At 60.7% G+C, this 115,343-nt stretch carries 84 protein-coding genes, 1 tRNA gene and 1 pseudogene (2 of these 86 cut by a window edge); 55 read left to right on the forward strand and 31 right to left on the reverse strand.

The window, feature by feature from the left end; genetic code table 11:
* From ACTQYB_RS02190 to ACTQYB_RS02280, 19 genes are all read left to right on the forward strand, one after another.
* A protein-coding gene (locus ACTQYB_RS02190; RefSeq protein ID WP_441481808.1) for a ClC family H(+)/Cl(-) exchange transporter crosses the window boundary here: on the forward strand, nucleotides 1–1,366 show its 3' portion. 170 nt of this gene lie to the left of the window's left edge; only the last 1,366 of its 1,536 coding nucleotides appear in the window; its start codon lies beyond the left edge, outside the window; it ends in the stop codon at nucleotides 1,364–1,366.
* 837 nt (nucleotides 1,367–2,203) lie between these two features.
* Entirely contained in the window at nucleotides 2,204–2,482 is a 279-nt protein-coding gene (locus tag ACTQYB_RS02195; RefSeq protein WP_441481741.1) for a hypothetical protein, read from the forward strand.
* A 223-nt stretch (nucleotides 2,483–2,705) separates the two neighbouring features.
* The gene (locus ACTQYB_RS02200; RefSeq protein WP_441481742.1) at nucleotides 2,706–4,133 is read left to right on the forward strand and encodes an ABC transporter permease subunit; all 1,428 of its coding nucleotides are present in this window, start codon (nucleotides 2,706–2,708) and stop codon (nucleotides 4,131–4,133) included.
* Between the two features lie 3 nt (nucleotides 4,134–4,136).
* A complete protein-coding gene (locus ACTQYB_RS02205) occupies nucleotides 4,137–5,120 on the forward strand; it encodes a branched-chain amino acid ABC transporter permease (RefSeq protein WP_273304340.1) in 984 nt (327 codons plus the stop codon).
* Complete coding sequence (locus tag ACTQYB_RS02210; RefSeq protein ID WP_441481743.1) at nucleotides 5,113–6,201, forward strand: ABC transporter ATP-binding protein; 1,089 nt, start codon at nucleotides 5,113–5,115, stop codon at nucleotides 6,199–6,201. The genes ACTQYB_RS02205 and ACTQYB_RS02210 overlap by 8 nt, the downstream gene beginning before the upstream one ends.
* Nucleotides 6,194–7,045, forward strand: coding sequence for an ABC transporter ATP-binding protein (locus ACTQYB_RS02215; RefSeq protein WP_441481744.1), 852 nt, complete (start codon nucleotides 6,194–6,196; stop codon nucleotides 7,043–7,045). The genes ACTQYB_RS02210 and ACTQYB_RS02215 overlap by 8 nt, the downstream gene beginning before the upstream one ends.
* Before the next feature lie 1,362 nt (nucleotides 7,046–8,407).
* Nucleotides 8,408–9,649, forward strand: a complete 1,242-nt coding sequence (locus ACTQYB_RS02220; RefSeq protein ID WP_441481745.1) for an ABC transporter substrate-binding protein — start codon at nucleotides 8,408–8,410, stop codon at nucleotides 9,647–9,649.
* A 217-nt stretch (nucleotides 9,650–9,866) separates the two neighbouring features.
* Nucleotides 9,867–10,727 (forward strand): fluoride efflux transporter FluC, encoded by an 861-nt coding sequence (locus ACTQYB_RS02225; protein WP_441481746.1) that lies wholly within the window; start codon nucleotides 9,867–9,869, stop codon nucleotides 10,725–10,727.
* Nucleotides 10,724–11,092 carry a fluoride efflux transporter FluC gene (locus ACTQYB_RS02230; protein ID WP_273304358.1) on the forward strand — a complete coding sequence of 123 codons (369 nt, stop codon included), beginning with the start codon at nucleotides 10,724–10,726 and terminating at the stop codon, nucleotides 11,090–11,092. Before ACTQYB_RS02225 ends, ACTQYB_RS02230 begins: the two co-directional genes overlap by 4 nt.
* A 182-nt stretch (nucleotides 11,093–11,274) precedes the next feature.
* A complete protein-coding gene (locus tag ACTQYB_RS02235) occupies nucleotides 11,275–12,399 on the forward strand; it encodes a LacI family DNA-binding transcriptional regulator (RefSeq protein WP_441481747.1) in 1,125 nt (374 codons plus the stop codon).
* 204 nt (nucleotides 12,400–12,603) lie between these two features.
* Complete coding sequence (locus ACTQYB_RS02240; RefSeq protein ID WP_441481748.1) at nucleotides 12,604–13,398, forward strand: FadR/GntR family transcriptional regulator; 795 nt, start codon at nucleotides 12,604–12,606, stop codon at nucleotides 13,396–13,398.
* Entirely contained in the window at nucleotides 13,395–14,498 is a 1,104-nt protein-coding gene (locus ACTQYB_RS02245) for an acetamidase/formamidase family protein (RefSeq protein ID WP_441481749.1), read from the forward strand. The genes ACTQYB_RS02240 and ACTQYB_RS02245 overlap by 4 nt, the downstream gene beginning before the upstream one ends.
* A 152-nt stretch (nucleotides 14,499–14,650) precedes the next feature.
* Nucleotides 14,651–15,985 (forward strand): chloride channel protein, encoded by a 1,335-nt coding sequence (locus tag ACTQYB_RS02250; protein WP_441481750.1) that lies wholly within the window; start codon nucleotides 14,651–14,653, stop codon nucleotides 15,983–15,985.
* A 531-nt stretch (nucleotides 15,986–16,516) separates the two neighbouring features.
* Nucleotides 16,517–16,954, forward strand: a complete 438-nt coding sequence (locus tag ACTQYB_RS02255; protein ID WP_441481751.1) for a DUF1653 domain-containing protein — start codon at nucleotides 16,517–16,519, stop codon at nucleotides 16,952–16,954.
* Nucleotides 16,955–17,283: 329 nt separating this feature from the next.
* Nucleotides 17,284–18,795: a sucrose phosphorylase gene (gene gtfA / locus ACTQYB_RS02260; protein ID WP_441481752.1), complete on the forward strand. Its 1,512-nt coding sequence runs from the start codon at nucleotides 17,284–17,286 to the stop codon at nucleotides 18,793–18,795.
* Between the two features lie 114 nt (nucleotides 18,796–18,909).
* Nucleotides 18,910–20,511 carry an MFS transporter gene (locus tag ACTQYB_RS02265; RefSeq protein ID WP_441481753.1) on the forward strand — a complete coding sequence of 534 codons (1,602 nt, stop codon included), beginning with the start codon at nucleotides 18,910–18,912 and terminating at the stop codon, nucleotides 20,509–20,511.
* A 1,838-nt stretch (nucleotides 20,512–22,349) separates the two neighbouring features.
* Entirely contained in the window at nucleotides 22,350–23,705 is a 1,356-nt protein-coding gene (locus tag ACTQYB_RS02270; RefSeq protein ID WP_101454771.1) for an MFS transporter, read from the forward strand.
* A gap of 478 nt (nucleotides 23,706–24,183) precedes the next feature.
* Nucleotides 24,184–25,236 carry a ketol-acid reductoisomerase gene (ilvC, locus tag ACTQYB_RS02275; RefSeq protein WP_033506517.1) on the forward strand — a complete coding sequence of 351 codons (1,053 nt, stop codon included), beginning with the start codon at nucleotides 24,184–24,186 and terminating at the stop codon, nucleotides 25,234–25,236.
* Between the two features lie 1,396 nt (nucleotides 25,237–26,632).
* On the forward strand, nucleotides 26,633–27,178 hold the full coding sequence (locus tag ACTQYB_RS02280) for a hypothetical protein (RefSeq protein WP_441481754.1): 546 nt from the start codon (nucleotides 26,633–26,635) through the stop codon (nucleotides 27,176–27,178).
* Nucleotides 27,179–27,327: 149 nt separating this feature from the next.
* On the opposite strand, the pseudogene ACTQYB_RS02285 reads toward ACTQYB_RS02280, so the two are convergent.
* A pseudogene (locus tag ACTQYB_RS02285) lies at nucleotides 27,328–28,701 on the reverse strand (AlwI family type II restriction endonuclease); the annotation flags it as partial.
* Nucleotides 28,702–29,071: 370 nt separating this feature from the next.
* Here ACTQYB_RS02285 and ACTQYB_RS02290 point away from each other — a divergent pair.
* Nucleotides 29,072–30,103, forward strand: a complete 1,032-nt coding sequence (locus tag ACTQYB_RS02290; RefSeq protein ID WP_033506521.1) for a LacI family DNA-binding transcriptional regulator — start codon at nucleotides 29,072–29,074, stop codon at nucleotides 30,101–30,103.
* Nucleotides 30,104–30,221: 118 nt separating this feature from the next.
* On the opposite strand, the gene ACTQYB_RS02295 is transcribed toward ACTQYB_RS02290, so the two are convergent.
* Nucleotides 30,222–30,578 carry a hypothetical protein gene (locus ACTQYB_RS02295; RefSeq protein WP_441481755.1) on the reverse strand — a complete coding sequence of 119 codons (357 nt, stop codon included), beginning with the start codon at nucleotides 30,576–30,578 and terminating at the stop codon, nucleotides 30,222–30,224.
* Between the two features lie 268 nt (nucleotides 30,579–30,846).
* Here ACTQYB_RS02295 and ACTQYB_RS02300 point away from each other — a divergent pair, with 268 nt between their 5' ends.
* Both ACTQYB_RS02300 and ACTQYB_RS02305 read left to right on the forward strand, forming a co-directional pair.
* Nucleotides 30,847–31,629 (forward strand): ABC transporter ATP-binding protein, encoded by a 783-nt coding sequence (locus tag ACTQYB_RS02300; RefSeq protein WP_033493646.1) that lies wholly within the window; start codon nucleotides 30,847–30,849, stop codon nucleotides 31,627–31,629.
* Nucleotides 31,626–33,410 (forward strand): ABC transporter permease, encoded by a 1,785-nt coding sequence (locus ACTQYB_RS02305; RefSeq protein WP_441481756.1) that lies wholly within the window; start codon nucleotides 31,626–31,628, stop codon nucleotides 33,408–33,410. Before ACTQYB_RS02300 ends, ACTQYB_RS02305 begins: the two co-directional genes overlap by 4 nt.
* A gap of 348 nt (nucleotides 33,411–33,758) precedes the next feature.
* Here ACTQYB_RS02305 and ACTQYB_RS02310 read toward each other — a convergent pair whose 3' ends face one another.
* Both ACTQYB_RS02310 and ACTQYB_RS02315 read right to left on the reverse strand, forming a co-directional pair.
* Nucleotides 33,759–35,330 (reverse strand): amino acid permease, encoded by a 1,572-nt coding sequence (locus ACTQYB_RS02310; RefSeq protein WP_321046776.1) that lies wholly within the window; start codon nucleotides 35,328–35,330, stop codon nucleotides 33,759–33,761.
* 182 nt (nucleotides 35,331–35,512) lie between these two features.
* Nucleotides 35,513–36,154: a TetR/AcrR family transcriptional regulator C-terminal domain-containing protein gene (locus ACTQYB_RS02315; protein ID WP_441481757.1), complete on the reverse strand. Its 642-nt coding sequence runs from the start codon at nucleotides 36,152–36,154 to the stop codon at nucleotides 35,513–35,515.
* Nucleotides 36,155–36,303: 149 nt separating this feature from the next.
* On the opposite strand from ACTQYB_RS02315, the gene ACTQYB_RS02320 reads away from it, so the two are divergent.
* Entirely contained in the window at nucleotides 36,304–37,860 is a 1,557-nt protein-coding gene (locus tag ACTQYB_RS02320; protein WP_441481758.1) for a cation:proton antiporter, read from the forward strand.
* 183 nt (nucleotides 37,861–38,043) lie between these two features.
* Here ACTQYB_RS02320 and ACTQYB_RS02325 read toward each other — a convergent pair whose 3' ends face one another.
* Nucleotides 38,044–39,087, reverse strand: a complete 1,044-nt coding sequence (locus ACTQYB_RS02325) for a LacI family DNA-binding transcriptional regulator (RefSeq protein WP_321046774.1) — start codon at nucleotides 39,085–39,087, stop codon at nucleotides 38,044–38,046.
* A 306-nt stretch (nucleotides 39,088–39,393) separates the two neighbouring features.
* On the opposite strand from ACTQYB_RS02325, the gene ACTQYB_RS02330 reads away from it, so the two are divergent.
* Nucleotides 39,394–41,199, forward strand: a complete 1,806-nt coding sequence (locus ACTQYB_RS02330) for a glycoside hydrolase family 13 protein (protein ID WP_441495899.1) — start codon at nucleotides 39,394–39,396, stop codon at nucleotides 41,197–41,199.
* 8 nt (nucleotides 41,200–41,207) lie between these two features.
* Here the strand turns inward: ACTQYB_RS02330 and ACTQYB_RS02335 are convergent, their stop codons facing one another.
* Together ACTQYB_RS02335 and ACTQYB_RS02340 are read right to left on the reverse strand one after the other, a co-directional pair.
* Entirely contained in the window at nucleotides 41,208–41,576 is a 369-nt protein-coding gene (locus ACTQYB_RS02335; RefSeq protein WP_441481760.1) for a hypothetical protein, read from the reverse strand.
* A gap of 70 nt (nucleotides 41,577–41,646) precedes the next feature.
* Complete coding sequence (locus ACTQYB_RS02340) at nucleotides 41,647–42,369, reverse strand: helix-turn-helix domain-containing protein (protein WP_441481761.1); 723 nt, start codon at nucleotides 42,367–42,369, stop codon at nucleotides 41,647–41,649.
* 199 nt (nucleotides 42,370–42,568) lie between these two features.
* On the opposite strand from ACTQYB_RS02340, the gene ACTQYB_RS02345 reads away from it, so the two are divergent.
* The 7 genes from ACTQYB_RS02345 (at nucleotide 42,569) to ACTQYB_RS02375 (ending at nucleotide 51,892) form a co-directional block, all read left to right on the forward strand.
* Nucleotides 42,569–42,859 carry a DivIVA domain-containing protein gene (locus tag ACTQYB_RS02345; protein ID WP_033506535.1) on the forward strand — a complete coding sequence of 97 codons (291 nt, stop codon included), beginning with the start codon at nucleotides 42,569–42,571 and terminating at the stop codon, nucleotides 42,857–42,859.
* Between the two features lie 548 nt (nucleotides 42,860–43,407).
* Nucleotides 43,408–43,893, forward strand: coding sequence for an HTH domain-containing protein (locus ACTQYB_RS02350; protein WP_321046770.1), 486 nt, complete (start codon nucleotides 43,408–43,410; stop codon nucleotides 43,891–43,893).
* Nucleotides 43,894–43,950: 57 nt separating this feature from the next.
* Nucleotides 43,951–44,970 carry a class C sortase gene (locus ACTQYB_RS02355; protein WP_331335023.1) on the forward strand — a complete coding sequence of 340 codons (1,020 nt, stop codon included), beginning with the start codon at nucleotides 43,951–43,953 and terminating at the stop codon, nucleotides 44,968–44,970.
* A 390-nt stretch (nucleotides 44,971–45,360) separates the two neighbouring features.
* The gene (locus ACTQYB_RS02360; RefSeq protein WP_441481762.1) at nucleotides 45,361–47,724 is read left to right on the forward strand and encodes a DUF7604 domain-containing protein; all 2,364 of its coding nucleotides are present in this window, start codon (nucleotides 45,361–45,363) and stop codon (nucleotides 47,722–47,724) included.
* A gap of 147 nt (nucleotides 47,725–47,871) precedes the next feature.
* Nucleotides 47,872–49,389, forward strand: a complete 1,518-nt coding sequence (locus ACTQYB_RS02365) for a SpaA isopeptide-forming pilin-related protein (RefSeq protein WP_441481763.1) — start codon at nucleotides 47,872–47,874, stop codon at nucleotides 49,387–49,389.
* Nucleotides 49,390–49,685: 296 nt separating this feature from the next.
* Complete coding sequence (locus ACTQYB_RS02370) at nucleotides 49,686–50,291, forward strand: HTH domain-containing protein (protein WP_441481764.1); 606 nt, start codon at nucleotides 49,686–49,688, stop codon at nucleotides 50,289–50,291.
* Nucleotides 50,292–50,329: 38 nt separating this feature from the next.
* Nucleotides 50,330–51,892, forward strand: a complete 1,563-nt coding sequence (locus ACTQYB_RS02375) for an amino acid permease (protein ID WP_033506624.1) — start codon at nucleotides 50,330–50,332, stop codon at nucleotides 51,890–51,892.
* Between the two features lie 334 nt (nucleotides 51,893–52,226).
* Here ACTQYB_RS02375 and ACTQYB_RS02380 read toward each other — a convergent pair whose 3' ends face one another.
* The 3 genes from ACTQYB_RS02380 to thiS all read right to left on the reverse strand — a co-directional run bounded on the left by ACTQYB_RS02380 (nucleotide 52,227) and on the right by thiS (nucleotide 54,239).
* On the reverse strand, nucleotides 52,227–53,129 hold the full coding sequence (locus tag ACTQYB_RS02380) for a thiazole synthase (RefSeq protein WP_081666370.1): 903 nt from the start codon (nucleotides 53,127–53,129) through the stop codon (nucleotides 52,227–52,229).
* Between the two features lie 90 nt (nucleotides 53,130–53,219).
* Nucleotides 53,220–53,933 carry a sulfur carrier protein ThiS adenylyltransferase ThiF gene (thiF, locus tag ACTQYB_RS02385; protein ID WP_273302791.1) on the reverse strand — a complete coding sequence of 238 codons (714 nt, stop codon included), beginning with the start codon at nucleotides 53,931–53,933 and terminating at the stop codon, nucleotides 53,220–53,222.
* A gap of 111 nt (nucleotides 53,934–54,044) precedes the next feature.
* The gene (gene thiS / locus ACTQYB_RS02390) at nucleotides 54,045–54,239 is read right to left on the reverse strand and encodes a sulfur carrier protein ThiS (protein WP_033506561.1); all 195 of its coding nucleotides are present in this window, start codon (nucleotides 54,237–54,239) and stop codon (nucleotides 54,045–54,047) included.
* A 521-nt stretch (nucleotides 54,240–54,760) separates the two neighbouring features.
* Here thiS and ACTQYB_RS02395 point away from each other — a divergent pair.
* The 3 genes from ACTQYB_RS02395 to ACTQYB_RS02405 all read left to right on the forward strand — a co-directional run bounded on the left by ACTQYB_RS02395 (nucleotide 54,761) and on the right by ACTQYB_RS02405 (nucleotide 58,289).
* Complete coding sequence (locus ACTQYB_RS02395) at nucleotides 54,761–55,234, forward strand: PhzA/PhzB family protein (RefSeq protein WP_441481765.1); 474 nt, start codon at nucleotides 54,761–54,763, stop codon at nucleotides 55,232–55,234.
* Nucleotides 55,235–55,498: 264 nt separating this feature from the next.
* A complete protein-coding gene (locus ACTQYB_RS02400) occupies nucleotides 55,499–56,503 on the forward strand; it encodes an aldo/keto reductase (RefSeq protein ID WP_441481809.1) in 1,005 nt (334 codons plus the stop codon).
* A 526-nt stretch (nucleotides 56,504–57,029) separates the two neighbouring features.
* Nucleotides 57,030–58,289 (forward strand): OFA family MFS transporter, encoded by a 1,260-nt coding sequence (locus ACTQYB_RS02405; RefSeq protein WP_441481810.1) that lies wholly within the window; start codon nucleotides 57,030–57,032, stop codon nucleotides 58,287–58,289.
* Nucleotides 58,290–58,458: 169 nt separating this feature from the next.
* On the opposite strand, the gene ACTQYB_RS02410 is transcribed toward ACTQYB_RS02405, so the two are convergent.
* Nucleotides 58,459–59,034, reverse strand: coding sequence for an NADPH-dependent F420 reductase (locus ACTQYB_RS02410; protein WP_441481766.1), 576 nt, complete (start codon nucleotides 59,032–59,034; stop codon nucleotides 58,459–58,461).
* Between ACTQYB_RS02410 and ACTQYB_RS02415 the strand changes: the two genes are divergently transcribed.
* From ACTQYB_RS02415 to ACTQYB_RS02455, 9 genes are all read left to right on the forward strand, one after another.
* Nucleotides 59,033–59,554 (forward strand): winged helix-turn-helix transcriptional regulator, encoded by a 522-nt coding sequence (locus tag ACTQYB_RS02415; RefSeq protein WP_441495900.1) that lies wholly within the window; start codon nucleotides 59,033–59,035, stop codon nucleotides 59,552–59,554. The two genes, ACTQYB_RS02410 and ACTQYB_RS02415, sit on opposite strands and share 2 nt — an antisense overlap.
* 306 nt (nucleotides 59,555–59,860) lie before the next feature.
* On the forward strand, nucleotides 59,861–60,493 hold the full coding sequence (locus ACTQYB_RS02420) for a MarR family winged helix-turn-helix transcriptional regulator (RefSeq protein WP_441481768.1): 633 nt from the start codon (nucleotides 59,861–59,863) through the stop codon (nucleotides 60,491–60,493).
* Between the two features lie 46 nt (nucleotides 60,494–60,539).
* Nucleotides 60,540–62,435 carry an ABC transporter ATP-binding protein gene (locus ACTQYB_RS02425; RefSeq protein WP_441481769.1) on the forward strand — a complete coding sequence of 632 codons (1,896 nt, stop codon included), beginning with the start codon at nucleotides 60,540–60,542 and terminating at the stop codon, nucleotides 62,433–62,435.
* A gap of 90 nt (nucleotides 62,436–62,525) precedes the next feature.
* The gene (locus ACTQYB_RS02430; RefSeq protein WP_441481811.1) at nucleotides 62,526–64,400 is read left to right on the forward strand and encodes an ABC transporter ATP-binding protein; all 1,875 of its coding nucleotides are present in this window, start codon (nucleotides 62,526–62,528) and stop codon (nucleotides 64,398–64,400) included.
* A gap of 850 nt (nucleotides 64,401–65,250) precedes the next feature.
* On the forward strand, nucleotides 65,251–66,447 hold the full coding sequence (locus ACTQYB_RS02435; RefSeq protein WP_015449690.1) for an ABC transporter substrate-binding protein: 1,197 nt from the start codon (nucleotides 65,251–65,253) through the stop codon (nucleotides 66,445–66,447).
* Between the two features lie 277 nt (nucleotides 66,448–66,724).
* Nucleotides 66,725–67,648, forward strand: a complete 924-nt coding sequence (locus tag ACTQYB_RS02440) for a branched-chain amino acid ABC transporter permease (protein ID WP_441481812.1) — start codon at nucleotides 66,725–66,727, stop codon at nucleotides 67,646–67,648.
* Between the two features lie 2 nt (nucleotides 67,649–67,650).
* Nucleotides 67,651–68,775 (forward strand): branched-chain amino acid ABC transporter permease, encoded by a 1,125-nt coding sequence (locus ACTQYB_RS02445; protein ID WP_033506575.1) that lies wholly within the window; start codon nucleotides 67,651–67,653, stop codon nucleotides 68,773–68,775.
* Between the two features lies 1 nt (nucleotide 68,776).
* A complete protein-coding gene (locus ACTQYB_RS02450) occupies nucleotides 68,777–69,649 on the forward strand; it encodes an ABC transporter ATP-binding protein (protein WP_033506577.1) in 873 nt (290 codons plus the stop codon).
* Nucleotides 69,642–70,346: an ABC transporter ATP-binding protein gene (locus ACTQYB_RS02455; RefSeq protein ID WP_033506578.1), complete on the forward strand. Its 705-nt coding sequence runs from the start codon at nucleotides 69,642–69,644 to the stop codon at nucleotides 70,344–70,346. The genes ACTQYB_RS02450 and ACTQYB_RS02455 overlap by 8 nt, the downstream gene beginning before the upstream one ends.
* Before the next feature lie 179 nt (nucleotides 70,347–70,525).
* Here ACTQYB_RS02455 and ACTQYB_RS02460 read toward each other — a convergent pair whose 3' ends face one another.
* Nucleotides 70,526–70,672, reverse strand: coding sequence for a hypothetical protein (locus tag ACTQYB_RS02460; RefSeq protein ID WP_441481770.1), 147 nt, complete (start codon nucleotides 70,670–70,672; stop codon nucleotides 70,526–70,528).
* A 235-nt stretch (nucleotides 70,673–70,907) separates the two neighbouring features.
* On the opposite strand from ACTQYB_RS02460, the gene ACTQYB_RS02465 reads away from it, so the two are divergent.
* Complete coding sequence (locus tag ACTQYB_RS02465; RefSeq protein WP_441481771.1) at nucleotides 70,908–72,491, forward strand: MFS transporter; 1,584 nt, start codon at nucleotides 70,908–70,910, stop codon at nucleotides 72,489–72,491.
* A 290-nt stretch (nucleotides 72,492–72,781) separates the two neighbouring features.
* On the opposite strand, the gene ACTQYB_RS02470 is transcribed toward ACTQYB_RS02465, so the two are convergent.
* The 4 genes from ACTQYB_RS02470 to ACTQYB_RS02485 all read right to left on the reverse strand — a co-directional run bounded on the left by ACTQYB_RS02470 (nucleotide 72,782) and on the right by ACTQYB_RS02485 (nucleotide 80,380).
* Nucleotides 72,782–73,486 carry a TetR/AcrR family transcriptional regulator gene (locus tag ACTQYB_RS02470; protein ID WP_441481772.1) on the reverse strand — a complete coding sequence of 235 codons (705 nt, stop codon included), beginning with the start codon at nucleotides 73,484–73,486 and terminating at the stop codon, nucleotides 72,782–72,784.
* A 173-nt stretch (nucleotides 73,487–73,659) separates the two neighbouring features.
* A complete protein-coding gene (locus ACTQYB_RS02475) occupies nucleotides 73,660–75,864 on the reverse strand; it encodes a YhgE/Pip family protein (RefSeq protein ID WP_441481813.1) in 2,205 nt (734 codons plus the stop codon).
* 5 nt (nucleotides 75,865–75,869) lie between these two features.
* Nucleotides 75,870–78,446 carry a YhgE/Pip family protein gene (locus ACTQYB_RS02480; protein WP_441481773.1) on the reverse strand — a complete coding sequence of 859 codons (2,577 nt, stop codon included), beginning with the start codon at nucleotides 78,444–78,446 and terminating at the stop codon, nucleotides 75,870–75,872.
* 1,019 nt (nucleotides 78,447–79,465) lie between these two features.
* Entirely contained in the window at nucleotides 79,466–80,380 is a 915-nt protein-coding gene (locus ACTQYB_RS02485; RefSeq protein WP_441481774.1) for a hypothetical protein, read from the reverse strand.
* A 1,035-nt stretch (nucleotides 80,381–81,415) separates the two neighbouring features.
* On the opposite strand from ACTQYB_RS02485, the gene ACTQYB_RS02490 reads away from it, so the two are divergent.
* Nucleotides 81,416–82,864 (forward strand): putative ABC transporter permease, encoded by a 1,449-nt coding sequence (locus ACTQYB_RS02490; RefSeq protein WP_441481775.1) that lies wholly within the window; start codon nucleotides 81,416–81,418, stop codon nucleotides 82,862–82,864.
* A 141-nt stretch (nucleotides 82,865–83,005) separates the two neighbouring features.
* Here ACTQYB_RS02490 and nrdF read toward each other — a convergent pair whose 3' ends face one another.
* The 4 genes from nrdF to ACTQYB_RS02510 form a co-directional block, all read right to left on the reverse strand.
* Nucleotides 83,006–84,001, reverse strand: coding sequence for a class 1b ribonucleoside-diphosphate reductase subunit beta (gene nrdF, locus ACTQYB_RS02495; RefSeq protein ID WP_044098634.1), 996 nt, complete (start codon nucleotides 83,999–84,001; stop codon nucleotides 83,006–83,008).
* Between the two features lie 120 nt (nucleotides 84,002–84,121).
* Nucleotides 84,122–86,290 (reverse strand): class 1b ribonucleoside-diphosphate reductase subunit alpha, encoded by a 2,169-nt coding sequence (nrdE, locus tag ACTQYB_RS02500; protein WP_441481776.1) that lies wholly within the window; start codon nucleotides 86,288–86,290, stop codon nucleotides 84,122–84,124.
* Nucleotides 86,291–86,385: 95 nt separating this feature from the next.
* A complete protein-coding gene (gene nrdI / locus ACTQYB_RS02505; protein ID WP_441481814.1) occupies nucleotides 86,386–86,970 on the reverse strand; it encodes a class Ib ribonucleoside-diphosphate reductase assembly flavoprotein NrdI in 585 nt (194 codons plus the stop codon).
* 20 nt (nucleotides 86,971–86,990) lie between these two features.
* A complete protein-coding gene (locus tag ACTQYB_RS02510; RefSeq protein ID WP_441481777.1) occupies nucleotides 86,991–87,299 on the reverse strand; it encodes a glutaredoxin domain-containing protein in 309 nt (102 codons plus the stop codon).
* 483 nt (nucleotides 87,300–87,782) lie between these two features.
* Here ACTQYB_RS02510 and gndA point away from each other — a divergent pair, with 483 nt between their 5' ends.
* The gene (gndA, locus tag ACTQYB_RS02515; protein ID WP_441481778.1) at nucleotides 87,783–89,237 is read left to right on the forward strand and encodes an NADP-dependent phosphogluconate dehydrogenase; all 1,455 of its coding nucleotides are present in this window, start codon (nucleotides 87,783–87,785) and stop codon (nucleotides 89,235–89,237) included.
* Between the two features lie 949 nt (nucleotides 89,238–90,186).
* On the opposite strand, the gene pgl is transcribed toward gndA, so the two are convergent.
* Complete coding sequence (pgl, locus tag ACTQYB_RS02520; protein WP_441481779.1) at nucleotides 90,187–90,990, reverse strand: 6-phosphogluconolactonase; 804 nt, start codon at nucleotides 90,988–90,990, stop codon at nucleotides 90,187–90,189.
* Nucleotides 90,991–91,345: 355 nt separating this feature from the next.
* Here pgl and ACTQYB_RS02525 point away from each other — a divergent pair, with 355 nt between their 5' ends.
* Nucleotides 91,346–92,278 carry a glycoside hydrolase family 113 gene (locus ACTQYB_RS02525; RefSeq protein ID WP_441481780.1) on the forward strand — a complete coding sequence of 311 codons (933 nt, stop codon included), beginning with the start codon at nucleotides 91,346–91,348 and terminating at the stop codon, nucleotides 92,276–92,278.
* 365 nt (nucleotides 92,279–92,643) lie between these two features.
* On the opposite strand, the gene ACTQYB_RS02530 is transcribed toward ACTQYB_RS02525, so the two are convergent.
* On the reverse strand, nucleotides 92,644–93,615 hold the full coding sequence (locus tag ACTQYB_RS02530) for a glucose-6-phosphate dehydrogenase assembly protein OpcA (protein ID WP_441481781.1): 972 nt from the start codon (nucleotides 93,613–93,615) through the stop codon (nucleotides 92,644–92,646).
* Nucleotides 93,612–95,150: a glucose-6-phosphate dehydrogenase gene (zwf, locus tag ACTQYB_RS02535; RefSeq protein ID WP_026503532.1), complete on the reverse strand. Its 1,539-nt coding sequence runs from the start codon at nucleotides 95,148–95,150 to the stop codon at nucleotides 93,612–93,614. The genes ACTQYB_RS02530 and zwf overlap by 4 nt, the downstream gene beginning before the upstream one ends.
* A 318-nt stretch (nucleotides 95,151–95,468) precedes the next feature.
* Here zwf and ACTQYB_RS02540 point away from each other — a divergent pair, with 318 nt between their 5' ends.
* On the forward strand, nucleotides 95,469–96,260 hold the full coding sequence (locus tag ACTQYB_RS02540) for a 5'-methylthioadenosine/S-adenosylhomocysteine nucleosidase (protein ID WP_441481782.1): 792 nt from the start codon (nucleotides 95,469–95,471) through the stop codon (nucleotides 96,258–96,260).
* Between the two features lie 149 nt (nucleotides 96,261–96,409).
* On the opposite strand, the gene ACTQYB_RS02545 is transcribed toward ACTQYB_RS02540, so the two are convergent.
* From ACTQYB_RS02545 to ACTQYB_RS02565, 5 genes are all read right to left on the reverse strand, one after another.
* A tRNA-Lys gene (locus ACTQYB_RS02545) sits at nucleotides 96,410–96,486 on the reverse strand.
* Between the two features lie 166 nt (nucleotides 96,487–96,652).
* Nucleotides 96,653–96,913, reverse strand: coding sequence for a mycoredoxin (locus ACTQYB_RS02550; RefSeq protein ID WP_441481783.1), 261 nt, complete (start codon nucleotides 96,911–96,913; stop codon nucleotides 96,653–96,655).
* A 146-nt stretch (nucleotides 96,914–97,059) separates the two neighbouring features.
* The gene (locus tag ACTQYB_RS02555; RefSeq protein WP_033506597.1) at nucleotides 97,060–97,722 is read right to left on the reverse strand and encodes an amino acid ABC transporter permease; all 663 of its coding nucleotides are present in this window, start codon (nucleotides 97,720–97,722) and stop codon (nucleotides 97,060–97,062) included.
* 53 nt (nucleotides 97,723–97,775) lie between these two features.
* On the reverse strand, nucleotides 97,776–98,588 hold the full coding sequence (locus tag ACTQYB_RS02560; RefSeq protein ID WP_044098625.1) for a transporter substrate-binding domain-containing protein: 813 nt from the start codon (nucleotides 98,586–98,588) through the stop codon (nucleotides 97,776–97,778).
* A gap of 163 nt (nucleotides 98,589–98,751) precedes the next feature.
* Nucleotides 98,752–99,486 carry an amino acid ABC transporter ATP-binding protein gene (locus tag ACTQYB_RS02565; protein ID WP_441481784.1) on the reverse strand — a complete coding sequence of 245 codons (735 nt, stop codon included), beginning with the start codon at nucleotides 99,484–99,486 and terminating at the stop codon, nucleotides 98,752–98,754.
* A gap of 158 nt (nucleotides 99,487–99,644) precedes the next feature.
* On the opposite strand from ACTQYB_RS02565, the gene ACTQYB_RS02570 reads away from it, so the two are divergent.
* On the forward strand, nucleotides 99,645–101,315 hold the full coding sequence (locus ACTQYB_RS02570) for a C69 family dipeptidase (RefSeq protein WP_441481785.1): 1,671 nt from the start codon (nucleotides 99,645–99,647) through the stop codon (nucleotides 101,313–101,315).
* Nucleotides 101,316–101,433: 118 nt separating this feature from the next.
* Here the strand turns inward: ACTQYB_RS02570 and ACTQYB_RS02575 are convergent, their stop codons facing one another.
* Entirely contained in the window at nucleotides 101,434–102,522 is a 1,089-nt protein-coding gene (locus ACTQYB_RS02575; protein WP_441481786.1) for a glycosyltransferase family 2 protein, read from the reverse strand.
* A 150-nt stretch (nucleotides 102,523–102,672) separates the two neighbouring features.
* Nucleotides 102,673–103,491 carry a TetR/AcrR family transcriptional regulator gene (locus ACTQYB_RS02580; protein ID WP_441481815.1) on the reverse strand — a complete coding sequence of 273 codons (819 nt, stop codon included), beginning with the start codon at nucleotides 103,489–103,491 and terminating at the stop codon, nucleotides 102,673–102,675.
* A gap of 451 nt (nucleotides 103,492–103,942) precedes the next feature.
* Between ACTQYB_RS02580 and ftsY the strand changes: the two genes are divergently transcribed.
* Complete coding sequence (gene ftsY / locus ACTQYB_RS02585; RefSeq protein ID WP_441481787.1) at nucleotides 103,943–105,256, forward strand: signal recognition particle-docking protein FtsY; 1,314 nt, start codon at nucleotides 103,943–103,945, stop codon at nucleotides 105,254–105,256.
* A gap of 380 nt (nucleotides 105,257–105,636) precedes the next feature.
* Here the strand turns inward: ftsY and ACTQYB_RS02590 are convergent, their stop codons facing one another.
* Nucleotides 105,637–106,917 (reverse strand): cation:proton antiporter, encoded by a 1,281-nt coding sequence (locus ACTQYB_RS02590; protein ID WP_239646913.1) that lies wholly within the window; start codon nucleotides 106,915–106,917, stop codon nucleotides 105,637–105,639.
* 367 nt (nucleotides 106,918–107,284) lie between these two features.
* Between ACTQYB_RS02590 and ACTQYB_RS02595 the strand changes: the two genes are divergently transcribed.
* The 5 genes from ACTQYB_RS02595 to dnaB form a co-directional block, all read left to right on the forward strand.
* Nucleotides 107,285–108,625, forward strand: a complete 1,341-nt coding sequence (locus ACTQYB_RS02595) for an ammonium transporter (protein ID WP_441481788.1) — start codon at nucleotides 107,285–107,287, stop codon at nucleotides 108,623–108,625.
* Nucleotides 108,626–108,922: 297 nt separating this feature from the next.
* Entirely contained in the window at nucleotides 108,923–110,206 is a 1,284-nt protein-coding gene (locus ACTQYB_RS02600; protein ID WP_033506608.1) for an ammonium transporter, read from the forward strand.
* Between the two features lies 1 nt (nucleotide 110,207).
* Nucleotides 110,208–110,546, forward strand: a complete 339-nt coding sequence (locus ACTQYB_RS02605; RefSeq protein ID WP_015449732.1) for a P-II family nitrogen regulator — start codon at nucleotides 110,208–110,210, stop codon at nucleotides 110,544–110,546.
* Between the two features lie 241 nt (nucleotides 110,547–110,787).
* Nucleotides 110,788–112,620 carry a nucleotidyltransferase domain-containing protein gene (locus ACTQYB_RS02610; RefSeq protein WP_441481789.1) on the forward strand — a complete coding sequence of 611 codons (1,833 nt, stop codon included), beginning with the start codon at nucleotides 110,788–110,790 and terminating at the stop codon, nucleotides 112,618–112,620.
* Between the two features lie 1,424 nt (nucleotides 112,621–114,044).
* On the forward strand, nucleotides 114,045–115,343 hold the 5' portion of the coding sequence (gene dnaB / locus ACTQYB_RS02615; protein ID WP_081966536.1) for a replicative DNA helicase. Its footprint extends 141 nt past the window's final position; only the first 1,299 of its 1,440 coding nucleotides appear in the window; the start codon lies at nucleotides 114,045–114,047; its stop codon lies beyond the right edge, outside the window.

Below are 115,343 nucleotides of genomic sequence, written 5' to 3' on the forward strand. Positions count from 1 at the left end.
CATCGCGTGGATGGTACGCAAAGAGCCGATGGCATCCGGCAGCGGCATCCCACAAACCGACGGCGTGGTGTTGAGCGGCCTGACCATGAAATGGCAGACCATTCTGCCAGTGCGTTTTCTCGGCGGTCTGCTCGCCGCCCTGTTCGGCCTGTCACTCGGGCGCGAAGGCCCCTCCATCCAGATCGGCGCGTCCGGCGCACAATTCCTGTCACACCGCATGCGCGGCGAAAAACGCGAAGACGTGCAGGAGCACTATCTGGTGACCGCGGGTGCGGCCGCCGGCCTGTCCGCGGCGTTCAGCGCCCCGCTGTCCGGCATGATGTTCGCGCTGGAAGGCATCCACCGCAGCTTCTCCCCGGCCATCCTCATGGGCGCGACCGCCGCCTCCCTGACCGCGGATTTTGTTTCGAAATACTGTTTCGGCTTGACCCCGGTCCTTGATTTCGGGGATATTCGGCAGTTGCCGCTCGGCGATTACATGTGGTTGATTCCGCTCGGCATCATCGCCGGGCTGGTCGGTTCGTTGATGAACCGCTCCTTGTTGGGATTGCAAACCTTGTACGGCAAACTGCCCGACTGGCTTCGCCCGATGATAGCCATGGCGATCGCCCTGCCGGTCGGACTATGGTTGCCCGACGTGCTCGGAGGCGGCTCGAACCTCGTACAAACCGCCGAACGCGGGCATCCCGGCCTGCTCATGCTGTGCATCCTGCTGGTCGTGAAAATCCTGTTCACCAGCACGAGTTTCGGTTCCGGCGTACCCGGCGGCATCTTCATGCCGATTCTTGCGGTCGGAGCGCTGGCGGGCGGCGCGTTCGGCACGCTCGGGCATGACCTGTGGGGGCTTTCCGCCCAGGCGATCCCCGTATTCGCGGTATGCGTCATGACCGGCACGCTGGCGGCATCGGTCAAAACCCCGATCACGTCCATCCTGCTGACTGTCGAAATGTCCGGCACCCTGACCCACATGCTGCCGGTCGCCGCAGCCGCGTTCATCGCGCTGCTCGTCTCTGACTTGCTGCGTACGAAACCGATTTACGGCGTGCTGCTGGAACGCTACATGCGCGCGCAAGGTCAGGCGGCGAAACTGCCCGGCAATCTGGGTTCCGGCATCATGGACTTCCCGCTGGAAATGGGCGCGCCCGCCGACGGGCATCGCGTGCGCGACGTTGCATGGCCGTCCGGATGCCTGATTATTGGACTTCGGCGGGGTGAACACGAAATCGTTCCGCGTGGCGACACCATGCTGCGGGGTGGCGATTACCTGATCGTACTGTTCAGCGGTCAGGAGGAACAGACCGTCCGCGCAGCGCTGCGACGGCTATGTGACGCGGAAGAGACCGAATCCGCCGCCTCGCCGCGCTGATTGATGCCGCGGTTGCCTGCGTGGGCTGTTTGACGCTGACGGGACAGTGCCACCCGTCGTCAGTCGTCGTTGTTCGGTGCTCGTGCTGCCGGCTGATTGTTGAGATTTTGCGGGTTTGCGGTGTGGCCTGGGCGTGTGTCATGGTCGGTGCGCGTGTGGACTGGATCGGTTTTCGGTTTTCGGTTTTCGGTTTCCGTTTTCCGGTTTGGTCCTTGGTTCGGGTGTTCTGGGTGGTTCGTTTGGCGATGGTTGATGACGGAGGTGTGTTCGGATTGTTGGTATTCTGCGGTTTTGTGGTGTGATTGCGGTCGGCGTGGTGTGTCATGGTCGGTGCCGGTGTGGACTGGTTCCGATTTCGTCGTGCGATTCCCGATTCGGTCCATGGATTCGGGCGGTACCGTGCCCGGTGATCTGGTGTCCGGTTCCCGCGGCGCCGGCAGATCATTGGTATTCCGCGGGTTTGCGGTGTTGGTCGGGTCGCCGGGGTGATGCCGTGGTCAGCGCACGCGCGGACTGGATCCGTTTTCGGTCGGTGTTCTCCGGTTCGGTCCGTGGTTCGGGTGTTCTGGGTGCCTGGCACGCCGGCGGTCGATTGTGATGGCGTAATCAGATCCCTGTGATTCCGCGCTTCTGCGATGATGCCGTGGTTGGCGGCCGGACATGGTCCGGCATGGGTGTGGACTGGTTCTGATTTTGTCCTATGTTCTCCGATTTGGTCCGTGATTCGGGTGTTCTGGGTGGTTGGTTTGGTGATGGTTGATGATTGTAGTGCGCTCGGATTGTTGGTATTCCGCGGGTTTGTGGTGTGATTGCGGTCGGCGTGGTGTGTCATGGTCGGTGCCGGTGTGGACTGGTTCCGATTTCGTCGTGCGATTCCCGATTCGGTCCATGGGCTCGGGCGATACCGTGCTTGGTGGTCTGGTGTCCGGTTCCTGTGGTGATGGCGGATTGTTGGGATTCTGCGGTTTTGTGGTGATGCTGTGGCTGGTGGCCGGGTGCGGTCCGGCACAGGCGCGGACCGGATTGGTTTTCGGTTTCCGTTCTCCGATTCAGTCCATGGGTTCGGGCGGTTGCGGGCTCGGCGGTCTGGTGTCCGGTTCCCGTGTTGCCGGCTGATTGTTGGGATTCTGCGGGTTTGTGGTCCGGCACGGGCGCGGACTGGATCCGTTTTCGGTCGGTGCTCTCCGATTCGGTGCGGGCCGCTCGCCCGCTCGCCCAGTCATCCGTGTGCCCGCCGTGTTAACACGAATGACTGCGAAGTTACCCCGGCGAAACGTTATTGCAACCGCTAGTCGAATCTCGAATACCTATGGTGAGGGTAATCGAGAGAGGACTACATATGGCAGACGCACTATCGACTGCGCGGCGCCATCGGTTCCTGATACTGACTTGCATGCTTGCCATGCTGGTTCCGATGGTGTTCCTCGCATTCCCATCATCCGCACAGGCCGCTGAAGCGGTCACAACCTGCAATCCGACCGCCACCAACGGCTGCGTGAACGGCATCCTGCAAGACGCTTCCAAACAGCCTGTTGCCGGCGCGACCGTCACCCTGTCCGGCAAGGAATCGGCGACCACAACCACCGATTCGACTGGAAAATGGGCGTTCTCAGTGACCGCGGACGGCTCATACACCGTCACCATCGACAAGTCGGTCGCCTCAAGCCACGGCTTGCCCGGTAACACGGCGACCGTGAGCATCGACAAAAGCGATTTCTCCAAGCAGCGGGCGGTCGTCCGCTTCGACAAGGCAAACGTAACGGATTCTTCAAGCTCCGGCAAGGCTTCCGGCTCGGCATCATCGTCAAGCAAAGCCAAGTCGGGCAGCTCAAGCTCCACAACCGACAGCTCGTCGGCGTCAAGCTCATCCGGCAGCTCCAGCAATTTCGGCCAGCGCTTTTGGCAGCAGTTTTACTCCGGCTTGATTTTCGGCCTCATGCTCGCGCTGATGAGTGTCGGCATGAACCTCGTCTACGGCACCACCGGACTGAGCTCCTTCTCCCACGGCGAGCAGGTCACGCTCGGCGGCCTTATGGCGTATGTCGGCACGCAGATGCTGCATTGGCCGCTCATCGTCTCCGGCATTTTCGCCATCGCGATCGGCGCGCTGACCGGCCTCATCCAGAACGAAGTCATCTGGGCGCCGCTGCGCCGCAAGCATGTCGGCCCGCTGCAGCAGATGATTGTCACCATCGGCCTGTCCATGGTGCTGCAATACCTGTTCCAGTTCTTCTTCGGCGGCAGCACGAAAGGCATTGTCACCTCAGTGGAACGTGGCTTCCAAATCGGTCCGATCACCACTGACCGCGCGACACTGATTTCCGCGGCCATTGCAATCGTGGTCATCGTCACCGTCACGTACTTCCTGTACCACACGCGGTTCGGCCGGGCCACGCGAGCCGTCTCCGACAACGCCGCACTCGCTGCGGCGTCCGGCATCAACGTAGAACACGTGGTGCGGATTGTGTGGATCCTGTCCTGCGCGCTCGCTGCACTTTCCGGCGTGCTCATGGGCATCTACCTCAACGGCATCGCGTGGAACACGGGCGCGGTCCTGCTGCTGCTCATGTTCTCCGCGGTCACACTCGGCGGCCTGGGCACCGCGCCGGGCGCGCTCGTCGGCGCCCTCATCATCGGCGTCGTGGCGGATATGAGCTCGCTCATCATCCCCAACGACATGCGCTACGCTTCGGCGCTCGCGATCCTCATCATTGTCCTGCTGTTCCGTCCGCAGGGCATCTTCGGCAAAGCACAGAGGGTGGGCTGAACCATGGATTTCCTTACGATTATCACCAATTCGTTGGGCGAACTGATTGCGCCCACAACCGCCGCCTACGCGCTTGCGGCGATCGGCTTGAACATTCACTTCGGCATGACCGGCCTGTTCAACATGGGCCAGGCGGGATTCATGCTGCTGGGCGCCTACGGCTTCGCGGTCACCCAGTCCATGGGCTGGAGCATTCTCGGCTCCCTGTGCATGGCGTTGTTCCTGTCGTTCCTGTTTGCGCTGTTGCTTGGCATTCCGACGCTCAAGCTCGGGCCTGACTACCTGTCGATGGTTACGCTTGCGGCCGCTGAAATCGTTCGCATTATTGGCCGCTCTACCGCGATGACCAAGATTACCGGTGGTTCCGGCGGCATCTCTCCGCAGGATTTCACGGAGAAGTTCGAAGCGCTTTCGCCACTGCCCGACGGGCAATCGACCTTCCTGCTATGGACCTACTCGAACAATACGGCGAACTCCTGGTGGATCCGCATCGTGGCCTGGGTGCTGGTCGGCGTCGCACTGTTCCTCACCTGGCGCTGGTTCAACTCCCCGTGGGGCCGTGTGCTCAAAGGCATCCGCGAGGATGAGAACGCGGTGCGCTCGCTGGGCAAATCGGTGACCCGCTTCAAGATTCAGTCGCTGTTCCTAGGCGGTGCGTTCGGTGCGCTCGCCGGCATCATCTTCGTGCTGCCGCGTTCCGTACAGCCTGATTCCTTGGGCCGTCAGGTTACCTTCTACACGTGGACGATTCTGCTGATGGGCGGTGCGGCGACCGTCTTCGGCCCGCTGATTGGCTCGTGCGTGCTGTGGGTGGCGCTCACGCTGATCAAGGAGTTCATGCGCGGCACGATTCCGACGACCGTGATCTCCTCCGACCAGGTGGAGGCGCTCGGCTGGGTGATTATGGGCGTCGCGCTCATGTGCATCGTGATATTCAGGCCGCAAGGGATTCTCGGCGACCGAAAGGAGTTGGCGTTCAATGCGTAAGTCAACATCACAACAAGCAACATCGCAGCAAACTGGGAAGAACGCGACCGATGATTTCGGCGACAAGCCCTTCCAGCAGCAGGCGTACGTGCCGCAATCCGACGCTCCAGGCGCCGCGGCACCCGGTTCCCTTACTCCCGAGGCGGATTTGCCGCGTTGGGCGACCCGCGCGCCCGAGGGTGAGAAACTCGAATCCACGCAGTACGCGGACCGCGTGCAACACGATCTGTCGTTCGTGAAAGCCGCGCCCGGTGTGGCCAAGCCGGATCCGATCCTCGTGGCGGACAACATCACCCGCAAATTCGGTGGTGTCACTGCCGTCGACGTGCAACATTTCGAGATCGAACGGCATGGCATCACCGCGCTGATCGGCCCGAACGGCGCCGGCAAAACCACCTTCTTCAACCTCATGACCGGTTTCGACACCCCGAACACCGGCACGTGGGAATTCGACGGCAAACCGCTGAAATCTGAATCACCAGAACAGGTGGCGCGCATGGGCATGGTCCGCACCTTCCAGCTGACCAAAGTCATGAGCCGCCTGACCGTCATGGACAACATGCTGCTGGGCGCCCCCGTTCAACCGGGTGAAGGTATGCTCACAGCGCTGTTTCCTGCCCGTTGGCGCAAGCAGGAGGAGAAAAACCGCGAAAAGGCCGAACGCCTGCTCAAACGCTTCCTGTTGTGGAAAAAGAAGGATGATTTCGCCGGATCGCTTTCCGGCGGCCAGCGCAAACTGCTCGAAATGGCGCGAGCGCTCATGAGCGACCCGCAGCTGGTCATGCTCGACGAGCCGATGGCCGGCGTGAACCCCGCGCTCAAGCAGTCGCTGCTCGACTGCATCATGGCGCTGCGCGAAACCGGCACGACTGTGCTGTTCGTCGAACACGACATGAATATGGTCCGGCATATCGCCGATTGGGTGACGGTCATGGCGGAAGGCAAGATCGTGGCCGAAGGCGTGCCGAAGAACGTGATGTCCGACCAGGCGGTCATCGACGCGTACCTGGGCGCCCGAGCGAACATCGATTTGGGTGATGACGCGGCGCTTGAGAAGCTTGAGGAGGAACAGCATGAGTGACGTAACGGTAAGCGAACGCGAAAACCCCACCGCCGCTGCCGGCACGGATGCGCCAACGCAAGGCACGCTGCCGCGCTCGCAAGTGCATGTCGGTGAACCGGAAGGTGACCCGCTGATGGATGCGCAGGATCTGATCGCCGGCTATCTGCCGGGCGTGAACATCCTCAACGGGGCGTCACTGACCTTGCATGATGGCGAGATTGTCGGCATCATCGGACCGAACGGTGCCGGCAAATCAACCCTGCTCAAATCCCTGTTCGGTCTGGTGCACATCCGGTCCGGCAAACTGCTGCTGCGCGGCGAGGACATCACGAATATGCGCGCCGACAAGCTGGTCTCGCGTGGCGTGGGCTTCGTACCGCAGACGGAGAACGTGTTCCCGTCGCTGACTATCGAGGAGAACCTGCGGATGGGGGCGTTCCAGGCGCCGAAACTGTTCAAGGAGCGGTTCGAATACGTCAGTTCGATTTTCCCGAAACTCGCGTCGCGCAAGGATCAATTGGCCGGATCGCTGTCCGGTGGCGAACGGCAGATGGTCGCGATGGGCCGCGCGCTGATGATGAAGCCGTCCGTGCTGCTGCTTGACGAACCGTCCGCCGGCTTGTCGCCGATGCTGCAGGACGAGACTTTCATCCGCGTGAAGGAAGTCAACAAGGCCGGGGTTTCGGTGGTGATTGTCGAGCAGAACGCCAGCAGATGTCTGCAGATCTGCGACCGCGGGTACGTGCTCGACCAAGGCCGCAACGCCTACTCCGGGCGCGGCCGCGACCTGCTCAACGACCCGAAGGTCATCTCCCTGTACCTGGGCAACCTCGAGGAGAAAGTCGAGGAAGAAGGTCGGTAGACGGGGGCGGGGTGCGGCGCCGGGGCATGTTGCTCGGCGCAGTGCCGAGCAGATCGCTGCCCGATTCGCACAGTGCGGAACAGTAACCGACCGGGGACGGGGGCGAAGCGGGGGACGTTCTGAGACCAGCCACCATAACACCGCATGATTCCGGCGGCCGGTGATTTGTTGATTTCGCTCTCGTGCCCGCGTTCCTTGGTTACTGTTCCACACCGTGCATGGTCATGTCAGATTCCGCAGGTGTGGCCGATGCGGCGACGCCCGGCCCCGGCTCGCCCTGCCGCTCTGGTTCCTGAATCCGCGGAATACCGCCAATCCCCCGCCTGCATCGGCAGCGCGTCCCTCACCGCCATCCTCGCATCCCATGGTTACCTTTCCGCACCGTGGGTCTGGGTACCCCGCTCGGCTTGAGCGGAGGAGAATGGAGCCAACTGCGGGAGTCGTTATCGGGTCCGGTGAGCGGTCTGATCATGCCGCTGCCATGTCCCGGCTCCCAAGGCACAGCCCAACCCACCATCGTGGCGCCATCATCGTGGGACTTCTCGCGTGATTCGCGGTTTGGCTTGTGAATTCCCAGTGGGCTGATATTGGGCGTGTTGGCGTTTCAACGTTTTCCTTGGCGCATTATCGCCGGATCCCGTTTTCATGGATAATCTCCCGGGCATTTATCCGTCTTCTCGTGTTTTCGTCCGGAACTCCCGCGTTCCCCCCGTATCCCTGATGCGCCGACGGCTCCTCGCGCCCGTGCCGCCGCTGTGCGTGCCAGCCCCGCACTTCGCCTTGCTTCGTCGCGCATCGGTTTCTCGGGGTGCGGCCGATTCCCAGGTGTGTCCGTTTCGCCTACTTGTGCCCGCCCGATTCCGGGCCCATCGTCGTGGGACTTTTCGTGTGATTCGCGGTTTGGCTTGTGAATTCCCAGTGGGCTGATATTGGGCGTGTTGGCGTTTCAACGTTTTCCTTGGCGCATTATCGCCGGATCCCGTTTTCACGGATAAACTCCCGGGAGATTATCCGCTGTCTTGCGTTTTCGCTCGGAACTCCCGCGTTCCCCCGTGTTCCTGATGCCGATGCCCGTCTCCGATGACCCCTTGCGCCCACACCACCTCACGCCCCGCGCCCCGAGCCAGCCCCATGTCTGATTGCACAACATTTCCTGTTGTTTTCGCATGTCACGGTCAGGAAACATCCGGCACACGCCTGCGTTGCAAACCACGCTTAGATTCACGGGTAAACGAAACGGCAAGCCTACATCACCGTAATGTCCAAGCGTCCGCTTCGCGGCAATGAATCAGCATGGGAGAGAGGAAACTGATCATGCGATACTCAACATCATCAACGCCGTCAACATCATCGCGCAAGTCAATGAAACGAACCATGATGTGCGCCACCGCCGCTGTCGCCGCACTGACCCTGGCATTGTCCGGCTGCGGCTCCTCGTCATCAGGCGGCTCGGCGTCCAGCAGTTCGAACGGCGGATTCGTGCTCGGCGCACTGTTCCCGCAGACCGGCTCGCTGGCGTACATGTCCCCGCAGGAGGAAGGCGCGGTCAAGCTCGCCCTCAAGGACATCAATGATGCGGGCGGCGTGCTCGGCAAGAAGGCCACGTCGGTGAGCGCGGATACTTCGGACGCCGACCACGCGGACCAGAACACGTCCGGCACCCAGTCGGTGCTGTCCAAGAAGCCGTCCGCGATCATCGGTCCGGCGTCCAGCTCCGTGGTCAAGAACGTGTACAAGGAGATTTCCGCGGCAAAAGTCCCGCTGATTTCCATGGGCGCAACCTCCGCGAGCCTGTCCGGCGTTGACCCGTATTTCTTCCGCACGGTCGCTCCTGATAGCGTGCAGGGTGCGGTGCTTGGCAACGTGATCGCCCAGGATGGCGTGCAGAAACTCGCCATCGCCTCGTTCAACGATGATTACGGCACTGGCCTGCGCGACACCATCGCCAAGACCGCCGAGGCTGCGGGCGTGGATGTCGTCTATGGCGCGGATCAGGCCTTCGATCCGACCGAAACGAACTTCTCCTCGCTCGTGTCCACCATCAAAGCCTCCAACCCGGACGCCATCGCGATTATCGCCTTCGACCAGACCAAGGCGCTCATCAAGGAAATGATCAGCCAGGGCATTGATACCACGAAGCTGTATCTGGTCGATGGCAATACCTCCGACTATTCCGACACGTTCGACAAGGGCACGCTCAAGGGCGTGACCGGCACGATTCCGGGCGCTCACGCGACTGCGGACTTCCAGAAGAAGGTCAAGTCCATGGAAAGCAGCGTCAAGGATTACACCTATGCGGCCGAAACGTATGACGGCGTGATCCTGTTCGCGCTCGCTGCTCAGAAGGGCGGCAAGGCCGATGGCGAGACCATCCAGAAGAACCTGCTCGCGGTGTCCGGCGCGAACGGCGGCACGAAGTGCAAGTCCTACAAGGAGTGCGTGGCGCTGCTGAAGGATGGCAAAGATATCGAATATGTCGGACAGACTGGTATCGGACCGTTCAACAAGAACCATGATCCGAGCTCCGCGAATATCGGCGTGTACAAGTTCGGTGAGGACAACAAGCCGGTGTTCGACCACGTCCAGTCCGGTAAGGTGGCGTGACCGGCGGGGGACGTCCTGTTCCGTCTGATATGACGGGCCATCGATGACCGGTGTCGCAAGCACGTGATCGCTTGCGACACCGGTTTGTCGTGTTCGCGATGCTTGTCACGCTCGCCACGCGTTTGATGCTTGCGGTACCATGGGGGATTGCCGCATATCGCGGTGATGCGAGTAAGTATGGCGGGTGTTTCGCCGCGTGATTGTTCGGGAGTAACAGATGGCAGAACATAAGGGACGGGACGTCGGGGTCCCGGACGTGGACGGCGTCACTGCGCTGACGGACGCGCCCGGCGGGATCGGTTCGGCCCCGGCACACGAGCCGAAGCCCGAAACGTTGGCAATCCAGAGAATCAGATCAGAGGCCGGGCCTGTCGGTGCAGCTGCCTCGCCGAATCCGCCGCAGATCTCTTTGGCCCCTATCAAGAAGCTGCGCGCACAATTCAACCCGCTGGCGGACGGCTTGGTGTACCTTGTGGTGTTCATCGGCGGGTTTGTCGGGACTGCCGCGCGCTATGGGCTGTCGGCGTTGTGGCCGGCTCATGATACGGGATTCCCGGTGGCGACGTTCGTCGCGAATATGGCCGCGTGCCTGCTGTTTTCCTTGCTGACCGAGACGATGGCGTCCGCGTCGTGGCTTCGCCGCCGGGTGCGGCAGCTGACCAGCCGCGGGCTTGGGCTGGGGTTATGCGGCGGATTGTCGACGATGTCGACGGTGATGCTGGAGGGCCTGCGTGACATCCTCGGCCACGATCCATGGATGGCGGTCTCGTATATGCTTGCGAGCATGGTGGGTGGCGTGCTGTGCTGCGTGGCCGGTGTGTGCCTTGCCCACGTGTTCACGGCGTCCCGTGCGGCGCAGTCGATGCGCAGGATGTCTTTGGGATCCAGTCCCGCTCATGGCGTCCATGCCGTGAAAATGAACCAGGATGCCGCTGCGGTCGGCGCCGATTCCGGCGATAGCGTAGGTGCAGATGTGGCCGATGGCACGGCCAATGGTATGCTGGCATCGTTCGAGCCGACGCCGATTACTGCGGAAATCCCGATGGTTCCTGATCCCGTGACCGGGGAGGTGCACTGATGCTGCTCGTATGCGTGTTCGGCGGATTGGGAACGATGGTCCGCTACATTTTCGACGTGTCGATTCGCCGCTGGTGGCATCATGCGTTCCCTCTGGCGACCCTGCTGGTCAACGTGATCGCCTCGTTCTGCGCGGGCATGGCGGCGGCCGGGTATGTGTACCATACGGTGGACCAGGCGACGAGCCTGATGTTCGTCGCCGGGTTCCTGGGCGGGATGTCGACCTTTTCGGCCGCGGTCAGCGAGATGGTGTCGCTGGCGCGTAACCGCCGCTGGTGGCTGGCGCTTGTGTACGCAGTGATAAGCATCGTGGTGCCGCTGGTGTGCGCGGCGGCGGGTTGGGCGTTGGTCGCCCTCGCCCGGTGACGGGTACGTGCGTGGCGGCGCATGCCCGTTGGGGCAGAGCGCCAAGGTCAGGGACCGGAGTCGTGTTCGGCGTCGAACCGTTTCGATAGTACAATGGCCGATAGCAGGATGGCAGATGCCGTACGTGCGCGTCGATACCCCGAAGGCGGGGCAGCCGCAGGCGGAACCGTGAGGAGCAATACGTGGTCGGAATGCGTGATGTGGCCAAAAAGGCCGGAGTATCGGTAAGCACAGTGTCGCTGGTGGTGAACGCCTCCGGCTACGTTTCGGACGAAATGCGCAGCAAGGTCGAGCGGGCGATGCGCGAGCTGGACTACATCCCCAACGAACTGGCACGCAACCTGTACCGCGGGCGGACCGGCATGATCGGCGTGATTGTGCCGACATTGCGTCATCCGTTTTTCGCGACGTTGGTGTCCGCGTTGCAGGGACGGCTCGCGAAGCATGAATTGCAGACTTTGCTGTGTTCTACAGCTGATGCGGATACCGGTGAGGCGGAGTATGTCAGCCGCCTGCGCCGGCATATGATGGACGGAATCATCATGGCCGCCCATACTGATCATCCTGCGGATTACTGGACATCGATTGGCCGGCCTGTTGTCGCGTTCGACCGTGCGCTGGGCGATACCATCGCCACAGTCCGTTCCGATCATGAGCAGGGCGGTCGGCTGGTTGCCGAGCAACTGGTGAAGTCGGGGGCCCGCCATGTGGTGATGGTCGGCGGCCCACGCAGTCAGTTCGATGATCGCGGCGAAGGGGCGACCACATTCCCCACGGTGCGGTATTTCCAGACGCTGGGCGAGCGGCTTGATGCGGCTGGAATTCGGCATGAGTATGTGGCATGCGGACCGGTCACAGATGTCGAAGGGTATGCGCGGGCGGTGCATCTGCTGTTCGACCGCCTCAGCGAATCGCGTTCCGGTGGTTCTGTCCGCGATTCTGGCGTCGGCGATGCCGGGATTCCGCCGGTCGATGCGATTGTCGGTTCTGACGTGGTCGCTGCATGCGCGGTGAAAGAGGCGTTCGCGCACGGGCTGAACGTGCCGCGTGATGTGCAGATCATCGGGTATGACGGCACATGCTTGGTAGATTGCGCCGGATTGACGCTGACGGTCATCAAGCAGGATTTCGATACGATTGCCGAACGGTTGGCTGCACGTATCGTCGACGCCGTCAACGAGCCGGAAGGTCGGGAATCCAAGGACGGTGAGGATTCCAAGGCCGGCAAGGAATCCAACAACGCCGCGGCGGTCGATATCGTGCCGGTATCCCTGCGTACCGGCGACACCACCCGGCCTGTAGCCTAGCGGCCTGCCAGGCGGGGGAACAATCCCGAGGGCAGGACGGGCCTGCCTTCTCCGGAAATTGGTCCAGTGGTCGTCCACTTGCCGACCACTGCGAAACCCCGCGGAAATACGGCGATGATTGGCTGTCACCAGTATGAGGCGCACGCCAAGAGGTCCAATCCAACCCGCGGCCGTGCGCCATCGGAACGACACCGGGAGACGGCTATGGGCGACAACGACAGTGACGGGACATTCCTCGCATCCGCTGCGGGCAAACCCGCCGAACTGGCCTCCATACTCGCCGGCCGGATCACGGCCGGACAATACCCGCCCGGCACGCGACTGCCCGGCGAACGTGAGCTCGCCGCGACCTTCCACGTCTCACGCGGCACGGTCCGCGATGCCATCGCCATCCTCGCGCAACGCCACGTGGTACGCACCAAATGGGGTGCCGGCACCATCGTGCTGGACACCGACGAGGCGTCCCTCGCCATCGAGACGGTATTGAGGCAAGCCGACCACGAACGTGGCAATATCCGCGAGCTGCGGGACCTGGTCGAGCCGCCCATGGCCGCACTCGCCGCACGCAGGGCATCGCCTTCGGACCTGGTGACACTCCACGGCATCATCGACCACACCGACATCCGGATGACGCCACGCGAATCCTTGCGAATGGACATGGCGTTCCATCTGGCGCTCGCCGAAAGCACCGGCAATCCGCTGCTGGCGGCGCTGCTGCGGTTTGTCAACGATTCCGCGGAAGCCACGCGGGCCGGTACGCACAGCACGGTTACGAGACGCCGCGTCTCACTGGATGGACACCGTGCGATCTTCGCGCGCGTCCAAGCCGGTGACGCGCCCGGGGCCCAGCAGGCGATGCTTGACCATCTGCGGGCCATCGGCGGGATGGACGTCCTCGGCATCCAGCCACAACAACCGGCAGAACTGAAGGAGCCAACAAAGCCAATGGGACCAGCGAAGCCAATGAAGCCAACGAGGCAAGCGAGGGACGAACGATGAGCATCATCCACCTGCCAAGCCATCCGGATACCGTGCGGTGGGGCACCCTGCCCGCCCGCGGCGACCGTCCCGTCGTTGCCATCGACGCCGGGGACACGCTGCGCATCGACACGCTCAGCCATGAGGGCCTGCTGGAAGAACAAGGCAAGGATCCGCTGGGATTCTTCCAGGCGCAGGGCGTCGCGGCATCCGACATCCTCGCGGATGCGGCCGCCATCGCCGCAGAATCGGACCATCCGCACGGTTCCGGACCGCACGTGGTCAACGGTCCGGTCGAAGTGCGCGGGGCGAAGCCCGGAGACTGGCTGGCCATCGATATCCTCCGCCTCTCCCCGCGCGTCGACTACGGCATCATCTCGAATCGCCACGGCAAAGGCGTACTGCCGTCCATGCCCGAAGCCGGGCGGCGGACGGTCAGCATCTTCGCCCGGCGCATGCGCGTCAACGGCAAGGCCGTCGGCGTCATGCGGAAAACCGGCCCGGACGCCATCGACGCCTACCATACGTACCTGGCCGGCGGTGCGCCGGCGAGCCTGCCCGAGCCGGACGACCCCGATACTGTGGCCTTCCCGCTATGCCCGTTCCTTGGCATCATCGGCGTCACGCCGGACACTGGCGAGCATCTGAGCACCGTACCGCCTGGGGATTTCGGCGGCAACCTCGACATCAACCTCATGGTCGAAGGCACGCGCCTGTACCTGCCGGTATTCGTAGACGGCGCCGGCCTGTACGCGGGCGACCCGCATTTCGCGCAAGGCGACGGCGAGGTCGCGCTAACCGCGCTCGAAGCGTCCCTGGAAGCCGACCTGCGTGTCGGGGTCATCGCCGGGCCTGATTTCACGCGACGTTTCGGTGTGTTGCAGGGGCCGCTGCTGGAAACCTCCGACTACCTGGTGACCACCGGCCGCGCCCTGCGCCTCGACGATGCGCTGGAACATTGCGTGGAGGAATCCCTGCGCCTGCTGGTCGACGGCTGCGGCTTCGACCGCGCGCACGCCTACGCGTACCTCAGCGCCGCCGCCGACTTCGATATCTCCGAGGCGGTGGACATCCAACGCGGCGTCCATGCGGCGATCCGACGGGCCGATATCGGCCGGTAGCAAGGCAGGACAGCGGCAGCACGGCAGTCGGCGGATGTCGGATGCCGGCAGAAGCAGACGCATCCCTCCCGTCGCCGCATACGCCGAAGATGAGTACGGGACCGTTGGAACACAATCCAGCCTGATTTGGCCCAGCAGATGAAAGAGATGACATGGTACAAGCAGACACCACCACCGGACGCGCCAACGAATCGGCGGAACCAACCGACACCGGCAGGCAGCGCCTGATGCGCCTCGCCACGGCGACAGCCATCGCGTCCGCGCTCGCCGGCGTGGCGGCCGGCCTGCTCACGCTCATGCTTTACGGCGTGGAGCACCTGTTCCTTGGCTATGTGGAAGGCGTTTCGGCTCCCGGTCCGTTCGCGGTTCCCGCATGGCGGCGGGCGGTGTCGGTGTTCGTAGGGCTGTCGGTCGCGGCGGTAATCTGGTGGCTGCTGCGCACGCGCACCACCAAAGTGCCGTCGGTCAAACAGGCGGTGGGCGGCTCGCGCATGCCCGCCTGGCAGACCGTGGTGCACGTGATGCTGCAGATATTCATCGTCGGTTCGGGCGCCTCAATTGGCCGCGAAGTCGCCCCGCGCGAATTGGGCGCGCTGCTCGGCCAGCGTTTCGCGGGTTTGACCCGGCTTGGCAAGCGGGATACGCGCACACTCGTTGCAATCGCTGCCGCTGCGGGTCTCGCCGGCGTCTACAACGCGCCGCTCGCCGGAACTTTCTTCGCCACGGAAATTCTGCTGCACGAGATTAGCCTGGAAACGGTGGCTTTGGCGTTCGGCGGCTCGGCATTGGCGGCGTGGACAGCCTCGCTGGTCAAAGGCACGCACACCTTCTACGATTTGGGGCATGTCAGTGCCCTGTTCACGCCGGACCTCATCGCTTTCGCGCTGATTGTCGGCGCGGTGTGCGGGGTGTGTGGCGCCCTGTTCCGTCGCGGTTCCGCGTGGGCGGAATCGCATAAATCCACCGGTGTTACGTTGCTGTGGACCATGCCGCTGGCCGGCGCACTCACCGGCATCGCCGCAATCTGGCTGCCGCAGCTCATGGGCAACGGCCGCGCCCTGGGGCAGCTGGGGTTTTCGAGCGCGGTTGAACTGTCGGTCATTCCAGGGTTGCTGATCGGATTCGCGGCGAAAGCCGTGCTGACCCTGCTGACCATCCGCTCCGGCGCGTCGGGCGGTGTGCTGCAGCCGGGCATCGCGCTGGGCGCGTCGATGGGCGCGATCCTCGGCGTGCTGTGGATGACGTGCTTCCACACGAATGCGCTCGCTGTGTATGCGCTGATTGGCGCGTGCGCGTTGCTGTCCGCCTCCCAGCAGGCGCCGCTGATGGCGACCTGCCTGGTGATGGAGCTCGCCGCCGCGCCAGTCAACCTGTTCGTGCCCGCCGGTTGTGCGGTCGCGGTGAGCGCGCTGGTGTGCAAGACGCTCATGCCGCATCTCGACGCGTGGCACCCGCTCGCCCGCATTGCCGCCCGCGTTCACCGTTGATCCCAATCCCAAACTGGGTGCGCTGATCCACGGTCGGAAGCGGGAGATTGCGCTGAATCGGCCATTGGGCGGATAATCTCCCGGGAGAATTGTCGAGTTCGACTCCGTTCCGCAAGAACTCCCAACGACATCGTTGGAATCATGCGGTTCGCAAAATCATGCCGTTGGGAGTTTGTCGCCAGATAGACGCAATTGCGCTAATCTCCCGCGGAAAGTCGGGACTTTACACATTTATGGCCCGTCTCGGCGTCAAGTTCCAATTATCTCGGGAACCATGTGTCCGCATCCGCAGAATCGAATGTCGAAACGCACGGTATGGCAAAGTGATCATGGAACGGGAGAGTGCCGTGCAACGCTCACTGCCATCGGATCGTTGATATTCTGCGGTTTTGATTCCGCGTCGCAGCCGTCTCTGCCAGCCTGACTCTCCGCGGCCGCGCAATCGATGATCAACATTCATCGTATGGAAAGTAACCGTGAAGCGGGACGGATGCGCGACGCTCACCGCCCCGCCCGTGTACGATGCGAGGCATGGACGACAATCAGCGCAATCATGACCGGGATGCCCACAACCAGGGCGCTCGCGACCAAGACGTAAACAGCCGAGATGCCGGCAGCCAGGACACCCGCAACCAGAGCGCCGGCAACCGGGACACTCATACCCAAGCCCCCCGCACCCCAGCCGAAACCGTCCCGCCCACCCTCGCGCAATCGCACTCCGGCCGTCGCATCCTCCGCGGCCGCATCTACCGCCATTTCAAGGGCGACCGGTATCTTGTGGAGGATTTCGCCACGGATTCCGAGTCCGGCCTGCCGGTGGTGGTGTATCGCAAACTGTATGATGACGGTTCGCTGTGGGTACGTCCGCTCGAGATGTTCGCCGGCGAGGTCGACCGCGCGAAGTATCCCGACGTCCGGCAGCGCTACCGATTCGAACTCGAGGATGTCCCCAGTGTGAATCATCGCTGAATTCCTGGCACCGGCTAGCCTCGCAGCCTCGCGTGCCCCCGTTCCTCCCCTCGGATGCATGCGCCTTCCTCGGTATGCCCCGCCTCCATCGCTCTTGCGACACCAGAGAGCCCCGTATTCGGCACGGTTTCGCCGATATTCCGCGTGTCGCAAGGCATCATGACCACCCCCGCACGTACAATATCGAACCGGTTCGATACGCGTTCGGGAATCGCTCGACAATGACGGGCGGACGGCGACTCGAATCGTCAGATCCATGAAAATCCGCCGAAATCCGCCGAAATTCGCTACACTGTAAGTGTTCTGTGTTTGGCGCCAAAGGAGGGTCAATGAAGAATAAAGTCCAACTCATCACCTACGCCGACAGGCTCGGTGACGGCACCATCGCATCCCTGACCGATGTGCTGCGCACCCGCTTCAACGGCGTGTACGAAGGCGTGCACATACTGCCGTTCTTCACCCCGTTCGACGGTGCCGACGCCGGCTTCGACCCGGTGGACCACACCAAGGTCGACCCGCGTCTGGGCACGTGGGACGACATCGCCGAACTGTCCAAGACCCACGACATCATGGTCGACACCATCGTCAACCACATGTCCTGGGAATCCAAGCAATTCCAAGACGTCATGAAGCGCGGCGAAGACAGCCCCTACTACCCGATGTTCCTCACCATGTCGAGCGTCTTCCCCGACGGAGCCACCGAAGAGGACCTCGCCGGCATCTACCGTCCGCGTCCGGGCCTGCCGTTCACCCACTACACGTGGGGCGGCAAGACCCGTCTCGTGTGGACCACCTTCACCCCGCAGCAGGTCGATATCGACACCGACTCCAAGGAAGGCTGGGATTACCTGCTGTCCATCCTTGACCAGCTGTCGCGCAGCCACGTGAGCTACATCCGCCTCGACGCGGTCGGCTACGGCGCCAAGCAGGCCAAGACCAGCTGCTTCATGACCCCCAAGACCTTCGACCTCATCGGCCGCATCAAGGCGGAAGCCGAATCCCGCGGGCTCGAAACGCTGATCGAAGTGCACTCGTACTACAAGAAGCAGGTCGCCATCGCCAGCAAGGTCGATCGCGTCTACGACTTCGCGATCCCGGGCCTGCTGCTCCACGCGCTGACCACCGGTAAAACCGAGCCGATCGCCCACTGGGTTGACGTGCGTCCGAACAACGCGGTCACCGTGCTCGATACGCATGACGGCATCGGTGTCATCGACATCGGTTCCGATCAGCTCGACCGCAGCCTCAAGGGCCTCGTGCCCGATGAGGAGGTCGATCAGCTCGTCGAAACCATCCACGAGAACACCCACGGCGAATCCCGCGCCGCGACCGGTGCCGCCGCCAGCAACCTCGACCTCTATCAGGTCAATTCCACGTATTATTCGGCGCTCGGCTGCAACGACCAGCATTACCTCGCCGCGCGTGCCGTGCAGTTCTTCCTGCCCGGCGTGCCGCAGGTGTACTATGTCGGCGCGCTCGCCGGCGCGAACGACATGGAGCTGCTGCATCGCACGAATGTCGGCCGCGACATCAACCGGCACTACTATTCCGTAGAGGAGATCGACCGTAATCTCGAACGTCCGGTCGTCAAGGCGCTGAACGCCTTGTGCCGTTTGCGCAACCAGCTTGACGCATTCGACGGCGAGTTCACCTTCAGTCATGAGGGCGATACGCTGACCTTCGATTGGAAGGGCGAGACCACGTCGGCGAGCCTCACGTTCGAACCGAAACGCGGCCTGGGTGTTGACAACCAGGCTTCCGTGTGCTCACTGCGCTGGTCGGATGCGGCCGGCGAGCATGAAACCGACGACCTGCTGGCAAACCCGCCGATGGTCGCCTGAAACGATTGACTGCCGCTGCCGACCCTGAATGGGCTGGTGGCGGCAGTCACATAACAAGTCACATAACAAGCCGCATAGCGAAGGCATTGCAAGGCATAACAAAGGGGATTTGACATGACCGACAATGAGACCGGCGGTGCTGCCGGCAAGAAGCCTGGCAACGGGTATGTCCGACCAGGTATCGATGACCGTCCTGACTTGGACAAGGCGTTGACGCCGGAACAGAAAATCGCGGTGAGCCGTCTCGCCGTTCCGCTTCCGACGCAGCCGAAAGGCGAAGATTCCGCGGCGTCCGTAGGCGTGCAGGAAACGCGCATGGGCGCTGAAAGCGGTACGCCAGTCGCTGCGATGGCGAATTCTGTGGATGCGGCGGTGCTCGATCCGAATTCCGCATTCAACGATATGCGCGACCCGATGGTCAGCGCTGATGGGCATCGGCCGTCCAAGAGCGAAATCGTGAGGCTTGGCGTCGGTTTCACGCTGAGTGCCGTGGTGTGCGCCATCCCGTGGGTCGCGTTGAGCACGGTGATTCTGCCGCAAGTGTTGCAGAACATCAATCCTGCCACCAAGGAATCCATGCTCGGCACCATCAACGCGGTCGGTTCCATTGTCGCGCTGCTGGCGAACGTGATTTTCGGCACGCTGTCTGATATGACGCGCAGCCGTTTTGGCAAGCGCACCCCGTGGATTGTGGTCGGCGGCCTGATCGCCGGTCTGTCTGTCGGTCTGATCGCGATTTCGCAGCATAGCTTCCCCACGATTCTTGTACTGTGGTGCATGGCCCAGCTGGGATACAACGTCATGCTCGCCCCGTTCGTGGCGACCATGTCCGATCGTGTGCCGGACAAGGTTCGTGGCACCATTTCCGGCTTCTATGGTGCGGGTATCGCTACCGGTCAAACGCTTGGCAATGTGGTCGGCGCGCGTTTGAACGACCATGGCGCTTCCGGCGTTACGCTCGGCTGGCTGATTGGTGCTGCGGCGTTCGCGTTGATCGGCATCATCACGGTTATTGTCTGGCCGCGGGAGAAGTCCAACGTGAACGAGAAGCGTGAGAATATCACGGTGAAGTCCGTGCTCATGAACTTCCGTCCGCCGCGTCACGCGCCTGACTTCTACTTCGCGCTGGTGGGCCGCACCCTGATGATGGGCGGCTACTGGATGATCAACGGCTATCTGTTCTACATTTCGCAGGATTACATTTTCGCCGGGCAGCCTAAGGCGAAGGATTCCGCGAATGCGTTGATTGCCGTGATGGGCGTGATCACGCTGGTGGTTTCGCTGATTGCAGCGCTGACCGCCGGTCCGATTACCGATAAGATCGGCCGTCGCAAGCTGCCGGTCGCGCTGGCCAGCTGCCTGTTCGCTGTCGGTATTGTGATGCCGCTGGCGATGCCGAGTCGCGTCGGCATGCTGCTGTTTGCTGCGATCGCAGGCTTGGGGTACGGCGTGTACAATGCCATCGATCAGGCGCTGAACGTTTCCGTGTTGCCGAACCCTGACGAAGCGGGCAAAGATTTGGGCATTTTGAACCTTGCGAATACGCTGTCCACGGTGATTGGCTCGGTGCTCACGTCGACGATCATCAGCATTTCCAAGGGCATGCATCATGTAACGGCTACCCCGCCATCCGCCTATCGCGTGGTGTTCATCGTCGCCATCGTGATTGTGCTGGTCGCCGCCTACCTAATCATGCGCATCAAGAAAGTGAAGTGACGCCGCGGGCGGTTTGCCCTGCGCAAGTGCGTGTGGCTCGACGGCGGTGGCGGATTTTAAACGTTCGGTTGTGCGGGCAGCGCGCTTTGTGCTAGTGCGTGTGGCTGCGCCGTCTCGCAAAGCCTCGCAACGCCTGAGCGTGTGTGATGCGCGCGATGGATGCGATGTGCCGGCCGGGTGCCTGTTCCCCCTCATTGCGGGGCGAAACAGGTGTCCGGCCGCTTGCGTTTTCGCACTGGCTGTGCAGGTGAAGGCATCCCGGCACGCCTGCGACCGCAGCCCCCTCCGATTTGGCGAGATATTCAGATTGGATTCTGAAAAACTCTCGGATTCGCCCTTCTGTCGCGAGATATTGAGAGATTTTTCTGAATATCTCGCGTCTGGACATGTTTTCGCGAGATTTTCAGATTCTGGCGAGTCCTCACAGCGATGGCGGATTCTTGAGAACCGCGGAATATCAACGATGTGATGGCGCCTCATTCGTGCGGGCTGGCCCATAGAATCTCAATAAATCTCGGATTTGCGTTCCCGTCGGAGTTTTTCAGAGTTTTTTCTGAAAATCTCGCTGATTTCGACGTTTCGCTGAGATATTGAGATTGCGCATTGAGAACTGAAGGCCGGCAGAATCGATTCACAGGTTCATCTGCCCCTGTCTCATGCCGGTCGTGCAGGTGCGTGACGGCCAATCGTGGTGGCGTGCAATTGCGGCGCCACCCGTCGCTGATGCGGGCCCATATCGTGGTGCGTGCAATTGTGGCAGTCTCGTTCATCCTCACACAAACCGGTTACGCTGACGGTCGGCTCCGCGTAACCGGTTTGTAAGGCGGGCGCGATCTATGACGATTCGTGGCGAAATCAGGTCTGAGCATGTTGATGATTTGGCTGCTGCGGGAGTTTGCACGGATTCCTTCATCGCGTGGAAGAACTCCCCGGGCGCGTGTCAATCGTTCATTGCTGCGGATTGGCCTCTGATTGAGAGCGTTGGAGATCCGTGGTCGCCCGCATGCCGACGGAATCGGTTGTGGAAGATTATCGCGTTTACGTCGATTTGACGCTAAACTCCCGGCGGCCTGATTTTGCGAACCGCATGATTTCAACGATTTCGTTGGGAGTTCTTGCGGGGCTTGCCTCAATTTCACTGTTCTCCCGGGAGTTTATCGTGTTCGCGTTGATTTGATGCTAAACTCCCGGCGGCCTGATTTTGTGAACCGCATGATTTCAACGATTTCGTTGGGAGTTCTTGCGGGGCTTGCCTCAATCTCACTGTTCTCCCGGGAGATTATGCCCATGCCAATCAATTCGTCGCGATTTCCCGTGCCCGACCGTTTCTACTACCTTCGGCCGCATCCACATCCGCAGCCGACTGTATCCGACCTCACCCCATCCAACCCCACTTACCCCACCAACACCCTGACACCTATCGAAGTCAAACGTTCAACCCGTTGATATTACAGCCTTCCCGACATGTCCACATAGTGGACATCGCCTCCTTGTGGCGGGCGAACCCTCCTATGGTTACAAACCAGTTGGGAACACATCCCAAAGAGAACCGAAAGGAGGACGCCACGATGAACGGTCTGCTGTTGCTGCGAGTTTCCGCACGAATTATTAGCCCGTCTTCGTTGGCGGACTGATTCGGTACATGCTGAGCCCCGCTGACGAATGCGGGGCCGGATAAATCATTCGCCCTGCATACATCGCGGGGCTTTTTTGTTGCGCTGCACATCCCACAAGGACAAACACAGATTCGCAACCAGCATCCAGCTCAGAACATAACAGATGGAATCGTGTCGCACGCGAACAACGTCGGCACATCCAGGAGCAATCCAGGAGCAATCATGACAGCAGTCGAACAGACGACTGGCCTTCAACAGGCCGCCGGCAAAGTGGAACAGATGACGCGCGATTCGGTTCGCACCGTCATTGCCGCTTCCATGGTCGGCACAGCCATCGAGTTCTATGACTTCTACGCATACGGCACCGCCGCTGCGAACTATTTCCCGAAGGTGTTCTTCAGCGACACGACCAACCCGACGGTCGCGCTGCTGATGTCGCTGCTCACCTTCTCCATCGCCTTCATCGCCCGCCCGGTCGGCTCCCTGATTTTCGGCCATTTCGGCGATCGCATGGGTCGCAAGACCACGCTGGTTGTGTCCCTGCTGACGATGGGTATCGCCACCTTCCTGATTGGCTGCCTGCCGACCTATGACATGTGGGGCATCGCAGCGGTCGCGCTGCTGTGCCTGTGCCGCTTCGTCCAGGGCATCGGCCTGGGTGGCGAATGGTCCGGCGCCGCGCTGGTGGCGACCGAGAACGCGCCTGAAGGCAAGCGCGCCCTGTACGGCTCCTTCCCGGAGTTGGGCGCCCCGATCGGCTTCTTCCTGTCGAACGGCACGTACTTCCTGCTCGAAAGCTTCAACGATAACGCCGCGATGGTCTCTTGGGGCTGGCGCGTGCCGTTCCTGCTGTCGAGCGTGCTGGTGATCGTCGGTCTTGTCGTGCGCGTTCAGATGGAGGAGACTCCGGTCTTCCGTCTCGCCCAGCAGCAGCACAAGGTGGTCAAGTCCCCGCTGACTGAGGTGTTCCGTAAGAGCTGGCGTCAGGTGATCCAGGCGACCTTCATCGTCGCTGTGACTTACACGCTGTTCTATACGCTGGCCACTTGGTCGCTCGCTTGGGGCACGAAGACTGTCGCTCAGGGTGGCGGCGGCCTCGGCTTTACGAACCGCGAGTATCTGCTCATGCTGATGATCGCCATCTGCGTGTTCGCGCTGTTCATCGTGCTGTCCTGCGTGTATGCGGATCGTATCGGCCGTCGTCGCGTGCTCGTGTTCTCCTCGGTCGCGCTGGTGGTGTTCGCGCTGGTGTTCCCGTACCTGCTCATGGGTCATCGCAACTTCTTCCAGGTTGAGCTGTTCCTGTGCGTCGGCTTCGCTCTGATGGGCATCGCGTTCGGCCCGATCGGCGCGTTCCTGCCTGAGCTGTTCGATGCGAACGTGCGCTACTCGGGTTCCGGCATCGGCTACAATCTCGCCGCGATTGTGGGTGCCGCGTTCGTTCCGACGATCGCCACCTGGCTGTCCCATCATTGGGGCGTGCGTTCGGTCGGCCTGTATCTCGGCGTGATGGCTGTGTGCTGCCTGGTTGCGGTGCTCAGCTGCCGTGAGACGAAGGACACCGATTTCACCAAGTGATGTCGGCGCGTGGAGCCGGCGGTTGCGGTCGCGGCTTTCGGCAGGCGGGCAGCGGATTGCCGGCTCCCCGTCATGGGCGTCCTCGCGGATTGCACGCTTCGGCGTCTGTCCGCAGTCAATACCTGAGATATCTGAATATTGATATCTGACCATACATAACTGAATACGTAAGTGCATAACGACATAACTGAATATCGATTCCACTTTGGATTTTGGCGCGATTCCGAGGCGTGGCGGTTGGTTTTCCGCCCGCCGCGTCCCGGTTCCGCACTACGGTCCGGAGACCAACTACCCATGTGCTTGATGGCTTGCGAAAAAGTTTTGCCGAGATGTTCAACTAGTGGAACGCGTTCGATACAGGACACCGGTTCTAGTATGATGGGCATCAATTAAGGACAAAATCCTTTTTGCAGAAGTTACAAGCAAAGTGCCGGTATCAAGCCGGCAAGGGATTTTCCCAAAACAAGGAGTGCTACATATGGCAGCAACTATCTGGTATGAGAAGGATGCGGATCTCTCCGTGCTCAATGGCAAGAAGGTCGCCATTCTCGGTTACGGCTCCCAGGGTCACGCCCACGCGCTGAACCTGCGCGATTCCGGCGTTGACGTCGTCGTCGGCCTGCGCCCGACCTCCAAGTCCGTGGATTACGCCAAGGAGCAGGGCCTCGAGGTCAAGTCCGTGCCGGAAGCGGTCGCCGAAGCTGACATCGTCATGATCCTGCTGCCTGATCAGTACCAGGCCAAGGTTTACAAGGAGCAGATTGAGCCGAACCTGAAGCCGGGCGCTGCACTGGCCTTCGCTCACGGCTTCAACATCCACTACGGCTACATCAAGCCGACCGAGGATCACCCGGTGTTCATGGTCGCCCCGAAGGGCCCGGGCCACATCGTCCGTCGTGAGTACACCAACGGCCGTGGCGTCCCGGTGGTTGTGGCTGTCGAGCAGGATCCTCGCGGCGACGGCTGGGATATCACCCTGGCTTATGCGAAGGCCCTCGGCGCTCTGCGCGCTGGCGCCATCAAGACCACCTTCAAGGAAGAGACCGAGACCGATCTGTTCGGCGAGCAGGATGTCCTCATGGGCGGCATCAACCACCTGTGCGACATGGGCTTCGACGTGCTGACCGAGGCTGGCTATCAGCCGGAGATCGCCTACTTCGAGGTGTTCCACGAGCTGAAGATGCTTGTCGACCTGGCTAACGAGGGTGGCCTGAACAAGGCTCGTTGGTCCTGCTCTGACACCGCTCAGTACGGCGACTACACCTCCACCGTGATCAACGAGGAGACCAAGAAGCGCATGCAGTATCAGCTCAAGCGCATCCAGGACGGCTCCTTCGCCAAGGAGTTCATGGATGACCAGGCTGCTGGCGCCCCGAAGTTCAAGAAGCTGCAGGAAGAGTACTCTCACCCGCACCTCGAGACCGTCGGCCCGAAGCTTCGCGCTATGTTCTCCTGGAACAACCAGAAGGACGCTGACGCTGATGTGGCTGAGTCCTTCAACGGCAAGATCGCTCGTACCCAGGTGCAGTGATTGCGGGCGGCGCTTCGGCGGCTGAGCCAGTGGCCGGCTAGCCGAGGTCCCGCATAGCGTTTGAAAGAGACCGTCGTCCGGTTCGTCCGGCCGGCGGTCTTTTTGTATCTCCTCCCAAACTGGTGACGCTGGGGAGGTTGTTAGCGTAGCTGGTTTGTGTCTCTTCCCAAACTGGTGACGCAAACCAAGGTCCTAGCGTAGCTGGTTTGTGATGGACGAGGCTGGGCTACACGCATGCACGCGTGCGCACTTCAACCTTCTACCGACGCTGAGTGGGGTCTGAGCGTCGGCAGAAACAGAGCGGTGACCTTCTACCGACACTGACAGGCATCTCAGCGTCGGCAGAAGCAGGGACAGCGGGGCGGCATAACCGGTGGGGTCGGGAGTCGGCCCACCGTCCACGCGTTCAGGCGGTTGAGGGCGGTTGTCCCGCTGGATGTGTGGGATTCGGCGTGCAGGGAGTTGGGTGTGCGGGGCCGGGTATGCGGGAAGTCGGGTGCGGATAGCTTGCCGATATGGCCAGCGCGGGAGAAGTCGGCTGATTTTCGATTCACAGCGAAACCTCCCATATCGGGTGCGGGAGATTAGGCACAAATCAGGAATTCGCCGATAATCTCCCAAACAAAACGTTGAAATTCTGCGATTCACAAAATCCGGTCTTGGAGCCGCAGTTGGGAGAACGCTGCCGGATTCGTGTATCCGCTCTAAACTCCAGCGGAAATCCGGGAGTTTACCCGCGTGGAGGCAATCCGCATGCGTCCTCCCGACGGCTCCTGCCGTCCGAGACCCACCCACGGCCCAAGGTAACAGGGCATTCGGTGTCATCGAGGGAGAACTCGCGCAGATGGTTATCTGGGGCGATAAGTCCCGCTTCACGGCGCGGCTGCATCGCTTTGCGACACGACTGCACCGCTTCACGGCATGATTGACATTGCTCCGCGACACGATTGCCAAAACAACCCCGAATCGCAGACACTCGTCGCGTTCCGAGTACACCGGAAAAGGGTTGACGCGTCCGAAGGAAAAGGGGAACAACCCTCGGACGCGCCAAGTCTCGGCTTGCGATACGTCGGCGCGGAAGGGGATGCCTGGCAGCCCGTCGGCATTGCGCACGAGCGCAGGACCCCAGCTTTTCCACGCATACCGGATTGCGACGGGTTGCGGCACATCTGTGCTGAAGACGCGGATTACGCCGTCGCCTTCGCCGGCCGTGTCGCCCGTCGTGCCGCCCGTCGCGCTATCCGCCGTAACCGGTTCGCTGAAGAGACCGGTCTTGCCGCCGTGTACTGCTCAATCATGCCCTTGGCGCTGCTGCACGAATCACCGCGAAGCGCCGATTCACTTCCCTTTGTATTATATTTTTGTGTATCAGTTTTCATCAAGGAAAGAACCAATCATGTCAGCGCTTCCCGAGGAACAACCCCCTGCACAGTCCCATGACGAATCGGACATAAAAGCAGTAAAAGCTTTCCTGAGCTCACTGAAATTATCCGAAAAAAAGGAGACTACGAAAAAAGCAATAAAAAACCTCGATTCAGATGTAGCTAAAGAGGAACCAGATATAGCCAATATCCGGTCTGCGATCATAGTTGTTATAATATCGGCCGTCCTGCTCGTCGTGGGGTTCGTACTGAAGACTTTTAGCGGTGGACCGGGGTCGGCAACTTCCTGGCTTGTTCTTGTAAGCACAGGATTGGCAACAGTGGTCCCGGCGTACTTCGGTTGGAAGTGCAAGAAATATCTGGCAATGGTCCAATTCAAAATCGATGCGCTCGATATCTGGGAAAAGTATCACGAAGTCAAAGATGACGGGAAAGAAGCGATGAGAAATCTAAGAACGGCCTATCTACTCAAGAAGTCATATATCAATACCATAACGTGGGGGTTAAGCGGAGTAACCATAGTGGCTGCTCTAATTTCAATAGTAGTCGCCAACGTATAGTAAACGACCGTTTTCTACACAATTCCACGGCCCGCTGATCCGGACCGTGTTTCATGCCGAAACGTGTATAGAAACCCGTCTAAAAATCAATGTTTAGAAACCTTACGTTATTGATGGGTTTCTATACAGGTGTCATGTGATTCTGATTGCTAGTGGAGTTTGATTCCGTACATGTTTACTTGACGGTCATAGCGCAGGGAGTCTGTGAGTTTGGCCATATCGCAGCCCAGATGCTTGGCTATCCATACGCGCATGAGGAGTATCCCCTCGTTGAGGTGCTTTAGGAGTTGTTCCCCTTCCGGCTGTGTGTGGCCTCTTCCGGCGTGTTTGATGTCTTTATACAGCTCGTTGGTTTCTTTCTTCCATGTTTCTGGATAGGAGAGAGGGATTGCCGCATCACTATTGGTGTCATCGATGATCGTTTTAATGTAATTTTCGAAGCTCTGTTCCCTTTTATGGTCGCTGCCATTGTTGTGGATGAAGTATCCGATTTTTTCAAACGCTGTGCACATCATGAGATAGTGGGTTTCAAGTGCGATGTGGACGCAGTTTTCGATTGGCTGCTTTACCTTCTGAGGTTTCGCGGGCTCGTTGGATTGGAAGAGCGAAACGAAGAACGATTGGAATTGCTCAAGTGGTAAAGGCAAGATGTCGAGCCGTTGCTTGGCGTCGTCCTTCGTGTACCAGATGCCGTGCCGGAAGGTCTCTGCGGTGTTGGTATCGATTTTTATTGCGACGAACAGTCCATACACGGGAATGTTCTTTTCCCCGTATTTCAGCACGGCATCGGATACATGGCGCCGGGCGGGCTCTCCCTCCATGGCTTCTTGGCGCGATGATCTAGACATGGTGACCTCGGTCAGAATGGTGAAGTCCTGGTATTCCCAATACAGGTCGCCTTGTCCGCCGCCGGCTGTGGAAACCGGCAGGAAATCGGAGTCCAGACGGAAACCTCGTACCTCGCTGGGATGATTGGTTAGTGCTCCCATGGCCAATGCGGCGCGCCACAGCGTCCATTCGAGGTAAATGGGCGTCTCTTCCTTCGGCACCTCGATGCCGTTGTCCTCGATGCCGTTGTCCTCGTCGTCGTTGTCGATCTTTTTCCCTCCGCCATCGATGAGCAGGGACATGTAGTCGGAGATCTCCTGCCACTGGTTGCTTTGCTCGGAGGCGTATTTCAGCTCGTCGGTGTCCATCCAGAGCTTTTCGAGGTATTGGCGGGCTATGTTGATCTCTGCGACCGTGTTCAGCGGTCGGTCGCTCAGGTCATAGAGGATGTGGTTCGCCTTCAGCTGGGACTCCATGTTAGAGAGCAAGGCTTTGGCAGTGTCGAGGTTATCGGTCGGCAGCGCCGCTCCATTGCATAGCTCCCTGTACACGTCCATGATCGGGCGACGGGTGGCGGTGTCCTTCGCTAGTTGTTCGGCAAGCAAGTGCTTCGCCGGGACGATGATGAGGCCTCGTCCTTTGCGCTGCACCACGCCGCTAATGCGGAGATAACGCATGTTCACGTCGCCGTAGTCGGTGAAGTTTTGTTCTCGTGGGAATAATCTTCGCCGCCGCGAATGTGTTGCGCAGCGCCAACGATCTGAAGCGGTAGCCGAATCGCACTCATCGCGCCGGTACGCCCTTGCGGAATCAGGATTTCCTGGTTTGCAGCCCGGGGGTGCCGGCGCGACATCCTATTCGCGGTCGTGCGTCGCGCGGTTGTACGTCGTACGTCGTGTGGTCGTGCGCGCGGTCGAATATGCGGCTGCGGCATCACCTACGGCGGATGGTAACGATATCATCGTTGTCTTTCAAGATATGAGCGCTGGGAAACCTTTGGGTTGCGCCGCTGTAAGATGAAGGGGTTAACATGCAGATAAACGTATGGACTGAAGGGTGAAAGCCATGGGCAGTGGAAAGTCGAAGGTGACTATCACCGATGTGGCAAGAGCCGCAGGGGTTTCCAGCAGCGCGGTATCCTACGCCCTCAACGGCAAGCCCGGCGTCTCCGAACAAACGCGTAAAAAGGTGCTGGAAATCGCCGATTCGATGGGTTGGAAGCCAAACAGCGCCGCCAAAGCCTTGTCCGTGGCGCATACGCACACCATTGGCGTGGTCCTGAACGCAAGCAGCACCTTGCTCGGCGTGGAGCCCTACTTCATGGAGCTGTTCTCCAGCGTTGGTGTGGAACTCGAGAAGGAAGACTACTCCCTGCTGCTGCGCTTCGCGCATGATGACGACGAGGCGCTTCGCGTACACCGCAATTGGATTGCCGCCGGCAGCGTGGACGCGGTGATGATTTTCAACGTCGAAATCGGAGACCGTCGCGTCGAGCTGTATCGGCAGCATCCTGAAGTGCCGGTGCTGGTATTCTCCGATGCATCCGTATCCGGCGGCCTGACGACCATCAGCAGCAACGACGCCGATGGGACCCGCCAAATCGTCAAATACCTGCATGATTTGGGGCATACTCATATCGCGCGCGTCGCCGGTCCTGAACGATTCGGTCACACGTATCTGCGTGATCGGGTCTTCAGTGAGGAAACCGCGAAATATGACATGCGGTATGACTGCCTGCACGCTGACTACACGCCGCAGGAAGGCCGCGATTGCACGAAACGGTTGCTGACATTGCCGCAAACGCCTACGGCGATTGTGTACGACAACGATGTGATGACGATCGAAGGCCTGCATGTGGCGTCCGCCAAGGGAATCAACGTGCCTGAAGATCTGTCGCTTATTTCGTGGGACGATTCCTACCTGTGCACGGTCACCGAACCGCGACTGACCGCGCTCGCCCGCAATATTCCTGCGCTCGGCGGGCAGGTCGTTTCGATGCTGTATGCGTTGATCGACGGCGAATCCGTCGCCAACCAGTTCGAGCCCGGATATCGGCTCATCACCCGCGAATCAACCGCCGTGCCCCGCGCTGAGTGAGGCGGAGTAGCCAGGCCTCGGGTGATTTGTGGTGTGTCTCCGGGTTGTAGGGCATTGTGGGCGTGTCCCCGGGCTTTTCTTCCACAAACTGTCTACGCTGGGGAGACTGTTTGCGTAGCTAGTTTGTGAAGGGGTGGGAGGTTGGTGATGGCGCGCTGAGAGGGTTGTGCGCCTCATCCGCGGTGACGTGCGGGTCATCGAATACGCTTTGGCGCCGCATAACCTCGACATCAAGCCAAGCGCTGCACCCGGCAAACAGCAGTCCCCAGAAGAATCCGACGAAGGACAATCCTCCGGGCACCCATACGGCGACAGCCACAGGTATCGCCATCAGCGCGACGATGATGAGGGCCGGCAGAGGGTTCCTTGGACTTGATGCAGCCGGTTCCGGCACCGTGTGGTCTTCAGTGTTTTTCAGTATCGTCTTCAGCGCTGCATCGTCCTCTTGGCACTCCATTTTCGTCCCGAATGTCATCTTCAGCTATGGCGATTTCGCTTGAATTCCAACCATCCTTGCGTCCGCGTGATAGCCTAAATCCATGACACTAGACAATGCGGGATATTCTGTCCGTTTCCCTGGCGCGGATGCGCCTGCGATGATGCAGCCCGTCACGCCGACGCCGACTACGCCAATCGCTCAGCCCGCGCTACCTGTGCAGTCAGCGCAACCTGTGCAATCAACGCAACCCGGTATCACGACATCGTCTGTGCAAGCCGTACCGCCTGTTCAGCCCGCGCGGCCTATGCAACCTGTGCCTCCCAACCCCGCCGCCGCAGTATCCATCCGCGGCCTGCTGAAGCGCTTCGGTGACAAAGTCGCCGTCAACGGTCTGTCGCTTGATATTCCCGTCGGCTCCTTCTACGGTCTGGTCGGCCCCAATGGCGCCGGCAAAACCACCACGCTCAACATGGTCACCGGCCTGCTTCGCCCGGATGGCGGTATCGCCACGATTCTCGGGCGGGATGTGTGGAGCGACGTGAACGCAGTCAAGCGCACCATCGGCGTCATGCCGCAGCCTGATGAGATTTTTAACCGTCTCACCGGCATGCAGCTGTTGGTCTACTGCGGTATGTTGCGCGGCATGCCTCGTGTTCAAGCGCTTCAGCGAGCTGGAGACCTGCTTACCGCCTTCGACCTGTCCAATGCCGCCAACGTCATGGTCGCCGACTATTCAGCGGGAATGACTAAGAAGATCTGCCTCGCATGCGCCATGATTCACAGCCCCCGCATTCTGGTGCTCGACGAACCGTTTGAATCGGTTGATCCGGTCTCCAGTGCCAATCTCAAGGACATCCTCATCGAATACGTGTCCACAGGCGGCACGGTGATCATCTCCTCGCATGTGATGGCGCTTGTCGAGAAAATGTGCACGCATGTCGCGGTCATCAATCGAGGCGTGGTATGCGCGGCCGGAACCATCAGCCAAGTGGCCGCCGGCGAGGATCTCGAAGAGCGGTTCCTGCAATTGGTCGGCGGCAGGCATGGCGCCGCGCATATCGCGTGGTTGGATGGAGGAGCGCAATGACCGCTCCCGTTCCGGCCCCGGCTTCCGTTCCGTCTCCCGCTCCCGCGCCGGTTCCTGCCCCCGGCGCACCAGCTGTTCCCACCTTCGGCGCGCCCGCTCCCGGAGCCGCTCCTCTTCAAGCGCCCGCTCCCGCCTCTGCCTCCGCCCCCGCCTCCGGCGCTCCCAAGGCGGCCGTCACGCTCATCCGCCTGCGCTGGGTCCTCACCTTCGCCTCGCTCAAGCATTCCCCGCAACGCATCATCGCCGCCATCGTGTCGCTGATTGTTGCCATCTGCCTGATTGTGGGCGCCGCCGTCACCGCGTTGAGATTCGGCGACGATGTCATGCCCGCCGCCACCCACGCCGGCGACCTGCTCAACACAATCGTGGTGCTGGGCGGGGCCGTCGCCATGCTGGGCGTCCTGCTGCTCCAACTCATGTACGTCGGTCAGGCAAGCGCCATGGATCCGCAGAAATTCAAACTGTTCGGCATCGATGACGGCAGGCTGACGCGTGGATTGTTCGCTGCCGGTATGTGTGGATTGCCGGCGATCTGCGGTATGCTCACCCTGTTTGCGTTCGCGCCGATATACCGGGGGACGAGCGCGTTGATGGTGGTTGTGGCCGTGCTGTCGGCTCCAGTGACGGTCGCCGTGCTTCTGGCCATGTCGAAGGCGATGATTTCGCTGTTTTCCGTGCTCGCGGATTCGCGGCGCACCCGCAGCTGGCTGTACATCCTGAGTATGCCGTTGTGCTTCTTCGCGTTCCAGCTGCCGAATATCCTGATGAGCTCCGGCGTCAAGGAAGTCACCTACGCAAAATATGCGGTGGTCGCCGCCTGGACGCCATTCGGAGCGGCGTTCCAGCTGCCCTTCGACGCGGGGCAGGGGCGTTGGGGTCTGATTGCGGCGCGTCTGGCAATTATCGCCGTCACCTGTTGGATATGCTATCGGGCGTGCCTGTGGTGTTTGCACAGGGAACGCACGGTCGGCGGCCGGTCTACGACGGCGCAAGTGCAGCGCGGCATCGGCATGTTCGCTCGTGTTCCCGACAGTGTGCCCGGCGCGATTTCCGCGCGTTTGGCGACGTATCTGCGTCGGGATCCCAGACAGCTGGTCATGTACGCGGCGCCTGTGCTGGTGCTGGTGGCGATGCTGTTGCAACCGGAGGATACGCGGTATGCGGTTTGGTTCGCCGTCGCTACGGGCGGGCTGGTGCTTGCCGCGCTTGAGGGCAACGGTGTCGCATATGACGGGCTCGGGTTCACGCTTGAAGTGCTCAGCGGCGTGCGGGGGATTGACGACCGGCGTGGTCGCGTTCGCGTGCACGTGGCGATTATCCTCGTGTACTTGACGTTGCTTTCAATCGTGTGCGTGGCGGCGACCGGCGCGTGGACGCCGAAGACCGGACTGGACATGTCAGTGATGTTCTGGGCGTTGAGTGTGGGGCTCGGATTGTGCGCGGTCGGTGTGGCCGAGGTGATTTCACCGGTGTTCATGTATCCGATAGCCCCTGCGGATCGGCCGTTTTCCACGCCTCAGGGCCGTGCGGCCAGTCAGGCGCTGATTCCGCTGATTCATATGTTCGGGTCGATGATTGTGCTGTTGCCGACGGGGTTGGTTGCGATGGCGCTTGCGATGGCGGGTGTCAGCGATGCCGGTTTGCCGTGGTGTGTCGCGCTCGCCGCGCTGCTCAACGGTGTCGGCGTTCTCGCGCTGGGGACGTGGCTGGGTGGCATTGTGCTGGATGAGCGCCAACTGACGGTGCTTGACCACCTGCGTGATTTCGCGTCCCTCCAGTAAACCGCGGCCTGTCCTGTTATCGTCTCCCCACATACACGTCTCCCCACATACAAACTGGTTACGCTAGGACCGTCGTCAGCGTAACCAGTTTGTGTATTGTCGTCCGGAGCATCGGACCGCGGTGTTGTCCGGGGTGCCATACCCGGGTGTCATGCCGTGGTGCCGTTCCGGTGTGTATCCCTCTCAACCTTCTGCCGACGCTGACTGGCTCCTGAGCGTCGGTAGAAGCAGGCCGGAACCCCCGAAAACACAAACTGGTTACGCTGAGGGGATCCTTAGCGTAACCAGTTTGGGAAAGGGAACGGCAGTCTGGGGGACAGGCCGCTAAGGCTCACGATTGCTGCGTACTCACGCTTGCGTCGCACTCGCGCCGGCGGCATCGCCCTTGCGGGAGACGGTCAGCTGGTAGGCGATCAGCAGCACCGCGAGCCAAATCGGCCCAATCACCACGGCCACACGGTAGCTGGGGGAGAAGCACATGAGCACAACCACGAGCGCCATAAACGCGAGCACCAGCCACGGCGTGACCTTGGCGAGCGGCAGCTTGAAGTGAATCGCGTCAAGCGCGTCCTGCCCACTGCGTCCGGCGAGCTCGTTCGGTCCGTCACCCGCTGCGACGGCCTTGCGGAAGTGCATTTCGGTAAGCATGATCATTGACCAGTTGATCACTGCGGCGATCGTCGCGATGCTCATCAGGTAGTTGAACGCGAATTGCGGCCACAGGAACACCACCACCACAGCGATTACCGTGATCGCTGCCGAGGTCAGCACTGCCGCAGCCGGCACACCGCGCTTGTTCAGTCGGCCGAGATACGCGGGCGCGTTGCCTTGCTTCGCAAGCGAATACAGCATGCGCGAGTTCGAATACAGGCCAGAATTGTAGACGCTCATCACCGCGGTCAGGCACACGAAGTTGAGGATGCCGGCGGCCGCGTGCACGCCCACGGAATCGAAAATCTGCACGAACGGGCTTGACTTGCCGTCGATCGTATTCCACGGCACCACCGCCATGATCACGCCGAGCGCGGCGACATAGAAGACCAGGATGCGCCAGATAACGCCGTTCGTCGCCTTCGGAATGGTGGTGCGCGGATCCTCCGCCTCGCCTGCGGTCACGCCGATGAGCTCAGTGCCGCCGAAGCTGAACATGACCACGCACAGCGCCATTAGCAGGCCGGTCCACTGACCGTCTGACCCGCGGGACAGCAGACCGTGGGGCATGAATCCGCCACCTATTGTGAACCAGTTCGCGAAGGACGCCCGCACGCCGGACACGCCCGGAATCCCCATGATGATCACCGCAATGCCGCCGACAATCATCGCCAGAACCGCAGCGATCTTGATAATTGCGAACCAGAACTCAAACTCACCGAACTTCGAGACGCCCATCAGGTTCATCGCGGTGATCAGCACCAGGAAGAACGCCGCGGACGCCCATTGCGGAATCGCCGGGAACCAGTAGTTCACGAACGAGCCGACCACCGCAAGCTCGACCATCGACACGAGAATGTAGTTGAACCAGTAATTCCAGCCGGATATGAAACCAGCGCGCTTCGACCAGTAGCGGGTTGCGTAATAGCTGAACGCGCCGGCTCTCGGCTCTTCGACGCTCATCTCCGACATCGCGCGCACAATCAGGAAAATCGCGAGACCGCCGATCACGTACGCAAGCAGAATACTCGGCCCCGCAAGGCTGATCGATTCGCTCGACCCGTAAAACAGGCCAGTGCCGATGGCTCCACCCAGCGCAATGAGCTGGATATGGCGGTTTTTCAATGATTTGTGCAGACTTGGCTGGTTGTCGGTTGCTGCGGCGGTTGCAGTCGCGGCAGTCGCAGCGGTTGCGTCAGTTGTCTGCTGCTGTGCCGACGCCTCGCCATGCGTTTTCGCCTGCACTGGCTCAGTGTTCTTGATGCTCATGCTTTCCTCTCTGATTGCTCAGGTCGCGCGCCGGCAATCATCGGTGCGGCGCTGCGACGGTGATATTGTAGCGCGCAGACACGAGGCATCCCGCCGTCATCTCACGCGACGGTTGCGTTCGCGCCCGACCTGGCGCACAAAATCGCAGAAGCCATAGTCCTGCCGCCATATCTCACGTGGCGTCATCTCGTGTGACGGTTGCGTTCGCGCGGCGAAGCCTCTCCATGTGGTTCCGCCGAACTCTGCGCCATGGCGTGCAACACCGGCGGCAACGACTGCGTGTAAATCACGTGCGCAATCGCTTCAGGTGTGGCGGAAACCCCGTCATCCACCCACGACTGCACAAGCCCGAGCCCGCCGGTGATGCAGAACAGCAGTCGCATATTGGCGAGAATGGGGTCTGCCCCTTCGGACTGCGCGCGGGACTGCCAATTGCTGTAATCGAGAATGATGGAGATGAGCCTGCGTTGGAATTGCGGATCGGTTTTCAGGCTCAGCAGAATCTGGACGCGATCCTTGTTGTCCGCTGCGTATTGGCAAATACTGGTGATGACCGGCTCAAGATCGGCCCGCAGCGTGGTCTTGAACGCCGTGGCGATTGCGTGGTCCAGCCATGTGAGCGTCTCATTCTCGATATCCGTGACCAGATCCTGGATATTGTCGTAATAGCTGTAAAACGTTGAGCGGTTAATCCCGGCCCGCTGGCAAACCTCTTTCACGCTGATTGACTGCAACGGCTGGGTTTGCAACAGTTTGATGACGGTATCCTGCAGAACGTGACGAGTGAATCTTGTCCGAGCATTGTCTGTGCGTTCGCGTGGCATTGTGCCCCCCATGAGCGTTGCATCGGTCACACGTATTACTTACCTAGCTACCACTATCTGATTGAATACGCAAACGATGTTACAGTACGTGGCGCATCTCGTCTTAGGGCACAACGGCAATTTTCCGCCATCGCGACAATAATGGCGGTATGACCGTTGATCTTGTCTCGCTTACCATCATCATGCTCGTGGCGGTGCTGTGCCCAGTCATCGTGCAGCTCGTCCCCGGCAAACCCGTGCCGCAGACCGTGCTGTTGCTGCTCGCCGGGGCGTTGCTGGGGCCGCATATGTTCGGGGTGATTCAGGTCAGTGAATCGGTGCAGTTGCTCAGCGAGCTCGGTCTCGCGTTCCTGTTCCTGCTGGCCGGGTACGAGATCGACCCCAAGCAGTTGGGCGGGCATCAGGGCCGCGTGGGGTTGGCGACGTGGGCGGCGACATTCGTGCTTGCGTTCGCGGTGATTACCTTCGTGCCGTATTTCAAACGGCATGACATGACCGGAATGGCCGCGGTGATCACGCTCACCACGACCGCGCTCGGCACGCTAATGCCGATTCTCAAGGAACGCGGACTCGAAGGCACGCCGGTCGGCAACGCGGTGGTCGCCTACGGCACGTGGGGTGAGCTGTGCCCGGTGCTGATGATGGCGGTGTTGCTGTCCACGCGCTCGCAATGGCAGACTTTCCTCACCCTCGCCGTATTCGCCGTGATTTGCGCGATCGCGGCGCTTGTGCCAGCGAAGGCGCGCAAGGCGGGCAACCGGTTCTACAGGCTCGTGACCAAGCATTCGAACATTTCCGAGCAGGTACTCATGCGCCTGACTGTGCTGCTGCTCATCACGCTGGTGACGGTGTCCGCGATTTTCGACCTTGACGTGGTGTTGGGCGCGTTTGCCGCGGGATTCATTCTGCGATACGTGATTCCGGAAGGCTCGCAGACCTTGGAAACACGGCTTGACGGCATTTCGTACGGCTTCTTCATCCCGATTTTCTTCGTCGTTTCTGGCGCGGCGATTGATTTGAAGGCCGTCGGCGGCAATCCGGGATTGCTGATTGTGTTCATCGTCGTGCTGATGCTGATTCGCGCGGTGCCCGTGTATATCGCCATGTCCTTGGACCGCAAGGCGAACCCGATGTCCTCGCATCACCGTGTGACCGTCGCTGTGTATTGTGCGACCGCGCTGCCGTTGATTGTTGCGGTGACGACAGTCGCGGTTAAGGCGGGGACAATGCAGCAGATGACCGCGTCCACGCTGGTCGCCGCCGGTGCGGTGACGGTGTTCTTGATGCCGTTGCTCGCCGGGCTGACCTACCGCGTGGCGGATGTGCACCCGGTGACCGCGATCGGCGAGATTGCGCACGACCCGCACGATTACCGGCAGATTCTGCACGAACATATCGAGATGGCGCATCTGCTACGGCATGCGGAACGGATGGACGTGTTCGTCGCGCGCATGGATACGTTGCCGCCGGCTGCGAGTGCCGCGGATGCGAAACTGCGGGCGGAGTTGGTGCAACGCGCTGAGCGGGAGCGCGACCGGTGCTTGCGCGAGCTGGGCATCGACCCAGCGACCGCGCGGGAGTATCGGGAGGACACGGTGAAGCGCTGGCGGCAGGCGGCGAGCAAGCGGGCTGGTGGTGCTGCGAGTGCGGGTGGTACTGGTGACGCTGGCGCTGGTGACGCTGGTGCTTCCGGGGGTGCCGCCTGATCTGGCACTTTGTGAGTGGAACCACACACAACGCCCCTCGGCAGTGCCCGGAACCTTGGCCTGGGCCGTCTGGCCCGTCACTTTGTGAGTCAATCCTCACAAAGTCCAGTTGCCGTGTTTTCCACCCGTCCGTTGGACGATTGCCGCGTCTACCGCACCCCGCGTCCGCAACCCCGACCGCGCCTACCGCCCGTTCGGCGCGCGGCCGGTGGTTTCGCGCAGCACCAAGGTCGCCGGAACGAGCTCATGGGTCCGCTCCGGCGCCTCGCCTCGCAACAGCGCTAGGACCTTGCGGGCGGCCGCATTGCCGAGTGCGACCGGATTCTGGTGCAAGGTCGTCAGGTCAAGGGTGCGCGAGACTGGCGCGTCGTCGAAGCCCATGATGGAAAAGTCGCGTGGCGCCGCCAGATGCTGCCGTCGCAGCTCCTTGTACACCGCGGCCGTGAACTCGTCGGTCTCGCCCATGATGCCGGTCGGGTGCTGCTCACACGACAGCAGTCTCGCCACAATCCCGGCGGCGGTCGCGTCCAACATGGCAGGGGTCGTGTCGTGGTGATCGGCCCCGATCATCACGATGTCGTCATCGCCGTACGCGGCTTGGGCGGCGGCAGTCCGGAACGCGGCCACGCGCGTCGAGGTGCCATAGACCATGTCGTGGGGGATGTAGTCGTGCACGAAGGCGATGCGCCGATGGCCGAGCGACCGCAGCAGCTGCACGCCTGAGGTGATGGCGGCGGCGTTGTCGATGCCGATGGAGGCGTCGAATCCGGCGGTTGACGGCGAATTCAGCCCGACGACGGGCATGCCGAGCGCGGAAAGCTGGTCGTGCAGCGCGGTGTCGAATTCGAAGGATGTGATGATGATCGCGTCGGCGTTGCGGTCACGCGGCAGGTCGCGGAAGAAGCGGTCGAGCTGCTCGCGGTTGGTCACGAAAGCCGGGATGGTGTCGTAGCCTTCCGGAGCGAGGACATCGTAGACACCTTGCAGCACGGATGCGTTGAACCAGGTGTTCAACGGCCCGGAGACGAGCAGCAGCACGCGCATGGTCCGGCCGGAGGCGAGGGTTGACGCGCTTTTTGACAGGGTGAAGTTCAAGGCTTCCGCCGCCTGCTCGACTTTTGCCCGTGTCGCGGGGCTTACGTTCGCGCTGCCCCTGAGCGCGCGGGATACGGTGGCTTGCGATACGCCTGCCGCCGCCGCTACGTCGCTGATTGTCGCCCTTGCCATGGTGCTCCTTGCTTGTTGACCGCTTCCATCGTATCGAAACCGTTGGAACATATGGCAACACGCGGCGGAAATCAAAATATTTGTGCGGTCGTAATGAAAGCGCTATCATTATGTTGCAATACAACGACTTGTCAAGGGCGACGACGGCTCTCCAACTTCCCGGCAACACCCGCGACAAGACGCAAGAATCACGAGAAGTGTACGTTTCCGGCCAGTGAGGCCGGCGAAGGATGTAACCGCTGTCATCGTGGTGGTGCAACTGAGTCACACGCCCATCACCATGACCTAGCGTAGAAAGGAAAGCGCATGGCAGAACGCAAGTCCCCACAGTCTGCGCAAGAATCCACGGCATCGGATCGCGCCGCAGCGGCCTGGTGGCATCAGGCGGTGGTCTATCAGGTCTATCCGCGTTCGTTCAAGGACACCACCGGTTCCGGCCTTGGCGACATCGCCGGTGTTACCAGCCGCATCGGCTACCTCAAGCAGCTGGGCGTCGACGCGATTTGGCTCAGCCCCTTCTACCCGAGCCAGCTCGCCGACGGCGGGTATGATGTCGACGATTACCGCAACGTCGATCCGAAACTCGGCACCATGGACGATTTCGACAAACTCGCCAAAACCGCGCACGAGGCCGATATCAAGATCGTCGTCGATATCGTCCCCAACCATTCCTCCAACCTGCACCCCTGGTTCAAGGCCGCGCTTGCCGCTGGGCCAGGCTCGCCGGAACGCGACCGTTACATCTTCCGCGACGGCCGCGGCGAACATGGCGAACTGCCGCCCACTGACTGGGTGTCCCATTTCGGCGGCCCCGCGTGGACGCGCGTGCCCGACGGACAGTGGTATCTGCACCTGTTCACCGTGGAGCAGCCCGACTGGAACTGGAAGAACCCGGATGTGCGAGCTGACTTCATCAAAACCCTGCGTTTTTGGCTTGACCACGGCGCTGACGGCTTCCGTGTCGATGTTGCGCACGGCCTGTGCAAGGACCTCAACCGCGACAATCTCGACCAGTGGAGTGTCACCCCGCCAAGCCTGCCCGCCGACGGCAGTCATCCGCTGTACGATCGCGACGACGTGCATCAGATTTACCGCGAGTGGCGCAAGGTGTTCAACGAGTATGACCCGCCGGCATTCGCCGTGGCCGAGGCGTGGGTCAATCCTGCGCGGCAGTATCTGTACGCGTCCGACGACGAGCTCGGCCAGGTGTTCAACTTCGAGTTCGCGAAGAAGAACTGGGTGCGTGACGACATGCATCAGGCGATCGAGGAAGGTCTCGAGGCGGCGCGTCGTTCTGGCTCTACCGCCACGTGGGTGATGAGTAATCACGATGTTCCGCGTCACGCCAGCCGTTACGCACTGCCGCAAGTGCCGAGCACGCGGCATCATCAGTTGGCGCATGATTGGCTGCTGCGTGACGGCACCAGCTATCACGAGGATCGCGAAGTCGGCACGCGCCGCGCCCGGGCCGCGATTTTGATGGAGCTTGCGTTGCCCGGTTCGGCGTACCTGTACCAGGGCGAAGAGCTCGGCCTGTTCGAGGTCGCTGATATTCCGTGGGACAAGCTCGAGGATCCGACCGCGCGCAATAGCGAGCGTGCGGCCAAGGACAAGGGACGCGACGGGTGCCGCGTCCCCCTGCCGTGGGTCGCCGCCGACGGGGTCGAGGGGTCGTTCGGCTTCTCGCCTCGCGTGAAATCCGTGGGCGCTGGCGTTTCCGCCGATCAGGCCGGGCAGCCGTCGGAGCCGGCGCACCTGCCACAGCCCGCATGGTTCGCTGATTTCGCCGCCGACCGTGAGAGCGCGCAGCCGGAGTCGATGTTAAACCTGTACCGCAGGGCGTTGGCGTTGCGCCATGAGCTGATGCCGGCCGACACAACGTTGACTTGGCTGGATGAAGACCGCCCGTCTGATGTGCCGGATGGCGCTGACGGTCAGCACGGCGGCGTGATTGCTTACCGCCGGTCCAACGGCTGGGCGAGTGTGACCAATTTCGGTGCGGAACCTGTCGCATTGCCGGCGGGCGAGGTGCTGCTCACCTCCGGCGAGCTGTGCTCCGACGGACGGCTGCCGCAAGACACCACCGCTTGGCTGCGGTTGAACCAGGACTGATAGCGCTTTCATCGCTGGCTGCCAGCTGGCGTTGCCACTCTGCCTGTCCCGCGGCGCGTGGCGGCGGGACAGGCATTGGTATCTGGCGGCGGTGCGGCTGCGGAGTTGCACCGCCGCCAGGTATCTCCCTTGGCGCGGTGATAAAGATTATCAACTAGCAGGTCGACTGTCTGGTTGCCCTTGACCATTCTGGTTGAGTATTGACTGAGGCTGCCTTGGCGGATGGCAAAGCCCAGGGTAATGAGGTCATTGCGCACGCGCATCACCGAGTGCTCGTATGAGAGCACGTTGATGAGGAAATTGGCGTCTGTGGTTGGGCGGATGGCGACGTGATGCATCAGTGCATGCAGTTGCGTCATCAGGCCGCCGGTCAGCATCCACGTATGCGGGTCATCGGTGAATTACGCAAGGCGGAACACGGTTTCCCACGGTGTGGAATGCGGGATATCAACTACTGGTAACGGTATGATGATCCTTTCTGTTGAAATCGTGCAACAGTGAGTCAAGCATGTCGAGTCCGGCGTTGCTTTCTCTTGGGTCCGGCGACTGCGCCAAATCGGCGGCGCAGACGCTCAGGGGCATCTCGTCGCCATGCGGTGGAAGAAAGTTTGCAGTGTGTATGATCAATGTTGTCGGGGAAGTGTTTTCGCGAATGAAGGTGCGCTTCATCAGGGAGGCGCTGATTGCCGCCGAAAGATAGCCTTCCAATATGGAGGGGGATTCCAGCTGGAATGTTGGGGCGGTCTGGTCGGTGCATCCAGATGGAATGATGTACCGTCGGATTGTCTGGATATCTGAGTGATGCGCCCAGAAGCAGGTTCGAGTGGCGCGCATTCGCACGGTTTCAGACAAGTGGCGCGCGTCCGTTGACTTCAGCATGGTGTGGATTCGATACCGTTCTTGCGGGGTGATCCACGTTGTGGGCAGCCCCGCAATAAGGTACAGCGAGGCGAAGGCCATGCGTGGGGATAGCGGCCGGCCTGCCGAGCGAGGACGTGCCCTGTATGCAAGTACTGATTCATTGCTGATAAGCAGACTGTGTTGCGCGATGTCGGCGACACTGAGTGTGCCCTGTTCCGCCAGCGCGCGGACGCGTCTGGGGCTGATGCCAAGGCGTGAGGCTGCTTGGGCTACGGTGATAAATGTTCCGTCCGTTCGTATCTGCTTCATAATCATAGTATGTACATAATTATACCGATTACGGAAGAATACATGATATTTATGCCTCAAGATCCTTGGATTAGGCGTGGTGATAGTCACAACTATTCGCGAATACGTATAGTTTTGACTATCGCTGCCCCCGGAGTCCATCGCCTGCGATGGGTATGATGGGTGGATAATTGCCCGCAGAACCCACAGAAAGGCGATTATGGACACGCTCACGGCCGAGAAGGTCCGCAACCAGGTTTTCAAGCTCACCTTCTTCAACGAGGGGTACAGGATCGATGACGTCGATTCCCTGCTTGACAAAATCGCCGAGTCGCTTGCGGCGTGGGAGACGCATCACCCTGAGAGCGTGACGGTGACCTCCGACATGCTCGTTCCGTCCCAGCTGCCGGTCGCGCGCTTCCGGGAGACGTACAAGAAGGACGGTGTCGATGCGTTCATCGAGGAAGCTCGAGAAGCGTTGGAGTTTTACGAAACCTACAGGTACCGCTGAGGTGACGGGCAGTGAGGGGTCGTCTGACCAAAGCGCGCTGAGGACGCGGACCTAGGAACCCGCTGATATGGCCCGCTGATAGGGCCTGCAGATGAGGCTGGCTGATGGAATCCGCTGAGGAAGCGGGCTTGGGACGCTGGGCGGGAAACCGGATCATGCGTACGGAATATGGGTATAACCATACGGGGTCCATGACAGGGACCCGCGCAAGGGGTCCACCCCAACCAATCCGAAACGCCGAGTATGCTCATCGTAATTGACCAGAATGTAGGGGGGTATCCCCAATACTGATATACCTTGGGAAAGTGCTCGAAATGACATTAGCAAAGCAACCGTCTCATATCTTGAAATTCTTGATAATCTAGTCACGTCAATGAAATACAGGGGGGGTATGGTGAGGGGAGACGGAGAATCGAGCCCAAATACACTAGTGGGCAAATAAAAGCAGTGGGGGTTGTTCAGCGAGGCAGCCATCTGGTACCGTCCGACTTGTTCGCAAACTGAGCCGGTTGCTTCCCCGACCCCTCGTCCTGAGGGAGGCAGGTGAGATGAGAGACGGAAAATTCACTATCAAAGAACGGGCCTATCTCGCCAGCTTGCCTGCAGTGAAAAGCGTGAGTGCATCGCATATCCGCTATTCTGACCAATTTCGTGTCGAGGTCATGTGCCGATACCGTGCGGGCGAATCCCCGTCGGATATCTTCCGCGAAGCGGGTTTGGACCCCAAGCTGATTGGCTATAAACGCATCGAGCGGTGTATCGCGCGGTGGAGAAAACAGCTGGAACGCGAAGAACGGAGCGGGAAGCAGCCTCAACGCTATCTGCAAGACATCGACGATATTCAAGTTGTGCAGGACGGTGACATCGCACAAGACGCCCCGAGCGCGCAGACGGCAATCGATGCTGCGCAAGACCCGATATCAAAACTCGCGCAGGCGCAACTCGCCATCAACAAACGCGATCTGCTGATTGCCAGGCAGGCGTTGCGCATTGATGAGCTGGAACGGGTATTGCGCAAATTCGTCCGGCGATGACTGTAATGAATTCGCCACAAGTGTGGGAGATGAACTGTGGCTGGTAAACACGTGCGGATGGTTCATACCCGAGACCCGCATACGCCCCTGACTGCGCCTGCGCGCGTTGAGACGCCGGATTTCGAACAGCTGCTCGATGTCTCTGAACAGATGCAGGCCATTCGGCGCGACCAGATGAAGCGCAATATCACTCGTGTGATGGCCGTGGTACTGATTGTCCTGTCAATCTGTATCGGTGCCTTCCCCTCGCTGATGCAATACCGATCGGCGAGAGAGCTGACTCGCGATTCGAACCAGTCTGCAAAGACCGTGGAGCAGTGGCCATATCCGAAGGCAGATGACGAAATTGCCGCCGCCAAGGCGTATAACCAACGCCTTGCGGCATCCGGACAGCCTATTCTCGGCGAAGCCAGGGATCCGTTCGCATCCACGGCAGGCGTTTCGCGGGCTGACGGTTCCGACAGCGCGAGTTCGAACGACAAGGAATATCAAAGCCTGTTGGATTCGGGCTCGGGGGTTATGGGAACGATTCGGATTCCGAAAATCTCGGTGGATCTGCCGATTTACCACGGCACTTCGCAGTCGGTGCTGGCTTCCGGTGCAGGCCATCTTTATGGCACCAGTCTACCTGTAGGGGGTAAAAGCACACACGCCGTCATCACGGGGCATCGCGGGATGCTCGAGGCGGCGATGTTCACTCGGCTGGATGAGATGCATATCGGCGATTACTTCTACATCAAGGTGATGGGGCATACGCTCGGTTACAAAGTCGACCGCATCACCGTGATCGAGCCAAACGACACCTCGCAGCTGAGAATCGTTCCCGGTGAGGATCGGGTCACGTTGATGACCTGCACGCCGTATGGAGTCAATACGCAGCGATTGCTGGTCTCCGCCGTGCGTTCGGCCATCCCCAACGGCATTCCATACGAGCAGGATGCTGCGCCGGACGCCCGCGCAATCGCCATCGGCGTGGGCGTGGCAATGTTGGTATGCGGATTGCTGATTATCGCGATTGTGCGGGGTCATCGGCGTTTCGCCGAAGTGCGTGTCATTCGCCGGCATGCGGCCGAGTGACCAAATCATGCAGAATCATTGCAATGTTGACTGTCGTCGATTGTTTGTTTGTTTGATGTCACCCCTGTCTGTGCGGCGGAACGGCAGGACGAACTATGGCCGTTCCATGCCGGGAAATCGTTGACAACGCTGTCTATATTTCGCCGACATTCCCCCCGACATTCCCCCGATATGGGGGTTCGTAAGTCCCTCTTGTTTGCCGTATTGTTCATGAGAAAAGGAAGATGGAGCGACGTCAGCGTCTCCACAGGCACGATGTCGATTCGTCGAGAAGATGACAGTGAACAGACGTCGTTGAGGGGTAAGACGATGAAACACATACATTTGCATGGCACAAGAAGCCGCAGGGACTTGGCCCGGGTTGTGTTAGCTGCGCTCCTGACAGTCACCATGACCGGCGGCATCGGATACGCGGCCGCCTCCACCGCCACCGCCGAAGGGACGACAGGAGACCTGACGGTGCAGCCGTCCATCAGCAAGTACGTCAACAAAATCGCCGGCGGCGATGGCGACCAGTACGAACTGCACCTGACCGCCTCCGGAGACACCGCGTCATCGTCGACTACCACCGCCACGCCCGCAGACATCGTGATCGTCGCGGATAAATCCGGAAGTATGAAAGGTAACCGGGACGCGAACTCCCAGAATGCGGTGGACGCGTTGGCAAAGAAGCTGCTGACCGCGCAGAACGAGGGACTACCTGAAAACCAGCAGATCCGCATGGCTGTCGTGACCTTCAGTACAAAGGCACAGCTGCAGCAGGGATTCACCACCGATGCCCAAAAAATCACCAAGGCGATGACGCAAGAGCCTGGCGGCGGAACCAACTGGGAAGCGGCATTGGCTCAGGCGAACCGGCTTGACGGCCGCCAAGGCGTGAACAAGTACATCATCTTCTTGTCCGACGGCGACCCGACGTACCGCACCACATCGCGCAGCGCATGTTTTTCTTACGACTGGTCGGGGGATAAGTGGCAACTCCAATCCGCCTATAGCACTGAAGCATCATGCACCGACCAGGGCTACTGGTACTGGGGCCAGTGGTACGGGTACCAGTGGTTGACGGATCACGATGATAAACGCCCTGCCGTGTCCGGCGTGCATGGGCACGGCAATAGTGACGAATATGGATTCAACTACGAGGCTGCGGTCACCGAAGCTAACAAGCGAGGCGACGCTGCACTGTACGTCGTGCAAACCTCGGCGGATGCCACGGATATGTCCAGTTTCGCGAAGGATGCGAATGCCGAGACCAGAGAGGAATACGATGGCACGGATGCCAAGAATCTCGCCAATGCGTTCGACGCGATTTACACGAGCATCACCTCAACCGCCACGGTCAATGTCTTCTCCATCAGCGACACACTTTCCCAATGGGTAGACCCGGTCGATTTCGCCGGAGTATCTAGCGGGAAGGATATCACACAATACGTGACCGCTCGAAACGGCGACGACGAGCTGACCGGATACCGAGCGGTTTACAACGTGGATTCCTCCGGCTCGCGCACGGTGACGGTCACCTTCAACGGGAACACCGGTATCACGGCGGGAAAATCCGATCACATTGATATTTCCTTCAAAATCAAACCCAGCGATGCCGCCTACAGTGACTATGCACAGAAGATGGCGAGTAAGAAAACCTACCCGAATGTTGGCGAAGCTGGCACCGGGCAGACCTCGGCCGGTAAACAAGGGTATTATTCCAACGACGACGCACAGATGAGTTATTGCGCCCTGCTGAATGTCGATGGAACGACGAGATGTGGCACGCCGCAGCCGCAAACCATCAACTACCTGCATCCGGTTGTGCAAGTCCAACTCGGCAGCATCGTCATCACCAAACATTGGTCTGACGGCGCAGACAAGCATGCCAAAGATTCGGTGACGGTCCAATTGCAGCGTTCCGCGGAAGGCAAGCCTGCTGAGAATAAGCCTGCTGAAAAGGTGGGCGACCCAATCACGCTTAACCACGACAACAACTGGACTGCGCGGGTCGATGGCCTGTTGCCCGGATACACGTACACCGTGGTCGAAACCTCGAATAACGACCGGTATGCGGTCACCTACCAGTATGGCGGGGACTCATCGGCGAACGGTGCCGAACTGACCAAGCAGATGGTCTGGGGTAACTCCGGCATCCTGCGAGCCGATATCACCAACACTTTGGAAACCGCTTCCTTGAGCAAGGAAGCCATCAAAGTGAAGAAGGTGATTGACGGGCGCGATTGGCGCGATAGCGACGAGTTCAAGTTCACGCTGACACCCAAGGATCCGAACACCCCCACTCCGATGCCGGCGGGATGCGCGAGCAAGGAACCCTGCACGGTGACCGTGGACTCCAACAGTCCCGACCATACGAAGGCATTCGGCAATATCACGTACGAGGCAGGCGATCACGACTACCACTACTACGTGACTGAACAATCGGAGGCCGTGCCGGCGATGCATTATTCGCAGGCCCGTTACGAGATTGTGGTGCATGTCGGGAACACCGGGAACACCGGTGGCACGTGGACTGCCCAAGTGTCCTCGATCAAACAGTTGACGGATGACAACGGCAACAAACCCAGCCAATCAGGCACGAATGCGCCTATGCCGATGACCTTCACCAACAAATACACCGCGGTAGCGTCCCTGCCGTTGACTGGCGGCGCCACGGCGCGAACATGGCTGCTGACCAGTGGAAGTCTCGGCGTTCTTGCCCTGCTGTTGCTTGTCGGTTTGGCCGTGAAACGCGAGACATCGCTCATATGAACAACATCTACAGGATTTGCTGGCGTGCAACAGGCAGGAATGCCTGTTGCACGAACCAGAACAGTGGTTGCGGGTCGCAGGAATAGATGTCGTTTCAGCTTCCCGTGTTAGCCAACAACAATCACATACAAAGGAGAGGAGATTCTCATGAAAATGAGAACGCTTTTCGCAGGCATTGTCGCTGCTGCGACGATGCTGGGGGGTATGGCGGTGGTCGCTACCAGCGCCCAAGCCGCTGACGTGACTATCACTGTGAATAACTCGCAGTCTGGCCATACCTATACGCCATACAAGTTCGCCAACTTGAAGGTTGATACGAACGACACTTCCAAGGTGGAAGTCACCACTGTTGAAGGATGGTCTGATGCGGTCAAGACCGCTGCAGGACTTGACGCCGCAGGGAATGCAACCGATGCGAACAAGAAGCTGTATGCCAGCAATCCTGCTGCGTATGTGGCTACCTTCAATGCAGAGCAATTGCGTGGGTTCGCTCAGAAGCTTTCGGCAACCGGCAAGACTGCAGACGGCACTGCTACTTCTGGAACCGATGGCCAGTCAGCAAGCATTCCTGTCTCCGGTGAAGGCTGGTACCTCGTTACCGATTCCTTCACAAAGGACGGGAATCCCACGACCGGTATCAACGCGATTGTCGCCACTACAATCAACGGTCGTACTGGTGATTTCAAGATCGTAGGCGATGCTGGCACCGGCCACGGCAATATCCAGGCATTGGGCCAATTCAACGCCAAGAATGAGAATGCCCCTCAGCCGCCGACCAAGGAAGTCAAGCTCGGCACTGTTGATGTCAACGGCAAGAGTGCGAGCGTGGGCGACACCCTCAGCTTCACCATTAAGGTTCCGGTTCCGGCCAATGCGGCTGGCTACGATAAGTATCCGTTTACGATTATCGATACTGCGTCCAAGGGCCTGAAAATGCCGTCCACAAGTGAATACAAGATCACTGATGCCGACAAGAACGACATCACCAGTCTGTTCACCATCACTCCGAGCGGTGATGCGGCAAACGGCACCACGACGACGTTCAAGGTCACCGATCCGACGAACACGCCGAAGTATGCCGGCCAGACTCTCGTGGTTACCTACAACGCTACGGTCACCAAGGATGCCATTAATGCTGGCTCCGTGGACAACTCCGCGACCATCACCACCAACAACGGCGTCTCCGGCAACGGCACGACCAAGGTCTACAACTATGGCTTCAGCCTGACGAAGAAGAACAAGGATGGAGACACCCTCAAGGGGGCCGTGTTCCAGCTGTACGACAAATCCGGCAACAGCCCCATCGGTTCCACGGTCTCCACCGGTGACACCGGCAAGGCCGCATGGAGCGGTCTCGCCGCGGGAACTTACACCGTCAAGGAGACCAAGGCTCCTGCCGGGTATTCGCAGCAGTTCCTGCCGACGTTCAAAGTGACCATCACCCAGAACCAGAACGACCCTGCGAAGGCTACGGTGACCATTGAAGGCGATACCTTCGGCCTGGCCACCGAATCCAATGGCGACATCACCGTCCTCAACGTGAAGAACGCCTCGCAGCTGCCGTTGACCGGTGCCGCCGGCACGGCGATGTTCACCGTCGTGGCGCTTCTGGTCGCCGCGGCTGGCGTGACTCTTGCTGTGAAGTCGCGCCAGCGTGTGCACTGACCTGAGTGCGCAGGCCCCGGTCCCGTAACCCCTTCCCGCGGAACCGGGGTGACACCCCCGAGACTGCCGACTCATGGATGACACGCCATGGGTCGGCAGTCTTGATTTCCCGCTTCAGCTGGCCCCAGGTGGCGACTCTCGTAACAGCTGATTTCGTGTGGCGCATCCACCAATGTCAATCAATGCCCGCCAATGAGGGGGGCAGAATCGGGGGCACCTAGCGAGCTTCCACCTTTATAATCGCTTGCAACTCGTACGAAGCCGCAATCGGTACAGCGTACAGGGGGGAGGCGATTATGGCACGAAGCGGAGGAAGATTCAGCGACGAGGAAATCATGCAATTGCGCAAGCTTCCCTCGGTCGCCAATGTCACGCATGATCGCATCACCTACTCGGATACATTCCGCCACGTGTGCGTCATCCGGTATCTTGCCGGGGAATCACCCACCAAAATCTTCAGAGAAGCCGGCCTGCCGCCGGAACTCATCGGGTACAAGCGCATCGAGCGTTGCGTGGCCAGATGGAAGGAATCGGCCATGAAAACCGTGAAAGCCAGTGAAGACATGAGTAACAGCGAAGTCATCGCGCGTCTTGTCAAACGCTATGAGCATGCGCTGGCCGTGCGGCAGAGCCTCGACCAGCGCCTCGACCAGAGCTTTGACCATATCGCCGGCAGCCCTGCAGCGCCATCACCCGCACTGCCGGCCCGGCGGCCAGCGGCGCAACGGAACGATCCAGAAACCCGAACCGAGGGAAGTCGCGATCCGGCGCCCGACGACGTTTCCGATCTGATTATCAAACAGCAGGCTCGCCGCATCAATGAGCTTGAGCGCATGAACGACGCCCTGCGCAGCAAGATCCATGGCGGCAGACGCGGAGGGGATGCCCGAGCCCCGCAATGATGCGATGGGCGGCGATCAAGAGTAGGGTTGAACATATTATGACCTCTTGTGAACATTCTTCTTCCGCCGGCAACGCATCCGGCAACGCATCCGGCAATGTGAAGACCGGCAACGTCCCCGGTGATTCTTCCCGCATCGCATCCGTCGAAAGCCTGGACAAGGGCAATCAGATGGAGCGCGGGCTGACCAACCGCCACGTGCAGTTCATCGCCATCGGCGGCACCATCGGCACGGGCCTGTTCCTCGGCTCCGGCAAGTCCATCGCATTCACTGGCCCGAGCATCGTCCTCGTGTATATCGCGGTCGGCGCAATCATGTTCCTGCTCATGCGCGCCATCGGCGAAATGATGTACCGCGACCCCAGCCAGCACACCTTCATCAACTTCATCGACCGGTATCTCGGCCGCGGCTGGGGCAGATTCGCCGGCTGGTCGTACTGGATCGTCCTCGTGCTCATCGGCATGACTGAAATCACCGCGGTCAGCACGTATTTCGTCACCTTCTTCCGCACCTTCGGTATCGAGCTGGGCGCTTGGAAATGGCTGATTGAGCTGTGTTTCCTTGCGGCGCTCACCACCATCAACCTCATCGCCGTCAAAGCGTTCGGCGAAGCGGAATTCTGGTTCTCGATGATCAAGATCACGCTTATCGTCGCGATGATCGTCACCGCCGTCGTCATGGTGGTCATCCACTACCACTACCCGTCCGTCCACATCCCCGGCTCGGACGGCGTCAACCCCGCCGGGCACGCCGGCTTCGACAACCTGTGGAACGGCTTCTCCTTCGCGCCCAACGGCTGGCTAGCCTTCCTCATGAGCTTTCAGATGGTGTTCTTCGCCTACGAAATGATTGAATTTGTCGGCGTCACCGTCTCCGAAACCCAGAACCCGCGTAAAGTGCTGCCGAAGGCAATCAACGAGATCATCATGCGCGTGCTTATCTTCTACGTGGGCGCGCTACTGGCGATCATGGTCATCGTGCCGTGGCGCAGCTTCAAGCCCAACGCCGACGGTTCCTTCGCCTCGCCGTTCATCATGGTGTTCCGCTACGCGGGCCTCGACTGGGCCGCGGCGCTCGTGTTCTTCGTCGTGATCACCGCCGCGTCCAGTGCGCTCAACTCGCTGCTCTACTCGGCCGGACGCCACCTGTACCAGCTCGCCGTGGACTCGCCGTCGCCGCAGCTCAGCAAGCTTGGTGTCGTCTCAAGCCGCCGTGTGCCGGCCCGCGCGATTCTCGTATCCGCCGCGCTGATTCTCCTGTCGCCGATCATCAACGCGTTCCCGAAGATGTCCAGTGCATTCGTGCTGTTCGCCAGTGCCTCCAGCGCGGTGATCATCTTCATCTACATCCTCACGATGATCGCGCACGAACGGTATCGTCGCTCGCCGGACTTCATCGCCGACGGCTTCCTGATGCCCGCCTACCGGTTCACCGATGCGCTCGCGATTGCGTTCTTCGTGTTCGTGTACGTGACGCTGTTCCTCGCTGCGGACACGCGCGGCCCGGCCGTCGCCGGACTGGTGTGGCTGCTGGTGTTCGGCGGGTACTGCCTGCTGCACGAGCGCTACCAGAACCGCGACTTGCAGGAGGCGCTGCGGTAGGCGGTCGTGGTGCTGTGGGCTGGTGCGCTGCGGCTTGCGGCTTGCTGATGGGGCCGGTGGACTGATTTGGGCTGACTGGTCGGCTGTGTCGAACGGAATGTATGCGGTCGGCGGTCCCAGCCGGCAATCTGCGTTAACCTTAACCCGTGATTTGCATAAGTCCTAACCCATGATTTGCATAAATGCACTCAGTGATCGACGGGTATCCCGCGTATCTGTGGTGCCTTACGAAACGCAACTTCCTGAACCGGATGGGCAAGGGCCTGATTCTACATGCGGCGGTGGCGGCAATCAGCGTTGAGTGACCGCCACCGCACATGCTTGGGCGGCGCGCTCAGTGCAGGTAATCTGCCGCATTCGTCGGGCTTGACGGTACGGCATGGCCTTCGGTCACCGTGCCCAGCCCGGACAGGTACGCCTCGCGTCCCGCCTCAATCGCATGCTTGAACGCCCTCGCCATGAGCGGGATGTTGCCGGCGCTCGCGATGGCCGTGTACGCCATCACCGCGTCCGCGCCCATCTCCATCGCTTCGGCCGCCTGACTCGGCCGGCCGATTCCGGCGTCGATAATCACCGGCACGTGCGCGTTGGCGATGATCACTTCGATGAAATCACGCATCCGCAGCCCTTTGTTCGAGCCGATCAGCGAGCCGAGCGGCATGACGCACGCGGCGCCCGCCTCCTCGAGTTGCCGTGCGGCAATGGGGTCGGGGAACATGTACGGCATGACGACGAATCCTTCATTGGCGAGGATTTCCGTGGCTTTGATGGTTTCTCGGTTGTCCGGCAGCAGATATTTCGTCTCATGTTCGATTTCGATTTTCACGAAATCCGTCTGGCATACTTCGCGGGCGAGCCGGGCGATGCGTACCGCGTCTTTTGCGTTGCGCGCGCCGGATGTGTTCGGCAGCATCGTGATGCCCTTGGGAATGTAGTCGAGCAGGTTGTTGTCGGTGGTGCGGCAGCGGCGCAACGCCATGGTGACGATCTGCGTGCCTGCGTTCTCGATGGTCGCCTTGATGAGATTCAGATCGTATCGTCCAGATCCCAGGATGAACCGGCTGGTGAACTTGTGCCCGCCCAGGATCAACGGGTCGGATTCGCCGGTGGCGATGGAATCGTAGGCGTGTGCGTCCGGCTCGGGCAGGATCGCGGTGTTGGTCGCGGTGCCGACCAGTTCGTCGAGACTGGGTTCGGCGTTGTTTTGCGCTGTTGCGTTGTCGGTTGTAGTACTCATGAGTGTGCTCCTGTGTCTGAGTTGGTGGCGTATGCGTGCCCGCCGGTGTGCCGTTTGTGACGAACCGGCAGGCACGCGTACAGGCCGCGATTATGCGTCCTCTTCGCCGAGGATCAGCCGCGTGATCATGTTGGCTTCATGACAGGCGACCACGCCGACGCGCGGCGCCATCAGCCCGGCTCCCGGCTTGGGTGCGGTCTCCCCATCGCCGCAGAAGTAGAAGTTCCTGGACACCCGCTTGGTGTGTACGAGGTTCGAGCTGCGGTAGCCCGCCATGCCGCTGGCGGACACGAGTTTCTTGTCCGGCAGATTTTCGAGCACCGCGTTGACGAGCATGGTCTTGTTTTCCGGCACGTCGAACGCCTCGCAGATGATGTCCTCATGCTCGAACAGGGTCGGCACGTTCTCATCGGTGACTTTCACAGTGTCGATGGTGATGTCGGTGAACGGGTTGATCTGCTTGAGGTTCGCCTGCAGCGCCTCGGTTTTGTACTGGCCGAGATCCTTGAGGAAGTACTGCTGACGGTTGAGGTTAGTCATGTCGACGCGGTCGAAGTCGATCAGGTGCAGATGCCCGACCCCGATGCGCGTCAGCGCGACGGCGATGGTCGATCCGAGCCCGCCGAGCCCGCAAATCGCCACATGCGCGGCGTCGAGCTTGTCTTGCGTGGCGGCGGTGTGCCGGTCGAGCAGGGCCGCACGGATCTCCTCGCGGCTGACGAGTGTGGTCGGGTCGGGCAGGCTGTCGAAGGCCTGCTGTCGTGCGGCGGTCTGTTCGGGGGTCGCTGAGAGTGTGCATGTCATAGTGTGCTCTGGTGGTTGAAATGGATATAACAGTGATTGGTGAAGTGTATTGATTCCTCGGTGAATAATGCCAAGGCCGCTGTGTGGCGGGCCTGCCGCCGCAGGCTGGGCTCAGCCGCCCTGCACGAAAGCGACGATTTCGACGGTGTCGCCGTCGTGCAGCATGACTTCGCTGCGTTTGTTGCGTGGCACGATGTCGCCGTTGAGCTCGACGGCCACGCGTTCGGGGCGAAGCCCGCGTTCTTCGATGAGCTCTGTGACACTGATTGGCGCCTCCAGCGTCTCGCGCTGTCCGTTGACGATCATGATAATCCTCCCGTCGTGCTGTCCGCCCATGCTGGTTGCCGGTGAGGCGGCGACCATGTGTCACCTGCTGCCAGTCGAGCGTGGCAGGACAAACAAAAACGGGTCAGTGGAAGAAATCGTACCTATTGGGCGGTGCGCTCCTTCATGACCCGGTCATGCTTGTTCTGTTATTCGGTTGTTTCACGAACAGGATCCGTCTGATTCGTGTTCGGCACGATGATGATGGCGCCGCACTTGCGACGGGGAAGGAAGCGTATGCACGCCGTCCGACCGTCGGTCGAATCATCGGGGATTGGGCAAACGCCAAGGGGAATCGCGGAACGAACAATCGCATACTTACGGCGGCATTACCCGCATCAAGTTGACGGTCGAAGTCGTAGCTTCCTCTCAGCCCTTGCGGGCTCCCGTTCGGTTGTGAGGCCATCCTAGGCAACGCCCCCGGACAAGCGCGGACCGGTGGGCGGCGTGGCCGCACGCTTGGAGGTTGACGGATTGTCCGACGTCGTGGTGACAGTGGTGATATGAGTTTCGATGATGGACAAGAACGCCGCGAACACAATCGTGCGATGGTGGACAAATACCTGCATTCCGGACACGGCGATGCGCTGCTGCACCGGCATAAACTGTTCTGCGAAGACGGGATTTCCGGATTGTGGACATCGGATTCCGGTGAGCCGGTCTTCGCTCAGGGGCGCGAGAATATCGCGAAATACGACGTGTGGTCATCCGAGCATTTCCCCGATTGGACATGGAGCAATATCACTATTTGGACAACGGACGATCCGGACCGTGTGTGGGCCGAGTGCGATGGCGAGGGCAATATCAATCTGCCTGGCCATGACCTGGTGTTCTACCGCAATCATTTCATTTATTCGTTCGAAATGCGAGACGGGCTGATCTACCGCGAACGCGAGTTCATGAATCCGATTGTCGAGATGCGGGCGCTGGGCATGCAGACCCCGACGATTGAACTCGGTGATTTCCCGAGCGACTGAGCGGGGCGGAACGCACGGCGGCGTGTCGCAGCGACGGGCGGCGTCTGGAGGCGTCGCTTGGAGGCGGCGCGGAAACAGCGGAAGAACGGCGAGGTGAGACGAATGGGCGAGATGGATAATCGGAGCGTTCTAGGCGATACTGGCGATTTGAGTGCGGTGAACGGCGCGCGTAACGCGAAGGGTGAACGTGACGCGAATGTCGGCCGTGATCTGCGCAGCGTACGCGACGGGCGACTTGCAGGATTTGAGATTCCGCGCATCGGCATGGGGGCGATGGCGCTCGCGATTGAGGGGCGTCCGGATCGTGAGACCGCCATTGAGACGATTCATGCGGCGCTTGACGAAGGTGTCCGATATTTGGACACGGCATGGTCATATTATCTGCCCAGCCGTCCGGGAACCGGCGAGCCGGAAGACCTCGGGTATGGCGAGCGGTTGGTTCGTGACGCGCTCGCTTCGTGGGATGGCCCTCGTGAACGCGTTCTGGTCGCCACGAAAACCGGGTATCGGCGAACTTGCGAGGCGGTTGCGGCCGGCGGGGATACCGGGGCTTCCGGTGCTTCTGGGGCCTCCGCAACTGATGTTTCCCGTAAAACACCCGACGCGAAGAACGCCGTCGAACCGTCCCGCCAGCTTTTGCAGGCCGCAGGCAGCCGTTATGGCTGGATGGCGGATTCACGGCCGGAGACCATGATTCGTGACGCGAAGGAATCGGCGGCGCATCTCGGGGTAGAGGCGCTTGATTTGTTGTATTCGCACGGTCCGGACCCGGCGGTGCCGTACGCCGACCAGGTCGGAGCGCTGCGCGATTTGCTGGATGCGGGCGTCATCAGATATGCCGGAATCTCGCGCGTGAACCGCGAACAGATTGATATCGCGCGGGGCATACTTGGCGACAAGCTGATCGCCGTGCAAAATCAGTTCTCGCCGTCACACCCTGACCCGGAACATACGTTGGAATACTGTGAACAGCTTGGATTGGCGTTCGTGTGCTGGAGTCCGCTCGGTGGCTTCCTCGATCCGGTCGATCAGCATGCCTACGACCAGTTCCGCGAGGTCGCCGCGAAACTCGGTGTCTCCCACCAGCGGGTGACGCTCGCCTGGGAACTGGCGCAATACCCGCGTCTGTTCACCATCCCCAGCGCTCGCAATCCGCAGGAAATCCACGATTCCTTCGCCGCCACGCGGCTCGAACTCACCCCGGACGACCTCGCCCTCCTCAACGCTTCCGTCGCCGCCCGCCGGCAGACGATGGCTGCTGGAATGTGATGCTCTGGTTTGCTAGTCACGGTCGTGCGTAATCTGAGGGAATGCTGCGACTTTACTGATGGGTGTGTTTCTGCCATATTTGCCACGAGTATAGAAAAGTATCGCAGTGTATAGCTATAGGAATGTATAGCGCCGTATAGCGGCGTATAAGTCCGTATAAATCAGGATGTTCTGCCTGCCGGCCGCCGGTTTGCCGGAAACGCCGCTCTCAATCGCAACTGAACATCATCGCTCGTCGGAACCGCGCAGCACCGCACAATCAGCCCGGAAATCATCACGGAAACGAACATTTTGATTGTTCGCATGTGACGCCACTCACATTCCTGCGCCCGCGGAAAAAGCCTGATACAGTCGTGCGGGCAGGGATGCGGAGGTGTTAACCGAACATCTCTGCACTCGCTGCGGAGAGGAAGTTATGGCAATCACCACCCAGCCGATTTCACCATCATCCACCCGTCCGTCCGGCGCTGCACCCGTCGCGCCAAATCCGGCGGCCCGCACCCCGAGTCGCCTTGACAATCGTTGGATGCGCGCGGTCGTCCCCGCGCTGCTCATCCACATCTCCATCGGCACGGTCTACTGCTGGAGCGTGTTCAAACAGCTCATCGCCGACCAGATGCACGTCGCGCCGAGCACCATCGAATGGGGCTTCTCGCTCGCGATCTTCTTCCTCGGCATGTCCGCCGCGTTCTTGGGGCCGGTCGTGGAAAAGGACATCCGCCGCTCCGCGCTGATCAGCCTGGTCTGCTTTGTCGCCGGATTCGCCGGCACGGGCGCAAGTATCGCCGCCGGTTGGCTCCCCGGCGTGTTCATCTGCTATGGCGCGATTATGGGCGTCGGTCTGGGTGTCGGCTATCTTACGCCGGTCAAGAACCTCATGTTGTGGTTCTCCGACAACAAAGGCCTGGCCACGGGCATCGCGGTCGCTGGCTTCGGCCTCGCCAAGGCAATCGCCAGCCCGGTGATGACCTGGCTCATCGCCTCCGTCGGTCTTGTGAACATGTTCTACGTGCTTGCCGTGGTGTACGCGATCATGATGTTCGCCGGATTCCTGCTGATTCGCCGCCCCGCAGGCTACGTGTACTCGGCAGCCGCGCGTGTCAGGCGTCGCGCGGTGATGCGTCGACCTGTGTTCTGGGCGATCTGGCTTGCCTTCTATCTCAATATCACGTGCGGACTCGCGCTGATTTCGCAGGAAAAGGACATTCTGCATGATGCGCTTGCGGTGATGCCGCGCTTCGCCGGGCTTGATGCTGCTGCGTTTGCGACTGCGACCGCCGGCGTAATCAGCACGGTGCTGGCGGTTGACGCGGTGTTCAACGCGGTCGGCCGACTGGGCTTCTCCACGCTGTCCGACCACTGCCGTCGCCGGGAAACCAGCTACGTGGTGATTTTCGTGATGTCGGTCGTCGTCTGCCTGCTGCAGGTGGTGTTCCATTCAATTGACAACGGCACGTTGTGGATGATTCTCGTGATGCTGTTCTTGGTCAACGCGGGCTACGGCGGCGGTTTCTCCACGCTGCCGGTGCTGTTGGAGCAGCATTTCGGCATGTCTTCGGTTTCGACCGTGCACGGGCTCGCGCTGAGCGCATGGGCGTTCGCCGGATTGTCCGGCAATCAGCTGGCGTCCTTCGTGGTCACGCATGCCGCCGACCAATCGCACCGCTACGCTGGCCTGATTCCGGTGCTCGCCGTGTTGTACGCGGTCGCATTGGTGGCGATCCTGTTGGTCATGCGTGATCGCAAGTCCGCGGATGAGCGCGATGTCGTGAACGTCGCGGCGTGAATGTCGTGAATGCCGGAACTGGCGCCGGTGGCCGTTCGCGGTCGTCGGCGCTCGCCCGGTAACAACTGACAGGCCGTCTGTACCCCGTACTTTGCGGGATGCAGACGGCCTGTCGAATATGTGACGCGATTTCCGCGCGCTGTCTGGGCTGCGAAAACCACAAGCGACGTCAGCGGTACACCGCGAAACCGGCGGTGAAGCTGATCTTCTTCTGCACGGCGAGGGCCAGCTGCAGGAATCCGAAGGCTTCAAGCTCGCGCGCACGCTTCAGGGCGCCCGCGTCGATGGCGTCGAGACCGCCCGCCTTCACCAGGTCGATGAACGCGGCCTTGGCGGCATCGTCATCACCGGCGACCAGCACGGTGGACTGGGCGTCGCCGGTCTTCTTGGAGGCGATGTTCGCGGCGAACACGGTGTTGAACGCCTTGAGCACGTGCGACTTGGGGAGTTTGGCCTGCAATTCGGCGGCTGCGGAGCTGTCGGCCGGCACGACGAGCGAATCGAAGGTGGAGAAGTCCAGCGGGTTGGTGATATCGACGACGGTCTTGCCTTCCAGCTGGTCGCCGTACTGCTCGGCGATGGATGCGAGGGCCGGGTAGGGGACGACGAGCACGACGATGTCGCCCTCGATGGTCGGGTTCTCGGAGTGCGAATCGAGTGACTGGACGGTTGCGCCGGCGTCCTCGAAGACGCTCTTGATTGCGGTGCCCATGTTGCCGGTACCGAAAATCGTGATGGTTGCCATGGTGGTTCCTTTCGTGTCGGCGGATGTGTGCCGCCCGCTGTGTTTCTGGTTGCGGTGTGTCCGCGGTGGTCTTGCGTCCACTGTGTCGGCCGCTTTGCTTGTGCTTGCTTGTTGTTGCTTGTGTCCGTCGCGCAAACTGCTGAATGACGTCACGCGCCGCTGGAGCATCCTCGTGCTCGCCACCCTGCTGGACGGGGCGTTGCGCTTCGGGCAGATTCGTGAGCGGGTTGATGGCATCAGCGACCGTATGCTGTCCGCGACGTTGGGTGCGCTCGCAGAAGACCGGTTGATTGTCAAGGATGACGCCGACGGAACGTATGCGCTGACCGAGCCTGGGTGTCAGATTGCCCGGCAGAGCCTCGACCTGTTCGACAGCCTCTATCTCGCGCTTGATGAGATCGTCAACGCCCGGCAGGCGGGGAGCGGTGCGGCTGGGGCGTCGGCTGGGGTGGTGGCGCCGGATGATGTTGCTGGATCGTCGGATGGCGCGGCTGGGGCGCCCGCTGGTGCGACTAGTTGATTCCATGGTTGCCGGCGTCGTTGTGTGAGGAATTCCTCGCACAACGACCACCTTCGCGGCCGGCTCTCCGTATCCGGGCCGCCGACGCCGTCGTCGCGTGAGCGGATCATCGCATAATGACCATTTCCCGGGCCAAATCTCCGGCCCCGGATTGTCCGTCTGGCCACTATGTGAGCTCATCCTCACGCAGCGGCACCTGATTCGGTTTCCCGCGCAGCATATTATCCATCGTCAATATTTGACACAGTAAAATATGAAGAGTATAAACAGTCCGGAGTGATACAGGAAACCGGAAAGGAGCTTGCTGTGGCATTTGAAGATGACGCGCTCGAACGCATGCATGCCATCATGTCCGGAAGCCATTCGGCCATGATGGACCATATGAATCGCGTCCATCGTGGCGAGCCGGCAGTGATGCGCGAACTGGCAACCCAAGGCGCATGCACGCCGGGCCACCTTGCCGAAGTGACCCGCAACAGCCCGGGCCGTATCTCGGCGATTCTCGCGGCACTGGAGAAAAAGGGCTGGGCGACCCGCACGGTAGATCCGGAAAACCGTCGGCGGGTTATCGTGCGCATCACCCCGGAGGGCCGCAAGTTGGTTGCGTTCCACCGGCAGATGAGAGAGGAACGGCTGCGCTGGATCTTCGGGCAGATGGGGGAGCGCGGCACCGCGGAATTCCTGGATTTGCTCGCGCAGTTCATGGTCTACACCAGCCTGTGCGGCCCAGATGCCCAAGCCCCCGATGAGGCGGCGATCGCCAAGGCTTTCGAAGACAACGGCCTGCAATATCGGCCGGCGGAAGACCGCGAGAACATCAAACTGACGGCAGCCCGGCCGGAAGAATACCCATTCGCCGATACGGGCACCGCTGCCGACACCGCCACGCCCGCCGATCAAGACGCCGCCGCACCTGCCTCCGCGTCCACACGCGAATAACCCGTTCAACAATCAACACCGGTTCCCGTATCCGAAAGGACCAATTGTGATACGAATCTGCAAATACCTCTCCAAGGCCGAATGGTTCCAGCTGTTCGTCGGCCTGCTGTTCATCGTCGCCGGCGTCTGGCTCCAGCTCAAGCTGCCCGATTACATGGCCGACATCACCCGGCTTGTGGAAACCCCGAACAGCGAAATGCACGACGTGTGGGTCGCCGGCGGCAAGATGCTCGCCGTGGCGCTCGGCGCCATGCTCACGACCGTCGCGGTCGGTTTCATCACCGCACGCGTATCCGCATCCTTCACCCAGCGTCTGCGCTCCATGCAGTTCCGCCGCGTGGAGTCCTTCGGTCCCGAGGAGCTGAACCGCTTCTCCACTGCGAGCCTTATCACCCGCTCCACCAATGATGTCACCCAGATCCAGATGTTCCTCACCATGGGCCTGCTCATGCTCGTGCAGTCGCCGATCATGGCCGTGTGGGCAATCGCCAAGATCGCCGGCAAAGGTGTCGAATGGACGGCCGCGACAGGCGTGTCGCTCGTGCTGGTCATGGGCGCCGTCGCCATCATCATGGCCATGGTCATGCCGAAATTCCGCAGCATGCAGGCCCTGACCGACAACATCAACCGTGTGGCCCGCGAGAACCTCACCGGCCTGCGCGTGGTGCGCGCCTACAACGCCGAGGACTACCAGCAAGGCAAGTTCGACAAGGCGAACCGCGACCTGACCGACACCCAGCTGTTCACCAACCGCGCGATGTCCGTCATGATGCCGCTCATGAATACCGTCATGAACGGCCTGACCCTCGCCGTGTACTGGATCGGCGCGTACCTCATCGACGCGGCCGGCCTCATGGACAAGCTCACGCTGTTTTCCAACATGGTCGTGTTCTCCAGCTACGCCATCCAGGTCATCATGAGCTTCCTCATGATGAGCATGGTGTTCGTGCTGTGGCCGCGCGCGGATGTCTCGGCCAAGCGCATCCTCGAGGTGCTCGACACCGAGCCGCATGTCACCGACGGCACACGCACGGAGGGTGCGAAGAACGCGGACGGCACGCCGGTGCGCGGACGTGTGGAATTCCGCGACGTGAGCTTCACCTACCCCGATGCGCGCGAACCCATGCTCGAACACGTGAGCTTCACCGCACAGCCCGGCCAGACCGTCGCCTTCATCGGCTCCACCGGCTCCGGCAAGACCACGCTTGTGAACCTCGTGCCGCGTTTTTATGACGCCACCGGCGGCCAGGTGCTCGTCGACGGCGTGGACGTGAAGGACTACACATTGCAGTCGCTACGCGACAAGATCGGCTATGTGCCGCAGCAGTCCGTGATGTTCAAGGGAACCGTCGCCTCGAACGTGGCGTTCGGCGACAAAAGCCAGGCCGGCGTACTGCCGGCGGGCGAGAGCATGACGGACGTCGAGATCGCCGACACCTCCACCCCGCAGGGGCGTGCACGCGAAAAGGCGCTGCTCGCGGAATCCGAGCACGGCACTACGCTGAGCGAGGCGCAGATGGAAGACGTACGCCAGGCCGTGGCCGTCGCGAAGGCCGATGAATTCGTCACCCGCATGGACGGCACCTACGAGGCGCCGATCGCCCAGGGCGGCACGAACGTGTCCGGCGGGCAGAAGCAGCGCCTGTCGATCGCGCGGGCCGTATGGCGGCACCCTGAAATCCTCGTCTTCGACGATTCCTTCTCCGCGCTTGACTTCCGCACCGACCACGATGTGCGCGAGGCGCTCGCCCGCGAGGCCGGGGACGCGACGAAACTCATCGTCGCCCAGCGCATCGGCACGATCATGGACGCCGACCGGATCATCGTGCTTGACCAAGGGCGCGTCGTGGGCCAAGGCACGCACAAGGAACTGCTGCGTGACTGCGAAGTCTACCGCCAGATCGCCGAAAGCCAGCTGAGCGAAGCCGAACTCGCCTCCTGACGCCGACGGCGCGTGACACAACCGGCGCGAATCGCCGGAGCTGCTATCTTTCTTAGCTTTCCTGAAAGGAACATTCACATGCCAGGACCAATGGGTCACGGGCCGGGAGCCCGGGGCGCGGCCGAAAAGCCGCAGGATTTCAATGCCGTCATGGGCAAGCTCGCGCACTACAGCAAACGCTACCTGCCCGCCATCATCATCGCGCTCGTTCTGGGCGCGTTCGGCACGGTCTGCCAGATCGTCGGACCGGATAAGCTCAAGGACATCACCAACGAGATCACCAAGGGCCTGCCCGCCATCGTGCACGGCAGGCCGGTGCTCAACAGCATCGACCTGGACGCCGTCACTCATATCGGGTTCACCCTGGTCGCGCTGTACGTCGGGTACGCGCTGCTCAGCTACGCGCAAAGCTGGATCATGGCCACCATCAGCCAGCGGACCGCGCAAAGCCTGCGTGATGACATCTCCAAGAAGATCAATCGCCTGCCGCTGCGCTATTTCGACAACACCAGCTATGGCGACGTGCTCAGCCGCATCACCAACGATGTCGACGCCATCGGCCAGACGCTGGGGCAGAGCCTCGGCGCGCTCGTCACATCGATCACGCTGTTCGTCGGCGCGCTCGTCATGATGTTCGCCAACAACGTCACGCTGACGCTGACCGCCATCGGCGTGAGCATCATCGGTCTCGTGCTCATGATGCTCATCATGCGCTTCTCGCAGAAGTACTTCGCCCAGCAGCAGCTCGCGCTCGGCCAGACCAACGGGCATGTGGAGGAGATGTACGCCGGTCACGTGATCGTCAAGGCCTACTCCGGCGAAGCGGATTCGATCCGCCAGTTCGAACGCTACAACGACAGCCTGTACGAATCCGGATGGAAATCGCAGTTCCTGTCGGGCCTCATGATGCCGTTCATGACCTTCATCGGCAACCTCGGCTACGTGGCCGTATGCGTGGTCGGCGCGGCGCTCGCGATGGACGGGCGCATCGAGTTCGGCGTCATCGTGGCGTTCATGATGTACATCCGCCTGTTCACGCAGCCGCTCGCCCAGTTCGCGCAGGCCATGCAGAACCTGCAGCGGTGCGGTGCGGCGTCGGAGCGCGTGTTCGGCTTCCTCGAGGAGCCGGAGATGAGCGTCGACGCGACCGGCAGCTTCGCCGAGCATCGCGCCCAGATCGAGGCGGCACAAGGCCATGCACACGCCAGTGACGCGTTGGGCGACCGGGCCCGCGGCGACGTGGACTTCGACCATGTGCGCTTCGGCTACAAGCCCGACACGCCGGTCATCCATGATTTCAGCGCCAGCGTGAAAGCCGGGCAGAAAGTCGCGATCGTCGGGCCGACGGGTGCCGGCAAGACCACGATGGTCAACCTGCTCATGCGCTTCTACGAGCTGGATGGCGGCGAAATCCGCATCGACGGCGTGCCGACGGCGTCCATCCCGCGCTCCGAGGTGCACCGCCAGTTCTCCATGGTGTTGCAAGACACCTGGGTGTTCCAGGGCACTGTGCGCGACAACATCGTGTACGACAAGCAGGGCGTGACCGACGAGCAGGTGCGGGCCGCCGCGAAGGCAGTAGGACTTGACCGCTTCATCGAATCACTGCCGGAAGGCTATGACACCGTGCTTGACGACAAGGCCGCGCTGTCCGCTGGGCAGAAGCAGCTGCTCACCATCGCCCGCGCGATGGTGCAGGACGCGCCGATTCTGATTCTCGACGAGGCGACGTCATCGGTGGATACGCGTACTGAGGAGCTCATACAGAAGGCCATGGACCAGTTGACTGTCGGCCGTACGAGCTTCGTGATCGCTCACCGCCTGAGCACGATTCGCAACGCGGACATGATTCTCGTTATGAACCACGGCGACATCATCGAACGTGGCACGCATCAGGAACTGCTCGACAAGGGCGGCTTCTACGCCGACCTGTACAACAGCCAGTTCGCCTCGCTCGTCGCGTGAGGTGCAGGACGGGGTGTCGAGTCCGGTGCCTTGCGTTTGATGCCGCGTGTTTGGCGTCTCGCGTTTAGCGTTGTTTTCATCGTCCCTTATTATCACTTAGTTACTAAGTGATAATAAGGGACGATGTCATTATCAGTTACCGGCTAAGTGATAATAAGCGCGAATTGGGGGTCGCTGTGTGAGGATTGGCTCGCACGGTGGTGCTCCCGGACATTGATGCCGGCTTCGGAGCATAAGCCCGGGGTCAGTATGTGAGGATTGGCTCGCAATCTGGCGGGTTGGGCGGTCGGGTTTGGTGATTTGGTTTGGTCGGGGGTCATCGTGTGAGGATTTCCTCGCATGGTGGCGGTGCTGATGGTTCGGGTCGTGCGGTCTGGTCGGTGAGACGGTCGTTGTGGCACCGCGTCCACGCCCGCGTTACCGACAACCGCACGTACCCCCGCGCCAATACGCAGGCAACATGATGATCACCTGAAGAGCCCGCGCCTGAAACCTTCGCACCTCCTCAGAGCAACCCAGCAAAACCGCACAATTCCGACGATTTCACCCCACGGTGTCCACATTGTGGACATAAATCGTCTCAGGATGAGGTTATCGAAAAGTTCAATATAAGGACAAGCCATTTACATATCCGCAATCCTCGCGTATAAAAGGAACCCAGCAATAGATTGAGACGAGGTTTACTCGAGTAAGGCCAAAAGCCCGAAGAACCTTTGCCTGACGGCGTTTGACGGATTCACCCGATCACGTGTCGCGCGCGTCTGTGGCATTCAGAATCAGCATTTCATGCGACATTCTGACGAATTCTCACGATTATTCCCAGAATCTTTTGTAGAGAGGAAGATTCCTGATGAACGCAAAGTTCTTCGGCAAGACGACCGCCATCGCGGCGGCCGCGGCCATGATGATGTCCATGGCGGCCTGCTCCGGTGGCAGCATGGACGATTCCAGCAACTCCGCCGGCGCAGCCAGCGGCAACACGATCACGCTCGGCAGCATCACCACGAATTCCGGCACCGCCGCAGCGTACGGCGAGGCTGAGCTCAAGGGCTTCAAGCTGGCGATCAGCGAGATCAACGCCAAGGGCGGCCTGAACGGCAAGAAGATCAAGCTGGAAAGCATGGATGACAAGGGCGACGCCACCGAAGCGTCAAACGCCTTCAACAAGCTGGCCGGCGACAACAGTGTGCTCGCCGTGCTCGGCCCGACGATCTCCTCGACCACCGCGGCCGTCGCGCCTCTGGCCGACCAGTCGAAGCTCCCGGCCATCGCACCGGCGGCGACCTCCGACTCCATCGCCACCGGCGGCTACCTGTTCCGCACCTGCTTCAAGGATTCCTATCAGGGTGAGATCGCGGCCAAGTTCGCCGCCGAGACCCTGAAGGTCAAGAAGGTCGCCGTGCTGTACGGCACCGGCGACCCGTACTCCTCCGGCGTGGGCAAGGCCTTCGCCGCCGCGGCCAAGAAGGCCGGCCTCGACGTGGTCGACGAGGAGAACTCCTCCAGCGCCGACGACACCGAGTACTCCTCGCAGCTGCAGAAGATTCAGGCGTCCGGTGCTGAGTTCCTGTACGCGCCGTACTACTATTCGGTCGCTGGCCCGTACATCATCCCGCAGGCTCGTTCGCTCGGCTACAAGGGCTACGTCATGGGCCCCGATGGCTACGACGGCCTGAAGCTCACCGGCGACAAGTCCCAGTACGACAAGGTGCTGTACACCACGCACTATTCGCCTGACGACACCTCGAACAGCAAGGTGCAGGACTTCATCAAGTCCTACAAGAAGGCCAACAACAATCAGGAGCCGAACACCTTCACCGCACTCGCGTACGATTCCGTGTACATGTTCAAGCAGGCTTACGAGAAGGCCGGCAAGAACGCTACCCGCGAGCAGGTGCGCAACGCGATTTCCGGCATGTCATTCAGCGGCGTGACCGGCAAGTTCACGCTCGACAAGAAGGGTTCGCCGAACAAGTCCGTGATCGTTCTTGAGCTCAAGGACGGCAAGCCGACGTACCGCACCACCATCCAGCCGTCCACCAAGTGAGGCTGACTGCCGTGCGCGCCCGGAACCCCAAGGATTCCAAGGGGGATTCGAAAGGTGCAAACGGCAACAATCCCATGTGAAGGAGAGGGTCGATTCCGGCCCTCTCCATTCGCGTACTAGCGGCCTTTCCAGGCGGTGTCCCGCTTACACACAAATTTCTTTGCGCTTGCGTTCGTTGATTCACTGAGTCAGGAATTGGCGAGCATACCGATACACATTCACACACTGACACATTCACACACATTCACCCACATACACACACACGAAAGGAGGAATGATGAGCGGTTTCGTCATGTTCATCAGCCAGATTTTCAACGGCCTGAAGATCGGCAGCGTGTACGCGCTCGTGGCGCTCGGCTACACGATGGTCTACGGCATCATCCGACTGCTGAACTTCGCCCACGGCGACTTCATCATGATCGGCGCATATACGCTGATGCTCAGCATTCCAGCACTCGCCGTCATGGGCTTGCCCGCATGGACGGCTGTCATTCCCGCAACCTTGGTCTGCGCGCTGGTCGGCGTGCTCGTCGAACGCCTGGCGTACAAGCCGGTGCGCGAGAAGGGCAACAGCATGACCGCCCTGATCACCGCCATCGCCATGAGCTTGCTGCTTGAAAACGGCTCACAGGCGATTTTCGGCGCCGACTACAAGACCGTCCCCACTATCGTTTCGATTCCGACCCTGACGATCGGCCAGCTGAAGATTGACGGCGCGACCATCGTATCCATTGTGTTCGGCGTCATCATGATGGTCGCCATGCAGCTGTACGTCAAGCGCACGAAGCAAGGTAAGGCCATGCGCGCGGTGTCCGAAGACAAGGAAGCGTCCCTGCTCATGGGCATTAACGTGAACGGCACGATTACCCTGACCTTCGCCATCGGCTCGGGTCTCGCCGCCATCGCCGCGCTCATGTACTGCGTGTCCTACCCGCAGGTGTCCCCGACGATGGGCATGATGCTCGGCCTGAAAGCCTTCGTGGCGGCTGTGCTCGGCGGCATCGGCTCGATTCCTGGCGCTATGGTCGGCGGTTTGGCGATCGGCCTGATCGAAAGCCTGACAAAAGCCTATATCGGCACGATTACCGGCGGCGTGATCACGTCCGCGTTCTCCGACGCGATCGTGTTCGCAATCCTCATCATCGTGCTGCTCGTACGCCCGTCCGGCCTGATGGGCGAGCCTGAGACGGAGAAGGTGTGACGATGAAGAAATCCGCGCTTTCCATGAAACAGTCCTATATCGTGTGCGCTGTGGGTATCGCCGTGCTGTTCGGCCTGCTGATGGCGGTATGCGAATCCGGGGCCGCGAACACGTACATCAAGGGCATCCTGATGACCTGCTGCATCGCGGTCATCATGACCACGTCCCTGAACCTGACGGTCGGCGTGCTCGGCCAGCTGACACTCGGCTGCTGCGGTTTTGAGATGATCGGCGCCTACTCCGCAGCCCTGCTCAGCAAGCTGATTGTCGCCAAGGGCATCGCGATGGACCCGACCGCTCGCTTCCTGCTCACGATTTTCGTGGGCGCCGTGATCGCCTGCATTTTCGGCATTCTGGTCGGTATTCCGGCGCTGCGTCTGCATGGCGATTACCTGGCGATTATCACCCTCGGCTTCGGCGAGATTATCCGCGTCGTGCTGCAGAACATCCCCGCCGCCGGCGGTGTCGGCCTTGATAAGGGCCAGGCCGGTCAGGCGCTTATCGGCATCGACCGTATCGCCAACCTGTACGTGGTGTTCTGGATCACCGTGATTACTGTCGTGTTGCTGTTCATGTTCGCGCGTTCCCGCTACGGCCGTGCGGTCAAGGCGATTCGCGACGACGAGATCGCGGCCAGCGCATCCGGTTTGAACGTTACATACCTTAAGGTGCTCGTGTTCGCGATTTCCGCGTTCTTCGCAGGGCTCGCCGGCGGCATTTACGCGCAGTACATGGGTTCGCTCACCCCGGCGTACGCGGGCTGGCTGCAATCCACGAACTATGTGATCATGGTCGTGTTCGGCGGCATGGGTTCGCTCACCGGCTCAATCCTGTCGGCTATCGTGCTCACGATTCTGCCGGAGGCGCTGCGCGCGTTCTCCGACTACCGCATGCTCGCCTACTCGGTGGTGCTGGTTGTGTTCATGATCTTCCGCCCGCAAGGCATCTTCGGTTCGTGGGAGTTCTCGCTGCCGAAGCTCATCAACCGCATCGTCTACCGCAACGGTCGCGGCGGCGCGGCGAAAGCGGCCATCGCGGCAGAAACCGTGGAATCTGGCGACGTGACTGCAACAGCGGCCGCAGCGGAAACTGTGCAATCCGCACAATCCGCCGGAAAGGAGGCGTGAGATGACTGAACAACCGATTCTGCGCGCCGAGCATCTCGGCATCACCTTCGGTGGTCTGCGCGCTGTCGACGATTTCAACATGACCATCAACAAGGGCGAGCTTGTCGGCCTGATCGGCCCGAACGGCGCCGGCAAGACGACCGTGTTCAACCTGCTCACCGGCGTGTACAAGCCCACCGACGGCGAATTCTGGCTGGACGGCGAGAAAATGAACGGCAAGAAGACCTACCAGGTCGTGCGCGCCGGCATCGCCCGAACCTTCCAGAACATCCGCCTGTTCAAGCAGATGACCGTCGAGGAGAACGTGCTTGTCGCGTTCAACGAATCCTTCAGCTACCACATGGGTGGCGCGATCTTCCGCACCCCGCGTTTCTGGCGCGAGGAACGCGAGATGCACCAGAAAGCCATTGATTTGTTGCGGATTTTCAAGCTCGAAGGCCTCGCCCAGACGCAGGCGGCGAACCTGCCGTATGGCGCCCAGCGCAAGCTTGAAATCGCGCGTGCGCTCGCGACCGGCATGAAGCTGCTGCTGCTCGACGAGCCGGCTGCCGGCATGAACCCGACCGAGACTGAGGACCTGCTCGAATGCATCAACACGATCCGCGACCGGTTCGGTATCGCGATTCTGCTGATCGAGCATGATATGAGCCTCGTGATGAACGTGTGCCAGCGCATCCAGGTGCTTGATTACGGGCGCACGATTGCGTCTGGCCTGCCTGAGGAGATTGCGCACAACCCTCGCGTGATTTCCGCTTACCTTGGCAGTGACGAGGATGAGGATGACGCGGCTGATGAGGCTGAGGGCGATGCGGCTGCGGACGGTAACGCGGCTGACGGCAACGTAACCGATGGCAAGGAGGAGCACGATGCTTGATATCAAGAACCTGAGCGTATCCTACGGTGCCATCGACGCGGTCAAGGGCATCAGCCTGCATGTGGATGACGGCGAGATCGTGTCGCTGATCGGTGCGAACGGCGCCGGCAAGACCACGACCTTGCACACCATCACCGGGCTGGTTCCGGCGAAGTCCGGCAGTATCGTGTTCAACGGCCAGGACCTGCTGAAAACCAAGGCGAACAAGATTGTGACCCTCGGTATGGCGCATGTGCCTGAAGGCCGTCACGTGTTCACGCGTATGAGCGTGCAGGAGAACCTTGAAATGGGTGCGTACAGCCTCAAGGACACCTCGCATGTGGCTGAGGATCTGGACAAGGTGTACACGTATTTCCCGCGGCTCAAGGAGCGTCGTCGCCAGCTGGCGGGCACGCTCTCCGGCGGTGAACAGCAGATGGTCGCGATGGGCAGGGCGATGATGAGCCGGCCGAACACCATTCTGATGGACGAACCGTCGATGGGTCTGTCGCCGAAGCTGGTCAAGGAGATTTTCCGCATCATCGAAAAGCTGCACGATGAAGGCATCACTGTGTTGCTGGTCGAGCAGAACGCGAAAATGGCTCTGTCGATTGCAGACCGCGCGTATGTGCTGGAAACCGGACGCATCACCATGGAAGGCAAGGCCAGCGACCTGCTCCATGACGAGAAGGTGCGCAAGGCGTATCTCGGTGCGTGAGTGCCGTTTGCACTGATGGCCAGCGCAGACGTGTGAAGGGGAGCGACGGGGACCCTAGCGTGGGTTCCGGTCACTCCCCCTTGCTGTTGTTTGGGGGTTTAGGGGTCGTTTGGGTATTTGGGCGGTTGGGGGTTGCCGATTCTGTCCGTGGCGTGACTGCCCGGTCGCACCACACCGCACTACTCCTTGCACACATCGACCCATTCGTCGGCGCCGGAGACGTCGTAGAGTTCGTCGGGCGTGAGTTTCACCGCGCTGTGGTCGTCGCCGCCCGTGGGGTAGACGGTGTCGAATTCGCGCAGGCTGCGGTCAAGGTAGACGCGCATACCACCTATGATTCCGAGAAAGGCACCCTGTCCACCATCAGGTGAGGTATTTGGGAGCCAAGGTTATTGCTGAGAATCCTCGCAGGCGTTGCAATCTTTGTGCATTCGGCCCACCATACTCCGACTGCCGATTCTTCTCCGTTGAATGCCCATACCCGTCAGCAGCGAACGTGAATGCGCGATAGACTGCTATAAGACCGGCAATGAAGTCCGGCACGGACACGGAGGCGTTCTCATGGATGAGACACAGCACGACAATACGCGCAACATAAGCGGTGGCACTGAGCCAGCTGCACAGGCGGCTACACCGACCGGCGGCAGGCAGAGCGAGCAGGACGCCGCAAACGTTCGCAACGTACAAGGCGCTCAAGCCGCTCAAGACACTGCGTCGGCTACCGGGGAAACCTCCTCACCAGCTGCTTCGCCAGCCGCAGCACAAGCGGCATCGCCAACCGCTGCGCCCGAATCATTGCCCGGCTCCAAAATCCGCGCATTCGCCATCGGCCAGTTCGGCTGGGCGTTGCTGTCCGGCATCATCTCCAACTGGCTCGTCTACTTCTACCAGCCGGACGCCGAAACCATCCGCCAAGGCCAAACCGTATTCGTACCGCAAGGCCTCGCCGTCCTCGGCATCGTGACCGTCGTCGGCGGCATCACCGCCTTCGCACGATTCTTCGACGCGTTCGTCGACCCGGCAGTCGCCAGCCTGTCCGACCGCTGCCGGTCACCGCGCGGCCGCCGCATGCCGTTCCTGCGCCTCGCCGCGCTACCGCTCGCCATCATCACCGTGCTCGTGTTCTGGAGCCCGATCAACGGCACCAGCTGGCTGAACGCGGCCTTCCTGTTCATCGCCGTCATCGCCTACTACGTGGCGCTCACCTTCTACTGCACGCCATACAACGCGCTGATCGCGGAACTGGGGCATAATTCCAAGCAACAACTCGCCATCTCCACAGCAATCTCATTCACATGGGTAGCGGGAACCGCACTCGCATACGTGGCGCCGGTCATTTGGGGCGCATTCGTGCCCGCAATGGGTCGCGTGCCCGCCATACGACTCACCTTCACGCTGATGGCGATCGTCGCGTTCATCTGCATGCTCGTGCCGCCGCTCGCCATCGACGAAAAACGCTACGTGCGTTCGCAGCCGACCAGCGAATCCACGCTGGAATCGCTGAAGCAGACCTTCGGAGACGTGCAATTCCGCCGTTTCGTAGGGTCTGACGTGATCTACTGGGTTGCGATCACCACGTTCCAGACCGGGTTGCCGTTCTTCGTGACCAGCCTGCTGAAACTGCCTGAATCCGTGACCACCGTGTACTTCGTGCTCATGACCGCGGTATCTGTGCTGTTCTACGTGCCGGTGAACATGCTCGCGAACCGGGTGGGCAAGAAGCGGCTGCTGCTCATCGCGTTCGTGATTTTCACGGTTGCGTTCGCCTTCGCGGGGTTGCTTGGATCCGGCGTGATCAGTGCGATTCCGCCGATGGTGCAGGGCGTGCTGCTGTCGGTGGTCGGTGCGGTGCCGATGGCGGCGTTCGGCATTCTGCCGCAAGCGATTGTCGCGAATATCGCCGATGCCAGCGCGAAGACCACCGGTCAGGACCGTCAGGGCATGTTCTATGCTGCCCGCACCTTCGCCATGAAGATGGGGCAGAGCGTGGCGATGCTGCTGTTCACCGGCGTGAGCACCATCGGTGCGGCGGCCGGGACCGGGTACCGTGTCGCGGCGATCTGCGCGGCCGTGTTGTGCGCAATCGGTGGCTTCATCTTCGCGTTCTACGACGAGCACAAGGTGCTGGCTGTGCTGGAATCGTGAGTGTGGCGGCGGTGTGGATGTGTGCCGCGTTGCCGTTGTGCCGCGTTGCCGTTGTGCCGCTGCGTAGACGTGCCGGTGTGCCGTCATGCTGGATACCCACCCGCCGTGCGACTGTGTGGTTGCACGGCGGGTGGATTGGTTTGGTTGCCGGAGTGATTGGCGGGGTATCTGGCTGTGGTGTGACTGGGCGGTTGCATGGCGGGCTGGTGTGGCCGTGATTCGGCTCGTCGGCCCACTAAGCCCGCCGGACACCGCCCCGCTAAGCCGCCGGCCCGCAACCGCCTCGCCCGCTACGCCGCAATCATCGGCCACAACAGGTCGGTCATCTTCACCGCCCAAGATGCGCTCGTCTCTTCGGTGAGTGCATGGTTCGCCATCATCGAGCCGATGATGGTCGCGAAGATAAAGCCCAGATCCAAACCGTTCCGGAACACTCCCGACTGCTGCCCACGGATGAAGAAGTCGCTGACGTGCTGTTTGACCGGCTGAATCACCTGCGTGACAATCTGCTCGAAATACCCGTTGCTCGCAGACAGCACCACGCCGACGGCTTTCAACCCGATTTCCTCATCGAACTGACTGGTGATGGATTCGAGCATGCGACGCAGATTGCCACGATTCGGCTCGAGATCCGCGGTATCGAGGATGCTCTCGGGCCATTGCATGGTGCGCAGACGATGCAGCATGTCGTCGGTGTTGCGATACCGGCGGTAAATCGTGGTTTTGGCGACTCCACTACGCCGCGCCACTTCCTCGATGGTCACCGCACCGATACCTTGCGACGCCACGATTTGCAATGTCGCTTGCAGGATTTTCCGGTCGGTTTCCTCACGACGCCGTTCGCCGCGCTGCAAATGCGCTTGAATATGCGCTCGCGACTGGGCTCGTTGCGCCGCTCGTTCCGGGGTTTGCGCCGAAGCCACCGCCGTGACGGTCGCCTGTTCCAACGTGGTTGACGCGTCAAGCCGTCTCGATGCTGACGAATTGTCGTCCATGATGTTTCTCTCCCGCTCTCTTCTTACTCTCTGTTCGCTCGTCCACCTACCGCACGCTCCACCGTGCTACCGTCGCGCGAGCTGTCGTACGTTCCACTACGCGACTTGCCGCATGACCTGCTGCGCGAGCCCCACGTACGGATTCGGTCGCCGCACCACCTACTGCGCATCACCTACTGGATGACATTGGTCGCCTCGAGCGTGTGCGCGTACCAGCGGTTGAACCGCATGACCGGCTTGCGGATTACCAGTCCCACAAGCAGCGCCGGGATGATGAACAGCGCTAACTTGCCCATGGCAATCCAATAGTCGTTGTTGTAGATGCCTGCAATCGCCGCTCGCATCGCCATAATCGAATGCGTCGCGGGAAGGAACGGGCTGATCCACGTGATGAAATCAGGCAGCACTTGCAACGGATAGCCTCCGCCTGATCCTGAAATCTGCATCGCCAGCATGATCACGCCGATCGCCTTGCCGACGTTGTAGAAGCTCACGACCATCGCATACATGAAGAACGAGTAGACCAGCGAGCTGAGCCACCCGCTGAGCATGAACAGGAGTGGGTGCACGGCATGCACGCGCAGGAACAATAGCGTGCCGCCGCATGAGAAAGTACTTTGCAGCAGCCCCAGCACCGCGAACACTCCGTAATGCCCGAAGAACAGGACTCTGGGCTTCGGGTCGCCAAGCTCTTTGCGAATACGCGCCGACACTTGCGTCTTGAGGGTCACCGCCATCAGCAGCGCGCCGACCCACAGGGGCAGGAAGGTGTAGAACGGCGTGAGTCCGGTGCCGAAGGTCTCCACAGGGAACAGTGCCTTACGGTTGAGTTTCACCGGTGCCGCAAGCGACGCGGCCAGCGTTTCCGGATTATTGCCGAGCACGCTGCGCACCTCGCTCATATCACCGCTGTTGAGCGCCTGCGCCAGCTTGCTGTTCAAATCATTCAGTTTGGTGCTGTTCTTCTCGAGCAGTTGCGCGGTGGATGTCAGCACGCTGCGCATGTTGGACAGCGCTTTGCCAGCTGTTTTCGACGTGGAATCGAGGTCGCTGAGCGTGGAGTCCAAAGTGTCCGATCCACTGGCGAGCGTGGATGTCACGCTGGAGATCGAATTGTTGATTGATGTGATTTGTGGCTTGATTTCCTTGGTATAGCTGGTTTTCAGACCGCTGATGGACTGCTTGGCTTGTTTGGCGAGTCCGCTGATTTCGGCGCGTTTCGCTTCTGCATCGGTTTTCCCGGTGTCGATGGCGGTCGCCGCGGTATTGATGGCGTTTCGCACTTGGGTTTGCGCGCTGATCGCCGTGTCAAGCTGCTTGACGATGTTGTCGCGGGCGGTGACGAGCCGGTCGTGCGCCGCGGTGTCGGACATGTCGGGCACGGTGATGCCTGCGATGCTGTCCCTGAGCGCTTGGAATTCCGCGATTTGCTGGTCGACAATGCCCGCCTGTCGTTTGAGCCCCGCGGACGCGTCCGATGCACCTGTCCCCGCACTGTCGAGCGTGGAATCGATGGAATCGGCGACGGCCTGATAGCTTGAACTCGAGTTGGTTAACGCCGTGGTCAGGGCTTTCGACGCCGTGTTGAGAGCGCTGGTGATGTCGCTGGTGCCCTGCTTGGTGTCTTTCAGCGAGCTGCTTGCGCTTTTCGCGCTCGCAGAGACGCTGTCCACGAGTTGGTCGGAACTGGAAATCAAGGATTGCGCGGTGTCGGTAAGTCCGGCGAAGGTGTTGAGCATGGATGCGGCGTCGCCCAGTTGCGTCGCCATATCGCCCACATTCGCGTTGAATGTGGTAAGCAGTTTCGACGCCTTTTCGCTGCCAAGTTCATCGGACAGGTCGCTGGCGACGCTCAGCGCGACCGTGGCGATGGTCTGCGCGAAGGTCTGGTTGACTTGCGCAGCCACCTGATCGGCACCCTGTCCGGTGATTTTCGGGGCGACGGCGTTGATTTTCTCGTTCGTGTAGTAGGTGAGTTTCGCATGCTGCACGTCGTCGGAGAAGAACGTCATCATGTCCTTGCTGAAACTGGAGGGGATGACGACGGCCGCATAATATTTGCCGGATTTCGCTCCGTCAATCGCATCGTCCTTGGTGGTGATGGTCCAGTCGAGCTGATCGTTGGCTCGCAGCGCGTTGACCACGCTGTCACCGACAGTGACCTTCACCGGGACAAGGCTGCTCTTATACCCCTTGTCGGTGTTGGCGACGGCGATTTTCAACTGGTTGAGGTTGCCGAACGGGTCCCAAGCGGCGGCGACGTTGAACCAGGTGAACAGGCCGGGGATGACGACAAGCCCGATCACGATGATCACCGAGACAACATTGCTGAACATGCGCCGCATATCACCGGTGAAAAGTTTCCATGCTGTTTTCACTGTTTTCATGCGGAATGCCTTCCTATGCGGCTCGGGCGGCTGTCCTGTTCATCGAGCAGGATCTGCTGAATCGCCTCTTCGTCAAGATTGCCTAGGCGCGTCTGCCGTTCGATGTTGTCTTTGATGAGTTCGATGGTCATAAGGAACCCCATGATGAGCAGAATCCAAATCAGCCAGATGACCATGGCGTTGACCTTGCTGCTCGGCGTGAGAATGGACAGCACAACGGCGAGAATCACCGGCACGGCGATACCCGTGATGAGTGCGGCGCGCTTGAGTTTCGGGTACAGCATGGTGAAGCGGGCGGCTCTGCGTTCGATGCGCTCGCGGTACTCGTCCCGTCCTGCCAGTGCGCGGATGATTTGTGTCAGACCATACGTGCGGCCAGGCATCTCCATCTTCTCGCTGATGACCATGTCGCCTTCCTCAAGTTCGCGCGTGAACAGGCGGTTGAGATTGGCGGTTTTCGGTCGCAACCACAGGCCGAGAATGAAGAACGCGACGGCAAAGATCATGAGTTTGGCAATGTCGTCGAGCCATTGACCGTCATAGAAGCCGGCGATGCATTCGCGTAGTGCGCCGATCGCGTAGGTGAACGGGAACAGTTGGTATACCTTGCGGAAGAAGCTCGGCATCATCTCAATGGGGTACAAGCCGGTTCCGCCCGGAATCTGCACCATAACCAAGGCGATGGCGATGCCTTTGCCAATGTGGAGGAAGGTAGTGGCCAGCGCGTAGATGATGCTGTGGTAGACGAGCGCGACGATGATGCCGGTGCCTGCGAACGCGAACGGATTGACCGCCTGCACGCCGAGCAGCATTTCACCGACTGTCGTGGTGACGCCTTGTCCTGCGGCGAGGATGGCGAGCAGCAGCCATCGGCCCCAATAGCGTTCTCCCGGGGTGATGTTTTCGATGCCGTCGTCATCGGCTTCAGTGCGCAGAATCACGGTGAGCGCGAAAGCTCCCACCCATAGGGCCAACGCGGTGAACAGGGGCGCCATCGCGGAACCGTATGAATTCACCGGGAAGAGGGTTTTTGTGGAGAGCACGGTGGGGGAGAGCATGAAGTCGGAAATCTTCTTGGCGTCAAGCTTGCCGTTCTCCCCGAGAATGTTGCTCAGCGCGTTGGATGTGCTCAGCGCGGTCAGATCCGTGGCCAGGGTGTCAACCTTGCTCTGCACACGGTCAAGGCTGTCGCCGGCGCTGCTGATGGCGCTGCGCGTGCTTGCTGCGGACTGGTCCAGCTGGTCGAGCACGGTGTTGACCTGCGCGACCAGTGAATCCTGCCCGGTGACCAGGGCGCTCAGGGTTGCGCTGGTCGAGGCGAGGCTGCTCAGCCCGCTGTTGAGCTTTGGCAGTGCCTTCGTGTTGATGGTGTTGCGGGCTTTGTCGGTTGATTGCAGCGTGTTCTGCGTGGCGTCGTTGAGCGATTGTGATGCCGTAGTGCCGGCGGTGACCGTGTCGTTGATGTCGCGGTTCAGATTGTTCAAATCGCTGATGGAACCTTGCAGATTGTCGTTCTGCTGCTGGAGGCGTTTGAGCGCCGCAGTGCCGGCGTCGGTGGCGATACCAGCGTTGCCGAGTTCGGTGTTGAGCTCCGTCAGTTCGGTGATGATGGTGGCGTTCGTGTCGCTGACGTTCTGGGCGGCGTCGAGCGCGGTCTGGACCGAGCCGTTCGCCTTGGTCAGCGCCGTGCCGAGGGCGGCGACGGTGAGGCTGGTCTGCGAACTGGCTTGTGACAGCAGGCTTGAGCTGGTGTCAAGCGCGGTTGAGGATTCCGATGTGAAGGTGTTGATGCTGGTCTGCGCGGTTTTCAGTAGTTGCGAGGTGCCTGTCAGTCCGTTGCCGGCTTGGGCCACCAGCTGGGTTGCGGTGTTTAAGGACGCGCGTGCTGCCGCCGTTTTCGTGGGTACCTGCGCGAGTGTCGTGTCAAGGTCGGTCATGGTCTGGCGTATGGTCGCCAGGTTGTTGGATGTGGTCCTGAGATCTTTGGCCGCGCTCCCGCCTGCGGTGGACGCCTGGTCGTCGATGGTGTCGGCGGTCTTGTTGACGATATTGACAATCGCCTTGCTCGCCGTGGATACGAAATTGCTGTTGATCTGCTGGTCAAGTGTATTGGCGCCGGTGTCGGTGACTTTGGTGGCCACGGAGTTGGCTTTTTCGTTGATGTAATAGCTCAGTCTGGGCCGGTCACCGCTGCCGGTGACCACGTTGACGAGCGAATCGCTGAAATCGGACGGGATGATAATCGCCGCATAACAGCGCTCGGATTCGACGCTTTCCAAGGCGTCGCTCTCATTCATGAACGTCCAGCCGATCTGCTTGTTTTTCTTCAGCTCGGCCACGACCTGCTTGCCTGCGTTCAAATCGCCGGTCAGCGTGCTGGTGGTGCCTTTGTCTTTGTTGGCAACGGCGACCTTGATGCCGTTGGTGTTGTTGTACGGGTTCCAGAAACCGCGCACGTTGAACCACGCGTACATCGGTGGGATGAAGCACAAGCCGAAAGCAATCACCCAAGCAGTGGGGGCTTTGATCCAGCGCAGCAGATCGCGGCGCAGGATTTTTAACGCATTCCTCATATGGCGGCCCCTTGCTTGTTTGACGTGCATACCTTAATGGTAAAAGCGATACGCGACACGTAGCGCTACGAGATAAGTAGCGTAACGGCAGGCGTGGAAGAGTTTGCTGCCGGATTGAGGCTTCTGCGCGTGTCGTGCCGGTGTGTCTAGATATGCATATGCTGCGTCCGGCTCTGGGGCTGATGATTTGTTCCGGGGTGGGTTCGGTGGGGCTGATTCGAGGATTGGACTCCGAAATCGGATTTGGTCCGAGAAAAACACTTGAATCAATGTGCGCCTGGCTGTGCGACCGGTCGATTATAATCAACGAACCGCGGTATTCCGCTGTTTCCGGCTGTGTGCGGGCGGCGATTGTCTGTCGCAGGCGCCGCCGTCTTGGACTGATTCGGGGATTCGGGTGCGAGATTGGGTTTGGTCCGGCTTCGGGGCCGTGGCCGGTTTGGCGGCTGGCTGGTCATGGTCTGGGAACCGCGGGATTCCGCCGTTTCTGGATTGACGCGGATTGTGCCAGCCTGCCGGACCGCCTGTTTCCGTAGACTGATTCGGGAATCGGACGCTGAAATCGGATTCGGGTCGAGGAGAACACTGGGATCGATGTGTGCCCGGCCGTGCGACTGATCGGCGATAATCAAAGAACCTTGGTATTCCGCCGTTTTCGGCTGGGTACGGTTTACGGGCGCATGCTGCGACGGACGGTCGTACGGACTGGATCGGGAATCAAACGTTGAAACCCGATCCAGTCCACGACGGGAGTGCGACAGATGTTGATGCATCTGAGCCTCGGTATCGCAGCGAAGGTTGGCGGCTTGAGAACTGCCGCAGCCGTGTGGATTTGCAGTCGCTGAAATCGCATAGTCGTGCGGTCTATGCAGACATGCAGATTGCACAGTCATGCAAATCATGCAGCCGCGCAAATCATGCAGCTGCGGCGCGCAATCGAGTGGCCCCACGCAGCCGTGTATTCCAAGGAATCGCGTGGCTCGCATAGCCCGACCGCTCACTTGCGGCCGCCCGCTCACTCACATGCTGCCGGTGTCGTTGAAAATGCCGCTTCCGCCGAGTCCGAGTCCAAGGCTGCTGTCGTCGCTGGACGAGCTTGAGCCGTCGCTTTCGGATCCGCTGCTTGATCCGCTGCTCGACCCGGACTCGGATTCGTTCGAGCTGCCCGGCATCATGCGCCCGTAGCCGTACGGCTGCACGATTTGCTGCTGCCGACTGGGCGTGGTCGTGCGCATGATGAATCCGCCCGCAACGCCGCCGATTAGTCCGCAGATTAGTGCTGCCACGGCCGCGAACACGATAGTGCCGGTGTTGAGACTGGCGAAAAAGGCGCGGATTTTTGACGGCTTTTTCGGCTTCTTCTGGGTACCCGTCGGTGCGGGATACGCTCCGGGAACCCCATACGGTGACTGATATTGCGGTTGCTGTACGTAGGGCTGTTGCGCGTACGGCTGGGATGCATACCCGTACGGCGATGCTTGCGGCGGGGTTTGCGTCTGACCTGCACCGGCTGCTTGACCGGCCCTAGCCGCTTGGCCGGCGCCGCTCACTTGTCCGTTCTGCTCTGGCGCTGGTGATGGCTGATGAGGCTGTCCGCCCGGAGCCTGCCGCGCCTGTGCCGAGGCTTTGGCGACGGCATCTGCCGGTTGCGCCTCGCCGCGATGCGTGGCGGCCCAGTTCCAGGAAACCCCGTCGATGTCCGGGGCTTCTGCGGTGTCGCCGTTCGCTGTAACATCGGTATTCGTCGTCTTGCTATTGGACGCTTCGCCTGCGGGCACATTCCCGACGGATGCCTTGCCGCCGTTGGTTTCCCCGCCTGTTACAGATGCCTTCGCGTCGGTGATTGGCTGTGTCCGCTGCACGTCCTGAATCTGCTGGGTTTCCTGCGTGTCTTGGTTCCGCCGGTCTTGCGGATTCTGCTGATCTGCACTCATGTTATGCTCCCTTCAATGTCGGTTCGCTGTCCTCGCCGTGCCGCGGTAGTTGCGGCTTGTCGCGGACCGCCGAGCCATGTTGCCCGGCTTCCTTATTGATTTCAGCTAACCTCATCAACCCTTGGATGCGCTGCCAATCGGCGTATGAGCATCTCAAAAGTCGCACACGGTGGTCTGCCAAAATCATGGATGGAACCTGAAAGCGCGAGATCACCAGAGCCGGCGGTACGCTCTGCGAAACCAGTGTGCGCACCGATACGAACTGTCTATGCTAAAGCGGTTGTCAGCGTAGCTGGTTCGTGGAGTAATTAGACAACGCGCGCATCTGACGATGGACGGTGGCGCGAGTTCCCGAAATTCCGCACTCGGCCTCCAACGATGTCCGTCGGATTAGCGCCGCATGCTGCTGGTTCTTCACTTCCGTTTCTCTGGCTCCGGTTTCGCGCGCGGTCTCAGATTGTCGGCTCTATATCTGCGATTTCGGGTCACCCGTTCCACGCCACGATGTTCTAGGTCTCTGATGCTTTCGAAGCTCGACTCCCGGTAGCCGCCGACCGAGTGCCAAAGAAATCTCTGAGTCTTGAAATCTGAAAATCTTTCGACTCCGTCTTGATTTCGCGAGATGTTGAGCGCTAAGTCTGAAAATCTCGTGTCCGATGCGTGATTGAGAGAGATATTGAGATTGTCGCGCGTCGTCGTCGACATGACGGAATCAGGAAAAGCGCGGAATATCAACGATTCTTGGGCTGGCGGTGTTAGCCGCACACGTTGGAAAGTCTGTAAAAATCGCGGATTTCGTCTCTGCGGAGAGTTGTTTAGAGATTTTTCTGAAAATCTCTGTTCGCCGGCCGATTTTGCAAGATATTGAGAATTCCGCGTCTGTCTGGCTGGTCGCGCATGCATCGCACGGTAAGGACCGGGATGATGTTACTTTAGAAACAGTTACAACAACTAGGTACGCTGGCAACAGATGCATCGTGGCGACGCAGGTCCTTGCGGATTTCGGTTGGACGATCGTCTGGATAGGAGCAGCATATGGCAGGAACTGACAACGCCGGTCTTCAAATGGCGGGCGCGGATGGGGCGTCGTTGGTGAGCGGCTCCGACAACACTGCAAACGTATGTGACGCCGCCGGCAAGGGCGATGATGGAGTAGTTGCTGACAACGCCCCCAGCTCGACCGGCACTCCTGCAACCGCCGCCCCTGCAACCCTGTCCGCGGTATCCGACGCCATCGCCGCGCTCACAATCTCCGACGCGACCCGCGAGGCGACAGCCAACCAATTGAGCGCCGACGAGGAATCATCCTCCCTGCTTGACGACGGCAAACACACGCTCCCGTTCATCACCCGCCTCTACGGCGGCTTGGTCATGCTGCTCGGCGTGTGCACCATCCCGCTGATTATCTACGAACTCACGTATGGAATCCGCCAGGTTCTTGATGGCAAAGTCACAATCGACGCGCTCGCTTTGCCGTTCATTCTCTCCTGCGTCGAAGTGGTGGTGCTGATCGCCAACGCCGCGTGCATGGCGGTGTTCGGCGTGCAACTGTTGCGCAGCCACCGCCGGCATGCCGCCCGGTGGGCGTACGCGCTGATGCCGCTCACGCTCGCGCATGGCATGCTGTCGCTTGCACTGGAAGGTTTCGGCACGAATCTACTCGGACCGTTCGTGCAGATGACCATCCTGGTCGCCTTGTCGGTCACGCTTGATCCGACACTGCTCCAGGAACGCCAACTGCAGTGGCATCTCAAACGCATGGATGAGCATGACGCGTACAACAGGGCCGTCCAAGCGGATATGCTCGGACGCGACCAGAGCGGCAAGGGCTATATTTCCCTTGACTATTTTAATATTTTCTGGCTGTTCGTTGTCGGTTGCGTGGTGGGGCTGATTATCGAGACCATCTACCATTTCGTGCTCGTGCATGAATACCAGGACCGCGCGGGGCTGCTGTGGGGGCCGTTTTCCCCGATTTACGGCTGCGGCGCGGTGATTTTGACGGTGTGCCTGAACCGGTTGTGGCGTAAGAATCCGGTGCTGATTTTCTTCGCGAGCGCGGTGATCGGCGGCGCGTTTGAATTCTTCGTCAGCTGGTTCATGGAGGCGGCGTTCGGCATCACCGCGTGGGATTACACCGGTCAATGGCTGTCGATTGGCGGTCGTACGTCTGGTAAGTACATGGTGTTCTGGGGTTTGCTCGGGCTCGCGTGGATCAAGTTCGTGCTGCCGTATCTGTTGCGCCTGATCAATAGGATTCCGTGGAAGATTAGGTATTCGTTGACTGCGGTGTGCACGGTGTTGATGCTGGTTGACATCGTGATGACGCTGATGGCGCTGGACTGCTGGTACAGCCGCGTTTCTGGCGTGCCACAGAATGCCCCGGTCACGCAGTTCTTCGCCGAGCATTTCAATGACTCGTATATGCAGCATCGGTTCCAGACCATGACCATCGACCCGTCGAAGTCCGGCCGTATGGCGTAGCAGTCGCGTATTGCGGAGCTGTACCGGTATGCGCGGGCGTGCACCGCGCATCTGCCGGTCGCCCGGCTCACGGTCGCGATAAGCGAGGCACCCGTGAACCAGGCCAAATCAGCGGTTGCGTGTGGCGGAATCCTCCGAACCCTAGAAATCCCAATCGTCGTCGTCGGTTTCCTCGGCCTTGCCCATCACGTAGGACGAGCCCGAACCGGAGAAGAAATCGTGGTTCTCGTTCGCCGAAGGTGACAGCGCAGCCAGGATTTCCGGGCTCACCTGGGTTTCCTCGGCGGTGAAGCGTGTGGAGTAGCCGAGGTTCATGAGTGCCTTGTTCGCGTTATATCGCACGAACGCAAGCACATCGGGCAGGAAGTCGAAGCCCGCGTACACGTCCTTGGAATACTCGATTTCCAGCTCGTACAGGCGGTCGAGCAGGTCCATCGTGAAGTCGTGCAACATCTGCTGGTCGTCGGCGCTGCGGGTCTCAAGTCCGCGCTGGAACTTGTAGCCTGAATAATACCCATGAATCGCCTTGTCTCGAAGGATGAGACGAATCATATCGGCGGTGTTCATCATGGTGCCGCGAGCCGCGAAATACAACGGCAGATAGAAGCCCGCGTACAGCAGCAGCGACGAGAGCAGTGTGGCGGCGACCTTGCGTTTGAGCGGGTCGTCGCTCTCATACTGTTCGAGCACGGTGTCGACGCGCTCCTGCAGGATGTCGTTGCCCACGGCCCAACGGTACGCTTCATCAATCTGCTCGCTGGAGCACAACGTGGAGAAGATTGACGAGTACGAACGCGCGTGAATGGACTGCATGAACGCGATATTCGTGTACACGGCCTGCTCGTGTTCGGTGCGCGCATGCTCGATCTGGCAGATTTCGCCGATGGTGGCCTGCGTGGTATCGAGTAGCGTCAGGCCCGTGAACACGCGCACGGTGGTGGTACGTTCGCGCTCGCTCAGCGCTCGCCAGTCGGGCACGTCGTTCGACAGCGGCACTTTCTCGGGCAGCCAGAAGTTGGCGACGAGGCGGTTCCACACCTCGAGGTCCTTGTCGTCCGTGATGCGGTTCCAGTTAATCGGCCGTACGCGCGAACCGTGATGGTAGCGGTATTGCGCCGGGGTGATGGACGCGGTCATCATCGCGTCATCGGCGATGCGGACAGTGCGGGGTGCGGTGGGGGTGGTGGTCATGATGTTCCTTCGGTCGGTTCAATGGTTCATTGGTTCATGGGACAAGGATTGGCGGAATGACGCCGCTCACAGCATGCAGCTGACGCAGCCTTCGACGTCGGTGCCTTCGAGCGCCTGCTGGCGGATGCGGATGTAATACAGCGTCTTGATGCCCTTGCGCCATGCGTAGATCTGCGCCTTGTTGAGATCACGCGTCGTGGCGGTATCAGGGAAGAACAGCGTGAGCGACAGGCCTTGGTCCACGTGCTTCGTGGCTTCGGCGTAGGTGTCGATGATCGCCTTCCAGCCGATGGTGTACGCGTCCTCGAACATGTCGAGATTCTCGTTGGTCATGTAGGGCGCCGGGTAATACACGCGGCCCGTTTTTCCTTCCTTGCGGATTTCGATGCGCGCGGCGATCGGGTGAATCGAGCTCGTGGAATGGTTGATGTACGAAATCGACCCGGTCGGCGGCACGGCCTGCAAGTAGGCGTTGTAGATGCCGTCGCGCAGCACTTGGGCTTGCAACTCGCGCCAATCGTCGGCTGAAGGGATGGCCACGCCGAAACGATTGAACAGGTCGCGTACGGTGTCGGTCCGAGGTTCGGTGTGGTATGTGCCGTCGATGTATTTGTCGAAATAGTTGCCTTCGCCGGTCGGTTTGGCATATGCGCTGTCGTCGAACCCAGCGAAACGGGTACCGCGTTCGGCGGCGATCGCATGCGAGGTGCGGTATGCGTGGTAGGCGACCGTCATGAAATACATATCCGTGAAATCAAGCGCTTCATCACTGCCGTACCGCAGGCCTTCGCGGCCGAGGAACCCGTGCAGGTTCATCTGTCCCAGGCCGATCGCGTGGCTTTCCTCGTTGCCGCGCCGGATGGACGGCACACAATCCAGTCGCGTATGGTCGCTGACCGAGGTGAGCGCGCGGACGGCGGTTTCGACGCTCGCAACAAGACCCCCGTCCATCGCCTTCGCGATATTGAGCGACCCCAGATTGCAGGAGATATCACGGCCCACATGCTCGTAGCCGAGGTCCTCGCGGTAGGTGCTCGGCTCCTGCACCTGCAGGATTTCGGAGCACAGGTTGCTCATGGTCACGCGGCCCTTGAGAGGGTTCGCGCGGTTGACGGTGTCCTCGAACAGCATGTACGGGTAGCCGGATTCGAATTGCAATTCGGCGAGCGTCATGAAGAATTCGCGCGCGTCGATGTACGTCTTGCGGATACGGTCATCGGCCAGCATCTCGTCATAGTGTTCCGTGACCGAAATATCGGCGAATGGTACACCATAGACACGCTCTACATCGTACGGACTGAACAGGGCCATGCGTTCGCGGCGTTTGGCCAGCTCGAAGGTGATGTCCGGAATCACCACGCCGAGGGCCAGCGATTTGATGCGGATCTTCTCATCTGCGTTCTCGCGCTTGGTGTCGAGGAAGCGCATGATATCAGGGTGATGCGCGTTGAGATACACCGCGCCGGCCCCCTGGCGCGCCCCCAGCTGGTTCGCGTAGCTGAACGAGTCCTCGAGCAGTTTCATGACCGGAACCACGCCGCTTGACTGGTGTTCGATGCGCTTGATCGGGGCGCCCGCCTCACGCAGATTCGTCAGCAGGAGTGCTACGCCGCCGCCGCGCTTGGACAGTTGCAACGCCGCGTTGATACCGCGCGAAATCGACTCCATATTGTCTTCGATACGCAGCAGGAAGCAGCTCACCGCCTCGCCGCGCTGCGCTTTGCCAAGATTCAGGAAGGTCGGCGTGGCGGGCTGGTAGCGGCCGGAAATGATGGCGTCCGCGTACTCGATCGCACGCTGCTCGTCACCGTCCGCAAGCTCCAGAGCGACGGCGGCACAACGCTGTGGGAAATCCTCCAGATACTGCGAGCCGTCAAACGTCTTGAGCGCGTAGGATGCGTAGAACTTGAACGCGCCGAGGAAGGTCTCGAACGTGAATCCCTGATGTTCTACATGGTCGTAGAAGTTGTCCAGAAAATCGTCCGAATACTGGTCAAAGACGCGACGGTCGTAATATCCCTGATCCAGCAGGTAGGCGAGGCGCTCGCGGGTGGAGACGAACCGCATGGTGCGCGGCTCGACCTGGTCTTGCATATACGCGTCAACGGCCTGATGGTCGGCATCGAAGCGGATGCGGCCGTTGTCGTCGTATAGGTTGAGCATCGCGTTGAGGGCGTGATAGTCGGGAGCCGCCTGCGGAATGGTGAATTGGGGCGAAGTGGCGGTTGCGGTCATGGTTGGCCTTTCTGGTTGGTGCGGCGATTGTGGATGAGGTGGGGGAGATGAGTGATGGTGGGGATGGTTGATTGGTTGCGGAGCTTTCAAGGGTTTCAGTCGGGCCGGTCGGTTTCGGCCGCCGCGAGCCGCAGAAAGAAGCCGCGCAGCCCCTCGCGGACCTTGCGCATGTCCTCGGGTGTGCCGGTCAGTTCGAAGGAATACAGGAACGGCACGTGGCATTTCGCGGCGATCACGTCACCCGCCGCGCAGAACGCATCGCCGAAATTCGTGTTGCCGGACGCGATGACTCCGCGCAGTAGTCGGCGGTTGCCGCGGTCGTTGAGAAAACGGCGAACCTGCGGCGGCAGGGCTTTCGAAATGTCGCCACCGCCGTATGTCGGCACGACGATCACGAACGGTTCGTGGACAACCAGCGGGGCGCTCTTCGGGCGCAGCGGGATGCGATACACGTTGAGCCCGGCTTCGGGCAGATGGCAGTTCTTGATGAATCTCGCGGTGTTTTCCGACGCGGAGGAGAAGTACACGACCGCGCCGATGTGGGTGTCGATTGCTGCGGATTCAGGCTCGCTGGGGCTTGGCGTGCCGGGCGCTGGAGGGTTGGAATTCGGAGAGCCTGGTTCTGGGACGCCGGGTGTCGTGCTGCCGGGTGCCGCGACGCTGGAACCCAAGTCGCCCATCATGCGTGCGGTTGCGTCGGTCATGCTCGGTTCCCGTCGGTCGCCAGGGCGGATTGCGTGTCTGCGTTTGCGTTTGCGGTCGCGGTCGTGTCTGCGGTCGCGAGCGCTCCAGCGAGCTGGTCGATGAGGTCCGGCCGGTATCCCGACCACGCGGCATCCGGCGTAATCACGACGGGCGCTTGGCGGTATCCGGCCTGGACAAGCTGCGTCAGCGTCGCGGGGTTCTCGCTCAAATCGACGGTTTCGAAGGTGATCCCGCGGTCGCGCAGGCGGCGTTTGGTCGCCTCGCACTGTTGGCATTGCGGTTTGGTGAACACGGTGATGGTCAACTGTCCTCCTTGGTCGAAAGCGTCATGACGGAAGCTGTCGTGGCGGTGTCGGAACTGTTACGCTACACGACTGGGCAGGAACAAAAAACCACCATCACTAGTGGCGTGTCGAGCGTGTCGCCACTATATCTAGTGATTTCCATAAGTTGCTCATCATAGTCGGGAGAACGATTCCGGGGTGTGCGCGTTCTGGGCGGCGACGATGCCGGCCGGCAACCGAAATGTGAGGTATCCGACAAATCCGTGATTCAGACTTGACATGTCCGTGTGCACGAGTGCGGATATCGCGGGTGCATCTCGTGTTTGCTGCCGTCAGGGCAATCCGCGGTACTGCTCAGGGCGTATTCGTGGAACGCAGTGGGCACTCCGCCCAAGGCTCGCGATAGACTGACAGCTGATGTACGCGGCGAACAGCCGCGCCTGCGAATGAACGCGTATGAACGTGTCATCGAACCTGTCATCGGACTTGGGAAAGGTAACGTAATGGCCGTAGAAGCTACAGCAAATATCGGCGTCGTCGGACTGGCGGCAATGGGCTCCAACCTCGCCCGCAACCTGGCGCATCACGGGAACACCGTCGCCGTGTACAACCGGCATTACGAGCGTACGGAAAAGCTCATCAACGAGCACGGCACTGAAGGCAAGTTCGTGCCCGCGAAAACCGTTGAGGAGTTCGTCGCCTCGCTCAAGCGTCCGCGCACCGCGATCATCATGGTCAAAGCGGGCGGCCCGACCGACGCGGTGATCAACGAACTCGCCGACGCCATGGAACCGGGCGACATCATCGTCGACGGAGGTAACTCCTACTTCGAGGACACCATCCGCCGCGAGAAGGAGATTCGCGCTCGCGGTCTTCACTTCGTCGGCTGCGGCGTGTCCGGCGGCGAGGAAGGCGCGCTCAACGGCCCGTCCCTTATGCCCGGCGGCACCGAGGAATCCTGGAAGACTCTCGGACCGATCCTCAAGTCCATCGCGGCTGTCGCCGAAGACGAACCGTGCGTTACGCATATCGGCGAGAACGGCGCGGGCCACTTCGTCAAGATGGTCCACAACGGCATCGAATACGCGGACATGCAGCTCATCGCGGAAAGCTACGATCTCATGCACCGCGGGCTCGGCATGGATGCCGCCGAGATCGGTGACGTGTTTGAAGAGTGGAACAAGACCGAGCTGAATTCGTATTTGATTGAAATCACCGCCGAAGTGCTGCATCAGGTGGATGCCAAGACCGGCAAGGCGCTGGTGGACGTGATTGTTGACCATGCGGGCATGAAGGGCACCGGCACGTGGACCGTGCAGACCGCGCTGTCGCTGGCGATTCCGGTGACCGGCATCGCCGAAGCGGTGTTCGCGCGTGGCCTGTCCGGCATGGCCGAGCAGCGTGCCGAAGCACAGAAGCAGCATCTTGCCGGCCCCGAGCAGAAGCTTGATGTCGCGCCGGCCGAACGTGCCGCGTTCATCGAGGATATCCGCCACGCGCTGTACGCCTCGAAGATCGTCGCCTACGCGCAGGGCTTCGATGAGATTCAGGCCGGTGCCAAGGAGTACGGCTGGAATATCGATCTTGCTGCGGTGGCGCGCATCTGGCGTGGCGGCTGCATCATTCGCGCGCAGTTCCTCAACCGCGTGGCCGAGGCCTTCGAATCCGGCGAAGCGAACGTGTCGCTGCTGTTCGCCTCGTATTTCAAGGATGCAATCGCCAAGGCGCAGGATTCTTGGCGTCGCGTGGTCGCCCAGGCTGCGCTGAACGGCATGCCGACCCCGGCGTTCGCCAGCTCGCTGTCCTACTACGACGGCCTGCGTTCCGACCGTCTGCCCGCCGCTCTGATCCAGGGCCAGCGCGACTACTTCGGCGCGCACACCTATGGCCGCATCGACCAGCCCGGCGCCTTCCACACGTTGTGGGCCGAGCCGGGCCGTCCTGAAATCACTGCGTGATTTCAGGACGACTGCGACAGCCCGGTGGGCTGTCGCAAGGCTCGGCTGCGGTGCGCTGTATTGCGCACCGCTGTAAGCGTTGGGTCCGGCCGTAGGTCGGTCAATAATTGCAGGGCCGGAGGCGAACCGCATCGGCCCTTGTAAATCAGATGCCTCCAAACTGGTTACGCTGACGACTCTCTCAGCGTAACCAGTTTGTGTAATTGGGGGCCTCGTGGATATCGGCGGCTGTGTTGTCTTGATGTCGTTTCTGCCTGCTGAACGTTGGCTGGCCCGGGAGTTTATGCTGATAGTCCTTGTCGTGCCCTAATCTCCCAGATTCTGCGGGAGTTTATGCTGATTTAGGCAATTCGCCGCTAAACTCCCGTGCCGGACGCGGGAGTTTACGAGAATCCGGCATTTTCATGCATGATTTCCCAACAAGAACGTTGGAATTCCGCGATTCTCAAAAATTGGCCTCAAAGCCGTTTTTGGGAGAACTCCGCCGGATTCATGCTTTCGCGCTAAACTCCCGTGCGCATCCGGGAGTTTGCTGCCCTCGAGACGATTCATAACAGAACTCCCGCATCGGTCTCGGTCATTCGCCCATATGCATCCCGTTCCAGTACAGGGCGCTCGATGTCCAGCAGCCAATCTCAATAATCCCAATATTTTTCGGTTCCGCTCTCTCGCATCTGAACGCCATCCGACGGACTATTGCAGATTCCGCGCCCATGCCGTCGCAAACGCATATCCCGAAATCGTTGGAATTCCGCGGTTTTTATAGAATCGGTCGCGCAGGCGACCATCCCGATTCCTCAATTTCTTCAGGAATCTGTCTTTTCCGCCGAGTTTTCCAGACTGAAATCTGAAAAACTCGTGATTTGCGCCTTCTGAATCGAGATGTTGAATCCTTTACAAACCGGCTTCGCTCGTAGCCTTCAGCGTAGCCGGTTTGTAAGCAAGCGCCTTACAGTTGCGCAGCCGCGTCGGGGGTGGTGAACCAGACGAGCTCGTCGGTGGCGTCTGCGAAGGATGACGGCCAGGCGGGATCATTGCGTGTGGCGAACACGTGGGCGAGCGCGTCGGCTTTTCCGGCGCCGGCGGTCAGGAACCACATGCGGCGCGTCTGGGCGAGCAGCGGCGCGGTCATGCTCAGGCGCAGCGGCGGCATCTTGGGGGAGTGGTTCACGCCGACGACCAGTCGGTCTGCGATGGACACCTCGGCATGCCCGGGGAACAGCGACGCGTAATGGCCGTCCGGTCCCATGCCCATCACGGCGATATCCATCACCGGTACGGCGCCCAGTTCGCGAACCAGTTCGCGCTCGTATGCGCATGCCGCCTGATCAAGCAGCGCGTCGGTCGTCGCGTCGTCTGCTGCTGCGATATCCGTAGCATTGCGCGTATCTGCGGCCATCTCATGGATGTTGGACTCAGGGAGCCGCCCATCGGCGACCAGCCGGTCGAGCAGCATGCGGCGGGCCTGCAGCGCGTTGCGGTCGTCATCATCGGTGGCGACGAATCGTTCGTCCGCCCACCACAGGTGCACGCGCGTCCAGTCGATGGTGTCGGTCAGTGGGTTGGATGCCATGTATTCCAACGCTTTGATGGTGTCTGAGCCGCCGGTGAGCGCCACATCGACACGGTTGCGGGTTTTGCCGCCGTCGAGTCGTTCGCCGAGTACATCGGCGATGGCGAGCAGCAGCCGTTGCGCCCCCGCTTGGGCGACTGCATCTTTGGTCGGATATACCACGAGTGTGCGTTGAGCCATGATTCCTCCTGATTCCGCGTGCCTCATACCAACGGTTGCGTTCGGCGGGCATGTTTTCAATCTTCTTGCCAGCATAGTCGCAGCGCGGTAACCGGGCGGGATGCGTAACTGTCTGCGTGGGGCCGTCTGCGTTGACTGGTTGCGGACGCCTGTGCGATTGACTCTGCATGACCTTTTACGCAGCCGCCTGCGTCGTACAAGACTTCCTGATGCCCCTGCCAAGTCGAGCTCGTGAAATCAATCTTCAGATTCGGCCTGTCGCAACAACTTAAGCGGTTATGCTGGGAATGCGAAAATTGCGCACACATCAACTTGACGATGTGTGGCCAGCACCAGCACATCAAAGGAGAACCACATGCTGCCCGAACAGATCCATGGCATCACCTTCGCACCCTTCGCCCGCCGCGGTGAACTTGCCACTGATGAAGCCCGCGAAAGTCTACGCGTCATGAAGGAACGCACCGGCGCCAACATGGTCGTGTTCGTGCCGCTCGGCGCCCAGGAGCACCCGCAAAGCCAGCACATCGACTACACCACGGACGCCACGATGTCCGACACCGAGCTCATTGACATGATGCGCCTCGCCCGCAGCCTCGGCATGGCTGTCGGTCTCAAACCCACGGTGAACTGCACCGACGGCACGTGGCGCGCCTACATCAGCTTCTTCGAAGAGGATGTGGTGTGCGAGCCGAAGTGGAGCGTATGGTTCGCACAGTATGAAGCGTTTCAGCGGCACTATGCGCAACTCGCCCAGCGGGAGGGTGTCGACCTGTTCATTCCCGGCTGCGAAATGGTGATGAGCGAGCATCGCGAACGGCAGTGGCGGCAGGTCATCGCCGCCGTGCGTGACTGCTATGACGGCCCGGTGAGCTACAACACCGACAAATACCAAGAGCACAACGTGCGCTGGTGGGATGCGTGTGACATGATTTCGGCGAGCGGCTACTACCCGATCGAGGATTGGCCGCGGCAGCTCGACCGCATCGAACAGGTGGTGAAGCGCTTCAACAAGCTGTTCTTCTTCGCGGAAGCCGGCTGCATGTCCACCGCCGGTTCGCAGCATATCCCCAACAGCTGGACGCTCGAAGGCCCGGTCAACCTGCAAGCGCAGGCGGACTGGTATCGCAGCCTGTTCGACGCGATGGCCTCGCGCGACTGGATCCGCGGCTGCGTGCTGTGGAGCTGGCCGCCGGTCCTGTACAGCGCCGACGCTGCAGCCTCCGACCGCTACTACGAGTTCTACAACAAACCCGCCGAATCCGTAATCCGCGAGGCGTTCGCCCGCTGAATCACTGTGGGTGCGTCGCGGGCGCGTCATGATGATGTATGTCCTGATTGCGTCCTGACGGCATGATGCTTGCGTCCCGACAGCGTCCCGATGACATGATGATTGCGCCCAAGCATCGTCCGTGCGGCGTTTCGATTGCGTCTCAGAAGCATGAGCGTCGCCACTCGCCCAGCACCCCCAACGCCGGTTCCCCAACACCGTCCCAACATGCCAGCACCAACAACGCCCGGCTGTGCAGCGCCGATCGGGAAGCAATTCCCAGTCGGCGCCGCTCAGCCGGGCGTCGCGTTATCGTGAATAACCCGATGACCGGATGACCGGTATTTCGTCCCAGCATCCAGGTCGGGGCCGCCAATCCGCCTGGCTCAGTGCGAAATCAGATCCCAGCCCTTGTTGATGACATCCGCATAGACCTCATCGGGGTCCATGCGACGCAGCTCCTCGGTCAGGCAGTCTTCGAGCGTGCGCACCGGCACGCTGATCGGCTGCGGGGTCTGCCCGGGGACGCTGATGATCGACTGATCCTCGTGCGGGCGTTCCAGCGACAGCACGCCGCCGTCCTCGCGGGTCAGATACACGCCGGTGACCGCCTCAGCATGCTCGTCGGCTTCGAAATCAACCGGCACGTTGAGCTTGAGCCGCAGCCATGCGCGCAGCAGATCCGCTGGCAGGAAATCGCTCGGCGCGGTGACGCGGGCGTGCACAATCGGGATGTGCGGCGGCTGGTCGACCATGGAGGCGAGCATGGCGCGCCACACGGTCAGGCGTGTCCACGACAGGTCCACATCTTGGGCGGACCAGTTGCGACGGAGCCGTTCGATCGTGGCTTCCGGGTTGCTGGAACGCATCGCGTCGGTGATACGGCTCGACGCCATGGCGCCCAACAGGTCCTTCGACGGGTTGGACGGCGGATTCGTCGGCCACCAGGCCACGACCGGCGCATCCGGCACGAGCAGCGGGATGACCAGCGTGTCGAGATGGTCGACCAGGCCGTTGCGCGGGCGAAGCACAATCACCTCGCCGGCGCCGGCGTCCGCGCCGAATCGTACTTGCGCGTCGAGATTGGATTCGTCGGCCGCGTTTTCGCTCTCGGAGGTCGCTTCGCCCTCTCCGGAAACGATGGTGGCGTGCGTGTTCGGCACAATCGCAATCACACGGCAGGGATGCTCACGGCTCGCCGCATTCGCGACTTCCAGCGAGTTCTCAAGCTCGGCGTCGTCGGTACGGATCAGCAGCGTGAGCACGCGCCCGGTCGCCGACTCGCCGCGCTCCTCATGCAGTTCGTCGATTTTCGCGGAGATTTCGCGGGTTCGTGTATTAGGCAGGTCGATAATCATGGCATCCTCCAATGGCGGCCGTCGCGGGCCAGCATCTCATCGGCTTCCGCTGGGCCCCATGTGCCGGAACGATAGGGCTGCGGCTGCCCGAGCGTCGACCAGAACTGTTCGATCGGGTCGAGGATTTTCCAGCTCAGATCCACTTCCTCGGTGGTCGGGAACAGCGGCGGATCGCCGAGCAGCACGTCAAGAATCAGGCGCTCGTAGGCTTCCGGGGAACTTTCAGTGAAGGAACGGCCATAGCTGAAGTCCATGGACACGTCGCGCACTTCCATCGCGGAGCCGCCGGGGACTTTCGCGCCGAACCGCATGGTCACGCCCTCATCCGGCTGCACGCGAATCACGACCGCATTGCTGCCGAGCTCGCGGACCGCGGTCTGCTCGAACGGCAGGTGCGGGGCGCGCTTGAACACGACGGCGATTTCGGTGACGCGCTTGCCCAGACGCTTGCCGGTGCGCAGGTAGAACGGGACGCCGGCCCAACGACGGGTGTCCACGTCAAGACGAATCGCCGCATACGTTTCGGTGGTGCTTGACTTGTCGATGCCTTTTTCGTCCAGATAACCGACCACTTCGTGCGAACCCTGCCAGCCGCGGGCGTACTGGCCGCGGGCGGTGTGGGCGCGCAAGTCCTTCGGTAGGCGGACGGCGGACAGCACCTTGGTCTTCTCGGCCGTCAGATCCTGTGCGGAGAAGCTCACCGGCTCCTCCATCGCGGTGAGCGCCATGAGCTGCAGCAGATGGTTCTGGATGATGTCACGAGCGGCGCCGATGCCGTCATAATAGCCGGCGCGGCCGCCGATGCCGATATCTTCGGCCATCGTAATCTGCACGTGGTCCACGTAGTTCGAATTCCAGATCGGCTCGTACATCTCGTTCGCGAATCGCAGCGCGAGAATATTCTGCACGGTTTCCTTGCCGAGATAATGGTCGATGCGGAACACCGAGCTTGGGTCGAAAACCTCGGACACCACGCGGTCAAGCTCGCGGGCGCTTTCCAGGTCATGGCCGAACGGCTTCTCGATGATCACGCGGCGCCACGCGCCTTCGGTGGAGCGTGACAGGCCGGATGCGGCGAGTTGCTTGGATACCAGCGGGAACGCGCGCGGCGGCACCGACATGTAGAAAGCGTGATTGCCTTGCGTGCCGCGGTCTCGGTCAAGCTCCTGCACAGTGTTGCTCAGCCGTTCGAACGCCGCGGGGTCATCAAAGGTGCCCTGTACGAAGCGGATGCCCTTGGCAAGGTTCTCCCACGTGGATTCCTTGAACGGGGTGCGGCAACGGGCCTTGACTGCCTGTTTGACGAATTCGATGAAATGTTCGTTGGTCCAGTCGCGGCGGGCGAAGCCGGTCAGGCCGAAGCTCGGCGGCAGCAGACCGCGATTTGCCAGATCATAGACGGCTGGCAGGAGCTTCTTCTGAGCCAAATCACCGGTCACGCCGAAAATCACCAGACTGCACGGGCCGGCGATGCGCGGAAGACGCAGGTCGCGCGGGTCGCGCAGCGGGTTGGTCCAGGTTGGTGTGTTACTCATAATGGCCATCATACGTGTGGGGGAGGTGTTTGGTTTCGGGCCGTCCGCGCTGCGAGGCTGATTTCACGACTGGCGTATCGCGCCAAACAGGCCGGTTGTGGGGCGGCGGCGAGATATCACTCTGTTGTCGTGACTGCCCGATCGCACGGCTGTCAGATGGCGGTCGGATATCACCGGGTCGCGGCTCTGCCATCAGGCTATATGCCCAGCATGCGACTGCCGCGTCGCACACACAACGGCCGGGTATCGTACGCCATCCACCCGCCGCCGTCCGTCTGCCGCCCGTCGAATGTCTCAACCGTGCCCGACGATTGGAGTATGGAGACTCATCACCGCGTTGCGGTGCTGTGTGCGCTGCCGCAGGAAGCTGAACCCATCATCGAGGGCTTGCATGGAATCGAGCGCCGCCGCCGGTACGGCACCGATTTGGTCACCGGACAGTTCGGCGAGGTGTCTGTCGTCGTGTGCGTGGGCGGTATGGGGAAGGTCGCCGCAGGTGCCGCCGCCCAAATGCTGATCTGCGAATATCATCCGGATGCCTTGATATTCAGCGGTATTGCGGGCAGTCTCAACCCGTTGCTGGAGGTCGGGGATATCGTGGTCGGCGGTTCGCTGGTGTACTTGGAGACCAACAACGACATCATCGCCGAATGCGACCCCTTCCTGCACACGTATGCGTCCGATGGCCGTCTTTCCGCGCTCGCCTGCCAGGTTCTGGACGAACAGGGGTATCGTCGCGCGCCGTCATTGACACAGATGGACGATACCGCCGCTGCTACCACCGCCGATGATGCCGCCGATAACACCGCCACCGACAACGGTGCCGGCCGCCGGTACACGCTCGGCATGATTGCGACCAGTGACCGGTTCAACACCGATCCCGACGTACTCGAGCGCACCCGCCGCGTCTGGCATGGCGACTGCGAGGAGATGGAAGGCGCGGCGGCCGCCCACGTGTGCGCCAAGAACCGCGTGCCCTTCCTAGCCGTACGCGCGATGAGCAACCGTTGCGGCGAGGCGTACGAAGACCTCAACCGTCACCAGTCGGACATGACCCTCGCCGCCCAAAACGCCGCGGCGGCGGTCCTGGCGGTTCTAGCGGCCCTATGAGCGGCACAAATCCGCCGCGAATAAGCCGAAATCCCGCAAAATCGTCGGAAATTTACCACGCATAAGGGGAAACGCAGCATCCGCAACCAGACAGATGGAATGCTTTGAAAAACAAAGTCCTTGAAACTGCTGGGTTCCAAGGACTTAGGTGGTGCCCCCCGTGGGACTCGAACCCACAACCCACGACTTAAAAGGACGCTGCTCTAACCAATTGAGCTAGAGGGGCAACAAACGGTATTGTACACCATGGCTCGACCGGCACGCCGGCCATCGCCGATGGGAGGCATGAGCGGCTGGGGCTCGCGGGAATCAGCCGTCGGCACACTTGCGCCTTTCAGTGGTTCCTGTCAATGCCTGCGCGAACCCCAGCCACGGTCACGCCCCGCCACGCTTCATGCCTCTGCCGGCAGCGCACCCAGCTCTTGCAGTTTCGCTTTGATGTCGTTGGCCGACGGCTCGACTTGGAATGATCCGTCCGCATACTGGACAACCGGGATGTGCTTCTGCCCGCTGATTTCCACGGCCTTGTCGGCGGCGCCGTCTTCCTGCTCGATATCGTGCCAGTCGAACGTCGCGCCGAACCGGTTAAGCGCCTCCTTAGCCCGCTTGCAGTCGCCGCACCAGCTTGCGCCGTACACGTTGATATCGCTCATGGTTCCTTCTTTCGTTGATGGTTGCCGGCGGGGCTCCCGTCCGTTCGCCCCGCGCGTTGGTTGCCTATGCTAAGGCAAGACGATGGCGGATGCAGCTGTCCGGCATCAGGATTCGCGGTCCGCGCAAAACAGACAGCGCCACGCGATCAGCTGTGCGCCGCCAGCCGCCGTTCGCACCAGTGCTGCACCCAGGTGAGTACCGTGCAGAACAGCAGGTAGATGACCCCGACCTCGAGGTACAGCGCAAGCGGCTCGTAATACACGGCGGTGATGCGCTGCGCGGTCATGAACATCTCGACGACGGTGATATTCGCGGCGAGCGACGTGTCCTTGACCAGCGAGATGAACGTGTTGAACAGCGCGGGGAACGCCGACCGGAACGCCTGAGGCAGCACGATGCGCCGCATGATGGTCACATACGACATGTTCGTCGCATACCCGGCCTCGAACTGCCCGCGCGGCACCGCTTCGATCGCGCCTCTCAAGGTCTCGGACGCATAAGCGCCCACGTTGAGCGAGAACGCGATGATGGCGGACGGAATCGCCGGAATGGTCACGCCGATGGACGGCAGACCAAAGAAGATCACGAACAGTTGCACGAGCAGCGGCGTCCCACGGAACACCCACACGTAGAACTGCGCGATCTGCGTGAGTACCGGCGTGCGGGCCACGCGGGTGAGCGCCACGATAATCGCCAGCGCCAAGCCGATGGCGAAGGAGACCAAGGTGAGCGGAATCGTCACCGTGATTCCTGGAATCAGTAGTTTGCCGAATGAATCGACGACTATCTGCCAGACCCTGCCGTCCATTGCGGCTCCTTTCGTAATCTATGCCGGTTTTCAGTTTCCAGCGCAACCGAGCGTTACTTGGTTGAGATGTCCTCGCCGAAGTACTTCTCAGAGATCTTCTTGAGCGTCCCGTCCTTGCGCAGCTTGGCGATGGACTTGTTGATCGCTTCGGTCAGGTCGTCGCTGCCCTTGCGCAGCGGGAAGTGCGCGGCAGGGGTTTTCTCGCTTTTCACGGCGATTTTGATGTCGGCGTTCGGCTTCTGCTTGAGGTAGTCGAGCACAGCGAGCCCGTCGTTGACAATCACGTCGGCCCGCCCGGAGGTCAGGGTTTCCACGGCCTGCGAGAAATCGTTGACCTGCACGAGCGTCGCGCCTTTATCTTGCGCGACTTTCGCCCAGTTGCTGCCGTTCTGCCCGGCGTCTTTCTTGCCTTTGATATCGTCGAAGGATTTGATGGAATTGTCGCTCTTGCGGGTGACGACCACGCCGTAGGAGTAGGCGTACGGTTCGGTGAAATCGTATTTCGCCTTGCGTTCGGCAGTGGTGGTGATCTCGTTGGCCACGCTGTCGGTTTTCTTTGAATCCACGCTGGCGAGCAGCGAATCGAAGTTCGCTTCGGAGAATTCGGCTTTCACGCCGAGGTCTTTGGCGACGGCAGTGGCGACATCCACGTCGTAGCCAGTGAGCTTGTTGGTTTTCGAATCATGGTAGCTGTAGGGCGCGTATGTGCCTTCGGTGCCGAAGACCAGCGTTCCCTTGTTCTTGACTTCCTGCAGCGCGCTCGTGGACGAGCTGGAGGAGCCGCAAGCGCCCAGCGGCGCGATCAGGGTGATGGCGGCGAGGGCCGCGGCGGCGAGCCGCAGGGTATGGCGTGTGCGTGTGGTCATGGTTGTTCTCCTTGTATGTGATTGATGGTGATTGATTGCCGACGATGACGTATGACGTATGACGTATGACGTATGACGTTTAACGTTTGGCATATGGCAGAGACGTGCCGATTGCGGGGACTGCGCTGGCAGGCGGTCGATTGCATGCGGCCTGAAACGAGGGTCAGGAAGCGAAGGATTGCAGGAATTCCGCGGTCCTCGGCTGCGACGGATGGTCGAAAATGTCGCTTGCCGTGCCTTGCTCCACAATGCCGCCGTGCTCAAAGAACACGACATGGTCGGAAGCCTCCCGGGCGAACCGCATCTCGTGGGTGACCATGAGCATGGTCATGCCGTCCGAGGCAAGCTGCCGGATGACTTCGAGCACGCCGCCGACCATCTCCGGGTCGAGGGCGGAGGTGGGCTCGTCAAGCAGCAGAAGCTCAGGTTTCGCGGCGATGGCCCGTGCGATGCCTACGCGCTGCTGTTGCCCGCCGGACAGGGTGCTGGGGTAGCGGTCGGCGAAGTCGGCGAGCCCCACGCGGTCAAGCTGTTCGCGTCCGATGGTTTCGGCTTCCTTGCGTGACTTGCCTTGCGCGTAGATCAACGGCTCGGTCACGTTCTGCAACGCCGTTTTGTTGGCGAACAGATTGTAGTTCTGGAACACGAAGCCGATGCGTGAACGGATGTCGCGAATCGTCGTCTTGTCGCGGGTCGCTAAATCGACCGGGCCGTCGCCGAAATCAATGGTGCCGCTATCGGCATGTTCGAGCACGTCGATGACACGCAGCAGCGTGGATTTGCCGGATCCGGACGGGCCGATGACGGTGACCGTCGCCGCGTGCGGAATATCAAGATCGATACCGGTAAGCACATCATGCTCGCCGAAACGTTTATGCACGTCGCGGATGGTGATCATTGACGCTCCTTTCACGGGACCTATATGGCGGATTTGTATCTATCAACTGTATAGGCCGGGCCGGTGACCGTTTCCGGCGTGGCTATACCAATCGCCTATCGCAGGCTATCAGCGCCCGCTCACGCCAGCCCATCCCGATGCCGTCCTACAGTGGAATCATGTCTTGTACTACGCTTCTTGTCGGAAAATCCGCCACTATCGACGGCTCGACCATGATTGCCCGCAACGACGATTCCGGTTCCGGCCGCTACGACCCGAAACGCTTCATCGCTGTGAACCCGTGCGACCAGCCGCGGCATTACCGCAGCGAACTGAGCCACGTGAGCATCGACCTGCCGGATGACCCGTGCCGCTACAGCATTGTCCCGAACGCGTTGCCCGGCCGCGGAATCCTCGCGGAATGCGGGATCAGCGAGCGCAATATCGCGATGAGCGCGACCGAGACGATCGCGGTGAACGAGCGGGTGCTCGGTGCTGATCCGATGGTCGAATTGCAGCCGGCCCATGGCAATCCCGGCGATGATGATTACCGGCCGGAAATCCCCGGTGGTATCGGCGAGGAGGATTTCATCACGTTGGTGCTGCCGTACGTGCATTCCGCGCGTGAAGGCGTGTACCGGCTGGGCGAGCTGTTGGAACGGTTCGGCACGTATGAGGCGAACGGCATCGCCATTTCGGATGTGAACGACGTGTGGTATGTGGAGACGATTGGCGGACACCATTGGATTGCCAAGCGTGTGCCGGATGACTGCTATGCCGCGATTCCCAACCAGTTGGGGCTTGACGATTTCGATATAGAGGATGCGCTCGGCGATGCCCGCAATCATATGTGCAGCGCCGATCTGACGGAGTTCATCCGTGAGAATCATCTTGACCGCGGCATGGGCGCAGACAGCTTGAACCGGGTTGGCCGGTTCAATCCGCGCACGCTGTTCGGCACACGTACGACGAAAGACCATATCTACAACACGCCGCGTGCCTGGTATATGGAGCGCTATCTGAACCCGAGCGAGGACTGGGATTCGCCAGCCGCCCGCTATACGCCGATATCCGATGACATTCCGTGGTGCCGCCGGCCGGAGAACCGTGTGACGGTTGAGGATGTCGCGTTCCTCATGGCTTCGCATTTCGAGGACACGCCGTACGACCCGTATGGTACGCGCGGCACGGATGAGACGCGGCATCGGTATCGTCCGATTGGCATCAACCGCACCGGGCAGATGGGATTGCTGCAGATTCGCCCGTACGAGCCGGAAGTGAATCGGTCGGTGATGTGGCTGCAATACGGGTCCGGCCCGTTCACCACGCTCACACCGTTCTATACGAATGTGCGCGACACGCCTGCGTATTTGCGTGATACGGGCGCGGAGGTGTCAACGGACTCGTTCTATTGGACAAGCCGCATCATCGCGGCGCTCGCCGACCCGCATTATGTGTCGAACAGCAACGCGATCGAGCATTACCGTGAGAACGTCATGTCGCATGGGCATACGCATATCGCGCGTGTTGATGCCGCGCTGCGGGGTGCGACGAGTGCCGGTGCGAGCGCTGGTGCCGGCGCCGGGGCCGGACATGCCGTAAGCTGCGCCGATCTCGAGGATGTCGAAGGCATCAAGCATAGCGGGGTGCGCGTGGATGCTGCCGTCGGGGCGGCCGACGATGCTGCTTCCGGAGAATCCGCCGATTGCCGTACTGCGTGCGACGCCCTCGAGCAGGCGAACCGGCAGATGGCGGATTACTTGCGCTCGCAAACCCAGGAGCTGCTCAGCAAGGTGCTGTACACGTCCAGCAACCTGATGCGCAACGCCTTCGCCATGTCCGACCGCTGACCGCCCCACCTTCTACCGGCGCTGAGTTGCCTGTGAGCGTCGGTAGAAGGTTGTGCCAACGCTCACAGGTTCGACCAAGTCCGGCTGAATCCGGAGAGAACGGAACGAACGGAGCGAATCAGTTGAAACCGACGACGTGTTCGGCGATGTTGTAGCCGTGCCGGATGATGAATCGCCCGGTCCGCCCGTGCAGGTTGATTGCGCGCGAGACGAGTTTATGCCGCACATCATGCCCGATTTGCGGCGAAGTGACGTCGATTTCGTGCCACAGCCGGTCCTTCTGGCGGTAATTTTCACGGTCGCGCGACAGAATCAGGAACACGCTGGTCACCACGCTGTTGATCGACAGGAAGTGGATCATGTACCGGTACAGCCCGTCCGGCACGGTGCCGTGTTCCGGCGTCGCCTCAAGCATGAGATGGTTGACGAGTTGCAACTGCCTCACACGCCGGATCATCACGTCAGTCTGCACAGACTGGCCTTCGCGCCCGATGAAGTAATGGTAGAACGGCGTATCCAGGTACATGAGCCTGCGCACCCACGGGAACGGTTGATACGAATAAATAAAATCAACATAGAACGTGTGCTCCGGCAAAATCATGCCTGATTCGCGCACGACCGAGGTACGGAAGGTCAGCGCATGCATGATCATGTACTGCGCGATGCCGAAATGCCGCAGATCGTCCCAGCCGAGCCTACGGTTCGCATCCATGACGTTGCTGAAATGTACAACATGCTTGTTGCGTTTGCCAACCTTGTCATAGACGTAATCGGTGACCAGCAGGTCGATGGGCTCCCGTTCGAAGCGTTGTGCCCGCAGGGTTTCCATGACTTGGCCGAGTGAAGCCTTGCCGACCCAGTCGTCAGCGTCCACGACCTTGACGTACATGCCGGAGGCCTCGCGAATGCCGGTATTGACCGCGCCGCCGTGCCCCTTGTTCGGCTGGTGGATCGCCCTGACTACGCCCGGATGCGCTGCCTGGAGCCGGTCGGCGAGCTCTGGAGTCGTGTCGGATGACCCGTCGTCGACGATGAGCACCTCGATGTCGCCGGTATCGGGCGTGTCAATCAGCGAAGCGACGCAACGCTCGAGATACTGCTCCATGTTGTACGCGGGCACAACGAAAGTCAACGTCTTGGCCTGCTGTGACGTTCCCCGTTGAACGCTGTGGTGAGAATCCGGCGTGGCGTCCGTGAAATTAGTCATTGCTCCACCTTCTGTATGTCCCGTGCAAGGCTATCACGGGGAGTGTGGCGGCGTGGCGGGGCTTGCCCGATTTGCGGGTTTCGGCGCCTGATTTGCATGAGGATTTCACAAAGGCGTTACCGCAGGTTCGAGTCGCGGAAGGTGCCCGGATTATGCCGCGTTTTCCGGGGTTGCGTTTTCCGGGGTTGCGTTCTCTGGGGGCACAGAATCCGCCTGATTTGCAGCAGTCGGCGGAATCGGTTCCGCGGTGTCGGCGGTGTCGGCGGAGTTGGCGTCCGCGGCGGGCGGATTGCGCTGTTCGCCGCCATTGTCGTGCTTCGTCTTCTGCGCCGCCTTTTCAGCCGATTCGCGCGCACGCTTGGCCTTCGCGCCCTCATAGCGCAGTTCCGGTTTGGCTTCGAGGCGGGACAGGCCGTGCCAGGCGAGGTTGACGATGAGCGCGGCGAGCTGCTCCTTGCCGAGCTTGGGTCGGTCGGCCCAATACTGGCCGGTGAACACGGTCATGCCGACAAGCATCTGCGCGTAGTACGGCGCGCTTTTGACGGGAAGATGCTGGCGTTTGAACCATTCGACGAGAATCTGCTCGACTTTTGAGCTCACATCGCCGAGCAGCGAGCTGAACGAGCCGGTCGGGTCGGTGCTCGGGGAATCCCGCACCAGGACTTGGAAGCCTTCCGGATTCTCCTCGATGTAGGTGAGGAGTGCGAGGGCGGCGCGTTCCACAATCTGCCGGGGATGGGCTTCCGTGTCGCTGAGCGAACCGATGAGCGCGTCGGTCAGTGCGCGCATTTCGCGGTCGACGACCACGGCATACAGGCCTTCCTTGCCGCCGAAATGCTCGTAGACGATGGGCTTGCTGACTTTAGCGCTCGCGGCGATTTCCTCGACGCTCACCGCTTCGAACCCTTTGGACGCAAACAGTGCCCGCCCTATCTCGATAAGCTGCTCGCGCCGCTGATACGACGTCATCCTCGAACTACTTGCCATAGTGTCTAGTTTCTCACCCCTTGTGGATTTCAGCTGCGGAGAGGGATGGTGGGTCGGCGGTGCCGCCGGGGGCGGATACCTCGTTCCGGGGCGCTGGCGCTCAAAGGCGCCCAAAGATAGCAAGGTATCTCGAGGTTCCTATTCGCCCTGCGGCGCAGAACCCGGCGGTTGGATGCGTATCTTGCCAGTGCTGTTGAGATGTGCGTGTATTTGTGGATTGTTGTGGTTGGGTGGTGTCGGTTTGTCGGGGGATGCGTTTCCATCTGCGGGTTGCCGGGCGTGGGGTGGTGCGGGCATCGGCAGATGTGTGCGCATCTCTTCGGTATTGCCGAGGTTGTGCGCCCATCTGTGGGTTGCTGCCGTTACGTCTGTCCGGCATCCTGGATTTGCGCGTCTAGTCCCGCCTGTCCCTTGAAAACCATAGGCTGGAGGTATGGATACTCAACAGATTATCGCGATTGTTGTAGTGGCGGTTATCGCCATCGCGCTGATTATCGCCGGCGTGCTTGCTGACCGTTCGCGCAAGAAGCGTATCGATGCGGCCGAGCAGGCCCGCGAAGACCGTGAGGCCGCGGCGAAAGCGGCCGCCGACAAGGCGATTGCGGCGAAACAGGCTGCCGGTTCCGAAGCCGGATCAGCTGCCGGGACTGCGCCGACACCGTCCGACCAGAAGTCGGGAGCTGAATCGGCTGAATCGACGAAACAAGCCGAATCAGCGCAATCTGTGGCTTCGTCGGCCGAATCCGCCGGTTCTGCCCAGCCTGCGCAGCCTGAGAGCCAGGAGGCTTCCCAAACCGCCGAATCTCAGCTGCAAACGCCGGAATCCGCGACCTCCCGCATGACCCGTCTGAAGGCGCGCCTGGCGAACAGCGCGAACCCCTTCGGCAAGGCCCTGTTCAACATTCTCGCTAAGGACCACCTGTCCGAGGCTGATTGGGAGGATGTCGAGGACACGCTGCTCATGGCCGATGTCGGCGCGGATGCTTCCGAGCAGCTGGTCGATGAACTGCGCAACGACGCCCGCATCACCGGCACACACGACCCCGACCAAGTGCGTGAGGCCTTGCGTTCCAAGCTGCTTGCGATGGTCGGTACGGATACCGACCGTCGCCTGAACGCTGACAAGCCCGAGGCGCACAAGCCGAGCGTCATCATCATGGTCGGTGTCAACGGCACCGGCAAGACCACGACCGCGGGCAAGCTTGCGCGCCTGTTCGTCGCCGACGGCAAGAGCGTGATGCTCGGCGCGGCGGATACTTTCCGCGCGGCGGCGGCCGACCAGCTGGAAACCTGGGGCGCGAAGGTCAATGTGCCGGTTGTGCGTTCCGACAAGGATGGCGCCGACCCGGCGTCCGTTGCGTTCGAGGCGTCGCAGCGAGCGAAGAACGAGAACGCCGACGTGCTGATCATCGATACTGCGGGCCGCTTGCAGAACAAGGCGAATCTCATGGATGAGCTCGGCAAGATCCGCCGCGTCACCGAGAAGAACCTGCCGGTTGACGAGGTGCTGCTCGTTCTCGACGCGACCACCGGCCAGAACGGCATGGAACAGGCGAAGGTGTTCGCCCAGGCGATCGGCATCACCGGTGTCGTGCTGTCCAAGCTGGATGGTTCCGCGAAGGGCGGCATTGTGATTTCCGTGCAGAAGGAGCTTGGTGTGCCTGTCAAGCTGGTCGGTTTGGGTGAGGGGCCGGATGATTTGACGCCGTTCAATCCGGAGGATTTCGTCGACGGTATTCTCGCCTGAACGCAACACTCGGTGCCGCCGTATGCAGTGACGCTACGGCGGCACTACATGCGGCTTACGTGTCCGGCTGCGGCCATCGGTCTCCTGATAGCTAGGCGCGGTATCGAGGTATGTGCATCATCCAGCAGCATCTTGCATATCTGTAGTACGTTGCGGAACATATCGTTGCTACGAGGGTTCGCGACCGATCAAACCGGCGAGTACAGACAGCGGATTTCCCATGGTTCTCTTGCGGTATTGACGCTCATCGAACCCTGATAAGCGAGTTGCTTTCCGGCATGTACTACAGATAGCGCGGATACACCCGCCGAATCTCGATTCAGCGCCCCATATCATCGGCCGGCTGCGCCGGCAATGGAACCCGGACGGGCCATAACATGTCAGGCGACTGGTGCAGCCATCCCGACCGCGCTGGTGTCTGCCGTCTGCGCATCAATGATGTCCACAGTCGCGCTGTCCGCCTCGATGGGGGCTTCTGTTTTCGCGCTCCCAGCACCAGCCGCCTCATCTTTCGCCGGAGCCCCGTGCAACGCAGCCTTCAAGAACAGCGGCGCGATGAGCGTCACCAGCGAAATCGTGAAAATAATCGTCGAATAGTAGTCGTCCGACAGAATATGCTGCGAGAAGCCGATTTGCGCGGTGATCAGCGCCATTTCACCACGCGGAATCATCCCCGTGCCGATGACGATGGAGCTGCGCCCGTTGAACCCGGCCATCCGGGCGCCCAGCCCGCAGCCGACAATCTTCGTGATGACACCCAGCACGGTCATCACCACAATGAACCACACCAGATGCATGTCATGTACCGCCTCGGTGTTCAAGCCGATGCTCACAAAGAACAGCGGCACGAAGAAGCAGTCGCCAATCGGCTCGATATCTCGATCCACCTGTTCGCGGTAGTCGCTGCGGCTCACGGCGATACCCGCGAAGAACGCGCCCACCGCGTAGCTCAGCCCCACCAGTTCCGAACACCAGGCCATCGCCAGGCAGATGATTGTCGCCATGATCGCAATGCCGCTCGGCGCTTTGAGCAGCGCGGCGAAGGTCATCAGCCATGGCGCCACCCACAGCACCACCACGACAGTCAGCGCGAAGAACGCGACCTGCTTGAGCGCGATCAGCCCGAGCTGCTGGAACGACACGCTGCCCGTGCTGATCAGCGTGCTCATGACACTGAGCAGAATCACGCCGATCACATCATCCGCGACGGCCGCCCCCAGAATCGACGCGCCTTCCTTCGTGTCAAGACGCCCTGCCTCCTTCAAAACCGCTACCGAAATCGACACGGATGTCGCGGAGAACACGACGCCAATGAACAGGGATGACATGAGGTCGAACCCGAACGCCATACTCACCCCGCCCATGATGAGCACCGGCGCGACCACACCCATGCACGCCACAATGAGCGCCGCCTTGGAATAGCGCTTCAGCAGCCCCAGATCGCAGCCCACCCCGCCCAGGAACATGAGCACGATAATGCCGATATTGCTGAACAATTCCGTCGAACTGCTCGGCTGCATCAACCCGAGGACGGTCGGCCCGAACACGATGCCCACTACGATTTGGCCGACGACTTCAGGCAGCCCGGTTTTCCGGCAAATCGCGCCGGACAGCATGGTCAGAACCAGGATTGCGCACAATGTCGCGACGAATACCGCCATCTCGGAACCTTCTCTCTTCGGTAGTTGGACATTTCGGGCATTGGCATCCAAGTGTTTCCGCACGACTGCGCGAGACGCAAGACGCGGAGAAACCAGATGGTTCGATGCCATGTGCCGGATATATAGGAATCACTGTAATCTCGTCGCGGTATCGCCCGTTACTTCCGCGCAATCTACATGACCTGCCCGTAACAAGGCGTGCGTTCCCAAGAAATCTGCCTGTTTAGCATGGTTGCCAGAATCCGGGACGCACAAGAGACGGGTTGAGGCCGGTTCTTCGGAGACGGCGTTCACGCCCTTCGGACACAGAGTCCACGTTCTTTGGATTCAGACAGCCATCCCCAAGAGAGGAAAGGAAGTGGGTGCCATGTCATCGACCAATGTCATTTGGACATTGCTTGCCGCGACGCTGGTGTTCATGATGCAAGCCGGCTTCGCGATGCTGGAGACAGGCTTCACGCGAGCAAAGAACGCCGGCAATATCGCCATGAAGAACCTCATGGACTACTGTATCGGCACGGTCCTGTTCTGGATTTTCGGTTTCGGCATCATGTTCGGACCGTCCATCGGCGGCATCATCGGCAAGCCTGATTTCTTCGTGACAAGCAGCTACCAGTACAACCAATACGTTCCGACGATGGTGTACCTGATGTTCCAGACCGTGTTCTGCGCGACATCCGCGACCATTGTCTCCGGCGCTATGGCTGAACGCACGAAGTTCTCCGCATACCTGATTTACAGCGCGTTGATTTCCGCGATTGTCTACCCGATTTCCGGCCACTGGTGCTGGAATTCGGATGGCTGGCTCGCACAGCTCGGCTTCCATGATTTCGCCGGTTCGACCGTCGTGCACATGGTCGGTGGCATTTCCGCGTTGATCGGCGCGATTTTCCTTGGTCCGCGTATCGGCAAGTTCGACAAGAACGGCAAGGCGCGCGCCATCCCGGGCCACAGCATCACCCTGGCGATGCTCGGCATCTTCCTGCTGTGGATCGGCTGGTTCGGCTTCAACCCAGGCTCCACGATCACCGCTGATGGCAAGGACACGTGGGTGGAGATGGGCAGCATCTTCATCACCACGAACCTTGCGGCCGCTGTCGGCGCGCTCACCGCGATGTTCCTCGCCTGGAAGAAGTACGGCAAGCCTGATGTCGGCCTGACGATCAACGGCGCACTCGCCGGCCTGATCGGCATCACCGCGGGCTGCGATGTGGTCAGTCCGGTCGGCGCCTTCTTCATCGGCCTGATTTGCGCGTTCATCTACGTGTATGCCGCGTCCATCGTTGAAAACAAGTTCAAGATTGATGATCCGGTCGGCGCGTTCGCCGCTCATGGCTGCTGCGGTGCCGGTGGCACGCTGCTGGTCGGCCTGTTCGCCAAGGACGGTGGCCTGTTCTACGGTGGCGGCTTGAAGCTCTTCGGCGTTGAGCTGTTGGGTGTTGCCGTGGTTGCGGCGTGGACTACGGTCACGATGATCATCATCTTCTGGGCGATCAAGCATACGATCGGCCTGCGCGTTTCCGCCAAGGAAGAGCTGTCTGGTCTTGATCTGCCTGAGCACGGCCTGGTCGCCGCTTATGCTGACTTCGAGCCGAGCGTGCTCACCAAGAGCGAGGACTCTTATGAGGCCCGTGTCGCCCGCGAAGCTGAGGCTGAGGCCGCTGCCGCCGCTGGCGCAACGGCGAAGGAGGCCGCCGCCGCCAAGTAGCAAGACTGGCAACCGTCCTTTGGCCTGCCACCTGTGGCCGCCGTTGGACAATGCTCACAATGTGGTCATCAAAATTGGCAGGGATTCCTGTCCACGGTTTCCCGCGAAGCGCGGAATTCGAGACGAGTCGCGGATAATTGTACAAGCGCTGTAACGTTGGCGTAACATTCCGTAACGTTTCGAAAACCCGGCGGGCGTTCCATAACCGTGTCGGTCCCCATTCGGGGGATTGCCAGTGAGTGGTTCGCTCGCCCGCCCGCCTCGTCCAAGGTGGGCGCCGGAGAGGGAGGTAATTGTATGGACACCGGAAATGCAGCGTGGATGTTGACATCCGCGGCTCTGGTTTTTTTGATGACGCCTGGTGTGGCGTTCTTCTACGGCGGCATGGTCCGCGCGAAGGCCGTCCTGAACATGTTGATGCTGTCGGCGGCCGCGATTTCGGTCACTGCGATCATCTGGACGTTCTGGGGCTGGTCGATCGCTTACGCAGGTAAGGATATCGGCGGGATCTTCGGCGATCCGGCCACCGGCTTCCTGCTCAAGGACTCCATGGTCGCCAAGGATGGTGTGTTCACCGCAGCCAACACATCCGGAGATTATCCGGGCAGCATTGACGTGGCGTTCCAAGCCACCTTCGCGATGATCACGGTTGCGCTGATTACCGGCGCGATCGCTGAACGTGTGAAGTACAGCACCTGGATGCTGTTCGTGGCGTTGTGGATTACGTTCGACTACGCTCCGATGGCGCACATGGTGTGGAACGGCGGCCTGCTGTCTCCGACGGGTGCCATTTCGCAGGCGCTCGGCGCTGCCGCGCATGATTTCGCAGGCGGCACAGTGGTCCACATCAACGCGGCTACCGCGGCTCTTGTCACCGTGCTCATCATCGGCAAGCGCAAGGGCTTCGGCACGCAGCCGATTCGCCCGCACAACGTTCCGTTCGTCATGCTCGGCGCGTTCCTGCTGTGGTTCGGTTGGTTCGGCTTCAACGCCGGTTCTGCGTTCGGTGCGAACGGCACCGCCGGCTACGCGTGGGTCAGCACGACCGCCGCTGCGGCCGCCGCAATGCTCGCCTGGGGCTTCACCGAGAAGGTGCGTTCCGGTCACTACACCGCGGTCGGTGCGGCATCCGGTATGGTGGCCGGCTTGGTTGCCATCACTCCCGCCGCCGATGTGGTCTCCCCACTGTGGGCCATGGTGATCGGCGCTATCGCCGGTGTGGTCACGTGCCTGGCGTGCGGTCTGAAATTCAAGTTTGGTTATGACGATTCGCTCGACGTGGTTGGCGTTCACGGCGTCGGCGGCCTGATCGGTACCGTGCTCATCGGTTTCTTCGGTGTCGGCACCGGTCTGTTCACCGGTGGCAGCTGGCGTCAGCTGGTCGTCCAGATCCTGGTGGCCCTGATTGCCATCCTCTACTCCGCTGTGGTGACCTCGATCATCGTCTTCGCGCTTGAGAAGACGATGGGCTGGCGCGTCACCGAAGCCCAGGAGGTCTCCGGCATCGATATGGCCGACCAGGGCGAGCGTGCATATGATTTCGCTGGCACTGCCAGCTCCGTCCTCAAGGAGGTGAAGTGAGATGAAGCTTATTACCGCTATTATTCAGCCCCATAAGCTTGATGATGTCAAGGAAGCGCTCGCTGCTGCGGGCGTGCATGGCCTGACCGTCTCGGAAGCCAATGGATATGGTCGCCAGCGCGGCCACACCGAGGTCTACCGCGGCGCCGAGTACACGGTGGATCTCATCCCGAAGATTCGCGTGGAAGTGCTCTCAGACGATGCCGACGCGGAAACGCTGGTCGGCGTGATTGTGAAGTCCGCGGGCACCGGAACCATCGGCGACGGCAAGGTGTGGGTCACGCCTCTTGACTCCGTCACCCGCGTCCGTACCGGCGAAACCGGTTCGGCCGCCATCTGAAAGCTCCCGTCCCCGGTGCCGCGGTTTCGTCTGTTTGCCGCGGCGCTGACGGTCGGGTATTGATAAGACAGGTCCCCGCACGTGCTGGCGCAGTGCGGGGATTCTTTATACGCCCGTATCGAGGTTCAAGCGGACTGTTGGCGGGCGGTGCGCCAGCGCATTCGTCACACGTGCGGGGTGGGTCGCGGTCTGATACGCGGTCCGCCCAAATCGCGGGGAATATGGCTCGTTTGGAGGGGATATGGCTTCTGCGGTTGATGGATTGAAACAACGCTTCATGGACGTCAGCAAGCCGGACGCCGACGGCGTCTACCGTCACGGCAAGGATAAACGCAAGCAGCGTACGCAAATCGCGATGACCAGCCTGTGCGAACTGTGGAAGGAAGCGGTCGAATCCGTGCCCTTCGACGTGCCTGAACACGGTGTGGGTCTTGCCGCGGTCGGCTCTCTTGCGCGCGGGCAGATCGGCCCGAGCTCCGACATCGACGTCGTGCTCATGGTCGAGCCGCACACGTTGAAAGACGACCAGCTCAACCAGCTGGCGAACAAACTGTGGTACCCCCTGTGGGACAGCGGTCTCGACCTTGATCATGCGGTCCGCACCCGGCAGCAGTGCGAGTCGGTGACCGACCATGATCTGCCGGCTGCGATGGGTTGGTTGTTCGTGCAGCCGGTCGCCGGGGACACCGAACTCATCGAGAAAACGGCGAAATCCATTCTCGAACGCTGGCGAAAAGCGGCGCGCAAACGATTGCAGGAGTTGCTTGATTCGGCGTCCTCACGTCTTGAGGAGTTCGGCAGGCTCCCGTACTTGAACCAGCCTGATATCAAAGAGGCTCGCGGCGGCCTGCGCGACACCGTGCTGGTGTCCGCGCTTGCGGCATCCTGGCTTGCCGACCGGCCCCACGGCTCCTATGACGAGGCGGTTGAACGGCTGCTAGATGTGCGCGACTGCCTGCACGTGGTCGCCGGCAAGGAAACCAACTTGCTGCTGCCTGCCTACCAGCCGAAAGTCGCCGCGATGCTCGGCTTGGCCGACCCGACCCTGCCGGAAGGCGAGCGCGAGGCGGATGCGGTTGAAGGATTGCAAACCCTGCTGGCCACGCTGGGCCGCCGCATCGCGTTCTCTCTGGATTCCACGGCTTCACATGCGAGGCACACGCTCACCCATGAAAAACCGCGGTTCGCGTTCTTCCAGATGTTCCAGCCCCGGGCGGGCGGCAAACGTGAGGCGCCGACCTTCAAAGCCATCGCGCCCGGTGTGGTCGAGCATGAGCAGGAGGTGGCCCTAGCCGTGGGTGTCGATCCGAGCCGGGACGCGACCCTCCCGTTACGTGTCGGGGTGGCGGCCGCAGAATACGGCCTGCCGATTAACCCGTCAACCCTGCTGAATCTCAAGCATTGCCCGGTCACCGATAAAAGCTGGGACCGCGAGACGCGCGAACTGTTCATCCGGTTCTTGGCCACGGGTCAGGCACTGCCGCCGGTGTGGGAGGAGCTTGATTTCGTTGATTTGCCGGGCAGGTGGATGCCAGAGTGGCTGGGCGTGCGCAACCGGCCGTCCGCGTCTGCGGCGCACCGCTATACGATTGACCGCCATATGATCGAAGTCGTCTCACGGCTTGGACGTGAAGCGCCGAGCGGCATGCGCTACGACGACACACAATACGCGACACTGCTGCTGGCGGGGCTGCTGCACGACATCGGCAAGCGTCCGGGCGTACGCGACCATGCGGCAGAGGGCGCAAGACATGTGCCGGTCATTCTAGGGCGTATGGGCTTCGATGACCAGGTGGTCAGCCGGGCGACACTGCTGGTGCGCGAGCATCTGACGCTCTCGCAATTCGCTACGGGCAAGGATCCGGAGGATCCCGCGGTCGGCCGCGAACTCGCCGGGCGTGTCGAGAACGACCCGGTGTTGCTGGATATGCTGTTCGACTTGACGCGGGCGGACGGCTCGTCGTTGGGTGCCACCTCCGGCGAGGCGATCACCAAGCAGTACGGCTGGTCGCATTGGCGTGAGGCGACGGTGCGCATGATGTATCAGGCCGCCCGCGGGGCGATGGGACGCTGACCGTGTCCGCGGTTCGCTGGTTTGATCGGGTCGGTTTGATCGGGTCGGTTTGGTTGGATCGGTCTGATCAGGTCAGACCGGCCGCACTGGCACACCTGTCCTTGCCTACATCCTGCATCCGTCGCCCCGATGGCCCACTACATCCGGTATTTCTGACGTTGGCGCCAACAATCCGAATATATGGTCGTATGTGATGCGAGTGATGTCGAATATGCTGCGAACAGCCGTGAGACAGGGGCTTGCTCCCGCCGGTCTGAATCATGCGGCGCGAATCGGTCTGCCCAAAAGCTGCGGCTAGATTGACGTATTGTTCGTCGTTCCAGATTCCGCGGGTTTCACCTCGTCTTGAACTGCGATATCCCGTCATATTCGTGCTGCCTTACTCTGTTTCGCCTTGTCAGCGCTTCGCGACTTTCCTTGCGCTCGGAATTTCTGACGCCGGTGAAAAATCCGAACGCTTGTTGTGATCGTCGAGGCAAGCGGATGCTGATGCGTGTTTGTGGATGTCTGGTCGCAGGAGGTCGCCAGAGTAGAAGCGCGCGTCATTGGAGTTGCTCCTTGTAGCACGTTGATGGAGCAGATGCAAATCGATATTGCGGCGGCTGTGGATTGTCCCCAAGCTATCCACAGAATTATCCCCAATATGTGGATAATCATATGCGTTATCCACACGGTTGTCCCCACAATGTGGATAACTCGGTTTTCTATCCACATTTTGTGGCATCCGCGTGTCGCAAAGGTGAACAATATGAAAACCGCATACAGGCGTAGCGGATTGAAGATGAACGACCAGTGCTGCCGACAGACTGGACTCTCAGATGCAGTCAAGCTGATTGTCAGACTTCGGAGGCTGTGATTGATCTTGGGACAAACTGGCGGGTTGTGTATGCCTGGCCGTACATGACGGGCGTGAACCCGTGGTGAATGGCGGCATCCGTGTGGTATCTGACGGGTTGTGTATGTCTGGTCATGCGTAACGGGTGGGAATCTGTGGTTGGCGGCCGAATCCAGGCGATATCTGTTGGGTTATGTATGTCTTGGCATGCTCGGTTGGGTGGTAAGCTTCCGGAGTCCGTTGGATTGTGTGTCATCTGGGTAGTTGTGTATGTCCGACCATGCGTGATTGGCAAGAATGCTTGGCGGGCAGCCGTGTGAGGATTGGCTCACAAAGTGGGTGGTTGCAGTGCCGAGGTTGACGATTTTGGTCAACCTGTGCCCTGTTGTGTGAGGATTGGCTCACAATCTGGGTGGTTGAGTAGCGGGTGTTGGCGGTTTTGGCCGGTCCGTGTTGGGTTGTGTGAGGATTGGCTCACAAACCGGGTGGTTGGATGATGCTGGGCGTGGAGGAATGAAGGGCGCCGAGCAATCGGCCCTCAGCATCGCGGTCGCGATTCCCTTACATCCATCCCCCTATACTCATGGGTATGGCAGAAGGAAATCCATGGGACAATGCCCGCAGCGACCGGTCGGGCCGGTCTTCCGGTTATGTGAAGGGTGAGACGGGCACCCCCGTCCGCGACGCGGTGTTCGACCGCGTGCCCCCGCATGACGATGACGCGGAGATGGCCGTGCTCGGCGGCATGCTCATGAGCAAGGACGCCATCGGCGAGGTCTCGCAGATGATCAGCGTGTCTGATTTTTACCAGCCGAAGCACCAGACGATCTACCAGGCGATCATCGACTTGTTCTCAGCCTCGCAGCCGGTCGATGCCGTGCTCGTCGCAAACGAGCTGATGAAGAACGGCGATCTCGAGAAGGTCGGCGGCGCCGATTACCTGCACAGCCTGGTCGCCTCCGTCCCGACCGCCGCGAACGCCACATATTACGCCGAAATCGTGCATCAGCGCGCGATTTTGCGCAATGTGATCGCAGCGGGCACGAAAATCGCGCAGCTCGGCTATTCGGCGGAAGGTTCGCAGGCCGAGGACGTCGTGAATATGGCCCAGGCCGAAGTCTACGAGATGAGTGTCGGCAAGGTCCGTCAGGATTATTCGGCCATCGGCCCGGTGGTTCATGATGCACTCGACCAGCTCGACAAACTGCAGAACGGCGAGGTCGAGCGCGGCGTGCCGACCGGCTTCCGCGATATCGATGACGTGACACAGGGCCTGCAGCCGGGCCAGATGATTGTCGTCGCCGGCCGCCCGGCTATGGGCAAGTCCACGCTCGGCGTTGATTTCGCGCGTTCCGCCTCGCTACACCACAATATGACGACTATCATCTTCTCCCTTGAGATGAGCCGCGTGGAACTTGCGCAACGTATCATCTCTGCCGAGACGAACATCCCGCTGGTCGCGTTGCGTCGAGCGGATGACATCACGCCGGAACGGTGGAACACGCTGAATAACTTCTGGAACAAGATGCAGGACGCGCCCCTGTTCATTGACGACAGCCCGAATATGAGCCTGATGGAAATCCGCGCGAAATGCCGCCGACTCAAGCAAACGAACGACCTGAAACTCGTGGTGATCGATTACCTGCAGCTCATGAGTTCCGGCAAGCAGGTGGAAAGCCGTCAGCAGGAGGTTTCCGAATTCTCCCGTGCCTTGAAGCTGCTCGCCAAGGAGCTTGAGGTGCCGGTTGTTGCGTTGAGCCAGTTGAACCGTGGTCCGGAAATGCGCAACGATCGCAAGCCGCAGCTGTCCGATCTGCGTGAATCCGGTTCGATTGAGCAGGACGCCGACGTGGTGTTCCTCGTGCACCGCCCGGATTTCTACGATAAA

The organism is Bifidobacterium sp. LCP19S3_E9 (assembly GCF_052121135.1).
Lineage (GTDB): Bacteria > Actinomycetota > Actinomycetes > Actinomycetales > Bifidobacteriaceae > Bifidobacterium > Bifidobacterium thermacidophilum.

Excerpts from the sequence above, each read along its gene's own strand:
- ACTQYB_RS02200 (WP_441481742.1), top strand. The coding sequence starts at position 2,706 with ATGGCAGACGCACTATCGACTGCGCGGCGCCATCGGTTCCTGATACTG.
- ACTQYB_RS02205 (WP_273304340.1), top strand. The coding sequence starts at position 4,137 with ATGGATTTCCTTACGATTATCACCAATTCGTTGGGCGAACTGATTGCG.
- ACTQYB_RS02210 (WP_441481743.1), top strand. The coding sequence starts at position 5,113 with ATGCGTAAGTCAACATCACAACAAGCAACATCGCAGCAAACTGGGAAG.
- ACTQYB_RS02215 (WP_441481744.1), top strand. The coding sequence starts at position 6,194 with ATGAGTGACGTAACGGTAAGCGAACGCGAAAACCCCACCGCCGCTGCC.
- ACTQYB_RS02220 (WP_441481745.1), top strand. The coding sequence starts at position 8,408 with ATGAAACGAACCATGATGTGCGCCACCGCCGCTGTCGCCGCACTGACC.
- ACTQYB_RS02225 (WP_441481746.1), top strand. The coding sequence starts at position 9,867 with ATGGCAGAACATAAGGGACGGGACGTCGGGGTCCCGGACGTGGACGGC.
- ACTQYB_RS02240 (WP_441481748.1), top strand. The coding sequence starts at position 12,604 with ATGGGCGACAACGACAGTGACGGGACATTCCTCGCATCCGCTGCGGGC.
- ACTQYB_RS02245 (WP_441481749.1), top strand. The coding sequence starts at position 13,395 with ATGAGCATCATCCACCTGCCAAGCCATCCGGATACCGTGCGGTGGGGC.
- ACTQYB_RS02250 (WP_441481750.1), top strand. The coding sequence starts at position 14,651 with ATGGTACAAGCAGACACCACCACCGGACGCGCCAACGAATCGGCGGAA.
- ACTQYB_RS02255 (WP_441481751.1), top strand. The coding sequence starts at position 16,517 with ATGGACGACAATCAGCGCAATCATGACCGGGATGCCCACAACCAGGGC.
- gtfA (WP_441481752.1), top strand. The coding sequence starts at position 17,284 with ATGAAGAATAAAGTCCAACTCATCACCTACGCCGACAGGCTCGGTGAC.
- ACTQYB_RS02265 (WP_441481753.1), top strand. The coding sequence starts at position 18,910 with ATGACCGACAATGAGACCGGCGGTGCTGCCGGCAAGAAGCCTGGCAAC.
- ACTQYB_RS02270 (WP_101454771.1), top strand. The coding sequence starts at position 22,350 with ATGACAGCAGTCGAACAGACGACTGGCCTTCAACAGGCCGCCGGCAAA.
- ilvC (WP_033506517.1), top strand. The coding sequence starts at position 24,184 with ATGGCAGCAACTATCTGGTATGAGAAGGATGCGGATCTCTCCGTGCTC.
- ACTQYB_RS02280 (WP_441481754.1), top strand. The coding sequence starts at position 26,633 with ATGTCAGCGCTTCCCGAGGAACAACCCCCTGCACAGTCCCATGACGAA.
- ACTQYB_RS02290 (WP_033506521.1), top strand. The coding sequence starts at position 29,072 with ATGGGCAGTGGAAAGTCGAAGGTGACTATCACCGATGTGGCAAGAGCC.
- ACTQYB_RS02295 (WP_441481755.1), bottom strand. The coding sequence starts at position 30,578 with ATGACATTCGGGACGAAAATGGAGTGCCAAGAGGACGATGCAGCGCTG.
- ACTQYB_RS02300 (WP_033493646.1), top strand. The coding sequence starts at position 30,847 with ATGCAACCTGTGCCTCCCAACCCCGCCGCCGCAGTATCCATCCGCGGC.
- ACTQYB_RS02305 (WP_441481756.1), top strand. The coding sequence starts at position 31,626 with ATGACCGCTCCCGTTCCGGCCCCGGCTTCCGTTCCGTCTCCCGCTCCC.
- ACTQYB_RS02310 (WP_321046776.1), bottom strand. The coding sequence starts at position 35,330 with ATGAGCATCAAGAACACTGAGCCAGTGCAGGCGAAAACGCATGGCGAG.
- ACTQYB_RS02315 (WP_441481757.1), bottom strand. The coding sequence starts at position 36,154 with ATGCCACGCGAACGCACAGACAATGCTCGGACAAGATTCACTCGTCAC.
- ACTQYB_RS02320 (WP_441481758.1), top strand. The coding sequence starts at position 36,304 with ATGACCGTTGATCTTGTCTCGCTTACCATCATCATGCTCGTGGCGGTG.
- ACTQYB_RS02325 (WP_321046774.1), bottom strand. The coding sequence starts at position 39,087 with ATGGCAAGGGCGACAATCAGCGACGTAGCGGCGGCGGCAGGCGTATCG.
- ACTQYB_RS02330 (WP_441495899.1), top strand. The coding sequence starts at position 39,394 with ATGGCAGAACGCAAGTCCCCACAGTCTGCGCAAGAATCCACGGCATCG.
- ACTQYB_RS02335 (WP_441481760.1), bottom strand. The coding sequence starts at position 41,576 with ATGCTGACCGGCGGCCTGATGACGCAACTGCATGCACTGATGCATCAC.
- ACTQYB_RS02340 (WP_441481761.1), bottom strand. The coding sequence starts at position 42,369 with ATGAAGCAGATACGAACGGACGGAACATTTATCACCGTAGCCCAAGCA.
- ACTQYB_RS02345 (WP_033506535.1), top strand. The coding sequence starts at position 42,569 with ATGGACACGCTCACGGCCGAGAAGGTCCGCAACCAGGTTTTCAAGCTC.
- ACTQYB_RS02350 (WP_321046770.1), top strand. The coding sequence starts at position 43,408 with ATGAGAGACGGAAAATTCACTATCAAAGAACGGGCCTATCTCGCCAGC.
- ACTQYB_RS02355 (WP_331335023.1), top strand. The coding sequence starts at position 43,951 with ATGGTTCATACCCGAGACCCGCATACGCCCCTGACTGCGCCTGCGCGC.
- ACTQYB_RS02360 (WP_441481762.1), top strand. The coding sequence starts at position 45,361 with ATGACCGGCGGCATCGGATACGCGGCCGCCTCCACCGCCACCGCCGAA.
- ACTQYB_RS02365 (WP_441481763.1), top strand. The coding sequence starts at position 47,872 with ATGAAAATGAGAACGCTTTTCGCAGGCATTGTCGCTGCTGCGACGATG.
- ACTQYB_RS02370 (WP_441481764.1), top strand. The coding sequence starts at position 49,686 with ATGGCACGAAGCGGAGGAAGATTCAGCGACGAGGAAATCATGCAATTG.
- ACTQYB_RS02375 (WP_033506624.1), top strand. The coding sequence starts at position 50,330 with ATGACCTCTTGTGAACATTCTTCTTCCGCCGGCAACGCATCCGGCAAC.
- ACTQYB_RS02380 (WP_081666370.1), bottom strand. The coding sequence starts at position 53,129 with ATGAGTACTACAACCGACAACGCAACAGCGCAAAACAACGCCGAACCC.
- thiF (WP_273302791.1), bottom strand. The coding sequence starts at position 53,933 with ATGACATGCACACTCTCAGCGACCCCCGAACAGACCGCCGCACGACAG.
- thiS (WP_033506561.1), bottom strand. The coding sequence starts at position 54,239 with ATGATCGTCAACGGACAGCGCGAGACGCTGGAGGCGCCAATCAGTGTC.
- ACTQYB_RS02395 (WP_441481765.1), top strand. The coding sequence starts at position 54,761 with ATGAGTTTCGATGATGGACAAGAACGCCGCGAACACAATCGTGCGATG.
- ACTQYB_RS02400 (WP_441481809.1), top strand. The coding sequence starts at position 55,499 with ATGGGGGCGATGGCGCTCGCGATTGAGGGGCGTCCGGATCGTGAGACC.
- ACTQYB_RS02405 (WP_441481810.1), top strand. The coding sequence starts at position 57,030 with ATGCGCGCGGTCGTCCCCGCGCTGCTCATCCACATCTCCATCGGCACG.
- ACTQYB_RS02415 (WP_441495900.1), top strand. The coding sequence starts at position 59,033 with ATGGTGGTTCCTTTCGTGTCGGCGGATGTGTGCCGCCCGCTGTGTTTC.
- ACTQYB_RS02410 (WP_441481766.1), bottom strand. The coding sequence starts at position 59,034 with ATGGCAACCATCACGATTTTCGGTACCGGCAACATGGGCACCGCAATC.
- ACTQYB_RS02430 (WP_441481811.1), top strand. The coding sequence starts at position 62,526 with ATGGGTCACGGGCCGGGAGCCCGGGGCGCGGCCGAAAAGCCGCAGGAT.
- ACTQYB_RS02435 (WP_015449690.1), top strand. The coding sequence starts at position 65,251 with ATGAACGCAAAGTTCTTCGGCAAGACGACCGCCATCGCGGCGGCCGCG.
- ACTQYB_RS02440 (WP_441481812.1), top strand. The coding sequence starts at position 66,725 with ATGAGCGGTTTCGTCATGTTCATCAGCCAGATTTTCAACGGCCTGAAG.
- ACTQYB_RS02445 (WP_033506575.1), top strand. The coding sequence starts at position 67,651 with ATGAAGAAATCCGCGCTTTCCATGAAACAGTCCTATATCGTGTGCGCT.
- ACTQYB_RS02450 (WP_033506577.1), top strand. The coding sequence starts at position 68,777 with ATGACTGAACAACCGATTCTGCGCGCCGAGCATCTCGGCATCACCTTC.
- ACTQYB_RS02455 (WP_033506578.1), top strand. The coding sequence starts at position 69,642 with ATGCTTGATATCAAGAACCTGAGCGTATCCTACGGTGCCATCGACGCG.
- ACTQYB_RS02460 (WP_441481770.1), bottom strand. The coding sequence starts at position 70,672 with ATGCGCGTCTACCTTGACCGCAGCCTGCGCGAATTCGACACCGTCTAC.
- ACTQYB_RS02465 (WP_441481771.1), top strand. The coding sequence starts at position 70,908 with ATGGATGAGACACAGCACGACAATACGCGCAACATAAGCGGTGGCACT.
- ACTQYB_RS02470 (WP_441481772.1), bottom strand. The coding sequence starts at position 73,486 with ATGGACGACAATTCGTCAGCATCGAGACGGCTTGACGCGTCAACCACG.
- ACTQYB_RS02480 (WP_441481773.1), bottom strand. The coding sequence starts at position 78,446 with ATGAGGAATGCGTTAAAAATCCTGCGCCGCGATCTGCTGCGCTGGATC.
- ACTQYB_RS02485 (WP_441481774.1), bottom strand. The coding sequence starts at position 80,380 with ATGAGTGCAGATCAGCAGAATCCGCAAGACCGGCGGAACCAAGACACG.
- ACTQYB_RS02490 (WP_441481775.1), top strand. The coding sequence starts at position 81,416 with ATGGCAGGAACTGACAACGCCGGTCTTCAAATGGCGGGCGCGGATGGG.
- nrdF (WP_044098634.1), bottom strand. The coding sequence starts at position 84,001 with ATGACCGCGTCCATCACCCCGGCGCAATACCGCTACCATCACGGTTCG.
- nrdE (WP_441481776.1), bottom strand. The coding sequence starts at position 86,290 with ATGACCGCAACCGCCACTTCGCCCCAATTCACCATTCCGCAGGCGGCT.
- nrdI (WP_441481814.1), bottom strand. The coding sequence starts at position 86,970 with ATGGGCGACTTGGGTTCCAGCGTCGCGGCACCCGGCAGCACGACACCC.
- gndA (WP_441481778.1), top strand. The coding sequence starts at position 87,783 with ATGGCCGTAGAAGCTACAGCAAATATCGGCGTCGTCGGACTGGCGGCA.
- pgl (WP_441481779.1), bottom strand. The coding sequence starts at position 90,990 with ATGGCTCAACGCACACTCGTGGTATATCCGACCAAAGATGCAGTCGCC.
- ACTQYB_RS02525 (WP_441481780.1), top strand. The coding sequence starts at position 91,346 with ATGCTGCCCGAACAGATCCATGGCATCACCTTCGCACCCTTCGCCCGC.
- ACTQYB_RS02530 (WP_441481781.1), bottom strand. The coding sequence starts at position 93,615 with ATGATTATCGACCTGCCTAATACACGAACCCGCGAAATCTCCGCGAAA.
- zwf (WP_026503532.1), bottom strand. The coding sequence starts at position 95,150 with ATGAGTAACACACCAACCTGGACCAACCCGCTGCGCGACCCGCGCGAC.
- ACTQYB_RS02540 (WP_441481782.1), top strand. The coding sequence starts at position 95,469 with ATGGAGACTCATCACCGCGTTGCGGTGCTGTGTGCGCTGCCGCAGGAA.
- ACTQYB_RS02550 (WP_441481783.1), bottom strand. The coding sequence starts at position 96,913 with ATGAGCGATATCAACGTGTACGGCGCAAGCTGGTGCGGCGACTGCAAG.
- ACTQYB_RS02555 (WP_033506597.1), bottom strand. The coding sequence starts at position 97,722 with ATGGACGGCAGGGTCTGGCAGATAGTCGTCGATTCATTCGGCAAACTA.
- ACTQYB_RS02560 (WP_044098625.1), bottom strand. The coding sequence starts at position 98,588 with ATGACCACACGCACACGCCATACCCTGCGGCTCGCCGCCGCGGCCCTC.
- ACTQYB_RS02565 (WP_441481784.1), bottom strand. The coding sequence starts at position 99,486 with ATGATCACCATCCGCGACGTGCATAAACGTTTCGGCGAGCATGATGTG.
- ACTQYB_RS02570 (WP_441481785.1), top strand. The coding sequence starts at position 99,645 with ATGTCTTGTACTACGCTTCTTGTCGGAAAATCCGCCACTATCGACGGC.
- ACTQYB_RS02575 (WP_441481786.1), bottom strand. The coding sequence starts at position 102,522 with ATGACTAATTTCACGGACGCCACGCCGGATTCTCACCACAGCGTTCAA.
- ACTQYB_RS02580 (WP_441481815.1), bottom strand. The coding sequence starts at position 103,491 with ATGACGTCGTATCAGCGGCGCGAGCAGCTTATCGAGATAGGGCGGGCA.
- ftsY (WP_441481787.1), top strand. The coding sequence starts at position 103,943 with ATGGATACTCAACAGATTATCGCGATTGTTGTAGTGGCGGTTATCGCC.
- ACTQYB_RS02590 (WP_239646913.1), bottom strand. The coding sequence starts at position 106,917 with ATGGCGGTATTCGTCGCGACATTGTGCGCAATCCTGGTTCTGACCATG.
- ACTQYB_RS02595 (WP_441481788.1), top strand. The coding sequence starts at position 107,285 with ATGTCATCGACCAATGTCATTTGGACATTGCTTGCCGCGACGCTGGTG.
- ACTQYB_RS02600 (WP_033506608.1), top strand. The coding sequence starts at position 108,923 with ATGGACACCGGAAATGCAGCGTGGATGTTGACATCCGCGGCTCTGGTT.
- ACTQYB_RS02605 (WP_015449732.1), top strand. The coding sequence starts at position 110,208 with ATGAAGCTTATTACCGCTATTATTCAGCCCCATAAGCTTGATGATGTC.
- ACTQYB_RS02610 (WP_441481789.1), top strand. The coding sequence starts at position 110,788 with ATGGCTTCTGCGGTTGATGGATTGAAACAACGCTTCATGGACGTCAGC.